General features: G+C 66.2%; 105 protein-coding genes and 4 pseudogenes (2 of these 109 only partly in view). 42 read left to right on the top strand and 67 right to left on the bottom strand.

Going from position 1 to position 113508, the window contains the following annotated elements; translation table 11 throughout:
* The 8 genes and pseudogenes from HAV18_RS21910 to HAV18_RS21875 form a co-directional block, all read right to left on the bottom strand.
* On the bottom strand, positions 1-449 hold the 5' portion of the coding sequence (locus HAV18_RS21910; RefSeq protein WP_166959806.1) for a creatininase family protein. It extends 364 nt beyond the left edge of the window; only the first 449 of its 813 coding nucleotides appear in the window; the start codon lies at positions 447-449; its stop codon lies beyond the left edge, outside the window.
* A gap of 231 nt (positions 450-680) precedes the next feature.
* A pseudogene (locus HAV18_RS21905) lies at positions 681-1079 on the bottom strand (RidA family protein).
* Between the two features lie 101 nt (positions 1080-1180).
* A complete protein-coding gene (gene benD / locus HAV18_RS21900; RefSeq protein WP_166959683.1) occupies positions 1181-1957 on the bottom strand; it encodes a benzoate diol dehydrogenase BenD in 777 nt (258 codons plus the stop codon).
* Entirely contained in the window at positions 1954-2976 is a 1023-nt protein-coding gene (benC, locus tag HAV18_RS21895) for a benzoate 1,2-dioxygenase electron transfer component BenC (protein WP_166959680.1), read from the bottom strand. The genes benD and benC overlap by 4 nt, the downstream gene beginning before the upstream one ends.
* Before the next feature lie 45 nt (positions 2977-3021).
* On the bottom strand, positions 3022-3510 hold the full coding sequence (gene benB / locus HAV18_RS21890; protein WP_166959677.1) for a benzoate 1,2-dioxygenase small subunit: 489 nt from the start codon (positions 3508-3510) through the stop codon (positions 3022-3024).
* A complete protein-coding gene (locus HAV18_RS21885; RefSeq protein ID WP_166959674.1) occupies positions 3507-4865 on the bottom strand; it encodes a Rieske 2Fe-2S domain-containing protein in 1359 nt (452 codons plus the stop codon). Before HAV18_RS21885 ends, benB begins: the two co-directional genes overlap by 4 nt.
* A gap of 113 nt (positions 4866-4978) precedes the next feature.
* Positions 4979-5923, bottom strand: coding sequence for a catechol 1,2-dioxygenase (catA, locus tag HAV18_RS21880; RefSeq protein WP_166959671.1), 945 nt, complete (start codon positions 5921-5923; stop codon positions 4979-4981).
* 57 nt (positions 5924-5980) lie between these two features.
* Positions 5981-7117 carry a muconate/chloromuconate family cycloisomerase gene (locus HAV18_RS21875; RefSeq protein ID WP_166959668.1) on the bottom strand — a complete coding sequence of 379 codons (1137 nt, stop codon included), beginning with the start codon at positions 7115-7117 and terminating at the stop codon, positions 5981-5983.
* A 686-nt stretch (positions 7118-7803) separates the two neighbouring features.
* Here HAV18_RS21875 and HAV18_RS21870 point away from each other — a divergent pair.
* From HAV18_RS21870 to HAV18_RS21860, 3 genes are all read left to right on the top strand, one after another.
* On the top strand, positions 7804-9276 hold the full coding sequence (locus HAV18_RS21870) for a benzaldehyde dehydrogenase (RefSeq protein ID WP_166959665.1): 1473 nt from the start codon (positions 7804-7806) through the stop codon (positions 9274-9276).
* A 14-nt stretch (positions 9277-9290) separates the two neighbouring features.
* On the top strand, positions 9291-10418 hold the full coding sequence (locus HAV18_RS21865) for an NAD(P)-dependent alcohol dehydrogenase (RefSeq protein WP_166959662.1): 1128 nt from the start codon (positions 9291-9293) through the stop codon (positions 10416-10418).
* Positions 10419-10561: 143 nt separating this feature from the next.
* Positions 10562-11737: a helix-turn-helix domain-containing protein gene (locus HAV18_RS21860; protein WP_347814782.1), complete on the top strand. Its 1176-nt coding sequence runs from the start codon at positions 10562-10564 to the stop codon at positions 11735-11737.
* Between the two features lie 371 nt (positions 11738-12108).
* On the opposite strand, the gene iaaH is transcribed toward HAV18_RS21860, so the two are convergent.
* The 4 genes from iaaH to HAV18_RS21840 all read right to left on the bottom strand — a co-directional run bounded on the left by iaaH (position 12109) and on the right by HAV18_RS21840 (position 16484).
* Positions 12109-13596 (bottom strand): indoleacetamide hydrolase, encoded by a 1488-nt coding sequence (gene iaaH / locus HAV18_RS21855; protein WP_166959655.1) that lies wholly within the window; start codon positions 13594-13596, stop codon positions 12109-12111.
* A gap of 102 nt (positions 13597-13698) precedes the next feature.
* Complete coding sequence (locus HAV18_RS21850; RefSeq protein WP_166959652.1) at positions 13699-14412, bottom strand: helix-turn-helix transcriptional regulator; 714 nt, start codon at positions 14410-14412, stop codon at positions 13699-13701.
* Positions 14409-14843 carry a hypothetical protein gene (locus HAV18_RS21845; protein ID WP_166959649.1) on the bottom strand — a complete coding sequence of 145 codons (435 nt, stop codon included), beginning with the start codon at positions 14841-14843 and terminating at the stop codon, positions 14409-14411. Before HAV18_RS21845 ends, HAV18_RS21850 begins: the two co-directional genes overlap by 4 nt.
* Before the next feature lie 429 nt (positions 14844-15272).
* On the bottom strand, positions 15273-16484 hold the full coding sequence (locus HAV18_RS21840; RefSeq protein WP_166959646.1) for a sugar transporter: 1212 nt from the start codon (positions 16482-16484) through the stop codon (positions 15273-15275).
* A 222-nt stretch (positions 16485-16706) separates the two neighbouring features.
* On the opposite strand from HAV18_RS21840, the gene HAV18_RS21835 reads away from it, so the two are divergent.
* Positions 16707-17381, top strand: coding sequence for an HAD family hydrolase (locus HAV18_RS21835; RefSeq protein WP_089459322.1), 675 nt, complete (start codon positions 16707-16709; stop codon positions 17379-17381).
* Positions 17382-17598: 217 nt separating this feature from the next.
* Here HAV18_RS21835 and HAV18_RS40300 read toward each other — a convergent pair.
* The 7 genes and pseudogenes from HAV18_RS40300 to HAV18_RS21800 all read right to left on the bottom strand — a co-directional run.
* A pseudogene (locus tag HAV18_RS40300) lies at positions 17599-17670 on the bottom strand (hypothetical protein); the annotation flags it as partial.
* Between the two features lie 257 nt (positions 17671-17927).
* Entirely contained in the window at positions 17928-18089 is a 162-nt protein-coding gene (locus HAV18_RS21825) for a DUF1328 domain-containing protein (protein ID WP_071336161.1), read from the bottom strand.
* Between the two features lie 112 nt (positions 18090-18201).
* The gene (locus HAV18_RS21820) at positions 18202-18324 is read right to left on the bottom strand and encodes a DUF3008 family protein (protein ID WP_166959643.1); all 123 of its coding nucleotides are present in this window, start codon (positions 18322-18324) and stop codon (positions 18202-18204) included.
* A gap of 74 nt (positions 18325-18398) precedes the next feature.
* Complete coding sequence (gene rpoN, locus HAV18_RS21815) at positions 18399-19859, bottom strand: RNA polymerase factor sigma-54 (RefSeq protein ID WP_166959639.1); 1461 nt, start codon at positions 19857-19859, stop codon at positions 18399-18401.
* A 428-nt stretch (positions 19860-20287) separates the two neighbouring features.
* Complete coding sequence (locus tag HAV18_RS21810) at positions 20288-21655, bottom strand: sigma-54 dependent transcriptional regulator (protein WP_166959636.1); 1368 nt, start codon at positions 21653-21655, stop codon at positions 20288-20290.
* A 469-nt stretch (positions 21656-22124) separates the two neighbouring features.
* Positions 22125-22589: a hypothetical protein gene (locus HAV18_RS21805; RefSeq protein WP_166959633.1), complete on the bottom strand. Its 465-nt coding sequence runs from the start codon at positions 22587-22589 to the stop codon at positions 22125-22127.
* A gap of 46 nt (positions 22590-22635) precedes the next feature.
* Positions 22636-23274, bottom strand: a complete 639-nt coding sequence (locus tag HAV18_RS21800; RefSeq protein WP_166959630.1) for an NAAT family transporter — start codon at positions 23272-23274, stop codon at positions 22636-22638.
* A gap of 206 nt (positions 23275-23480) precedes the next feature.
* Between HAV18_RS21800 and HAV18_RS21795 the strand changes: the two genes are divergently transcribed.
* On the top strand, positions 23481-23699 hold the full coding sequence (locus HAV18_RS21795) for a DUF6566 family protein (RefSeq protein ID WP_166959627.1): 219 nt from the start codon (positions 23481-23483) through the stop codon (positions 23697-23699).
* 49 nt (positions 23700-23748) lie between these two features.
* On the opposite strand, the gene HAV18_RS21790 is transcribed toward HAV18_RS21795, so the two are convergent.
* Both HAV18_RS21790 and HAV18_RS21785 read right to left on the bottom strand, forming a co-directional pair.
* Positions 23749-24126 (bottom strand): DUF5594 family protein, encoded by a 378-nt coding sequence (locus HAV18_RS21790; RefSeq protein WP_166959624.1) that lies wholly within the window; start codon positions 24124-24126, stop codon positions 23749-23751.
* 59 nt (positions 24127-24185) lie between these two features.
* A complete protein-coding gene (locus HAV18_RS21785) occupies positions 24186-25718 on the bottom strand; it encodes an FAD-dependent oxidoreductase (protein ID WP_166959621.1) in 1533 nt (510 codons plus the stop codon).
* 237 nt (positions 25719-25955) lie between these two features.
* Between HAV18_RS21785 and HAV18_RS21780 the strand changes: the two genes are divergently transcribed.
* Entirely contained in the window at positions 25956-27116 is a 1161-nt protein-coding gene (locus tag HAV18_RS21780) for an NAD-dependent formate dehydrogenase (RefSeq protein WP_166959618.1), read from the top strand.
* A gap of 34 nt (positions 27117-27150) precedes the next feature.
* Here the strand turns inward: HAV18_RS21780 and HAV18_RS21775 are convergent, their stop codons facing one another.
* The 6 genes from HAV18_RS21775 to HAV18_RS21750 all read right to left on the bottom strand — a co-directional run bounded on the left by HAV18_RS21775 (position 27151) and on the right by HAV18_RS21750 (position 30869).
* Entirely contained in the window at positions 27151-28575 is a 1425-nt protein-coding gene (locus HAV18_RS21775; protein WP_166959616.1) for a PLP-dependent aminotransferase family protein, read from the bottom strand.
* A gap of 390 nt (positions 28576-28965) precedes the next feature.
* Entirely contained in the window at positions 28966-29220 is a 255-nt protein-coding gene (locus HAV18_RS21770; protein ID WP_166959613.1) for a hypothetical protein, read from the bottom strand.
* 34 nt (positions 29221-29254) lie between these two features.
* Positions 29255-29710, bottom strand: coding sequence for a DUF1269 domain-containing protein (locus HAV18_RS21765; protein ID WP_166959610.1), 456 nt, complete (start codon positions 29708-29710; stop codon positions 29255-29257).
* 77 nt (positions 29711-29787) lie between these two features.
* Positions 29788-29985 carry a hypothetical protein gene (locus HAV18_RS21760; RefSeq protein WP_166959607.1) on the bottom strand — a complete coding sequence of 66 codons (198 nt, stop codon included), beginning with the start codon at positions 29983-29985 and terminating at the stop codon, positions 29788-29790.
* 54 nt (positions 29986-30039) lie between these two features.
* The gene (locus tag HAV18_RS21755; RefSeq protein ID WP_166959604.1) at positions 30040-30489 is read right to left on the bottom strand and encodes a phosphate-starvation-inducible protein PsiE; all 450 of its coding nucleotides are present in this window, start codon (positions 30487-30489) and stop codon (positions 30040-30042) included.
* Positions 30486-30869, bottom strand: coding sequence for a LysR family transcriptional regulator (locus HAV18_RS21750; protein WP_166959601.1), 384 nt, complete (start codon positions 30867-30869; stop codon positions 30486-30488). Before HAV18_RS21750 ends, HAV18_RS21755 begins: the two co-directional genes overlap by 4 nt.
* A 368-nt stretch (positions 30870-31237) precedes the next feature.
* On the opposite strand from HAV18_RS21750, the gene HAV18_RS21745 reads away from it, so the two are divergent.
* Complete coding sequence (locus HAV18_RS21745; RefSeq protein ID WP_166959598.1) at positions 31238-32299, top strand: Dyp-type peroxidase; 1062 nt, start codon at positions 31238-31240, stop codon at positions 32297-32299.
* Positions 32300-32475: 176 nt separating this feature from the next.
* Here HAV18_RS21745 and HAV18_RS21740 read toward each other — a convergent pair whose 3' ends face one another.
* Positions 32476-32865 (bottom strand): GIY-YIG nuclease family protein, encoded by a 390-nt coding sequence (locus HAV18_RS21740; RefSeq protein ID WP_021157953.1) that lies wholly within the window; start codon positions 32863-32865, stop codon positions 32476-32478.
* A 440-nt stretch (positions 32866-33305) separates the two neighbouring features.
* On the opposite strand from HAV18_RS21740, the gene HAV18_RS21735 reads away from it, so the two are divergent.
* The 4 genes from HAV18_RS21735 (at position 33306) to HAV18_RS21720 (ending at position 40388) form a co-directional block, all read left to right on the top strand.
* Positions 33306-34121, top strand: a complete 816-nt coding sequence (locus HAV18_RS21735; RefSeq protein WP_166959595.1) for a family 1 encapsulin nanocompartment shell protein — start codon at positions 33306-33308, stop codon at positions 34119-34121.
* A 104-nt stretch (positions 34122-34225) separates the two neighbouring features.
* Positions 34226-34495, top strand: a complete 270-nt coding sequence (locus HAV18_RS21730; protein WP_166959592.1) for a hypothetical protein — start codon at positions 34226-34228, stop codon at positions 34493-34495.
* Positions 34496-35123: 628 nt separating this feature from the next.
* Positions 35124-37985: an ATP-dependent Clp protease ATP-binding subunit gene (locus tag HAV18_RS21725; protein ID WP_166959589.1), complete on the top strand. Its 2862-nt coding sequence runs from the start codon at positions 35124-35126 to the stop codon at positions 37983-37985.
* A gap of 123 nt (positions 37986-38108) precedes the next feature.
* A complete protein-coding gene (locus tag HAV18_RS21720; RefSeq protein ID WP_166959586.1) occupies positions 38109-40388 on the top strand; it encodes an FdhF/YdeP family oxidoreductase in 2280 nt (759 codons plus the stop codon).
* A gap of 117 nt (positions 40389-40505) precedes the next feature.
* On the opposite strand, the gene HAV18_RS21715 is transcribed toward HAV18_RS21720, so the two are convergent.
* Complete coding sequence (locus tag HAV18_RS21715; protein WP_208102056.1) at positions 40506-42071, bottom strand: MFS transporter; 1566 nt, start codon at positions 42069-42071, stop codon at positions 40506-40508.
* 173 nt (positions 42072-42244) lie between these two features.
* On the opposite strand from HAV18_RS21715, the gene HAV18_RS21710 reads away from it, so the two are divergent.
* Complete coding sequence (locus HAV18_RS21710) at positions 42245-43138, top strand: LysR family transcriptional regulator (protein WP_166959583.1); 894 nt, start codon at positions 42245-42247, stop codon at positions 43136-43138.
* Positions 43139-43183: 45 nt separating this feature from the next.
* On the opposite strand, the gene HAV18_RS21705 is transcribed toward HAV18_RS21710, so the two are convergent.
* Both HAV18_RS21705 and HAV18_RS21700 read right to left on the bottom strand, forming a co-directional pair.
* The gene (locus HAV18_RS21705; protein ID WP_166959580.1) at positions 43184-43570 is read right to left on the bottom strand and encodes a RidA family protein; all 387 of its coding nucleotides are present in this window, start codon (positions 43568-43570) and stop codon (positions 43184-43186) included.
* A 462-nt stretch (positions 43571-44032) separates the two neighbouring features.
* Positions 44033-45454 (bottom strand): cytosine permease, encoded by a 1422-nt coding sequence (locus HAV18_RS21700; RefSeq protein ID WP_166959577.1) that lies wholly within the window; start codon positions 45452-45454, stop codon positions 44033-44035.
* A gap of 395 nt (positions 45455-45849) precedes the next feature.
* On the opposite strand from HAV18_RS21700, the gene HAV18_RS21695 reads away from it, so the two are divergent.
* Positions 45850-46773, top strand: coding sequence for a LysR substrate-binding domain-containing protein (locus HAV18_RS21695; protein WP_166959574.1), 924 nt, complete (start codon positions 45850-45852; stop codon positions 46771-46773).
* A gap of 58 nt (positions 46774-46831) precedes the next feature.
* Here the strand turns inward: HAV18_RS21695 and argE are convergent, their stop codons facing one another.
* The 8 genes from argE to HAV18_RS21655 all read right to left on the bottom strand — a co-directional run bounded on the left by argE (position 46832) and on the right by HAV18_RS21655 (position 52980).
* On the bottom strand, positions 46832-47995 hold the full coding sequence (gene argE / locus HAV18_RS21690) for an acetylornithine deacetylase (protein WP_166959571.1): 1164 nt from the start codon (positions 47993-47995) through the stop codon (positions 46832-46834).
* The gene (locus tag HAV18_RS21685; protein WP_166959568.1) at positions 47988-48665 is read right to left on the bottom strand and encodes a DUF1028 domain-containing protein; all 678 of its coding nucleotides are present in this window, start codon (positions 48663-48665) and stop codon (positions 47988-47990) included. Before HAV18_RS21685 ends, argE begins: the two co-directional genes overlap by 8 nt.
* Before the next feature lie 8 nt (positions 48666-48673).
* Positions 48674-49111 carry a RidA family protein gene (locus HAV18_RS21680; protein ID WP_166959565.1) on the bottom strand — a complete coding sequence of 146 codons (438 nt, stop codon included), beginning with the start codon at positions 49109-49111 and terminating at the stop codon, positions 48674-48676.
* A gap of 79 nt (positions 49112-49190) precedes the next feature.
* Positions 49191-50531: an NAD(P)/FAD-dependent oxidoreductase gene (locus HAV18_RS21675; protein ID WP_166959563.1), complete on the bottom strand. Its 1341-nt coding sequence runs from the start codon at positions 50529-50531 to the stop codon at positions 49191-49193.
* Positions 50532-50756: 225 nt separating this feature from the next.
* Complete coding sequence (locus tag HAV18_RS21670) at positions 50757-51203, bottom strand: hypothetical protein (RefSeq protein ID WP_166959561.1); 447 nt, start codon at positions 51201-51203, stop codon at positions 50757-50759.
* Between the two features lie 159 nt (positions 51204-51362).
* Positions 51363-51992 carry a hypothetical protein gene (locus HAV18_RS21665; RefSeq protein WP_166959559.1) on the bottom strand — a complete coding sequence of 210 codons (630 nt, stop codon included), beginning with the start codon at positions 51990-51992 and terminating at the stop codon, positions 51363-51365.
* Between the two features lie 23 nt (positions 51993-52015).
* Positions 52016-52309 (bottom strand): RebB family R body protein, encoded by a 294-nt coding sequence (locus tag HAV18_RS21660; protein WP_166959557.1) that lies wholly within the window; start codon positions 52307-52309, stop codon positions 52016-52018.
* 113 nt (positions 52310-52422) lie between these two features.
* Positions 52423-52980 (bottom strand): RNA polymerase sigma factor, encoded by a 558-nt coding sequence (locus HAV18_RS21655; protein ID WP_166959555.1) that lies wholly within the window; start codon positions 52978-52980, stop codon positions 52423-52425.
* Between the two features lie 249 nt (positions 52981-53229).
* Between HAV18_RS21655 and HAV18_RS21650 the strand changes: the two genes are divergently transcribed.
* On the top strand, positions 53230-54060 hold the full coding sequence (locus HAV18_RS21650) for a Crp/Fnr family transcriptional regulator (RefSeq protein ID WP_243771746.1): 831 nt from the start codon (positions 53230-53232) through the stop codon (positions 54058-54060).
* A 78-nt stretch (positions 54061-54138) separates the two neighbouring features.
* Here the strand turns inward: HAV18_RS21650 and HAV18_RS21645 are convergent, their stop codons facing one another.
* The 8 genes and pseudogenes from HAV18_RS21645 to HAV18_RS21610 form a co-directional block, all read right to left on the bottom strand.
* On the bottom strand, positions 54139-54462 hold the full coding sequence (locus HAV18_RS21645) for a RebB family R body protein (protein ID WP_060060907.1): 324 nt from the start codon (positions 54460-54462) through the stop codon (positions 54139-54141).
* A gap of 195 nt (positions 54463-54657) precedes the next feature.
* Positions 54658-55032, bottom strand: a complete 375-nt coding sequence (locus HAV18_RS21640) for a RebB family R body protein (protein ID WP_166959553.1) — start codon at positions 55030-55032, stop codon at positions 54658-54660.
* A 190-nt stretch (positions 55033-55222) separates the two neighbouring features.
* Positions 55223-55555, bottom strand: a complete 333-nt coding sequence (locus HAV18_RS21635) for a RebB family R body protein (RefSeq protein ID WP_021157934.1) — start codon at positions 55553-55555, stop codon at positions 55223-55225.
* A 108-nt stretch (positions 55556-55663) separates the two neighbouring features.
* Positions 55664-56311, bottom strand: coding sequence for a hypothetical protein (locus HAV18_RS21630; protein ID WP_166959550.1), 648 nt, complete (start codon positions 56309-56311; stop codon positions 55664-55666).
* A gap of 267 nt (positions 56312-56578) precedes the next feature.
* Positions 56579-56848, bottom strand: a pseudogene (locus HAV18_RS21625) (deoxyribonuclease II family protein); the annotation flags it as partial.
* A 314-nt stretch (positions 56849-57162) separates the two neighbouring features.
* Positions 57163-57873, bottom strand: a complete 711-nt coding sequence (locus tag HAV18_RS21620; protein WP_166959544.1) for a hypothetical protein — start codon at positions 57871-57873, stop codon at positions 57163-57165.
* Between the two features lie 57 nt (positions 57874-57930).
* Positions 57931-58362, bottom strand: a complete 432-nt coding sequence (locus tag HAV18_RS21615) for a hypothetical protein (protein WP_166959541.1) — start codon at positions 58360-58362, stop codon at positions 57931-57933.
* Between the two features lie 87 nt (positions 58363-58449).
* Positions 58450-60078, bottom strand: a complete 1629-nt coding sequence (locus tag HAV18_RS21610) for a tyrosinase family protein (RefSeq protein ID WP_166959538.1) — start codon at positions 60076-60078, stop codon at positions 58450-58452.
* Between the two features lie 885 nt (positions 60079-60963).
* On the opposite strand from HAV18_RS21610, the gene HAV18_RS21605 reads away from it, so the two are divergent.
* Together HAV18_RS21605 and trpS are read left to right on the top strand one after the other, a co-directional pair.
* On the top strand, positions 60964-61119 hold the full coding sequence (locus HAV18_RS21605) for a hypothetical protein (RefSeq protein WP_166959535.1): 156 nt from the start codon (positions 60964-60966) through the stop codon (positions 61117-61119).
* A gap of 209 nt (positions 61120-61328) precedes the next feature.
* A complete protein-coding gene (trpS, locus tag HAV18_RS21600; protein WP_166959532.1) occupies positions 61329-62336 on the top strand; it encodes a tryptophan--tRNA ligase in 1008 nt (335 codons plus the stop codon).
* Between the two features lie 113 nt (positions 62337-62449).
* On the opposite strand, the gene HAV18_RS21595 is transcribed toward trpS, so the two are convergent.
* Positions 62450-62860: a VOC family protein gene (locus HAV18_RS21595; RefSeq protein WP_166959529.1), complete on the bottom strand. Its 411-nt coding sequence runs from the start codon at positions 62858-62860 to the stop codon at positions 62450-62452.
* Between the two features lie 214 nt (positions 62861-63074).
* Here HAV18_RS21595 and HAV18_RS21590 point away from each other — a divergent pair, with 214 nt between their 5' ends.
* The gene (locus HAV18_RS21590; RefSeq protein WP_166959526.1) at positions 63075-63515 is read left to right on the top strand and encodes a nuclear transport factor 2 family protein; all 441 of its coding nucleotides are present in this window, start codon (positions 63075-63077) and stop codon (positions 63513-63515) included.
* A 24-nt stretch (positions 63516-63539) separates the two neighbouring features.
* On the opposite strand, the gene HAV18_RS21585 is transcribed toward HAV18_RS21590, so the two are convergent.
* The 5 genes from HAV18_RS21585 to HAV18_RS21565 all read right to left on the bottom strand — a co-directional run bounded on the left by HAV18_RS21585 (position 63540) and on the right by HAV18_RS21565 (position 68182).
* Positions 63540-63926, bottom strand: coding sequence for a VOC family protein (locus HAV18_RS21585; RefSeq protein WP_166959523.1), 387 nt, complete (start codon positions 63924-63926; stop codon positions 63540-63542).
* Between the two features lie 87 nt (positions 63927-64013).
* The gene (locus HAV18_RS21580; protein ID WP_166959520.1) at positions 64014-64607 is read right to left on the bottom strand and encodes an SMI1/KNR4 family protein; all 594 of its coding nucleotides are present in this window, start codon (positions 64605-64607) and stop codon (positions 64014-64016) included.
* A gap of 79 nt (positions 64608-64686) precedes the next feature.
* Positions 64687-65607, bottom strand: coding sequence for a bestrophin family protein (locus HAV18_RS21575; RefSeq protein WP_166959516.1), 921 nt, complete (start codon positions 65605-65607; stop codon positions 64687-64689).
* 163 nt (positions 65608-65770) lie between these two features.
* Complete coding sequence (gene cydB / locus HAV18_RS21570; protein ID WP_166959513.1) at positions 65771-66778, bottom strand: cytochrome d ubiquinol oxidase subunit II; 1008 nt, start codon at positions 66776-66778, stop codon at positions 65771-65773.
* A 3-nt stretch (positions 66779-66781) separates the two neighbouring features.
* Complete coding sequence (locus tag HAV18_RS21565; protein ID WP_166959511.1) at positions 66782-68182, bottom strand: cytochrome ubiquinol oxidase subunit I; 1401 nt, start codon at positions 68180-68182, stop codon at positions 66782-66784.
* 425 nt (positions 68183-68607) lie between these two features.
* On the opposite strand from HAV18_RS21565, the gene fdhD reads away from it, so the two are divergent.
* From fdhD to moaD, 5 genes are all read left to right on the top strand, one after another.
* Positions 68608-69477 carry a formate dehydrogenase accessory sulfurtransferase FdhD gene (gene fdhD, locus HAV18_RS21560; protein ID WP_166959508.1) on the top strand — a complete coding sequence of 290 codons (870 nt, stop codon included), beginning with the start codon at positions 68608-68610 and terminating at the stop codon, positions 69475-69477.
* Complete coding sequence (gene glp, locus HAV18_RS21555; protein ID WP_166959505.1) at positions 69477-70691, top strand: gephyrin-like molybdotransferase Glp; 1215 nt, start codon at positions 69477-69479, stop codon at positions 70689-70691. Before fdhD ends, glp begins: the two co-directional genes overlap by 1 nt.
* 199 nt (positions 70692-70890) lie before the next feature.
* Entirely contained in the window at positions 70891-72015 is a 1125-nt protein-coding gene (moaA, locus tag HAV18_RS21550) for a GTP 3',8-cyclase MoaA (protein WP_166959502.1), read from the top strand.
* 47 nt (positions 72016-72062) lie between these two features.
* Positions 72063-72635 carry a molybdenum cofactor biosynthesis protein MoaE gene (locus HAV18_RS21545; protein ID WP_166959499.1) on the top strand — a complete coding sequence of 191 codons (573 nt, stop codon included), beginning with the start codon at positions 72063-72065 and terminating at the stop codon, positions 72633-72635.
* Positions 72636-72687: 52 nt separating this feature from the next.
* The gene (gene moaD / locus HAV18_RS21540) at positions 72688-72945 is read left to right on the top strand and encodes a molybdopterin converting factor subunit 1 (RefSeq protein WP_021157913.1); all 258 of its coding nucleotides are present in this window, start codon (positions 72688-72690) and stop codon (positions 72943-72945) included.
* 171 nt (positions 72946-73116) lie between these two features.
* Here the strand turns inward: moaD and HAV18_RS21535 are convergent, their stop codons facing one another.
* Positions 73117-74133 (bottom strand): AraC family transcriptional regulator, encoded by a 1017-nt coding sequence (locus HAV18_RS21535; RefSeq protein WP_166959496.1) that lies wholly within the window; start codon positions 74131-74133, stop codon positions 73117-73119.
* 96 nt (positions 74134-74229) lie between these two features.
* Here HAV18_RS21535 and HAV18_RS21530 point away from each other — a divergent pair, with 96 nt between their 5' ends.
* Both HAV18_RS21530 and HAV18_RS21525 read left to right on the top strand, forming a co-directional pair.
* Positions 74230-75297, top strand: a complete 1068-nt coding sequence (locus HAV18_RS21530) for a 2Fe-2S iron-sulfur cluster-binding protein (protein ID WP_243771745.1) — start codon at positions 74230-74232, stop codon at positions 75295-75297.
* A gap of 33 nt (positions 75298-75330) precedes the next feature.
* On the top strand, positions 75331-76488 hold the full coding sequence (locus HAV18_RS21525; protein WP_166959493.1) for an alkane 1-monooxygenase: 1158 nt from the start codon (positions 75331-75333) through the stop codon (positions 76486-76488).
* A gap of 251 nt (positions 76489-76739) precedes the next feature.
* Here the strand turns inward: HAV18_RS21525 and HAV18_RS21520 are convergent, their stop codons facing one another.
* Positions 76740-77546, bottom strand: coding sequence for a GntR family transcriptional regulator (locus HAV18_RS21520; RefSeq protein ID WP_166959490.1), 807 nt, complete (start codon positions 77544-77546; stop codon positions 76740-76742).
* A gap of 58 nt (positions 77547-77604) precedes the next feature.
* Complete coding sequence (gene murQ / locus HAV18_RS21515; protein WP_166959487.1) at positions 77605-78501, bottom strand: N-acetylmuramic acid 6-phosphate etherase; 897 nt, start codon at positions 78499-78501, stop codon at positions 77605-77607.
* Positions 78502-78855: 354 nt separating this feature from the next.
* On the opposite strand from murQ, the gene HAV18_RS21510 reads away from it, so the two are divergent.
* The 3 genes from HAV18_RS21510 (at position 78856) to HAV18_RS21500 (ending at position 82511) form a co-directional block, all read left to right on the top strand.
* A complete protein-coding gene (locus HAV18_RS21510; protein WP_166959484.1) occupies positions 78856-80367 on the top strand; it encodes a PTS transporter subunit EIIC in 1512 nt (503 codons plus the stop codon).
* Between the two features lie 77 nt (positions 80368-80444).
* Positions 80445-81560, top strand: coding sequence for a porin (locus tag HAV18_RS21505; protein WP_166959481.1), 1116 nt, complete (start codon positions 80445-80447; stop codon positions 81558-81560).
* Positions 81561-81632: 72 nt separating this feature from the next.
* The gene (locus HAV18_RS21500; RefSeq protein WP_166959478.1) at positions 81633-82511 is read left to right on the top strand and encodes a hypothetical protein; all 879 of its coding nucleotides are present in this window, start codon (positions 81633-81635) and stop codon (positions 82509-82511) included.
* Between the two features lie 233 nt (positions 82512-82744).
* Here HAV18_RS21500 and HAV18_RS21495 read toward each other — a convergent pair whose 3' ends face one another.
* From HAV18_RS21495 to leuC, 3 genes are all read right to left on the bottom strand, one after another.
* Positions 82745-84067, bottom strand: coding sequence for a 2-hydroxycarboxylate transporter family protein (locus HAV18_RS21495; RefSeq protein WP_166959475.1), 1323 nt, complete (start codon positions 84065-84067; stop codon positions 82745-82747).
* A gap of 80 nt (positions 84068-84147) precedes the next feature.
* Positions 84148-84798 (bottom strand): 3-isopropylmalate dehydratase small subunit, encoded by a 651-nt coding sequence (gene leuD / locus HAV18_RS21490; protein ID WP_166959472.1) that lies wholly within the window; start codon positions 84796-84798, stop codon positions 84148-84150.
* Positions 84791-86203 (bottom strand): 3-isopropylmalate dehydratase large subunit, encoded by a 1413-nt coding sequence (gene leuC / locus HAV18_RS21485; protein ID WP_166959469.1) that lies wholly within the window; start codon positions 86201-86203, stop codon positions 84791-84793. Before leuC ends, leuD begins: the two co-directional genes overlap by 8 nt.
* Before the next feature lie 118 nt (positions 86204-86321).
* Here leuC and HAV18_RS21480 point away from each other — a divergent pair, with 118 nt between their 5' ends.
* Positions 86322-87215 (top strand): LysR family transcriptional regulator, encoded by an 894-nt coding sequence (locus HAV18_RS21480; RefSeq protein ID WP_166959466.1) that lies wholly within the window; start codon positions 86322-86324, stop codon positions 87213-87215.
* A 171-nt stretch (positions 87216-87386) separates the two neighbouring features.
* Here the strand turns inward: HAV18_RS21480 and HAV18_RS21475 are convergent, their stop codons facing one another.
* From HAV18_RS21475 to HAV18_RS21455, 5 genes are all read right to left on the bottom strand, one after another.
* Complete coding sequence (locus tag HAV18_RS21475) at positions 87387-87767, bottom strand: hypothetical protein (protein ID WP_166959463.1); 381 nt, start codon at positions 87765-87767, stop codon at positions 87387-87389.
* A gap of 230 nt (positions 87768-87997) precedes the next feature.
* On the bottom strand, positions 87998-88849 hold the full coding sequence (locus tag HAV18_RS21470) for a hypothetical protein (protein ID WP_166959460.1): 852 nt from the start codon (positions 88847-88849) through the stop codon (positions 87998-88000).
* Positions 88850-89160: 311 nt separating this feature from the next.
* On the bottom strand, positions 89161-89736 hold the full coding sequence (locus HAV18_RS21465; protein WP_166959457.1) for a chloramphenicol phosphotransferase CPT family protein: 576 nt from the start codon (positions 89734-89736) through the stop codon (positions 89161-89163).
* A gap of 105 nt (positions 89737-89841) precedes the next feature.
* Positions 89842-90558, bottom strand: a complete 717-nt coding sequence (locus tag HAV18_RS21460) for an alpha/beta fold hydrolase (RefSeq protein ID WP_166959454.1) — start codon at positions 90556-90558, stop codon at positions 89842-89844.
* Between the two features lie 252 nt (positions 90559-90810).
* Entirely contained in the window at positions 90811-91212 is a 402-nt protein-coding gene (locus HAV18_RS21455) for a hypothetical protein (protein WP_166959451.1), read from the bottom strand.
* Between the two features lie 611 nt (positions 91213-91823).
* On the opposite strand from HAV18_RS21455, the gene HAV18_RS21450 reads away from it, so the two are divergent.
* Positions 91824-92747, top strand: coding sequence for a recombination-associated protein RdgC (locus HAV18_RS21450; protein WP_166959448.1), 924 nt, complete (start codon positions 91824-91826; stop codon positions 92745-92747).
* A gap of 185 nt (positions 92748-92932) precedes the next feature.
* On the opposite strand, the pseudogene HAV18_RS21445 reads toward HAV18_RS21450, so the two are convergent.
* Positions 92933-93355, bottom strand: a pseudogene (locus HAV18_RS21445) (IS5/IS1182 family transposase); the annotation flags it as partial.
* Positions 93356-93417: 62 nt separating this feature from the next.
* Here HAV18_RS21445 and HAV18_RS40295 point away from each other — a divergent pair.
* From HAV18_RS40295 to HAV18_RS21420, 6 genes are all read left to right on the top strand, one after another.
* The gene (locus tag HAV18_RS40295) at positions 93418-93546 is read left to right on the top strand and encodes a hypothetical protein (protein ID WP_347814781.1); all 129 of its coding nucleotides are present in this window, start codon (positions 93418-93420) and stop codon (positions 93544-93546) included.
* A gap of 335 nt (positions 93547-93881) precedes the next feature.
* Positions 93882-94394 carry a heme-binding protein gene (locus HAV18_RS21440; RefSeq protein WP_166959445.1) on the top strand — a complete coding sequence of 171 codons (513 nt, stop codon included), beginning with the start codon at positions 93882-93884 and terminating at the stop codon, positions 94392-94394.
* A 483-nt stretch (positions 94395-94877) separates the two neighbouring features.
* On the top strand, positions 94878-95468 hold the full coding sequence (locus HAV18_RS21435) for a sugar dehydrogenase complex small subunit (RefSeq protein ID WP_166959442.1): 591 nt from the start codon (positions 94878-94880) through the stop codon (positions 95466-95468).
* Between the two features lie 5 nt (positions 95469-95473).
* Positions 95474-97126: a GMC family oxidoreductase gene (locus tag HAV18_RS21430; RefSeq protein ID WP_166959440.1), complete on the top strand. Its 1653-nt coding sequence runs from the start codon at positions 95474-95476 to the stop codon at positions 97124-97126.
* A 4-nt stretch (positions 97127-97130) separates the two neighbouring features.
* Positions 97131-98642, top strand: coding sequence for a cytochrome c (locus HAV18_RS21425; protein WP_166959437.1), 1512 nt, complete (start codon positions 97131-97133; stop codon positions 98640-98642).
* A 583-nt stretch (positions 98643-99225) separates the two neighbouring features.
* Positions 99226-99687 carry a hypothetical protein gene (locus HAV18_RS21420; RefSeq protein WP_166959435.1) on the top strand — a complete coding sequence of 154 codons (462 nt, stop codon included), beginning with the start codon at positions 99226-99228 and terminating at the stop codon, positions 99685-99687.
* A gap of 213 nt (positions 99688-99900) precedes the next feature.
* On the opposite strand, the gene HAV18_RS21415 is transcribed toward HAV18_RS21420, so the two are convergent.
* Positions 99901-101325 carry a PLP-dependent aminotransferase family protein gene (locus HAV18_RS21415; protein ID WP_166959432.1) on the bottom strand — a complete coding sequence of 475 codons (1425 nt, stop codon included), beginning with the start codon at positions 101323-101325 and terminating at the stop codon, positions 99901-99903.
* Positions 101326-101877: 552 nt separating this feature from the next.
* Between HAV18_RS21415 and HAV18_RS21405 the strand changes: the two genes are divergently transcribed.
* A complete protein-coding gene (locus tag HAV18_RS21405) occupies positions 101878-104055 on the top strand; it encodes a DUF4132 domain-containing protein (RefSeq protein ID WP_166959429.1) in 2178 nt (725 codons plus the stop codon).
* 10 nt (positions 104056-104065) lie between these two features.
* Here the strand turns inward: HAV18_RS21405 and HAV18_RS21400 are convergent, their stop codons facing one another.
* Positions 104066-105478 (bottom strand): PLP-dependent aminotransferase family protein, encoded by a 1413-nt coding sequence (locus HAV18_RS21400; RefSeq protein WP_166959426.1) that lies wholly within the window; start codon positions 105476-105478, stop codon positions 104066-104068.
* Between the two features lie 230 nt (positions 105479-105708).
* Between HAV18_RS21400 and HAV18_RS21395 the strand changes: the two genes are divergently transcribed.
* From HAV18_RS21395 to HAV18_RS21370, 6 genes are all read left to right on the top strand, one after another.
* Complete coding sequence (locus HAV18_RS21395; protein WP_166959423.1) at positions 105709-106938, top strand: FAD-binding oxidoreductase; 1230 nt, start codon at positions 105709-105711, stop codon at positions 106936-106938.
* 38 nt (positions 106939-106976) lie between these two features.
* On the top strand, positions 106977-108128 hold the full coding sequence (locus tag HAV18_RS21390) for a branched-chain amino acid ABC transporter substrate-binding protein (protein ID WP_166959420.1): 1152 nt from the start codon (positions 106977-106979) through the stop codon (positions 108126-108128).
* Positions 108089-108403, top strand: a complete 315-nt coding sequence (locus tag HAV18_RS21385; RefSeq protein ID WP_166958850.1) for a hypothetical protein — start codon at positions 108089-108091, stop codon at positions 108401-108403. The genes HAV18_RS21390 and HAV18_RS21385 overlap by 40 nt, the downstream gene beginning before the upstream one ends.
* 147 nt (positions 108404-108550) lie before the next feature.
* Positions 108551-110374 carry an AAA family ATPase gene (locus HAV18_RS21380; protein WP_166959417.1) on the top strand — a complete coding sequence of 608 codons (1824 nt, stop codon included), beginning with the start codon at positions 108551-108553 and terminating at the stop codon, positions 110372-110374.
* A 3-nt stretch (positions 110375-110377) separates the two neighbouring features.
* Positions 110378-111019, top strand: a complete 642-nt coding sequence (locus HAV18_RS21375; RefSeq protein ID WP_166959414.1) for a 4Fe-4S single cluster domain-containing protein — start codon at positions 110378-110380, stop codon at positions 111017-111019.
* Between the two features lie 17 nt (positions 111020-111036).
* Positions 111037-113508 carry the beginning of an AAA domain-containing protein gene (locus HAV18_RS21370; RefSeq protein WP_166959794.1) on the top strand. Its footprint extends 3843 nt past the window's final position, so 2472 of the gene's 6315 nt are visible here — the first part of the coding sequence; its start codon is at positions 111037-111039; its stop codon lies beyond the right edge, outside the window.

The raw sequence follows: 113508 nt of genomic DNA, 5'->3' as shown, positions 1-113508 counted from the left end.
TTCTGGTAGCCGCCGTGGTCGCCGAGAAACACGATGTTCGTGAAGCCATGAACCCGGAAGCTGTTGGCGGCGGATTCGAGGGTCTTTTCGAAGACGTCGTCGGGCACGGTGATCGTGCCCGGAAAGCGCATGTGCGACGTCGGCGGCGCATAGCCGCCCTCGGGCACATAGGCAATGACGGGCGCGACGATCGCGTTGCCGAGGCCTTCCGCGATCCGCTCGGACAGTACCCCGACCCGCGCGTTGTGCTTGCCCAGGGCGACGTACGGCCCGCTTTGCTCGGTGCCGCCGATCGGAATCAGGATGGTGGTCTTGCCGGCCCGGATGCTGTCGCGCAGTTCGGTCCAGGTCAGGTCTTCGAGCCGCACCGTTGCGGGCACCTGGGCGAGCGCGGCTTGCGCGACGGTGAAAGCGAGGGCGGCGAAGATGGCGCGTGGCAGGCATTTCATCGCGGATTCTCGGCGGAAGGAAAGAGACGATGCTGCGTTCCCTCGCACCATAAACGAACTCGCGTGACTTGTCGCTGACGGCGGAGCAACGATGCACGCTCGAGCTCGCGAGAAAGCATTTCGTCAGGATTGCGCGGTGGATTGCGAAGTCTCCCGCTCCATTTCAGCCCGCGACGAGTCGATTCGATGCGTGGAATGCGGCTCCTCGCGCCCGCCTCCCGTCAACGCGCATCACGCCTGCAACACCGCCACTGCCTTGATCTCGACGATATAACCTGGCGCGCCGCCCAGCATGTGCGCACCGACCGCCGTCCACGCGGGCTTCGGATGTGCGTCGAGGTAGCGGTCGCGCACCTGCATGAACACCGGCAGGTCGCGCATGTCGGTATGGAAGGTCGTCAGGTCGACCACGTCGTTGAACGATGCGCCGGCAGCCTCCAGCACGGCCTTCAGATTTTCGAACGCCTGCACGATCTGTGCTTAACGGCCTTCGACGAGCTGCATCGCCGCATCGCGGCCGATCTGGCCGGATACGTACAGCGTATCGCCGACCTTCAGGCCGGGCGCGTAGCCGATCTTCTCGTACACCGCTTCCATTCCCGCCGGAACGATGGCTTTTCGATCACGCATGACGGTCTCCGTGGCCGGCGTCTTCGCGCCGGCCGGTTGGTTGGTGGGTTGGTTGTCGATGAACATCTCGAACACGGGCAAGCGGCGTCGCGGCATGCCGCTCAACCCGTATCGCCGCCCGCGACCGGCAGCACCGTGCCGGTGATGTAGCTTGCCTCGTCGGACGCGAGGAACAGGATCGGCGCGATCTGTTCGTCGAGGCTGCCGTAGCGCTTGAAGTACGTCGAGTCGGTCACCTGCCGTACGGCCTCCCCCATCCATGCCTGTTCCTGCGCGCTGTCGCCGGCCGCATTGCGCGGCACGCGGCGCGGCGGCGCACTGGTGCCGCCCGGTGCGGTGGCCACGACACGGATGTTGTGCGCCGCGTATTCCATCGCGAGCGCCGACGTCAGCGCGTTGACGCCGCCTTTCGCCGCCGAGTACGGCACCCGGCGGATGCCGCGTGTCGCGTTCGACGAGATGTTGACGATCGTGCCGCCGCCGCGCGCGAGCAGGTGCGGCAGCACCGCGTGACAGGTATAGAGCGTCGGCATCAGTGAACGACGGATTTCCGCATCGATCTGCGCCGGTTCGAATTCGGCGAACGGGCGCATGCGAATCGCGCCGCCGACGCCGTTGATCAGGATGTCGATGCCGCCGAACGTCTGCACCGCGTACGCAATCGCCGCGTGCGCGCCTTCGTAGGTTTCGAGATCGGCGACGAAGCCTGCCGTCTCGCAGCCCGTCACCTCGGTCGCCACCTCGGTGACGAAATCCGCGCGATCGACGAACAGCACCCTGCCGCCCTCGGCCGCCGCGCGCAGCGCGACGCCTCGGCCGATGCCCTGCGCCGCGCCGGTGACGACGACGACCTTGCCGGAGAATCGTTGCATGGTCATGCCGCCTTTGCCGTGACGTTGGGGGTGAACTTCTCGTAGTGGAAGCTGTTCGGCTTCACGCCTTCGTCGTCGAAATACTTGCGCACCGCGTCGACCATCGGCGGCGGCCCGCACAGATACACGTCGACGTCACCGTCGTTCAGCGCATCGGCCGGGATGTGCTGCGTGACCCAGCCCTTGCGCGGATGGCTCGACTCCGCATCCGCGATGACCGTCGCGAAACTGAAGTTCGGCAGCTTCGCCGCGTAGGCTTCGATCGCGTCGACCAGCACGAGGTCAAGATCGCGCGTCACGCCGTAGATCAGGTGCACCTTCTGCTGCGACCCGGTGCGCGCGAGCACCTCGAGCATCGACAGGAACGGCGCGAGCCCCGTGCCGCCCGCGAGGAACAGCAGCGGCCGCTGCACGTCGCGCAGGTAGAAGCTGCCGAGCGGCCCGTGCAGTTCCAGCGTGTCGCCGGGCTGCGCCGATTCGAGCCACGTGCTCATCACGCCGCCCGGGATCTTCTTGATCAGGAAGCTGACCTTCGCGTCGGCCGGCGCCGACGAGAACGAATAGGAGCGATGCTGGCCGCTCGCCGGCACGTCGATGTTCACGTACTGGCCCGGCAGGAACACGGGTGCTGCCGCGCCGACGTCGAGTTCGAGCACGACGGCCGCATCGTTGTGCTGCTCGACCTTCGTCACCGTGGCGGCGAACCCGCTCTGGCCCGTCTTGCACGCGACCGACGACGTCGGTACCGCGATCACGCAATCGCTTTGCGGCACCATCTGGCACGTCAGCACGAGGCCGCCGTCCTTTTCATCCTCGGTGAGCGCATCGTCGATGTAGTCGTCGCCGAGGTCGTAGCGGCCGCTTTCGGCGCGGCACTTGCAGGTGCCGCACACGCCGTCGGAGCAATCCATCGGCAGGTTGATCTTCGCGCGGAAGGCCGCGTCGAGAACCTTCTCGCCGGCCTTGCAGTCGATGAAGCGGGTTACCCCGTCCTCGAAATTCAGTGCAATCGTGTAGCTGGACATGGCGTCGCCTCCACTTCCTTTTCTTTCATGACGGAACAACGGGCATCAGACGTGATACACGTCGAGCACCTGCCGGATGTAGTCGTTCTTCAGCACGATCTTCTTGTGCGAAATCAGCAGCGCATCGCCTGTGCGGCGCATCGTGACGAACATCGTGCCGAAGAAGTGATCGGTCACGCGGTAACGGTGGTTCAGCGTGTGGAAGTTGTAGCGCACGTCCACTTCGCTGTCGCGCTCGGCCAGCACCTCGACGTTCGTCACGTTGTGGCTGGTACGCGGCTCGGGCGTCGATGCGCCGCTGCGCTCGGTCTTGATCCGGAACACGCGATCCTCGAGGCCGCCGCGATCCGGGTAGTACATCAGCGAGATCTGGCTCTGGTGATCCTCGGTCGGCCGATCGTCGTCGTCCCACGCGGGCATCCAGTACGTGACGTCCTCCGTGTAGCAGGTCAGCCACTCGTCCCACTGGCGATCGTCGAGCAGGCGCGCTTCGCGATACAGCGCCGCGCAAATGGTCCGGTAATCGAAGCTCATGCTGCCACCTCCCCGCGTTCCTTCTTCAGCGCATCGCGCATCACCTGCACCCAGTGTTCGTGCTGGCACACGAACAGCCCTTCGTCCTCGCTGCGCTCGCCCGAGATGCGCGGGTTCAGCCCCATCTTCCTTGCGTTGTCGTCCGGCCCGTCGACCCACAGCGGCGCGCCGCGCGACAGGTCGTTCCACATCGCCGTGATGCCCGCATAACCGGCCTGGCAGGCGCGAAACTCTTCGAGATCGTCGGCGGTGCCCATGCCCGTCACGTTGAAGAAATCCTCGTACTGGCGGATGCGGACCGTACGGTCGGTTTCGCTCTCGCCCTTCGGCGCGAAGCAGAAGATCGTGACTTCGGTCTTGTCGACGCCGAGCGGCCGCACCACGCGAATCTGCGTGCTGAACTGGTCCATCAGGAACACGTTCGGGTACACGCACAGGTTGCGCGTCTGGTTCACGATGAAATCGGCCTGCACGTCGCCGACGCGTGCCTTGATTTCATCGCGATGCTGGTACACGGGCCGCACTTCCGGGTTCATCGTCTGCGTCCACAGCAGGATGTGGCCGTGGTCGAACCCGTACACGCCCGCGACCGACTTGCTCCAGCTGTTCGCGTCGACGGCCTTGGTGCCGTCTTCCTTGCGCCGGCCCATCGTCGCCGCGTAGTTCCAGTGCACGGTGCTCACGTGGTAGCCGTCGCAGCCGTTTTCCATCTGCATCTTCCAGTTGCCTTCGTAGATGTAGGAGGAGTTGCCGCGCAGCACTTCGAGCCCGTTCGGCGCCTGGTCGACGATCTGGTCGATGATCACGCGCGCCTCGCCGAGATAGTCCTCGAGCGGCAGCACGTCGGCGCTGAGGCTGCCGAACAGGAAGCCGCGATAGTTCGCGAAGCGCGCGACCTTCTTCAGGTCGTGCGAGCCGTGCGTGTTGAACTGCACCGGATACTCGGTCGTCTTTTCGTCCTTCACCTTCAGCAGCTTGCCGGTGTTCGAGAAGGTCCAGCCGTGGAACGGGCACGTGAAGCTGCCCTTGTTGCCGTGCTTGCGGCGGCACAGCATCGCGCCCTTGTGCGCGCAGGCATTGATGACCGCGTGCAGCTCGCCGGTCTTGTCGCGCGTGATCACGATCGGCTGGCGGCCGATCCACGTCGTGTAGTAGTCGTTGTTGTCCGGAACCTGGCTTTCGTGCGCCAGGTACACCCAGTTGCTTTCGAAGATGTGCTTCATCTCGAGCTCGTACAGCTCGGCGTTCGTGAAGATGTCGCGGCGGCAGCGGAATACGCCGGCCTCCTTGTCGTCCTGCACGGCAGTGGCGAGCAGGTGATCCAGGTCGTTGGCTTGGTCGATCGTGGCGGACATGTTGGCTCCTCCCATGCGCGTGCCGCGTCCTGCAAGCACGCTCGCATCGGTTTCGGTTGAATCTCGCGGGAACCCGGCCGGCGGCGGCGCATGCGCGCCGCGCCGTCAGGCGGTTACGCCGTCGCGGCTGCGCGCGGGCGGTGGACGATCTGGTTGTCCTTGCCCTGCACCAGCGGCGTCAGCACGAAGTTGAACTCGATGTCCTGGTACGCATCGGCCTTCATGCCGAGCGCCGCGCCGCCGGTCTTCCCGACCACGGGCGGGATCAGCTCCTCGCGCGTCGCATACGCGAAGTCATCCCAGATCAGCGGATCGCCGTCGATGTTGAACTGCGTCGTCAGCTTGCGGTGATCGTGGCTGTCGACGAAGAAGTGCACGTGCGCCGGGCGGTTGCCGTGGCGGCCGAGGCCGTTCAGCAGTTGCTGCGTCGCGCCCTGCGGCGGGCAGCCATAGCCGACCGGCATCAGCGTGCGGAATTCGTACTTGCCGTCGGCGCCCGTCTTCACCGCGCCGCGCAGGTTGAAGTCGGTCTGCGCGCCGGTCGGGTCGAAGTGCGAATAGAAGCCCTTCGAGTTCGCGTGCCAGCATTCGACCAGGGCACCCGCGACCGGCTTGCCGTCGAGGTCCGTGACCGTGCCGTGGATCACGAGCGGACCCGCGCCTTCGTCCGCGTCGAGGTCGATCTTCGCGACGCCGTCGCGCACCGGCGCGCCGGCCACATACAGCGGCCCTTCGATCGTGCGCGGCGTGCCGCCGTCGAGGCCGACCGCCTTGTCCGCGGCGTCCATCCGGATGTCGAGATACTTCTCAAGGCCGAGGCCGGCCGCGAGCAGCGCTGCTTCGCCATCCTGACCAAGCTTGTTCAGGTAGTTGACGCCGGCCCACACTTCGTCGGGCGTGATGTCGAGATCGTCGATCGCCTTGAACAGGTCGCCGAGCAGGCGCAGCACGACCTGCTGCGTCCGCGCGTTGCCGCCCTTCGTGCTGTCCGCGCCCGCGTTCGACGCGGCCTTCAGCAGGTCCTGCACTTCCCGGGTTTCGAAAACTTTGACGCTCATGATGGTGTCTCCACGTGTATTTGGGGGGAATGACGGCCTTTGCCTGGCTCGGGTTATCTATCGCGCGACTTTCGTCAGCCCGTCGCGGGTGAAACGCCTGACCTTGTCCTCGTCGAGTTCGATGCCGAGGCCCGGGCCGTCCGGCACGGTCAGTTCGAAGTCGCTGTAATCCAGCGGCTGCGTCAGGATCTCTTCGGTGATCAGCAGCGGCCCGAACAGTTCGGTGCCCCACTGCAGGTTCGCGAAACTCGCGAACAGGTGCGCGGAGGCGACCGTGCTGAACGCGCCTTCGAGCATCGTGCCGCCGTACAGTTCGATGCCGGCCGCATCCGCGATCGCGGCCACGCGCTGCGCGGCGAACAGGCCGCCGCTCTGTTCGATCTTGATCGCGAACACGTCCGCGCCGTGATGCTTCGCGATGTCGAATGCGCTGTCGGGGCCTTGCAGGATTTCATCGGCCATCAGCGCGACCGGGAAGCGGCGCATCAGGCGCGCCAGCGCCGCGGCCGAGGCCACCGGCTGCTCGACCAGTTCGCAACCGGCATCGGCCAGCGCCGGAATCGCGCGCGCGGCCTGCGTTTCGCTCCACGCCATGTTCACGTCGACGCGCACCGACGCGCGATCGCCGACCGCCTTCTTGATCTCGGCCACGTGCCGGATATCCATCTCCGGCGACTTCGCGCCGATCTTCAGCTTGAATACGTTGTGGCGGCGCAGGTCGAGCATCCGCTCGGCTTCGGCGATGTCGGTGGACGTATCGCCCGACGCGAGCGTCCACGCGACCGGCAGGCGATCGCGCCGGCGGCCGCCGAGCAGCTCGCTCACCGGCACGCCGAGCCGCTTGCCGTGCGCGTCGAGCAGCGCGGTTTCGAGCGCACTCTTCGCGAAGTGGTTGACCTTCGCGAGCTTGCCGAGGAACGCCATCAGCGTCTGGATGCGCGTCGCATCGCGGCCGACGATCGCCGGCGCGAGATACGTGTCGATCGCCAGCTTCATCGCTTCCGGGCTTTCCGGGCCATACGCCATGCCGGCGATCGTCGTGCCTTCGCCGAGGCCCGTCACGCCGTCGCTGCAGAACACCTTCACGAGCATCAGCGTCTGGCCGTGCATCGTGGCCACCGACAGCTTGTGCGGACGGATCGTCGGCAGATCGACGAGGCGGGTTTCGATGCGTTCGATGGTGACGGAGGACATGGGGCACGCTGCGTGTGGGGAGTTCATGGGACGGATTTATACGCGCCGCTCAAATGCACCGTCCAATACTTTTGGGCGCGATTTTCGATACCTTGCAGGTATTGAAATAAGGCTGGATATGCGAAATATTGCGATGCGCCATACCTGATTTGGCTAGGCATACGAGCCAGAAGGCTTGATGGCACGGGGGCGCGGGCGCTCGGGCCGCTGCTGGCGCGGGGGCGTGTCGCGGCGGCTCCCCGAGCAGGGGAATCCGGCCGAAATCCGCGGCCCGCCGGGAGGGGATCAGGGTTTTCCTGATGGAACGACGGCGTGGCTGGCCTTCCGGATTGCGACTTCGACTTCAACTTCAACTTCAACTTCGGTGAAGGATCGGAAGGAAGTCGGTACGCGGATATCGACGCCCCGCCCGTTCGTGCGGCGACACCCGCTGTTTCGCTCGCCGGCGCGCGTCCCTGGCGTCTCTGTCGCCGTGAGGGCGGAAACGACACGCCGTTCGCCCGGCGGTATCGGCGTGTTCAGTTTCCGCACACGTCGACGCGTGCCCCCACCGACCGGCGCGGGCGCGGCGGGTGGGAACAAACCCGGATAGCTCCGCTTCCTCGCGGCCGCCTACCCTCGCGCGCATGCCGGTCGGGACGATGCAAGGCCCGATCCGGCGGGTCGGAATTTCCTCAGGAGCGTACATGGATAGCAGCAGCAACACGGCACTGTTCGACGCCGACGTCTGGCACGGCAAGACTTTCAACGGACGCTGGCACGCCAGCCCGCACGCGGCCGACGTGATCGAACCCGCGACCGGCAACACGCTCGGCCGCCTCGGCCTCGCGGACGGCGCGGCGGTGGCCGACGCGGCAGCCGCCGCGCATCGCGCGCAGCCGGCGTGGTTCGGCCTGCCGTACGACGAGCGCGCGGCCGTCCTGCGCCGCGCGGCGGCCGTCGCGGAAACGCACTTCGATTCGATCGTCGACTGGCTCGTGCGCGAAAGCGGATCGACGCGCGCGAAAGCGTCGTTCGAAACGTCCGTCACGATCAAGGCGCTGCACGAGGCGGCGGGGTTGCCGTCGCGCGCGGCCGGCGAAGTGCTGCCGTCGGCGGCCGGCCGGCTGTCGCTTGCGCGGCGGCGCCCGCGCGGCGTCGTTGGCGTGATCTCGCCGTTCAACTTCCCGCTGTACCTCGCGATGCGCGCGGTCGCGCCGGCGCTCGCACTGGGCAACGCGGTCGTGCTGAAGCCCGATCCGCGTACCGCCGTGTGCGGCGGCGTCGCGATCGCCCGCGTGTTCGAGCTCGCCGGCCTGCCGGAAGGCGTGCTGCACGTCCTGCCCGGCGACGGCGCGGCCGGCGCCGCGCTGGTTGCCGATCCGAACATCGCGATGATCCAGTTCACCGGTTCCACCGCGGCGGGGCGCAAGGTCGGCGAAGCCGCCGGCCGCCACCTGAAGAAGGTGTCGCTCGAGCTCGGCGGCAAGAACTCGCTGATCGTGCTCGACGACGCCGACCTCGAGCGCGCCGTCGCCAATACCGCGTGGGGCGCGTATCTGCATCAAGGCCAGATCTGCATGGCAACCGGCCGCGTGCTCGTGCAGCGCGGCATTCACGACCGCTTCGTCGCGAAGCTCGTCGAGAAAGCCAGAAGCCTGCGCGTCGGCGATCCCGCGAGCGCGGACGTCGGCCTCGGGCCGCTGATCAATGCCGCACAGCTCGACCATGCGGCGAGCCTGGTGGACGCGGCCCGTCGCGCGGGCGCGCGCGTCGAGACGGGCGGCGGCCATCGCGACCTGTTCTTCGAGCCGACCGTGCTGAGCGGCGTCGGGCCGGGCAATCCGGCGTTCGAGGAGGAGATTTTCGGGCCGGTCGCGGTCGTCGTGCCGTTCGATACGGACGAGGACGCCATCGCGCTCGCGAACCGCACCGAATACGGTCTGTCGATGGCGATCCTGTCCGCCGACGTCGGCCGGGCGCTCCGGATCGGCGAGCGCCTGAACACCGGGCTGCTGCACATCAACGACCAGACGGTCAACGACGAAGTGATCAACCCGTTCGGCGGCGTCGGTGCATCGGGCAACGGCTCGAGCATCGGCGGCGCGGCAAACTGGGAGGAGTTCACGCAGTGGCAGTGGCTGACGATCAAGGGCGAAGCGCCGCTGTATCCGATTTGACAAGGAGACCGAACATGTACACCGAAAACGATACACGCGTCGTCACCGCGGCCGTCGCGCGTGCGGCCGGCGCGCCCTTCTCGATCGAATCCGCCCGCCTGCGCGCGCCGCGCGGCGACGAGGTGCGGGTGCGCGTCGTCGCGACGGGCCTGTGCCACACCGACCTGATCGTGCGCGACCAGTACTACCCGGTGCCGCTGCCGGCCGTGCTCGGTCACGAGGGCGCCGGTGTGGTCGAGGCGGTCGGCCCGAACGTGACGACGCTCGCCGCGGGCGATCACGTGGTGCTCACCTACGGTGCGTGCGGCCACTGCCCGTCCTGTGTCGGCGGTCACGGCGCGTATTGCCGGCACTTCTTCGGGCTGAATTTCGGCGGCGCCGACGCCGACGGACAGACCGCGATCCGCGACGAACACGGGCAGCCGCTGCACGATCATTTCTTCGCGCAGTCGTCGTTCGCCAGCTATGCACTCGCGCGCGAGAACAACGCGATCAAGGTGCCGCCGGAAGCGCCGCTCGAACTGCTCGGGCCGCTCGGCTGCGGGATCCAGACCGGCGCCGGCGCGGTGATCCATTCGCTCGCAGTGCGCCCGGGCAGCAGCTTCGCGAGTTTCGGCGCGGGCGCAGTCGGCATGAGCGCCGTGATGGCCGCGCGCGTCGCCGGCGCGACGACCATCATCGCTGTCGACATCGTGCCGTCGCGGCTCGCGCTGGCGCTGGAGCTCGGCGCGACGCACACGATCAACAGCAAGGAAGTCGATGTCGTCGACGCGATCCGCGCGATCACCGGCGGCGGCGTCGACTTCGCACTCGAATCGACCGGACTGCCCGCCGTGCTGTCGCAAGGGATCGAAGCGCTCGGCTCGCGCGGCACGATGGGCGTGGTCGGCGCGCCGAAGCTCGGGACGAAGGCGGAATTCGACGTCAACAACCTGCTGCTCGGCGGCCGCACGATCCGCGGCATCGTCGAAGGCGACAGCGTGCCGCAGACGTTCATTCCTCAGCTCGTCCAGTTGCATCTGCAAGGGCGGTTTCCGTTCGACCGGCTGGTGAAGTTCTATCCGCTCGAACAGATCAACCAGGCCGCGGAGGACAGCAGCAGCGGCATCACGCTCAAGCCGATCCTGCGTTTGCCGCATTGAGCGCGGGGGCGCCGCCCGGCGACACGCGGCGGCGCCCCTTCGGGAAAATACCCCGCTTCGGGCACCGGGCTATATTACGCATTCGCGCGACACACCGCGCCGGTACGCCCGGCCCGGACCTTCGACCCTCAATGGAGCGCAGCGTGAACACGGCACCCGAATCCCCCTCGCGGCCGGTCGACCTCGACCTGGTCCGGCTCCGCGCCCGCTTCGCGGCGGGCGAGCCGCTGCCGGAAACGGCGTTGCCGGCCGGCGTCGCACGCTCGTGGCTGCGTTCGCGCGACGCCGGGCTCCGGCCGTGGCAAACCGCCCGCTACGAAATGCAGCGCGAACTCGACGCGTCGCGCGCGGACCGGCGGCTGACCCGCTGCGTCGCGCAGGAGATCGAGCAGCTGTGGGCCGCGTTCGGCGGCAGCGAGTGGACGATCTTCTGCGTCAATCCGCGCGGCACGATCGTCCACGCGCGACGCAGCCCGCATTGCGACGACACGCTGCTGACGCCGATCGTCGCCGGGCGCCGGATCGTCGAGCCGAACATCGGCACGACCGCACCGAGCTGCGTGATCCACGACGGCACCGAGGCAGTCGTCGCGGGCGCCCAGCACTATCTCGACGAATTGTCGCGCGTGTTCTGTCTCGCGGTGCCGCTGGTCGGTTTCGACGGGGAAGTGATCGGCGCGCTGGACATCACCGGCATCGGCCGGCGCAATGTCGTGCAGTTGCGCGAGCGGTTCCGGCATGCGGCGCTGTCCGCCGAGCAGCGGCTGTATGCGATGCTGCGCGACTGCCATCTGCTGCAGGTGCAGTACGATCCGCGCTGGCTCGGCACGCCGCTCGCGGGCGTCGTCGCACTCGACGAGGCGGGCCGCGTGCGCGCGGCGAGCCGGCTCGCGCGGCAGATGCTCGAACTCGCGCCAGCCGGGCCGATCGAACCACACGATCTCCGACAACTCTTTCCCGGCGCGACGCCGGCGCAGCAGCGTCGTTTGCTGATACCGGCGCGTACACCGCAGCGGATCGCGCGCGACGACGGCAGTCACGTCTGGGTGCGGGCCGTGCGCGCGCCGCTCGATCGGGCGACGATGCGGCGGCAATCCGATGCGCTGGAAGACGCCGCCGACGTGTGCAGCACGGCACCGGCCGCCAGCCCGCAGGCAAGCCTGCACGAGCAGTCGCTCGACGCGATCCGCCGTGCGGTCGACGAGCACGACGGCAATGTGTCGGCCGCTGCGCGGCAACTGGGCATCTCGCGCACCACGCTGTATGCGAAGCTCAGGCAACTCGATGCAGCGGGAATCACGAACGCCGGCGCGCCTTGATACTGCGTGCAGCGATGGCGCCTGCGCCACCGCCCGCCTCTCATGCGGCCGCAACGTGAACCACGCGATCCCGACCGCGACCGCGCCGCCCCCACCGCCCAAGGTGCCGATCCACCGCAGTTCGGCGTCAGGGGAATCCACCGGTCGTGCATGCGGGCCGGCTTCGCGGCGAGCACCGCCGGCTTCGGCGATTCAGCCGCCGCCACGTCCACGTCCCCGGCGCGGCGACACGGCGGCGCGGCAGCATGGCGGTTCGGCGGTTCGGCGACACGGCGACACGGCGGCTCGGCGGCTCGGCGGCTCCGCGACACGGCGGCTCGGCGGCCCGGCGGCCCGGCGGCCCGGCGGCCCGGCGGCCCGGCGGCATGGTGTCAGCCCGGGTACCCGGCCAGCTTGCCCTCGACCCCAAATCCGTCGTCCGGCAGCGGCAGCCGCCCGAGCACCCGCTCGACCTCCAGCGCAACCGCGATGAGTTCGCGATCGGTGTCGGCCGCCCCGTCCAGTGCGAGGCCGACCGGCAGCCCGGTTGCCGTCAGGCCGGCCGGGACGGTCATGCCCGGTACACCCGCATTGCTGCCCGGCTCGGTGTTCCGGATGTAGGTCGAGAACACCGAGGCCGGCTCGCCGTTGAGCATCATCGTGTCGCCCGACGGGATCGGGCACGCGGTCGCGATCGTGGTCGGAAAGACCAGCGCATCGGCACCGCTGTCGGCGAGGCACTGCCGGTACGCCGCACGCGAACGCGTACGCCGGTCGAGCGCGGTGCGATAAGCCGCTTCGCCGATACCGCCGGGGCCGGTGATATGGCGGGCGATCTGCGCGACGTCCGGGCTTCCGACGTTCGCGACGATGTCGTCGACCGACAGATCGTAGCCGTTCTCGACCAGATACGCGTGCATCGACGAACTGAATTCGTACATCGCGATAATGGCCGGCTCGTCGTCGAAGAACCCCGGATAGTCATTCAGGTCGAGGTCGACGCACTCGAATCCCGCCTGCTCCAGCTTTGCCACCGCGGCATTCGCCACCGCGTCGACATCCGGCGCGAGGCCGCGCCAGAACGTCGTGCGCGGGACCGCCAGGCGCACGGGGCGCGTCGTGCTGCGGGTCGGCATCGACGTCGGCGCGCCGGTGCCGGTGCCGGTGCCGGTGCCGGTGCCGGTGCCGGACAGAATCGCGTCGAGCAGCGCGATGTCCTCGACCGACCGCGCGATCGGGCCGACGGTGTCGCGCGTGCGCGAAATCGGCGCCACGCCGCCCGACGGGTAGCGCCCCACGGTCGGCCGCAGGCCGACGGCGCCGCACAACGCGGCCGGAATCCGCACCGAGCCGCCGGTGTCCGTGCCGAGCGCGGCGGGCACCACGCCCGCGCCGACCAGCGCGCCCGAGCCGCTGCTGCTGCCGCCCGGAATCCGGTTGAAGTCGTACGGGTTGCGTACCGCGCCGGTGACGCGATTGTTGCCCGACACGCCGAATGCCAGCTCGTGCAGGTTGGCCTTGCCGGCGATCAGCGCCCCGTTCGCCAGCAGCCGCGCCACGACCGGCGCATGCTGCGGCGGCACGCGGTTGTGCAGCGCCAGCGTACCGTTGCCGGTCGGCAGGCAGGCGGTGTCGATGTTGTCCTTGATCGCGATCGGCAGGCCCAGCAGCGCGTGCGGGGCGGCCGACGTCGCGAGGTCGCGGTCGCAGCGGGCCGCTTCGGCGAGCAGACGCGCATCGTCGACGCACGTGAAGCCGTTCAGGTAGCGCCAGCGTGCGTGCCGCTCGATCAACGCGTACGCGTATTCGACACAGGAAAATTCCCGGCGCAGGATCGCGTTCCGGGCTTCGGTGAGCGTCAGGGGTCCAAGGGTGGGCATCGTCGTCGTTCCTCGTCACGGGGGATCGTCACAAGGTAGGATGCGCCGATTTTGACGCCCATCATCACAATGGATGACCCCGGCCGACGGCTGCGCAGCCGGTCACGCCAATGCGGCCGCCAGGCTCGCGCGGTTGGCGACACCCTTCTTCGCCATCACGCGCCGCAGATGCGTGCGGACCGTCGACAGCCCGATACCGAGCGTGCGCGCGACGTCCTTGTCGGTATAACCGGCGGCGACGAGCCGCGCGACGTCGCTCTCGCGATCGGTCAGCCCGGCGCACGCGTGGCGCCGCCGCAGCAGCGCGCGCCGGAAAAACGGTTCGATGCCGTTCAGCAGCAGCTTGTCGCGTTCGGTGAAATCGGGCCGCCCTTGCGCGCGCCAGATGCGCAGGTCGCCCACGTGGGTCGCGCCGTCGAACGCGTAGACGTTGATGCCGTGGTGCATGCCGTCGCGGCACAGGAAATCGTTGTAGAACTCGGTTTGTTCCAGCTCGCGCCGGCTCACCACCTCGTCGACGCAGGTCGCCACGCGGCGCGCGCGCAATTGCGACGTGACCGGGTCGATATGCTGGAACCACGCTTCGTACCGTGCGATCTGCAACGGATCGACGTTGTACGAGAACCCGTTGCACCACAGGCCGGTCTGTTCGTCGCAATCGAACGACGCGGCGAAATCCGCGCGCATCAGTTGCGTGATCGCGGGCAGCACGACCGTCCTCACGTCGACGACCGGCCCCAGTTCCTCGAGGCGGGAGACGATGTCGCCGAACAGCCGGAGTTCCTCCGGCGTGATATCGGATACGGAAAGGTTCATGACGCCGCCGCGACCGACGCCTGCCATTGCGCGGCCACGGCGGCGTAATTCCTGACCTTGAAAGCGGAGCCGTCGTAGACATGGACCCAGCCGAGCGTGCGCTCGGCCAGCGGCTTGTCATCGTTGTCCGTCGCGATCTTGACGATCGCATGCGCGCGGATATGCACGAGACCGTCCGGATAGTCGGACGACGGGTTCGCCAGCGTCACGGTCACGAACGGGCCGAGATCCTGAAGGAGCCGGGCGGCCGGCGGATGGTCGGCCATCAGCAACGACCCGCCCTTCACGCGGTCGTCCACGCGGATGGCCATGCCGCCCGGCCGCCTCTGCGCGGCGCTCGGCAGCGACATCCACAGCACGTGGTGCGGGTTGAGATAGACCTCATCGGGGTCGCCCATCGCGTCGCGGGTTTCAATCCGGGCTATCGGCATGCAGGGTCTCCAGTCGAATATCGGGCACCGCGTGCGGGTGCCGCGGCACCATGATGATGCCGCATTATGTCGGCTTTCCGAATGTATTCCGGCGAAGGGTGCGGCCGCCCGTGGCAGGGTCGCCGGGCCACGCGCACGTTACTGCTTGGCCGGTGCGCCGATGCCGTCGATGCCGTCGATATCAGGCGCCCAGCCCGTCGGATTGGCGAACTTCAGCTATGTGCCAGGGCATGCGCTCGTGGCCGACGGCGGCTACTCGGTTGCATGACACCTGAAAGCGCGCTCCGGAATGCCGTGAGCGTTCATCGTCGCATAACCGACCCAACCGCGCGAACCGACAGCGCGAACTGACTGTGCGAACCGGCAGCGCGCTGTCAGTTCGCCCCCCCCTGTTCACACGGGAAGCCAATGCCTCGAGCCGTGCCGCCTTCACTGCCCGCCGGTGGCTATTGTTGGCTCCGCTACCGCCCGCTTCGCGTGAAGCCGCAACGCGAGCCACGCGATCCCGACCGCAACCGCGCCGACCACACCGCCAAAGGTACCAACCCACGGCAGCCCGAAGTCACCTGCGATATGGTTGCCGATCAGCGCACCGGCGCCGATGCCGACGTTGTACAGCCCGGAGAAGATCGACACGGCCAGGTCCGTCCCCTCCGGCGCCAGCTTCAGCACCCACGCCTGCATGGCCAGGCCGAAACAGACGATCGCCCCGCCCCACACCAGCGTATGCACGGACAGCGTGACGATGTTCAGCGCGCACGGAAACAGGATCAGCAGGCATCCCGCCAGCGCGACGATCGACCCGAGCAGGAATTTGTCGGGCTCGCGCGGGTACACGCGATTGAAACAGATCGCCGCCGGCAGGCCGGCGACGCCGAACAGGATCAGCACGTACGTGATCCGGCTGCTGCTCGCGTGGTTCACGCTCTGGACGAAGGGCTCGATGTACGTGTACGACGTGAAGTGCGCGGTCACGACCAGTACGGTGATCGCATAAAGCGCCACCAGCGCGGGCTTGCGCAGGAACACACCGATGCTGCTCAGCGACCCGGCGCCCTGGCTCGGCAGGACCGGCAGCGTGGTGCGCAGCAACAGCGCCGCACCGGCCGCGGCGCCCCCGATGATCAGGAACGTGACGCGCCAGCCGAACGCCTCGCCGATCACGCGCCCGAGCGGAATGCCGGCGACCATCGCGATCGCCGAGCCCATCGCGATCAGGCTCAGCGCACGGCTTTTGCGGTCGCTCGGCGCGAGCCGCACCGCGAGCGGGACGGAAATCGACCAGAACACCGCATGCGCGCAAGCGATGCCGAGCCGGCCGATCATCAGTACCGTGAAATTCCATGCGACGCCGGTCACGATGTGGCTGCCGATGAACACCAGCAACGCGCCGACCAGCAGCTTGCGACGCTCGACGTGACGCGTGACGAACGTCAGCGGCAGCGATACGACGGCAACGGCCCACGCGTAGATCGTCAGCATCAGGCCGACGGCGGTCGGCTTCATCTGCAGGCTGTCGCCGATCGCGCTGAGCAGCGCGACCGGCACGAATTCGGTGGTGTTGAAAATGAAGGCGGTCAGTGCCAGGGCCAGTACGCCCCACCACGAGTGCCTGGAACTGATGGCGTCCGGTGTTGCCATGCGTGGAATCGACGAGACGAGGGTTGGGGGCGTACGGTGCGTATGGCGCGGCCCCGATGAAGAAGGCCGGGCCCGGCGCATCGGCGCGATTGTACCAGCGGCACATGACACGCCGCGGCACGGCGGCGGGACATGGCGATGACACGGCCGTGCGCCGATAATGTGTCGACCAGGATTTTTTGCGGACACTTCGCCCGATTGTCACAGGACCAGGAGATTCACATGCGCATTGAAACGTCTTTTCTGTTCGATCTCGACGGCACGCTCGTCGACAGCGTCTATCAGCACGTGCTCGCGTGGAAGGAAGCGCTCGATGCCGAAGGCATCGAACTGTCGGTGTGGCGCATCCACCGCAAGATCGGCATGAGCGGCGGCCTGTTCCTGAATCAGTTGCTGCGCGAGACGTCGGGCGACCTCGACGCCGAGCGCGTCGAGCGGCTCGCCCGGCTGCATGCGGCCGCGTACCAGCGGCTGCGCGCGCAGGTCCGGCCGCTGCCCGGCGCGCGCGAATTGCTGGCCGCGCTGTCGGCGGCGGGCATTCGCTGGGCGATCGCGACCAGCGGGCGGATGGAAACGGCCGCCATCAATCTCGAGGCGCTCGGCGTCGATCCGGCGAAGCAGGTCGTGGTCACGCGCGACCAGGTCAAGTACGCGAAGCCCGACCCCGACCTGTTCCTGACCGCCGCCGCGCAACTGAACGTGCCGATCGAACACACGGTCGTGGTCGGCGACAGCATCTGGGACATGCTGGCTGCTGCCCGCTGCCGCTCGCTCGGCGTCGGGCTGCTGTCGGGCGGATACGGCAGCGACGAACTCGAACGCGCGGGCGCGCTGCGCGTGTACGACGATCCGGCCGATCTGCTGTGGCATCTCGACGAGATTGCGGCGCGCCCCTGAACCGCCTGCTTCGCCGACGGCACCCGCGCGGGATCGCTGCCGGTTTCGTCCGGCCGCGAACGGCCGGCCACGGCCGGCCGTCACGACACGCGACCACCGGGCGGCTCAATCGTCGTCGATGCGCTTGTCGATCAGATAGCGGCCACGTGCGACGCCCGCGAGCAGCGCTTCGCTCGGTGAGCCACTCGGGGCCGTCGGCCGCCGGCACGGCCAGCTCGATGCGCGCGCCGCCGACAACCACCTGCACCTCGTCGCGCCACGCGCCGCTGTCGTTGCGCCGCGCCCACACGCGTATCTCGTGCCCGCGATACGGGTCGCGGATCTGTGCGTCCTGTTGATTTTGCACGGTGGCCTCCTATCCCTGTCTGCGACGACGATGCAAGACATGCGCGCCGCATGCCCGCGAACCGGCGCGCGGATCGAACGTCCCGCACCTTCGTCAATGCGCTTCGTGTGAATCACGCGACCGATCTGCTCGCCAGTCTCGTGACCACCGCGATGTTCGCGAAGCGCTGCGACCGCCCGGGTGTGCCGCTCACGCGCCGCTCATCGTCGCACGACGCCCAGCAGCAGCGTGACGACGAAGATCACGACGAAGATATAGAACAGGATCTTCGCGATCTCGGCCGCGCCGGCTGCAATTCCGCCGAAGCCGAACACGGCCGCGACGATTGCGATGATGAAGAAGATGACCGCGTATCGAAGCATGGATACCTCCTGGATGGCAGCTGTCGTCAGGACACGTCGTCGCCGTTCACGCATCGTGTTCGTACTCCGGTTTGCCGCGCCTCGGCGCGGACGCGATTTTCTCGAGTGCCGTTTAGCTCATCGAGTTGACCATGGCCTTCGCCGGTGGCTCGAAGTCCTTGATGTTCGTCTTGCCACATCCGGCCGACAGCACCGCCCCTGCCGCACGCTGCCGGGCCCGCGACTTTGCCGGCATGGTTGCGCTCCTGTCGTTCGCGCACGCGTCGACACGACGGTCGGCACGCGCGCGATCGGCTCGCCGGGCAGCCGTCATACGGCGTCGCGGCGTCGCAGGTCGGCCGGCGGAATCTTCATCGCCTGTCGATACTTCGTCACCGTGCGGCGCGCAACCAGGATGCCGCGACCCGCAAGGTTGTGCGCGAGCGCGACGTCGGACAGCGGATCGGTGTGCCGCTCGGCCGCGATCATGTCGCGGATCAGCACCTTCGCCGCCGCCGCCGAGCACACGCTCTTGCCGGCCGCCTCGAGCTTGCGCGGGAAGAAATGCTTGAACTCGAACGTGCCGTGCGGCGTGGCCATGTACTTGTTGCCCGTCGCGCGCGACACGGTCGATTCGTGCAGGTCGAGTTCGTCGGCAACGTCGCGCAGCACGAGCGGCTTCATCGCGATCTCGCCGTAGCGGAAGAAATCGCGCTGCCGCGCGACGATGCATTCGCTAACGCGCCGGATCGTGTCGAAGCGCTTCTGCACGTTTCGGATCAGCCAGCGCGCTTCCTGCAGTTGCTGGCCGAGCGGCGAATCGCGCTCGCCGCTCGACTGCGCGAACAGCGTCACATAGCGGTCGTGCAGCCGCGCGCGCGGCAACACGGCCGGGTTGATCGTCACGATCCAGTCGTCGCGCACCTGGCGCACGATCACGTCGGGCACCACGTAGTCGCCGCGCGTGCTGCCGTAATGATTGCCGGGGCGCGGGTCGAGCCCGCGCACCAGCGCGCAGGCCGCCTGCAGCGTGTGCGGGTTGCAACCGATACGCCGCTGGATCTCGGCCGTCTCACGGCGCGCGAGCCGCTCGAGATGCTCGCGCGCGATCGCTTTCGCTTCCGCGAGCGCCGGCGTACCGGCCGGGATCGCGTCGAGCTGCAGCACGAGACACTCGGACAGCGAGCGCGCGGCCATGCCGGGCCGATCGAGCATCTGCACGAGCCGCAGCGCGACCGCGAGATCCTGCGCCGACAACAGCAGCGCGGGGTCCGCCGCGACCAGCAGTTCGGCGAGCTCCTGGCGCAGGTAGCCATCGTCGTCGAGCGCGTCGATCACGATGCGCGCGGCTTCGCGGTCGCGCCTGTTCAGTGGATAGAGCCGCAATGCATCATGCAGTTGCTGATGCAGCGACGGTTCCGCGGCCAGCCATTCGCCGGGCGACAGGCCGTCCGCCTCGTCGCCCTGGCGACTGGCGACGCGCGTCGCGGGCGCGGCCGTCAACGACACTTCGGACACCTCGGGCACCTCGGGTACGTCGCCGTCCGGCGGGCGCGCGACGTCGGGTTCGGGCGCCGCTTCGGGCGCCGCGGCTTCGGCCTGCGGCCCGGTTGCGTCGGCCGCAGGCTCCTCGTCGCCCTGGCCATCGTCGAGAAACGGATTCTGATCGAGCGCCTGCCGCAATTCCTGTTGAAATTCGAGCGAGGACAACTGCAGCAACCGCAGCGACTGCTGAAGCCTCGGCGTAAGTGCCAGATGCTGTCGCATCTGCAGCGCAAGCGAGACGGACATCGATGACCCTCCTGACGTTTCGCGGGATTCGCTTCGTATTCGGGATTCACGCAGCTTCCATGCCAGGCCGGCCGGTCGCCCCGCGTCGCGGTTCGCGTGCGTTCGTACCCCGTCTTGCAGACCATCGGGACCGCTTTTTTACAAACCGGTAGCAAGTTTTGGGCACGCGTTTCGCGCACCGTCCCGCCTCGCCCATGCAGTGGGCCGAATCGGTACGGCGTCGGCAGTGGCATGCCCGGCCGCGGCTGCGGCCGCGTTGATGCAGGTGAGCCGTCCGTTCGCATCGGTGGCGATCGCGCCATGCGGCAGCGCCTGCGGCACGGTCGCGATCGCGACCAGCCTCACGGAGGTGGCGCAATTGCCGGCGCACGTTCACGACAGGTCGAACATCGGTCGCGCTCCCGGCCGCTTGCCCGACCGACGCGGGATCAGGATTCCGGCTTGTCCGCTTCGTCTTCGCGCTGCGCGAGCCGGTTGTAGATCGTCTTCAGGCTGACGTCGAGCACCTCGGCCGCCTGCGCCTTCACGCCGCCGCATTGCGCGATCGTGCCGACGATCAGCCGCCGGTCGACTTCCTCGAGCGACGTGCCGAACGGCACGGTCACGCGATCGTCGTGCGAATCGGCCAGGTTCGACAGTTCGTCCATGATCGGCGGCGGCAGCGTATCGATCACGTCCGCATCGCTGAAGATGCTCGCGCGCTGCACGAAGTTGCGCAACTCGCGCACATTGCCGGGCCATGCATAGGTCTTCAGTGCTTCGCGCGCGGCCGGCGCGAAGCGCAGGTTGCGGCCGCTTTCGGCGTTGAACTGCTGCAGGAATGCATCGGCCAGCATCGGGATGTCGTCGCCGCGCTCGCGCAGCGACGGCAGCGGGATCGGAAACACGTTGATCCGGTGAAACAGGTCGGGCCGCAGCTTGCCGTCCGCCATCGCGGCTTCCGGATCGCGGTTGGTCGCCGCGACGATGCGCACGTCGATGTCGATCTCGCGCATCGAGCCGAGCCGCGTGAGGCGCCCCGTCTCGAGCACGCGCAGCAGCTTGACCTGCGATTCCAGCGGCATCTCGGTGATCTCGTCGAGCAACAGCGTGCCGCCGTCCGCGCGTTCGAAGAAGCCCTTGTGCTGGCGCTCCGCGCCTGTGAAGCTGCCGCGGTCGTGGCCGAACATCTCGCTCTCGACGAGGTTCGCGGCGATCGCACCGCAATTCACCGCGAGGAACGGGCCACGGCGGCGCAGGCTCAGGTCGTGCACCGTCTGCGCGGCCAGCTCCTTGCCGGTGCCCGATTCGCCCGTCAGCAGCACCGACGCCTCGGTGCGCGCGACCCGGCCGATTGCGTCGTAGACAACCTGCATTGCGGGCGAACTGCCGAGCATGCGGCCGAAGCGACCGAGGCGCTGCAACTCCGAGCGCAGCTCGGCGATTTCCTCGTGCAGCGCCGTGGTGCGCGGCACGCGCGCGAAGATGCTGTTCAGCCGCTGCATGTTCAGCGGCTTCACCAGGTAGTCGGTCGCGCCGCGCCGCAACGCGTCGATCGCGGTTTCGAGGCTGGCGTGACCGGTTGTCAACACCATTTCGCAGTGCGAATGCTTCGGCAATGCATCGAACAGGTCCATCCCGTTGCCGTCCGGCAGAACGAGATCGCACAGCACGAGATCGGGGGGATGCGTGGCGACGAGCGTGCGCGCTTCTTCCAGCGTCGCGGCCGTATCGCATGAGAGCTGCTGCATGCGCGCGAGCGCCGCGAGCATCGTCCGCGTATCGGCGTCGTCTTCGACGATCAGGACGTAGGGCATCGTGCCTCCTTGTGAAGCGGCCCGGCACGCGTGTCTGCCGGGACCGCGGCGGATCACGGTGGATCGCTGCGAGGTCCGGCCACCGGTCGCTCGACGATACGGCACGATCGATGCGCTCGTACCGACTGGCTGTCCTCCCGTGAAAAGCAGTCCCTGTCAGTATAGAAGAGCGATGTCGCGCACACGCCGATCATCGAATAAATCTATCCGCGCCAGCCACCTGCATTGCCAGATTCAATGCGGCGCGATCGGTAAGAATGCCATCGCTTTCGAACGGATCATGCGGCGTGAAGTCGTCCTGATCACCTCTTTTGCACACTTCATCGATCTATGCGGTCAAACTTTCCGGCCTGACTTTTCGCATGTCGAAAACGGTTGATGACGATACGCCGCGGTTCGATGGCTTTCGTTCGCGTCAGACCCCGCCGATTCACTTGTCGCTCACCGAGCGCACGGTGCGGCTCGTCAGTCAGTCGGCCCCCGAACGACTGCCGCCGTCGCGCGCTTTCGAGATCGCTTCGACGAGCTTCAGTTCGTCGTCGATCGACAGCGTCGTGTCGGTCACTTCTCCGCCGAACGGTGCGAGCGCCGCGCTCAGCGCGTAGATGTCGAGTTGCGTCGCGGTCAGCCCCATCGACACGGTGCCCGGGCGCGCCTTGCGCGCGACGCGGTCGATCAGCGCGTCGTCCACCGGCCGCTCGCGCCATGCATCGAGCGACGATTCGATGTGCTCGACCACGCTGTCGAGCAGCGATCCGGATGACACGCGCCCGGGATCGACCGAATGCGTGCGCAACTGTCCGTCGGTCGTGCACTCGACGATCACGACGCCCGACAGCGCGACGACATGCCGGTCGCGCAACGCCCCGGGTTCGGCGAGCGCACGATGGGCATCAGCGAGATCTGGATAGGACAATGCAATCAGCGTATTCATCCACCACTCCGTAAAATCATGGCCACCGATTCCGGACGCGCCGCGCTCAATGCGGCAGCCCGAACGCGGCCTTCAGGCTCGCGACGATCATCTGCATCGCGATCGCCGCGAGGATCATCCCCATCAGGCGCTGGGTCACCGCCGTCACGCGCGGTGACAGGTAATGGCCGATCAGCGGCGCGGACAGTAACGAAACGGCCAGCAACACGAGAAACGCGACGAGCCCGAGCGCGAACGCGAGTTCCTGCCCGGTCGAGAACGCGCTGTGCCCGAGCACGATCATCGTCGCGATCGTGCCGGGGCCGACGAGCAGCGGGATCGTCAGCGGATAGATCGCGACGCTCTCGGTGGCCGCCGGGTCGGCGCCTTCGTCGTCGCCCGGCGAATGCTGGCGGCTCGGCGCACCGTGCAGCATCGACAGCGCGATCAGCAGCACCAGCAGCCCGCCCGCGAGGCGGAAATCGTCGATCGTCAGGCCGAACACGTGCAGGATCGCGCCACCCGCGACGGCCGACACGATGCAACCGACCGTCACGCCGATCGCGGCCGTCAGCGCGACCTTGCGGCGCACGCCATCCGCCGCACCTTCGGTCAGCGACAGGAACACCGGGATGTTCGCGATCGGGTTCATGATCGCGAACAGCGCCGCGAACACCTTGATCGAAAAGGTCAGGTCGAAGGCCACAGGGTCACTCCCGTCTCACGTGTCGATGTGCGTGTCGATTTGCGCGTCGATGTGCGTGTCGAATCGCGTGTCGAATCGCGTGTCGAATCGCGTGTCGAATCGCGTGTCGAATCGCGCACAGGTTCCGCTTCGTTTCCGGTGCACTTCGCACGCCATGCTGCTACGATCGACGCACCGCGTTCACGCACGACGGAGGGCCCCGAACGATGCAAGCCACCGACACCTTCATGGATCACGAGATTCGCGTCGACGCGACGCGCAACGCAAACGGCGCGTGGGTTGCGCAGGTGCGGATCTTCCGCGACGGCGCGCCGGTCGACCTGCCCGCGCCCGAGCTCGTCACACCCGAATGGCTCACGTGCGACGAAGCGCTGCGCGGCGGCATCGACCAGGGCCGCGTGATCGTCAAGACGCGCGACCGGTAACGTCGCGCGGTTCATCGGCGCGTCGCCGGCCGGCGTCATACCGCGCGTTTCACGCATCGAAATCGAGATCGCCGATCAGGATCTCGCGGTCGCGCTGGGTCCGCGTGCTGAAGTCGACCGGCAATGCCATCTGCCAGCGTTCGATCGTGACCGGCAGCGCCGCGAGATAGCGGTCGAAGCGGCTGCGGTCAGGCTCGGCCAGCAACGCATCGATCGCATCGTCGCGCCACACGAGCCGCGCGTTCAGCCGGTTCGGCAGCCCGACCGTCGACGTGAGGCCGATCACGTCCACGCAGGTCGGGCTCCCCTGCCCGTCGTGCGGCACGACGTTCACGCGCACTTCACCAGGCTGATACAGGCAGAGCACGCGCGCCGCGATGCGTGGCGCAAACTCGGTTTCGAAACGTGCACGGACTTCGGGACTCATCTCGCCTCCAGGATCGAATCATGTCGTCACGCCGCTGTTACGCGGCGGGTACGCGTCTGTCACGCGGCTGCAATCTGCCGCTCGAATGCCGCTTCCGCCTTCAGGCTGTCGAGATCGCGGCCGATCGTCACGACCGCGAGCCGCGTGTCGCCGCGCCAGTACGCGATCGAGCAGTCGTGCGCGCCGAGGTCGCCGTCGATCTCGACACGATCCCATTGCTCCGCATGCCCGACATAGTTGATCGTCAGGTCGTAATGCTGGCTCCAGAAGAACGGCACCGCATCGAACGGGCGCTGCTGGCCGAGCATGTTGCGCGCCGCGGCGATGCCCTGCCGCTCGGCAACGACCCAGTGCTCGACGCGAATGCGCTCGCCCGTCAGCGGATCGGGCCAGCGCGCGATGTCGCCGGCCGCGTAGATGCCGGGCACACTCGTCTGAAGGAAGCGGTCGACCGTCACGCCGCGCTCGACGGCCAGCCCCGCGTCCTGCGCGAGCGCCACGTTCGGATGCACGCCGATGCCGACCACCACGACATCGGCCGGCAGCACGTCGCCGGTCGACAGTGTCACGCTGTCCGGCGTGATCCGCACCGGCGTCGCGCCGAGATGGAACACGACGCCGTGCGACTCGTGCAGTGCCTTGATCGTGTCGCCGAGCGCCTCGCCGAGCACGTGCGCCATCGGATGTGCATCGGGCGCGACGACCTGCACGTCGAGCCCGCGCGTGCGCAGCGCAGCGGCCGCCTCGAGCCCGATGAAGCTCGCGCCGACCACGACACAGCGGTGTGCCGTCTTCAGCTTGCCGATCAGCGCGTCGCAATCGGCGCGCGAGCGCAGCACGCACACGTGCGGAAGATCCGCGCCGGGCACGGTCAGCCGGTTAGGCTCGGCGCCCGTTGCCAGCAGCAGCGCGCCGTACCCGACGCGGCTGCCGTCGGCCAGTTCGACCGCCTGTTGCGCGGGATCGAGCCGCGCGACACGCGTGCCGCACCGCACGTCGATCCGATGGTCGGTGTAGAACGACGGCGCGCGCAGCGGCAGCCAGTCGGCGTCGGCCGTGCCGGCGAGATAGTCTTTCGACAGGTTCGGCCGGTCGTACGGCGGATCGGCATCCGCGGTGAGCAGTGTGACGGGGTGCGGATAGCCCGCCTGCCGCAGCGTCACGGCGGCCGCGATCGCGGCGGCGCCGCCGCCGACGATCACCACCGACGCGGGCAGTCCGGCCGCATCCAGCGTGGGCGGCGCGGCAGCTGGTCGCGCATCGAGCACGACGGCGCGGCCGTCGCGGCGTTCGACGCGCCAGCACGGCAGGCCGTCTAGCGCCGGTGCGCGCAGCAGTTCGCCCGTGCGCAGGCAGAACGCTGCGTGATGCCACGGACAGTGGATCGTGTCGCCCTCCAGCAGGCCGTCGGCCAATGGCGCGCCGTAGTGCGGGCACTGCGCGCCCACGGCAAACAGTTCGTCGGCGCGGCGCACGAGCAGCACTGCTGCGTCGCCGACGTGGCCCTCGATCATCGCGCCGTCGGCGAGATCGTCGAGCGCGACGCCTTGCGTGAGATCGGGGCGTGAAGACGAGGAATCGCTTCCGGACATGACGTCGCTCCCGCAGAGTCAGGTAACGATCCCATTATCGGCGTCCCCCATGAAAAGAACAGGTACAGACGCCCCCGCAGCGCACGCAAACACCGACTGTAGCTTGTACGCGAGCCATGACGGGCGTAGAACGTCATCAACGTTGCGGCGCAACACACCCGTTGCATGCGGGGCACGTCGCGCATCCTGAGCAATCCGCATACCGCCCCTTCACCCTGTCACCAGGAGTGCTACCCGATGGCCACCATCCTGTGCGTGCTCTACCCCGATCCCGTCGACGGCTATCCGCCGCGCTACGTGCGCGATGCGATTCCGGTCATCACGCACTACGCGGACGGGCAAACCGCGCCGACGCCGGCCGGCCCGCCCGGCTTCCGGCCCGGCGAACTCGTCGGCTCGGTGTCCGGCGCGCTCGGGTTGCGCGGCTATCTGGAAGCGCACGGCCACACGCTGATCGTCACGAGCGACAAGGACGGCCCCGATTCCGAATTCGAGCGCCGGCTGCCCGAAGCGGACGTGGTGATCTCGCAGCCGTTCTGGCCCGCGTACCTGACGGCCGAGCGGATCGCCCGCGCGCCGAAGCTCAAGCTCGCGCTGACGGCCGGCATCGGTTCCGATCACGTCGATCTCGACGCCGCCGCGCGCGCCCATGTCACCGTCGCCGAAGTCACCGGCTCGAACAGCATCAGCGTGGCCGAGCACGTCGTGATGACGACGCTCGCGCTGGTGCGCAACTACCTGCCGTCGCATGCGATCGCGCAGCAGGGCGGCTGGAACATCGCCGATTGCGTGTCGCGCAGCTACGACGTCGAAGGCATGCATTTCGGCACGGTCGGCGCGGGGCGCATCGGGCTCGCCGTGCTGCGCCGGCTGAAGCCGTTCGGCCTGCAGCTGCACTACACGCAGCGCCACCGGCTCGACGCATCGGTCGAGCAGGAACTCGCGCTCACCTATCACGCCGATGCCGCGTCGCTCGCGAGCGCCGTCGACATCGTCAACCTGCAGATCCCGCTGTACCCGTCGACCGAGCACCTGTTCGACGCGGCGATGATCGCGCGCATGAAGCGCGGCGCGTACCTGATCAACACCGCGCGCGCGAAGCTGGTCGATCGCGACGCGGTCGTGAATGCCGTCACGTCCGGGCATCTCGCGGGTTACGGCGGCGACGTGTGGTTCCCCCAGCCGGCGCCGGCCGATCACCCGTGGCGCGCGATGCCGTTCAACGGGATGACACCGCACATCTCCGGCACGTCGCTGTCCGCACAGGCACGCTATGCGGCCGGCACGCTGGAGATCCTGCAATGCTGGTTCGAAGGCAAGCCGATCCGCAATGAATACCTGATCGTCGACGGCGGCACGCTCGCGGGAACGGGCGCGCAGTCGTACCGGCTGACGTGACGCCCGGCGCCGCGCACGATACGCGGCGGCACGGTCAGTCGAGGCAGTATGCGGCAAGCTTGCCGACCGTGATCACCGCCTGCTCGATCTCCGGCGACCACGGGCTGCTGTAGTTCAGACGGATGAAGTTCCGGAAACTGTCCGCGATCGAGAACATGTAGCCCGGCCCGATCGTGATGCCCTGCTCCAGCGCGAGCTGGTACAGCCGCATCGCATCGACCTGCGCGGGCAACTCGATCCACAGCACATAGCCGCCCGCCGGGCTCGAGATGCGCGTGCCTTCCGGGAAGAACCGCGACACCATCGTGCGCATCAGGTTCGCCTGCTGCGCATACGCCTTGCGAATCCGCCGCAGATGATGCTCGTAGCCGTCGCGTTCGAGAAACTCCGCGATCGCGAGCTGCGGCAACGACGGCGTCGCGAGCGTGTTCAGGAACTTCAGCTTCTCGACCTGCTCGCGATAGCGGCCCGGCAGCGCCCAGCCGATCCGGTACGCGGCCGTCAGGCTCTTCGAGAACGACGAGCAATGCAGCACGATGTCGTGGCGGTCGAACGACTTCAGCGTGCTGGGATGCATGTTGCCGAAGTACAGTTCGTTGTACACACCGTTCTCGATAACCGGCAGGTCGGCTTTCGCGGCGAACGCCACCAGTTCGCGCTTGCGCTCGTCGGGCATCTGGAAGCCGAGCGGGTTCTGGAAGTTCGGCATCACCATGCACGCGGCGATCGGCTGCGACTTCGCAATCGCGGCCAGCGCCGCGATGTCGATCCCGTATTCCGGGTGCGTCGCCACCTCGATCGCCTTCATCCCCATCCGCTCGATCGCATGCAGCATCGCGTAGAACGTCGGCGATTCCACCGCGACCGTGTCGCCCGGCTTCGCGACGGCCTGCAGGCACAGATTGATCGCCTCCGTCGCGCCGACCGTCACGATGATCTCGTTCGGGTCCACCGACATCCCGTTTTCCAGGTAACGGCGTGCGATCTGCCGGATCAGCCGCGGATGTCCGGGCGGCAGCCCGTCCGTCACGCCCCACAGCGACTTGTCGCGGCCGGCCGCATACGCGTAGCGGTTCAGCTTCTCGAACGGGAACAGGCTCGGGTCCGGATACGGCGAGCCGAGCGGCACCGCGTCGTCGGTGCCGATCGAGCGCAGCGTCGACAGCACGAGCCGGCTCACGTCGACCGACGACGAGATCGCGATCGGCTTCGACGGCCGCAGCTCGCGCACCGGCGCATTGCGGTCGTCGCGCCGCAGGTTCACGAAATAGCCGGACTGCGGGCGACTCTCCAGCAGCCCGCGGCTTTCCAGCAGCAGATACGCGTGCAGCACGGTCGTGATGCTGATCCGGTGCTGCTGGCTCGCCTGCCGCACCGACGGCACACGATCGCCGTGTCGATATACGCCTTGCCGGATGAGTCTCTCTATGTCGTTTGCAAATTTCTCGTAGAGCTTCATCCGCCTCGCCCCGCCAGCGGTGAACCGGCCTGCGATGCATGGGCGGCGTGGCCGCGCCGGTGCACGAAGCCGGATAGCCGTGCCCGGGTGCGGGTGTCCCGGTGCGAACCTCGTCCGTTATCGAAATTGAAGGCGGATAGCAATGCGAATCTCATCTAGACAAGGTTCGGCATCCTACTGCGTCATTTCGACGAATGTAAGTGACAGTTTGGCGGGGAAACGTGAATTCCGGCCGGCGGGGTGAACAGATTCGGACGCGACAACGAAGGTCCCCGCGCGATCGCGCGAGGCCGTTCTCCGGGCGCCATCCCGGCGCGCGTCGTCGCGGCTTGCCGCCAGCCGCGGGCGGCAGTCACGCGAAGCCCGGTCATGCGCGGGCCCCGCTTGAACTCAAGCGTCGTCGACGTTGTCCGCGTAGTGGTCGATCGCGACCTTGCACTCGTCGAACACCACCGTCAGCAGCGCGATGTCGTTCGACTCGACCCACTTGCGGATCTGCAGGAATTGCCCGGTGCCGAGATCGGCGAGGCGGGCCGGATCGTCGGTCGTCACGTCGACGGCCGCGATCGCGCGGTTGCCGGTGCCGGGCAGCGGCGACAGCGTCGCCGCGATGTCGAAGCGCCGGTACGATTGATCGATGCGCATGTCGTGCTCCTGATGCGGTTCGAAGATAGCGCGCTCAATCGAGCGTCTGGCGGAAAACCTTGCCGCCGAATCCCGTCACGACGTTGTCGACCGAGAACGGCGTGTCCTCCTTCGCTTCGAGGATGACCGCGACGCTGCCGGGCACGAGGCGTGCCGCAATCGTCTCGACGAACGTGCCGTCGAGCAGCACGTTGCCGGCCGCTTGCGCGAGAATGCCGGCCCCCGCGCCGGCCGCCATGCCGGTAACCACGCCGAGCGGCCCGGCGAGCAGGCCGAGCAAGCCGCCTGCGATCGCGCCGATCACGCCGCCCTTGAACGGCCGCGATTCGGCATCGAGCACCGCGAGCTTGCCGTTGGCGTCCTTCTCGACGACGACGCCGTTCTCGATGTGGAATCCCTCATGCTTGTCCGACAGCGCCTCGAAATCGTTCGCGGCCTGGCGGGCCGTGTCGACGCTGCCGAACACGGCGACGATCAGTTGCTTGGTCATTCGACACCTCGCTCGGTTGGATGATCGGTTTGGTCAGTTGCAGCCGCCGCGCCGCATGCGGCACGCCGGGGTTCGCTTCAGATGCCGGTGGCCGCAACACGTGCGCGCGCCGCATCGGCATACGCGTGCGCAGCCGCCCGCTGCAGCCCGGCGACGGACGGCGCGCGCGTGTGTGCCGGATCGGCATCGTACGCGTCGCGCGCCAGCCGGTAGGCGTCCGACGCCTCGTGCTGCCGTGCGATCGCATGTTTCGTTTCGACGGAACGCGTGCTCATCCCGCACCCTCCTTGCAGAGACATCGAAAATGCATGCGGCTTGCCGCCCGCCCCTCACCTGCGCGCATGTACATCGTCCTCGACATCGTCGACGTCCGCCGGAAAGCGATGCTGGCCGAAACTCAGGATCAGCACACCCACCGCGAGCAGCACGATCCCGAACGTCGTCATCAGCATCCGCTCGGGGCTGTCGGTCGCACCGCGCAGGATCAGGTCGCGCGCCAGCGACGTCATTGCAATGAACAGCGGAAACCGCACCGGCAGCCGGCCGAGCCGCAGGTAGCGCACGTCCATCGCGAGCACTTCCAGATAGAGGAACATCAGCAGCAGGTCGGTCAGCGACACTTCGCCCGCGAGCACGACCTTCCACGCTTCCTGCGTCATCGCGAACGCGGTCGCGAGACCGATCACGATCAGCCCGGCCAGTTCGGCCGCGTGAAGGAAATGGCCGAAGCGGCGGCGAATGCGCTCGGCCGGCGAGCAGGAAACGGTGGTCGTATTCAAGGTGACAGTCGCGGTGATGAAGCTTGAACGGCGCCGGGCGGCGGAAACGTCGCGTCGCGCGCGGCGGCAGGGCCGGAATCGGTATCGTGCGCGTCCGGCACATCCGATACGCCCGACGCATGCGGGCCGGCCGCGCCGATCGCCTGCTCGACGGCGGACAGCGTCCGCCGGCAGCACACGTGGAACGCGACGCCCGCATCGGTGCAGGCCACATCGTCGTGCTCGCGGCACAGCAGCAGGCGACAGCCGAGATACCGTTCGAGGCAGTCGATCCGTTCGCTCACCTGCGCTTCGTCGAGCTGCAATTCGGACGCCGCGCCGGCCAGGCCGCCATGCTCGACCACCGCGACATATACACGCATCGCTTCCAGCAGGTTCATGATGACGCTCCTCGTCGGCGGGCGCAGCGGGACCTAATCTACTGCACGCGGCACGCCCGCTCAAGAGCACAGCGCCGCGCGCGCCAGGAGTACAGCTGCGCGGGCGCCGCCCAAAATCCGGCCCTGTTTGACGCATTCGCATGACAGTTCGGCGATACGGGTTCCAAAGCCCCGCCGAAGCTGCTAGATTGCTTGCTCGACGACGTTACGCGGTGCGGGCAGGTCACGCGCCGTGCGGCCGGCCGCCACCGCCGCGGCCCGTTGCGCGAGGTCCGCGCAACGTCCTTCATCCGCATGACACAAAGAGAACAGTCGCATGACACAGTTCAACCGTTCGCCTGCGTGCGCCACGGCACTTCCGTCCCGACATGACTGACCGGCAGCCCACGATGCAGACACCTCCCCCGCTCTCCCAGGCCGTTCACAGCACGATCACGCGCAGCGCGATCTTCCTCGTGGCCACGATCAATCCTGGCGCCGATCACGCCGACACGATCCGTTCATGGTGCGGCGACATCGCCGCACTCGTGCGCTCGGTCGGCAAGCGCGTGCCGGGCGGCAACCTCACCTGCGTGTGCGGCTTCGGCGCCGACGCATGGAATGCGCTGTTCGGCGACCCGCGCCCCGCCGCGCTGCATCCGTTCCGCGAATTCGGCGCGGGGCAGCGCGTCGCGGTCGCGACGCCGGGCGACATCCTGCTGCACATTCGCGCGGAAGCGATGGACCTGTGCTTCGAACTCGCGACGCAATTGCTCGGCGCGCTCGGCGATGCCGTCACGGTGGTCGACGAGGTGCACGGCTTCCGCAATTTCGACCAGCGCGCGATGATCGGCTTCGTCGACGGCACCGAGAACCCGGAAGGCCGCGAGGCGGTCGACTTCACGGTGATCGGCGACGAAGACGCGGAATTCACGGGCGGCAGCTACGTGATCGTGCAGAAGTACCTGCACGACATGGCCGGCTGGAACGCGCTCGCGGTCGAAACGCAGGAGCGCATCATCGGCCGCACCAAGTTGTCCGACATCGAACTCGCACCGGACGTGAAGCCGTCGTGCTCGCACAGCTCGCTGACCACGCTCGACGAGAACGGCCAGGAAGTGAAGATCCTGCGCGACAACATGCCGTTCGGGCGCCCGGGTTCAGGCGAATTCGGCACCTATTTCATCGGCTACGCGCGCTCGCCGGCGCCGATCGAGCAGATGCTCGAGAACATGTTCGTCGGCCGCCCGCCCGGCAACTACGACCGCCTGCTCGACTACAGCCGCGCGGTCACGGGCTCGCTGTTCTTCGTGCCGTCCGCCGACCTGCTCGAAGCGCTCGCCGATCGCGCGGCGCCGGCCGCCGGCGCCGCGCAGCCGGAAGCCTCGCCGTCCGCGCCGCATCGTGACGGTTCGCTGAAAATCGGCTCGCTGAAAGGCGTGCCGTCGTAACGCAAGGGGCCAACGGCAGTCCGGCGCGCAACCGCGCGCCGGGCTTGTCCGGAACGGCCGCGGTTCAGTCGGCCGGCGCGCTCGCGCGGCGCTGCGCAACAACCCCTTCCGCCGTGCCACCGCGTATGGGCCGCTACGCGCGCAGGCTTGCATTCCCTGCACGCCGCCCGCGCGAATCAACCCACCAGGATATAGAGCCAGTTCTTCGGCAGCGCCCCGCCCGGGCCGTTGCTGCATGCCAGCAGCCGTTCGCCGGATTGGGGGTGCGTGATGCCGGTACGGAATGTCTCGATGGCCTTGCGCTCCAGACGGTCGAACGCGTTCCCGACCAGGTTGTGCGCTTCGAGATAGATCGGGGCCATCAGTTTGAAGTCAGGCTTGGTGGCGCGATGTTTCGCCAGCCGGGTGTACAGGTCGCTGGTGATGCCGATATAGAACTTGCTGTACTCCGGCTTTGCGGCAAACGCGTTCAACACCTGCCGCAAATGCCCGATGACATCCTCGTGATTGATGACGCCCGTCTTCAGCATGTATTTGTCTTCGGGCGAGACGAGTTGTAATGCCATGAACGACCTCCACTTGTTGTGAAGCTTCAATAGGCTGCGTCTATGATTCATCCGGGCCCGGCACCGACGACCGCCCACCCCCTGCTGGCAGAAACCCGGCTGGATGAATGTTCGTAAGAATGCACGACTCGCGACAGGACGTCGACCGGAATTGATTCCGCACAGCGTCGAACGCGGCCCGAGCGACGATGCCACCGGCACGCCCCCTGTATCGCGGCAATCCAGTCGCGGCATTCCGCACTCGCCCACACTCGCGCCGCGCGAATTGCATAACAGTTGCGCCACCGCACGGTGTCGTTTCGATTTGTGCTGCAGTGGTGTCGATCGAGCCTGCTAATATGCATTTTCATCCGCGATCGGCAGGCCTGGCATCACGCACAGCCCCTCAGCCGATCGGCCCGCCATGAAGTGTTTCCGCTGACGTGAGGCAATCCAAATCCATGAATAACCTGCACCGCGAACTCGCCCCGATCTCGTCTTCCGCCTGGGAGCAAATCGAGGAAGAAGTGGCACGCACGTTCAAACGATCGGTGGCCGGCCGCCGCGTGGTCGATGTCGACGGCCCCGAAGGCCCCGAGTTGTCGGCCGTCGGCACCGGGCACCTGGTCGCAGTCGACGCGCCGCGCGAGCACGTGAATGCGCGGCTGCGCGAAGTGCGCACGATCGTCGAGCTGACGGTGCCGTTCGAGCTGAGCCGCGATGCGATCGACAGCGTCGAGCGTGGCGCGCGCGACGCCGACTGGCAACCGGCGAAGGACGCCGCGCAGCGGCTCGCGTTCGCCGAAGACAACGCGATTTTCGACGGCTACAAGGCAGCAGGCATCGTCGGCATCCGCGAAGGCACGTCGAACCGCAAGCTCACGCTGCCGGCGGACGTCGGCGCGTATCCCGACGCGATCAGCGACGCGCTCGAGGCGCTGCGGCTGGCCGGCGTGGACGGCCCGTACTCGGTGGTGCTCGGGTCGGATGCATACACGGCGCTCAGCGAAGCGCGCGACCAGGGCTATCCGGTCCTCGGCCATATCAAGCGGATCGTCAGCGGCGAGATCATCTGGGCGCCGGCGATCAGCGGCGGCTGCGTGCTGTCCACGCGCGGCGGCGATTATGAGTTGCATCTCGGGGAAGACGTATCGATCGGCTACACGAGCCATACCGACAAGGTCGTCCGCCTGTACCTGCGCGAAACGTTCACGTTCCTGATGCTGACGAGCGAAGCATCGGTGGCCGTGGCGCCGCAGGGCAGCACGGCGGCCTGACCGCGGTTGCCTGCGCGCGATGCCCGCCCGGCGTCGCGCGCGACCAGCCGCACCGCCGGCCGCATGTTCGTCGCCGACCGAACCCACTTTGCATGGAGTGTGTGATGAGCGAGTCGAATGAGGCATTGCAGGCGCTGCAGACGTCGGTCGACCACCTGAAGAAGGCGGTCGACGCGAACGCGGGCAGCCAGGCCGGCGACACCGCCGTGCTGTTCACCGTCATGTCGCTGGTCCTGGCCGAGTTGCCGCCCGACACGCGCAACCTGATCGAGGATTCGTTCTCCGTCTGGGCCAATGGCCTGCCGGATGCGGCACTGTCAACGGACGTGAAACAGATCGCCCGGCAACGGCTCGCGATGACACTCCCGGACTGACCGCGGCACGCCACGGTTGCGCCGTGTCCGGCCCGGACCGTGCAACCCGCCCGCTCCTTCAGCCGCCACACACGCATCGTCTGCGGTGCGTGCGTGGTCGCATTTGGCCGGTCGACGCACGTCCCTCCTGCGGCGCTTCCATCGCGCCCGACCACCCGCAGTACCCTCCACCTACCGGCGACCGGCACCCTGCGCGCCCATGTCGCACCGCGCCCCGTTTGCGTGGCACTTCCTCCTCTTTCCTGTCACCGCACGTTACGCGTGCCGCGCACGCCCGTGCCGCCGCGTACCTGCCCGTCTGTACTCCTTGCCACCCGTTCGCACCCGCATCCGAGGGTGCAATTCACGGCCGGGCCGGCGCGGAACTGTGTCTTGGATGGCGTCCGCCGATTCGCTATTTTGAACGCAGTCGAAGCGATGCCGTGGGCTCCTCCCGGCACGCACGCTTGCCGTCCTGACCGCGACCTTGCACGACGCCGGCGCGCGCTGCGCGACAGCCCGGTCGCGGCCCGCGCGCCACCGCGCCGCCGTGCCACATGACGTGCGTTCGCGGTCGGGATGCGCAAGCGCCGCACCGCATCGGGACTTCACCCTTCGACCCACTTTCACCGACAGGAGCCAGACCACCATGCCCGCACTTTGCGATATCTGCCACGCCCGGCCGGCCGTCGCGCGCGCAACCGTGATGCAGGACGGCGAGCGCAAGACGATCTCGATCTGCGATTACCACTTCCGTCAGCTGATGCGGCATCAGAGCATGCTGAACCCGTTCGATTCGCTGCTCGGCGGTGGCGGCTCGTCGTCGCTGTTCGGCGGGCTCGGCGACGAATCGCCGCTCGCCGCCGAGGTTCCGCGCGAATCGGTCGACCCGACCGACGCGTTCAGCGAGCAGACGCTGGAGCTGCTGCAGCGCGCGGCCGAGAAGGCGCACGAGCTGCGTCGCAGCGAGCTCGATTCCGAACACCTGCTTTACGCGCTCGCGGACACCGACGTGTGCGCCGCGCTGCTGAAGGAACTGAAGCTGTCACCGCAGGACATCAAGTCGTATATCGACGAGCACGCGCACACCGGCACGGCCGCCGCCGATGCGCCGCTCGACAAGCTGTCGATCTCGCCGCGCGTGAAAAAAGCCGTGCAGTATGCGTTCCAGGCGTCGCGCGATCTCGGCCACTCGTACATCGGCCCCGAGCACCTGCTGATCGGGCTCGCGTCGGTGCCGGACAGCGTCGCCGGCACGCTGCTGAAGAAATACGGCGTGACGCCCGAGGCATTGCGCCAGAAAGTCGTGAAGGTGGTCGGCAAAGGTGCCGAGGACGGCCGCGTCGATGCACCGACCGGCACGCCGAACCTCGACAAGTTCGGCCGCGACCTCACCGCGATCGCGCGCCAGGGCAAGCTCGACCCGGTGCTCGGCCGCGCGCAGGAAATCGAGAGCACGATCGAGGTGCTCGCGCGCCGCAAGAAGAACAACCCGGTGCTGATCGGCGAGCCGGGTGTCGGCAAGACGGCGATCGTCGAAGGGCTCGCGCAGCGGATCGTCAACGGCGACGTGCCCGAGGTGCTGCGCGGCAAGCGGCTCGTCGAAGTCAACATCAACTCGATGGTGGCCGGCGCGAAGTATCGCGGCGAGTTCGAGGAACGCGCGAAGCAGCTGATCGACGAAGTGACTGCGAAGCAGGACGAACTGATCCTGTTCATCGACGAGCTGCACACGATCGTCGGCGCGGGCCAGGGCGGCGGCGAAGGCGGCCTCGACATCGCGAACGTACTGAAGCCCGCGCTCGCGCGCGGCGAGCTGAGCCTGATCGGCGCGACGACGCTCAACGAATACCAGAAGTACATCGAGAAGGACGCCGCGCTCGAACGGCGCTTCCAGCCGGTGTTCGTGCCGGAGCCGAGCGTCGAGCAGACGATCGTGATCCTGCGCGGGCTGCGTGACAGCCTCGAGGCGCATCACCAGGTGACGTTCGCCGACGACGCGTTCGTCGCGGCCGCGGAATTCGCCGACCGCTACATCACGTCGCGCTTCCTGCCCGACAAGGCGATCGACCTGATCGATCAGGCCGCCGCGCGCGTGCGGATCGGCGCGACGTCGCGCCCGGTCGACATCCAGGAAGGCGAAGCGCAGATCGCGCAACTGAAGCGCGAGCAGGACTACGCGACCTCGCGCAAGCGCTTCGACGAAGCGAAGCAGTTCGAGGAGCAGATCAATGCGAAGCAGAAGGCCGTCGACGAGATGATGGAGGCGTGGCAGCGCAAGACGGGTTCCGAGACGCTCGAGGTGACGGTCGAATCGGTGGCCGAGGTCGTGTCGCGGCTGACCGGCATCCCCGTGTCCGAACTCACGCAGGAAGAGCGCCAGAAGCTGCTGAAGATGGAAGAGCAACTGCGCGAGCGCGTGGTCGGCCAGAGCGACGCGGTGGTGGCCGTCAGCGATGCCGTGCGGCTGTCGCGCGCGGGGCTCGGCCAGACGAACCGGCCGATCGCGACGTTCCTGTTCCTCGGGCCGACGGGCGTCGGCAAGACCGAGCTCGCGAAGGCGCTCGCCGAAACCGTGTTCGGCGACGAGCAGGCGATCATCCGGATCGACATGTCCGAGTACATGGAGCGGCACGCGGTCGCGCGGCTGATCGGCGCGCCGCCCGGCTACGTCGGCTACGAAGAAGGCGGCCAGCTCACCGAGCGCGTGCGGCGGCGCCCGTACAGCGTGATCCTGCTCGACGAGATCGAGAAGGCGCACCCGGACGTCTACAACGTGCTGCTGCAGGTGTTCGACGACGGCCGCCTGACCGACGGCAAGGGCCGCGTGGTCGACTTCAGCAACACGATCATCATCGCGACGAGCAACCTCGGCGCCGCGATCATCATGGACAACCTCACGCAACCGGAGGCCGCGCGCAAGACCGACAAGGCGATCCGCGAGGAACTGATGCAGGTGCTGAAGGGCCATTTCCGCCCCGAATTCCTGAACCGGATCGACGAGGTGATCGTCTTCCATGCGCTGTCGAAGGAGAACATCCGCGCGATCGTCCAGATCCAGCTCGACCGCGTGGTCCGCACGGCCGCCGCGCAGGACATCACGCTCGTGATGGGCGATTCGCTCGTCGAGCACCTGACCGAAGCGGGCTACCAGCCTGAGTTCGGCGCGCGCGAGCTGAAACGCCAGATTCGCCAGACCATCGAGACGCGGCTGGCGAAGGAGATCCTTGCCGACCGGCTGCAGTCGGGCGATCGATGCGAAGTCGACTACGACAAGGCCAGCGACGAAGTGAAGTTCAACAAGCTCGCGGCACCTGAAGCGAAGGAGGCGAAGGACACGAAGCAGGACGCCGGCGGCAACGCGAAACCGAACGGCAAGACAGCCAAGGCCGCCGGCGACGCGAAGGCCGCCGACGCTCCCGCTAACGCACCCGCCGACGCGCCGCCGCGCGCGCCGGCCGCGAAGCCGTCCGGCAAGAAGTCGTCCGGCGCAAAGAAGGACGCGCACTAAAAAAACGCGTGCCCTGCAATCCGGGGCATGCATGACCGGCTCCGTCCAACGGACGGAGCCGCCCCACGCCGCGACATGGCGCAACCGAGCCGCCCGCACCGGGTCCGGCAATTGGAGATTCACATGACAAATCGACGCGAAGTGCCAGGCATCAGGAAGTACGACGGGCCCGCCGGCGGTTGGGGCGCGCTTCGCGCGACAGCCGACGCGGTGCGCACCCAGATGGAAACCATCGAGGCGCCGATCGTGCTGATGCGGACCAACCAGCCCGACGGCTTCGACTGCCCCGGCTGCGCGTGGCCCGACAAGGAACACAAGTCGACGTTCCAGTTCTGCGAGAACGGCGCCAAGGCCGTCACGTGGGAAGCGACGACCAAGCGCGTGACGCCCGAGTTCTTCGCGGCGAACACCGTGTCGTCGCTGCTGCGCATGTCGGACTACGAACTGGAGAACATGGGCCGGCTCACGCATCCGCTCGTCTACGATCGCGCGACCGACACGTTCCGCGAGATCACATGGGACGACGCGTTCGCGCGCATCGGCGAAGTGCTGCGCGCGCTGCCGCCCGAGCAGGTCGAGTTCTATACGTCGGGCCGCGCATCGAACGAAGCCGCGTACCTGTACCAGCTGTTCGCGCGCGAGCTCGGCACCAACAACTTCCCCGACTGCTCGAACATGTGCCACGAGCCGACCAGCGTCGGCCTGCCGCAGTCGATCGGCATCGGCAAGGGCACCGTGTCGCTGGAGGATTTCGACAAGTGCGAGCTGATCATCTCGATCGGCCACAACCCCGGCACGAACCACCCGCGGATGATGGGCACGCTGCACGAGTGCTCGCGGCGCAACGTGCCGATCATCGTGTTCAACCCGCTGCGCGAGCGCGCGCTCGAACGCTTCGCGGATCCGCAGGACATGATCGAGATGGCGTCGTTCGGCTCGACGCGGATCGCATCGACGTACTATCAGGTCGACGCCGGTGGTGACGCGGCCGCGCTGAAGGGCATCATGAAGGCACTGCTGCAGCTCGAAGCCGAACGCGGCAACGTGCTCGACCGCGACTTCATCGCGCAGCATACCGACGGCTTCGATGCGTTCTCGGCCGACCTGGAAGCCACGTCGTGGAACGACATCGAGCGCGCGAGCGGGCTCAGCCAGGCACAGCTCGAACAGGTCGCGCTCGCCTACGCGAAGTCGAACGCGACGATCATCACGTACGGGATGGGCGTCACGCAGCACAACAAGGGCACGGCAACCGTGCGCCTGATCGCCGACCTGCTGCTGATGCGCGGCAACATCGGCAAGCCCGGCGCCGGCGTCTGCCCGCTGCGCGGCCATTCGAACGTGCAGGGCAACCGTACGGTCGGCATCACCGAGAAACCGTCGGCCGAGTTCCTGAAGAAGATCGAGGACGTGTGCGGCTTCACGCCGCCCGCGCATCACGGGCACGACGCGGTGCAGGCGATGCAGGCCATGATCGACGGTACCGCGAAGGCGCTGCTGTGCCTCGGCGGCAACTTCGCGGTCGCGCTGCCCGATCCGGAACAGTCGTTCCCGGCGATGGCGAAGCTCGACCTGAGCGTGCATCTCGGCACGAAGCTGAACCGCTCGCACCTGCTGGTCGGCAAGGAAACCTTCATCCTGCCCGTGCTCGGCCGCACCGAACTCGACATGCAGGCGACCGGCCGGCAATCGATCACCGTCGAGGATTCGATGTCGATGGTCCATGCGTCGGCCGGCAAGCTCAAGCCGGCGTCGGACCAGCTGCGCTCGGAGCCCGCGATCGTCGCGGGGATCGCGCATGCGACGCTGCCGGCGAGCAAGGTCGCGTGGCTCGACCTGATCGCCGACTACGACCGCATCCGCGACCTGATCGACCGCACGGTGTCCGGCTTCGAGGCGTTCAACGAGCGCATCCGCACGCCGGGCGGCTTCCGCCTGCCGCTGCCGCCCACCGAGCGCGTGTGGCCGACGCCGACCGGCAAGGCGATGTTCTCGGTCTACAAGGGCGTGAAGGAAGATGCCGACGTGCTCGGCGGCGAGCAGGTGCTGCGGCTGATCACGCTGCGCAGCCACGACCAGTACAACACGACGATCTACGGGCTCGACGATCGTTATCGCGGCGTGTTCGGGCGGCGCGACGTGCTGTTCATGAACCCGGCCGATCTCACGAAGTACGGGCTCGAACACGGCGACCTCGTCGACATCGAGACGATCACCGCATCGGGCCGCACGCTTCGTCTCGAGAAGATCACCGCGATCGAGTACGACATCGCACCGGGTTCGGTCGGCGCGTACTACCCGGAAGCGAACGTGCTCGTGCCGCTCGACTACATCGACAAGGAAAGCGGTACGCCGTCGTACAAGTCGGTGCCGGTGCATGTCGCGCGGTCAGCGGTAGTCTGATCCAGCGGCGGGCGCGCGCGGGCGCGGCTCGATGTACCCCGCGCGCCTGCCGCCGGCGCGCGACGCCGCGCCGCGTGCGGCGCGGCCACGTCCGCACGCGACGTGGCCGGCTGTCGCCTATTGCGCCTGACGCTCGTCGTTCGTATTCCTTACCTTGCCGAGCAACAGAACGACCAGCAGTGCCGTCACGGCTGCCGCAGCCGCCAGCGCGAACAGCTGAAACCCGAACGCACTCTCGTACGCGCGCAGCAGCGCCGCGCGCGCCGTCTCGGGCACGCCGGCCATCGCGTTGCTCAGATCGCTCATGGCGAGCCGGTTCGCGACCTCCACGAGACGGCCGCCGGGCGCGAGTCCCGGCACGCCGTCGCGCGCGGACGCCGCCAGCGCCGTGCCGATCCGCGCCGACAGCATCACGCTCACCGCCGCGAGCGCCAGCCCGTCTCCCGCCAGACGCACCGCGTTGAAGATGCCGGCCGCCATGCCGGCCCGCTCCTTCGGCACCACGCTCACCGCGAGACCATCCATCAGCCCCCAGGGCAGGCCGATCCCCGTACCGATCACCAGCATCGCGAGCAGCCGGCCGTCATGGGCGCGGTCATGGATGCTGACACCGAGCCACGCCAGGCCGGCCGCCGCGATGACGAGCCCGATCCCGGACAGCACGCCGACGTTGATCCAGCGAGCGAGCTGCCCGGCCAGGAACGGCACCACCAGCAGCGGCGCCGACAGCGCAATCATCATCCGGCCGGCCTCCAGCGCGCCGTGGCCCTCCATGCCGATGAACCGCGCAGGCAACACGATGAGCAGGACGACGTAGGTATAGGCCGGCGCCACCGCCAGCACCTGCACGCCGACGAAGCGCACGTTCGCGAACAGCGACAGGTCGAGCAGCGGCTTGTCGCGCCGCCGTTCGACGAACACGAACGTGCCCAGCAGCACGACGGCGCCCGCGAGCGCGGACAGGACCGATGCATCGCCCCAGCCCTTCTCCGGCACGAGCACGATGCCGTAGGTGAACACCGCGAGGCCGGCAGTGAAGGTGAGCGCGCCGGGCCAGTCCAGGCCCGTGGCATCGGGATCGCGCGATTCGCTCGCGAACAGCGCGACCATGACCGACACCAGCGCGGCGATCGCCGCCGGCAGCAGGAATACCCATTGCCAGCCCACGCTGTCGATCAGCACGCCGGCCACGAACGGCCCGAACGCCGCGCCCGCGCCGAAGGTCGTGCCGATCAGGCTGAACACGCGCGTGCGGGCATGGCCGTCGAACGCCTGGGTGAGCGCCGCCATCGCGCTGGCGAACGCCGCCGCCGCGCCCAGCCCCTGGATCAGCCGCAGGATGTCGAGCCACAGCACCGACGGCATGAACGGAATGGCCGCCGTGACCAGCGCAAACACCAGCATGCCGCCCAGCCAGCTCCGCTTGCGTCCGTAGGTATCCGCCAGGCTCCCCGCCGCCGGCGTGGCACTGCCGTAGGTGACGAGGTACGCGTTGATGATCCAGGTCAGCTCGGCCGTGCTGCCGCCCAGCGCATGATTGATCGACGGGACGGCAACCGCGGGGCCGGCGATGCTCAACGGAATGACCGCCGCCGTCAGGCAGCCGGTCAGGATCAACGGCACGCGGCGGGTGGCGACATGCGTCGCGGCGGCCGTCGTGGCGGGGGTGGTCGTGGTCGTCATCGGACGCGCTCCTGCAAGTCACGGGGACCATCCGCGCCCGCCCGGCATCAGGAATCGCGCGGCGGCGGTGGCGTGATGGCGCTGGCGATTGATTCTATCGAGGAACCAGTCGCCGATAATCCGCGATCATTTCAGGACTAAGATGACGGATCTGTCATGAATCGGAGTATCGAATGGACAGCCTCAACGGCATGACCGTCTTCGTGCAGGTGGCCGACACGCGCAGCTTTGCGACGGCCGGGCGCCAGCTCGGCATTTCGGCGTCGGCGGTCAGCAAGGCCATCGCGCGGCTGGAGGAAAAGCTCGGCGTCCGGCTGTTCCAGCGCAGCACCCGAAGCGTCAGCGTGACGGCGGAAGGCGCGCTGTTCCTCGATCGCTGCCGCCGGATCCTCGCCGAAGTCACCGCCGCGGAGAACGAGCTGGCCAGTACGCACGCGAGCCCGCAAGGGCGCCTGCGCGTCAGCCTGCCGCTCGTCAGCGGACTGATGCTGCCCGTGCTGTCCGCCTTCGCCGAACGCCATCCGCAAATCGAACTCGACCTGGATTTCAGCGACCGTCTGGTGGACGTGGTCGACGAGGGTTTTGACGCGGTGGTGCGGACCGGCGAGCTGAGCGATTCCCGGCTGCAGAGCCGGCGCCTGGGCGCGAGCCGCTTCCTGTGTGTCGGCTCGCCCGGGTATTTCCGGCGGCATGCGCCCCCTGCCGCGCCGGAGGAACTCGCGCAGCACGCGTGCCTGCTGCACCGCTTCCCGACCACCGGCCTGCTGGAGAAATGGCCGTTGCACCGGCAGCCCGGCGATCCCGGCTTCCTGCCGCCGGCCAGCATGACCAGCAACCATGTCGAGACCCTGCTGCACATGGCCATCGACGGTCACGGGATCGCGTGCCTGCCGGATTTCGCCGTGCAGCGCGCCATCGACGACGGCACGCTGACGACGGTGCTCGACGCATGGACGAACGCGTCGAGCACGTTCTGGGTGTTGTGGCCGTCCAATCGTCAACTGCTGCCCAGGGTACGGGCATTCGTCGACTTCATGGCCGGACACCTGTTTCCCGCGACGTCGTGACCGCAGCGAACGTCCGGCCGGGTGCGGGCCGAACGCCTCGTCCGGTTATTTCGCCGCGACCGCCTGGATCTCGACCAGCAGCGACGGCACGACCAGGCCGCTGACTATCACGACGGTCGACGCGCTTGCGTGGCCGCCCAGCCGCCGCTCGCGCACCGTGCGATAGAGCGGCACCAGATCGGGACGGGTCAGGAAACCGTCCACCTTGACCAGATCCGACGCCGCCATGCCCGCATCGGCCAGCACGGCGAACAGGTTGTCCCAGGCGATTTCCATCTGCCGCTCCGGGTCTTCCGGCACGCTGCCGTCGGGCGCGATCCCGACCTGGCCGGAGATATGCAGCCAGCGCGCCTCGACCGGTGCCGAGACGCCATGACTGTAACGGGACAACGGCACGGCGACGCCGGCCGGTTGATGCAGTTGAAGGGGCATGCTCCTGCTCCGCGATCGATTTGTCGGGCTCGCGTCGGCCGGGTACCGGCGTCGGCGGACAGAGGTGCGATCCGGTCGTGTGTGGCAGTACGCGCGGCTGAATCGATGCGTATCCCGCGCGTCCGGCCGGACCGGCCGATGCACTCTACTCCATCGGCGGTTTCCCCATCTCGTCACGATCGACCGGCGCATTGCCTTCCGGAGCGGGAGCAGGAGCAGGAGCAGGAGCGGGAGCGGGAGCGGGAGCGGGAGCGGGAGCGGGAGCGGGAGCCGGAGCCCCGGAGTCAGAGTCAGAGTCAGAGTCAGAGTCAGAGCCGGTGCCGGTGCCGGTGCCAGAGTCAGAGCCGGTGCCGCGACGCTGCGACCACACGGAATGCCGACCTCCGCCATGCCCGCGCCCTCGACAGCGCAGCGCAAGAGACGCCACCGTGGCCGCCTCGCGCGCGTCGGGGCATGCCCCGCTCAGCGCACCGCCGTCGGCGGCATCGTCGCGCCCGTCTGCCGGCGCCGATACGCGCTGTCGCGCTTCGCGAGCCAGTAGTACAGCGGCGACGTCAGCGCGAGCCCCACGAGCCACGACAGGTCCGCGCCGCCGAGATGCGCGGGAATCGGGCCCGCATACATCGGCGTGTTCATGAACGGAATCTGCACGAGGATGCCGATCGCATACGCGAGCAGCGCCTGCGGGTTGAAGCGGCCGTAGATCCCGCCATCGACCATGAAGATCGACTTGATGTCGTACTTGCCCTTGTGGATCACGTAGAAGTCGATCAGGTTGATCGCGGTCCACGGCACCAGCACGACGAGCAGCGCGAGCACGAGATCGACGAGGTTGCCGACGAAGTTCGTCGACGCGCCGATCGCCGCGTAACAGCATCCAACGAAGATCACGACCGACACCACCGCACGCGCCTTCGCGGTCGGAATCCACTTGTACGCGAAGGTCTGCACCGACGTGATCACCGCGAGCACCGCGCCGTACAGGTTCAGCGCGTTGTGGCTGATCACGCTCAGCAGGAACAGCACGAGCATCAGCGGGCCGAGCGGGCCCGTCGCCTGCTTGACGGCATCCATCGTGTCCGCGCCGGCCGGCACCGCGAGCACCGCGACCGCGCCGAAGATGAACGCGAGCGTCGAGCCGATCGTGCAGCCGAGATAGGTCGCCCAGAAGGTCGACGCCACACCGACGTTTTCCGGCAGATAGCGCGAATAGTCCGACACGTACGGCGCGAACGCGATCTGCCACAACGCCGACAGCGACACCGTCGCGAGCCAGCCCGCGAAGCTGAAGCCGCCGCGCGTCAGGAAATCGTCGGTCGTCACGTGCGTCAGGATCATCCAGAAGCCGACCACGATCCCGATGCCGAGCACCCACGTGCCGATCCGGTTCAGGATGTGGATGAACCGGTAGCCGACGATGCCGATCAGCCCCGAACCCACCGCGCCGATCACGATGCCGACGGGCACCGGCACCGACGACGCGATGCCGTGCACCGACTTGCCGGCGAGCACGATGTTCGACGCGAAGAAGCCGACGTACATCACGGCCGCGATCACCGTGACGAGCAGCGCGCCCCACGAACCGAACTGCGCGCGGCTCTGGATCATCTGCGGAATGCCCATCTGCGGCCCCTGCGCGGAATGCAGCGCCATCAGCACGCCGCCGACCGCCTGGCCGACGACGATCGCGACGATGCCCCACATCAGGTTCAGGTGGAACATCTGCACGCCGAGCGCGCCGGTCACGATCGGCAGCGGCGCGATGTTGCCGCCGAACCAGAGCGTGAACAGGTCGCGCACCTTGCCGTGGCGCTCCGCGGGCGGCACGTAGCCGATCGTGTGTTTCTCTATCATCGGGGACGCATTGCGGTCCACGTTCGTCATGGTGATGTCTCCTGTCCTGCGCGGCGATGCGCGCGTGCCGTGTCAGCCGGCGCGCGTCGGGGTGCGCGCCTGCAATCGGGTCCGGATACGCGAACGACGACGCACCGCGTGCACGGGCGGCGGTGTCGCACGAAGCGGACGATGCGCTTGGCGGGGACGGATGATCTATCCCGCCGGCGCATGCGCGGCCGCGTCGTGAACTTCGTGATCCAGGTTGGAGACGATGGTGCGCCACGTGCCTCGCGGCCGGAAAATACTAAAAATATTTCCGGGACATACGAAAAAGCTCTGCAGCGGAAATTCCGGCACCGGGGCCTTTCAGGTAAGGTGCTACGCACAACCATGGACAGATTGCGCCCGCGGCGGCACGCCGGGGCCGTGCATCAGAGGTGCGTGTGGCTCACTACACTTTGCGGCAACTGAAATACTTCGTGACGACGGTGGAATCCGGCAGCGTGGCCGAGGCATCGCGCCAGCTCTTCATCGCGCAGCCGTCGATCTCCAGCGCGATCAAGGGGCTGGAAGAAAGCTTCGGCGTGAAGCTGTTCATCCGCCATCACGCGCAGGGCGTGTCGCTGACGCCGAGCGGCACGCGCTTCTACCGGAAAGCGCAGGAGCTGCTGCGCATCTCGCACGAATTCGAACAGAACGCGCTCGCCGACAACGACGTGATCACCGGGCAGATCGACATCGGCTGCTTCGAGACGGTCGCGCCGCTCTACCTGCCGCAACTGATCGCGGGCTTTCGCGAGCGCTACCCCGGCGTAAACATCCGGCTGCGCGACGGCGACCAGCAGGAACTCGTGCAGGGCCTGACGTCCGGCACGTTCGATCTCGCGCTCATGTACGACCACGACCTCGACGGCACGATCGAGACCGAGCCGCTGATGCCGCCGCAGCAACCGTACGTGCTGCTGCCGGAGAACCACCGGTTCGCGGGCCAGGCGCACGTGTCGTTGCGCGACCTCTGCGTCGAGCCGATGATCCTGCTCGACGTGCAGCCGAGCCGCACGTATTTCGTCAGCCTCTTTCACGAACTCGGGCTGACGCCGAACATCGTGTTCGGGTCGCCTTCGATCGAGATGGTGCGCGGGATGGTCGGCCAGGGATTCGGCTTCTCGCTGCTCGTCACGCGCCCGCATTCCGAATACACGTACGACGGCCAGCGGGTCGTGACGATTGGCCTCAGCGAAACGGTGAGCCCGTCGGGGCTCGTGAGCGCGCGGTTGAAGCGCGGTCAACTCACGAAGCAGGCGCAGTCGTTCGTCGATTTCTGCCGCGAGCGGCTCGCGCAGATCGTCGCGGAAACGGCGCGATAAAAAGCGCAAACACGCACGCACCGCGCAAGGCAGTGCGTGCGTGTCGGCGGTGACGGTTTCAGGCGGCCGACGAAAGATGCGCGGCCAGCCGGCCCAGCATCGCGTCGCAGCCGTGCAGCTGGTCGAGCGTGACGAACTCGTCGGGCTTGTGCCCCTGGTCCATGCTGCCGGGCCCGCACACCACGGTCGGAATGCCGGCCTGCCCGAACAGCCCGCCCTCGGTGCCGAATGCAACCGTGCCGAATGCGTCGGAACCACTCAGCATCGCGAGCAGGCGCGCGGCTTCGCTGTCCGGTGCGGTGGCCAGCCCCGGATACGCGCCCAGCGACTGCAATCGAATGTCGGTATCGGGCTGCACCGCACGCATCTTCGGCAACAGTTCGGATTCCGCATAGTCCTGCAGCTTCCTCGGCACGTCGTGCGCATCGAAATCCGGCAGCGCGCGCACCTCGAAATCGAACTCGCATTCGGCCGGCACGATGTTCAGCGCACGGCCGCCCTTGATCAGCCCGGTCTGCACGGTCGAGAACGGCGGATCGAAACGGCCGTCGTGCCGTTCGGGCCGCGCGAGCGCCGCGCCGATCTCGCCGAGCCGGCCGATCAGCTTCGCCGCATAGTCGATCGCGTTGACGCCCGACGGCGCGTACGCCGAGTGGCACGCGGCCCCCTTCACGTGGCAGCGCATCGCGAGCTTGCCCTTGTGACCGAGCACCGGCTTCAGTTCGGTCGGCTCACCGATCAGGCACAGGCGCGGCCGGTGCTCGCGCGCGGCCAGTGCGTCGAGCATCGGCCGCACGCCGAGGCAGCCGACTTCCTCGTCGTACGAGAACGCGAGATGCACGGGCACGCTCAGCGGCCGGGCGACGAACGCCGGCACGGCCGCGAGCACCGACGCGATGAAGCCCTTCATGTCGGCCGTGCCGCGGCCGTACAGGCGGCCGTCGCGCTCGGTCAGCCGGAACGGCTCGACCGTCCACGCCTGCCCGTCGACCGGCACCACGTCGGTATGGCCCGACAGCGCGATGCCGCCGCGATCGCGCGGCCCGATCGTCGCGTACAGGCTCGCTTTCGTCTGTTCCGCGTTGTAGAAGAGTTCGCTCTCGACGCCGAACCCCGCGAGATAGTCGCGGATGAAACCGATCATCTCGAGATTCGAATCGCGGCTCACCGTCGCGAAACCGATCAGCCGTTCGAGCAACGCGCGGCTCGACGTGTCATTCATCGCCGGGCACTCCGTAGCTCGGCGCGGCGGTCGGGTTCAGCGCGCGCGTCTGGTAGTCCTGCATCTGCGGCCGATACGCACGCCACAGCGCATCGAGTTGTCCGATCGGATCGGCATCGGCCCAGTCGACGCGCAGGTCGACAATCGGCCAGGTCACGTCGCCGGCCACCTTCAGCGCGGCCGAATGCACCGGCCCCGCCTCGCCGCCGGCCGCCATCGCCGCATGCATCGCGGACAGCAGGCGATCGGCGAGCAGGCCGGGCGCCTGTTCGAAGGCGCGCGCCATCGCGTCGATCACGGCCGGCGAAGCCAGCAGGTTGCCGGCCGCCACGCACTGTTCGCCACGCACCGCGTGATGCGTGCCGAGCGCTTCCTTGCCGGTGAAGCACGCCGTCTGCCCCTGCCCGTCGATCACCGTGACCTGCCGGTACTGGCTCCAGCCGTTCGCGCTGAGCGCGCGGTCGAGCGCCGCGGCGGGCGCGAGCTGCTCGTGCTCGATCAGGTCGAGGATCTGCGGGCCGAGCGCCGGCAGCGTGATGTTCTGCGTCGCGACGGCACCGACGCCCGCGCGCACCCACGGGCAGCGCGCGCCCACCGCGATGCTCGACGAGCTGATCGCGATGCCGAGCTGGCCCGTCTCCGGGCAACGCCCGACGATGGAGAAAGTCATATCGCCTCCTACGCGCGGTTCGGCTGCCAGTTGTCCGGGATCACGGCGATCACGTCGATTTCCATCAGCCACTGCGGCTGGCCGAGCGCGGAGACGACGAGCCCCGTCGAGATCGGATATACGCCCTTCAGCCACTTGCCGACTTCCTGGTACACGGGCTCGCGATAACGCGGGTCGATCAGGTAGGTCGTCGTCTTCACGATGTGCGTGAGGTCGCTGCCGGCTTCTTCGAGCAACTGAGTGACGTTCTTCATTGCCTGCTCGGCCTGTGCGCGCGCGTCGCCGAGGCCGATCAGGTTGCCGTCGAAATCGGTGCCGACCTGGCCGCGCACATAGACGGTGTTGCCGGCCCGCACGGCCTGGCACAGGTCGTTGTCGAGCGTCTGGTTCGGGTAGGTATCCTTCGTGTTGAACATGCGGATACGGGTATGGGTGGGTTGGCTCATCGAAATCCTTTGGTCGTCAATGGTCGCGCCGCCGCACCGGATGCGAACGCGGTGCAGCAGGCAGGCAGCATGGGTCCGGTCAGTTCACCGCGTCGGCAAGCGGCTGCGCGTCGGCGTGCGACGCGGCGCCGCCCTGCTCCGGGCGCGATCCCGAGCGGCGCTGCGACGCGTCGTGGTATTCGAGGTAGGTGCGCTGCGTCGCGATGTGATCGGCGATGTGCCGCGCGTCGTGCCACACGCCCCAGATGAAGCTGGAGCCGCGCCGCGACAGCCACGGCAGCCCGAGGAAATAGATGCCCGGCTCCTTCGATACGCCGCGCTGGTGCTGCGGCTTGCCGTTCTCGGCAAACGCGTCGACCTTCAGCCAGCCGTAGTCGACCGCATAGCCCGTCGCCCAGACGATCGACGTGACACCCGCGCCGGCGAGGTCGAGCGCGAGGATCGGGTGCGCGACGCAGTCGGGGTTCGGCAGGATGCGGCGGGCTTCGGGTTCTTCCGGCAGGTCGAGGCCGTTGCGCGCCGCGTAGGCGTCGGCCGCGTCGAGCAGCGACAGGTAGTTCTCGTCGCCGCGTGCGAGATTGATCGCGAGATCGCGTTCGAATGTGGCCACGCCGCCGTCGAACGACTTCGTCAGCCCGACGAGCGTCACGCCCTGGTTCGCGAGCTTGCGGAAATCGACCGTATGGCCGCCGCGCGCGCCGCTCACCGCGATCGTCACGTGTTCGCGGCCGGGCGTCGCGACTTCCTTGTCCCATTCGCCGAGCACGCCGAGCCACCAGCAGAAGTCGCGGCCGCGATACGCGCGCGGCGGGCGATCGTGCGGGCCGACCGACAGGTAGACTTGCCGGCCCGCGCGCTGCAGCTCGTCGGCGATCTGCACGCCTGACGAACCCGCGCCGACCACCAGCACCGCGCCGTCCGGGAGCTGGCCCGGGTTGCGATAGTCGGCGGAATGGAGCTGCACGAGACGCGCGTCGTCCGGCGCGATCGGCGGAATCACCGGGCGCTGGAACGGCCCCGTCGCGACGACCACGCGGTTCGCCTCGATCGTGCCGTCGGACGTCTCGACGACGAAACCCGGCTTGCCCGTATTGCGCACGACCCGCTTCACCTCGACGCCGGTGCGGATCGGCGCGTCGAACTTGCGCGCATACGCTTCGAAGTAGTCGGCGACCTGGTCTTTCGACGCGAACGCGTCGGGATCGAGGCCGTCGAATTCGAGCCCCGGGAAGCGGTCGTGCCACGCGGGGCCGTTCGCGACCAGCGAATCCCAGCGCCCCGTGCGCCAGCGTTCGGCGATGCGGCTGCGCTCCAGTACGAGATGCGGCACGCCCAGCTTGCCCAGATGCTCGCTCATGGCGACGCCGGCCTGACCGGCGCCGACGACGAGCGTATCGATTGAGGTTGTTTCGACTGCCACGGCTGTCTCCTTCTGAAGTGCGGCTCAGTGCGACGTGCGTGCTGTCGCGTGAGCTGGAATGGAGACATTCTGCTGACACCCCGCCGGTGGCGAAATGATGATTTTTGTTGGTGTTGATGAGCAAAAAGCTGGGGGGCGCGGGCGGCGAGCATCACGGGACGACGCGCCCGTGTTGCACCGGCGCCCGCGCAGATGGCGGGCGTCGGCTTCGACCGGTCGCGCCGGCTACGCGTGGGCCCATGGGCCGGCGCCCTGCCGATACTCGATCACGCCGCCGTTGATCCGCACCCGCAGGTTGCCGTCCGGCAACGGCACCCAGTTCTGCATGTCGAGGCTCAGCATCAGCGCGGCGAAGAAATCACGCAGTTGTTGCGACTGGCTGGCCTGCCAGAGATCGATGCGCCCGAGGCAGGTACGCAGGTCGCCGCTCTGCTGCATGATCGTCTCGACCTGCCCGGCCACGTTCGCCGACGGGTCGTACACCTGCGTGCCGTCGGCGCTGACGATCGACAGATGGATCGCGCGCACCGACGCCGGCTGGCCCGGCACCTGCTCGACGAGCGCGATGCAGCTCGTCATCGCGCCGAAATCGATTTCCGTCGCATCTCCCCAGATGCGCTCGCCAACCGCCAGCGGCGCGGGACCTTGTACGTTCTGAATGTCGTAGGGCATGGGCTCCTCACTTGACTCGATGGGACTGCCGGTGACGGGGCCGCAACGTGTCCGGGAAAACGGACACGCGTCGGTCCCGCCGCTCACATCCCGCATCGAGCCTGACGGCCCCGCGGGTCGTGTCGATGGATTCCTCGTCGCTGCGCGCGCGGTCGCGCGCTACGGGCCCTTCTTGTCCAGCAGCGCCTGATACTTCTGCAGGCTCTCGTCGATCTTGTCGAGCGCGACGCTCGCGGCCTCCCCTTCGATCGCCTCCGCGGCACCCGCGACGATCGCCGCGGTCGCGACGAACAGGTCCGTCAACAGCAGGCCCACCGCATCCATCGCCATCCCACCCACGTTCTCGTCGATGGTCTTCTGCGCCAGATCCTTCATCAGCACGCTCTTGCCCGCGATCGCCAGCGACGTCGTCGCCTCGAAGTAGTTGGCCGCCGCCTGCGCAACCATGCCACCCGCCTGCGTGATCATCATGTTCGGGCCGACGGCGATCTGCGTCGTCGCGTAGGACGCAGCCTCCGCGTTGATCGCCTGCACGGTCTGCAGCGCCGGGCCGCCGGCCCCGGCCGGATCGGCGACCTGGTTCGGTGCCTTCAGCGCATCGGTGAGCCTGCGCAGCCGGTTGACCGGCCACGCGCGCGCGCCGGCCTTCGACGCCACGACGTGCGGCGCGACCTCGGCGGGCGTCGTGGCGTCGGCCGGCGTGGTTGCGCCTGCTGCTGCGGACGCGCCATCGTGCGGCGCCTGCGGCGCACCGTCGCCGCGTCCACCCAAAAGGCCTTTCATGTTCATGGTTCAGGTATCCCGAGAGTCGACTAATGCGTGGAACCCGTCTGCGGCCCGGCCGCCGGGGCTTGCGCCGCGCCGCCCGATGCCGGCTTCGGCGACGCTTCGACGGACAGGATCATGGCCACCGCCTTCGACACGACGGCGTTCGAAATCTGGTTCAGCGCCGCCTGCTGCTGCGTCATGTTCTGCGCCGAGATGCCGACGGCCTGGCTGAACATCTGGTAAAGCGTGCCCAGCGCCTGGGCCGGGGATCCCGCGACGACGTTGACATTGGTCTGCGTCACCGCGTCGGTAACCTGCTCATTGACTTTGTCTGCCACGAGGCCTCCTCGGATCTCGGCTCCGGCATGCGATTGAAGGAACGGCGGGCCGGCAGGCCATCGACGCCGCGCATGCCGTTAGGAACGCTGCATGCCCGCGTTCGTGAACGCGCTCATGCGAGTTCCTCGCGCAATTTCTTGCGCAGCAGCTCGACACGCTTTCTGGCCAGCGGCTCGTTGATCCCGAGCGTCGCCGCGATGTGCAGATAGGGCCGGTCCTCCTCGAACTTCAGCGTGAACAGCATCTGCTGCTGCGACGGGAGCGTGGACAGCACCTGCTCGAGACGCAGCAGCTGTTGCCGGAGCAGCAGTTGCTGCTCCACCGACGGCGCGTGGCCGGCCAGCTCGGCCGTGTGATCGTCGTCCCAGCCCGGGTCGAATTCGAGCATGCCGCTTTCGCGCAGGCGACGGCGCGCGCCATCGAGGAACGCGTGGTTCAGCGCCAGAAAGAGAAAGCCGGCCAGGTTCCGGACGCGCTCGGGCGAACGTTGCAGGTAAATGTGGACCTTGAGCGCGGTATCGGAGAGCAGTTCGTCGGCACGGTGAATATCGCCCTTGCACAACAGGCGCGCGCGGCGCCGCAATTTCGCCTGCATTTCCCGCCACGTGTGATCTAGCTGCTGCGCCGGTGACTCAGGCGTCGAAACAGCGTGCTGGTTCGAGGTTGTCATCCCGTGCCTTCCTTTTTCATGGAAAACACAGAATCGATTCGATGCCGAGAATGGCGCTGTTACCCGCGTAACACCGTTATCAAGATAATCGGCCTCTGTAAATTTTCTTGATTATTATTAACGGAAACTTTAATTCCCTCGCCTCTCCTCATCCGTCGATTCGGGCGCGCCGTCGAGCGTGAAGAATGGCATTTCGATGAAAAATAGCGACTGCCGCCGCGATGCGCTTACGCCGGCACGCTGCTGTCGATGTCGGTCGACCAAATGTCCCTGGCGCCGAAGCAAAGCCATATCGGGACCACTTTCCCATTATCTGGTTATTTCCATCATTCATTTTTCACGCAATGCCAAAGGCAACGTTTTTCGCTAGGTGGCCGCATCGTCAAACAACCTTGCACGGAAAACATGCCTGCCCTCGTCAACGGTCGAACGCTGTGCAATATACCGATACTCGCCGATCTTCCGGAAAGCCTGCTCGCTCACATCGAGCGGCATCTCTCGCCCTGGCCCGAACACGGCAATCGGCTGCTGTTCTTCAAGGGCGATCCGGGCGATTTCGTCGCCTTCGTGCACTGCGGCCGCGTCTACAAGACGCTGCACGAACCCGGCGGACGCGAACTCATTCTCGGCCACTCGTTGCCGGGCGAACTCATCGGCGAAAACACGCTGGTTCGCGCCCACCGGCGCAGCTTCACCGCGCAGCTGAGCCCGGACTGCCGCGTGTCGCTGCTGCATCGCCAGTACTTCGCGCCGCTGCTGGCCAATGCGGATTTCATGGAGCGCATCCACGAGCAGCTGTGCCGGCACGTCCACCAGTTGAGCGACTTCATCGAATCGGCGTGCCTGTACCGGCTCGAAGCAAGGCTCGCGCGCCATCTGCTGAACCGCATGCAAGGGAACGATGTCGAGGTGCGGCTACCGGAGAACCAGAGCATCCTCGCCGCGATGCTCAACGTCAGCCGGCCGCGATTGAACAGCAGCCTGCAGAAGATGCAGCGCGACGGCCTGATCCGGCTTCACGAGCACGGCGTGACGATCGAGAAACCGGAGCAGCTCCGGACCATCGTCAACGCCAATTGACGCGCCAGGCGCGTGCGCCGCGACGCGCCGTGGCGGCAGGAGGTCGCGCGCGCCGGGTTGCGCGGCGCGCGGCGAAGGTCAGCCGCGCCAGTGGCCGATGGCGTTCATCAACTGCGCGACGGCGGTCAGTTGCGACGCAAAGTTGTCGTTCGCCGAGCGCGCCGCGGCGGCCACCGCCACCGGCGAGCCGGCGTAGAGCTGCATGATGCCGACGGTCGTGGCGGCGAGGTTGGACATCGCCTGGTTCGCCTGCATCTGCACCGCGTTGTGAAGCAGGATCGCAGACGCATGGCTGTTCGACTGCATGAGCGTGCCCAAGGCCACGGCGGGCGCCTCGCCCACCACCTTGACGTTGGCTTGCGTGACCGCATCGGTCACCGCGGCGGAAACCTGTTCCGGCATGTCGTTGCTCCTGGTTTGCCCGCCGCTGCGATGCAGTCACGGCGAACGCATGAATGGGTCGGTCGGCGACGTGCGCCGGGCGGCAGCATCGGTGCGCGCGAGCGCTCGCCGTCGCGGGCGTCGGCATGACGACAGGCGCCGGGCGGCAGCCACGGGGATCGGGGCCGCCGCCCGGCGTCGACGCCGGGTTACGCGTCAGACAAGCGCCTTGCCGAGCGCGAGCACATCGGCCAGCACGGACAGCACGCCGTTCGAGCCGATTTCCGTCGCGGCGGCGCCGGCGCTCGCCGGCCCGAGCGTGTAGAGCTGCATCGTGCCCACGTTCGTCGAGGTCGGCAGCTGTACCGCGGCCTGCGACTGCTGCTGCACGGCGTTCTCGAACAGCACGCTGAGCGAATGGCTCTGGGCCTGGTACAGCGAGCCCGTCGCCATCGCGGGCGCTTCGCCCACCACCTTGACGTTGGTCTGCGTGACGGCGTCGGTGATCGCGGCATTGACCGCGCACGTCTTGCAGTTGCAGGGGTCTTTCGGATCCTTCGTGTCCGTCGGGTCGGTTGTATCATTTGCCATCGTATTTCTCCTGGTTTGCGAACGGGCGCCGCATCGAATCGGCTCTACCCGTTCTGTCGTTTGCTCCGGAACACCGCGCGGCACCGCTGTTCAGGCGCCGGCGGCCGTGCTGCGGATCGGCGGCGCGGCGGCGGCATCGGCGGCCCGTGCCGCTTGCGCCGCCGCTCAACCACGGCGTTGCGACCGCGCCTTACGGGCGCATCGCCTTCCCGATCGCGATCACGTCGGCCAGAATGGAGATGATCCCGTTCGCGCCGATTTCCGTAGCGGCCGCTCCCGCGCTTTCCGGCCCGATCGTGTAGAGCTGCATCGTCCCCACGTTCGTCGACGTCTGCGACTGGATCGCGGCCTGCGACTGCTGCTGCACCGCGTTCTCGAACAGGATGCTGAGCGAATGGCTCTGGGCCTGGTACAGCGAGCCCATCGCCATTGCCGGCGCCTCGGCGACCACCTTGACGTTGACCTGCGTGACGGCATCGGTAATCGCAGGATTGACCTGGCACACCTGACACGTATCACCCATTTTTTGCTCCTTGATTCACGTAGTTGAGAGGTCGCACATCGAGGCCGGCCGGTTTTGCGTTCAGCTGCCGGACCTCAGCCGCCTGACTTCAACCGCATGCCCCGTGTGCTACTCCATGGACGCTGGCCCGGGGGTATCGTGAACAGAAGTGGTGGCGGTGGCGGTAGCGGCCGGTTCGTGCAGTTCGGCCGGACGGGCGTCGATGCGTTGCAGCCGCTCGTCTATCGCGTCGAACCGCACGGCGAGCCGTTCTGCGAGCGAATCGACGTGCTGCCGGAAGCAGGCGTCGATTTCCTGCCGGATGAGGCCCGTCAGCTGTTCGCCGATCATCGCCAGCGCCTCGCGGGTGCTGTCCTGGAGGTCGGCCGCGCCGGATGCCTGTGCGTCACCCGGCGGCTCGTGCGCGTCGAGTACGCCGGACACCTTTTGCTGTTCCGACGCCAGCATGCCGAGGGTCGTCTCGTTCTGCGCGTCGATCGTCTGCAGGATGCCGCGCATCTTCTCGTACGCCTTCTGCTGGTTGAGCTGCAGAAAATGCTTGACCTGCTCGCGGGCCTCCTGGCGGGTTTTCAAGCGCGGCAATGGCGGGTTCGCGGCGCTCGCCTGCGTGGCCGTGCCGGCGGCCGGCGCCGGCTCGGTTCCGTGACGACTCGGCAGCCGCTCGAGCAGCGCCCGTTCCTCACCCGGCTCGAGGGGCCGTCCCAATCGCTTCTCCGCGAACTGCCGCAGCAAGGGGTCGAGTGCGTCGTTGCTCATGGCTCACGCCTCCTCGATGGCCGCCCGCGGCGCCGGTGCGTGCGGTTCGGGTGCGGATGGACGCAGCGCCGGGGCGCCTCGGCCTGCGTACTGCAATGGATATCGCATGGTGTTCTCCGGGAAATGGACAGGCGGCGGCCCTGCCGGAAATTTCGGCAGGACCGCTGCAGGGACGAACCGTGCGAGGGGTCTGTGAAGTCGGTCTTCGCCGTGCGTCGCGCCTACGCCGGCGGGTTCACGTTACGGAAACGCGGGCCGTAAAACACCGGCGTCGGCCGGCATCTCGTCGTTGTAGAGCACCCAGCCATAGGTACCGGCCGGGTTGCCGAATACCGCATCGAGTGTGTAGAACAGTGCGCCCTGCTTGTCGTTCATCAGGTTCGGCGATTTGGCGAACGCGCCCACCTTGCGGTCGTAGTACGCGTATTCGTAGCCGGTGGCGCCCGCGCTGGTCTGGCCGCCGATGAGTTTCGGCACCTTGTAGGCGAACCACGTATCGACGGGTTGATTCTGTTCGTCGCACGCTGAAATGCTCATGGTGATCCCCGTTGCATCTGGTCGCCGCGGGTGCGGCAAGCGGCGCCCGTACGAAAGCGCGCCGTTCCTCTCGTGGACACGCTCGTTGCCCGGAGCCGGCGCGAACGCCGCTGCTCGCGCGACGTAACTCGACGCAACGCGACGCACGATGCGGCAATGCGCGGGCACGAAGCTGCCCCGCGCAGGCCGGCCGATACCGTTGCGCTCCATTCACTCGCCGCCGGGCGCGTGGTCTTTCTTATTGGAATTGACCTACGCCTCGATCATGTTCCGTCGAATGCGATCTCCGATATATTTTTGTCATCCTAAGTAATTCAGCTGTTTTTATTTCGTAAGCGGTTTTTCAGCGATACCTCTGCGAGTGCGGCTCGATCGCTCAGTGCGTAGAACGCCAGCATGCTGACGAGCATCGAGAACGCGACGCCGCTCGTATCCCAACGCAGCCCCAGGCCGACCGCCAATCCCTTGATCGCGGTCATGCCGAGTGCCATCACGAGCAACATCCCCGCAAATTCAAGCGCGACCCGAACCGAAGCCCGCACCAGCACGCGTACCGCGCTGCGTCGATGCCTGTCCTGGCGGTCGGCCTCGCGCAGGATCAACAGCGCCAGCATGGCCAGCATCGACATCGGAAACCATTGGAGATGGAGCACGAGCGTGCTCCACATCGCGCCGGCATCGAGCGTTCCACCGCAGATGTCGAGAATGGCCTCGAGGGGCGCCCGCATCGCATCGAGCGTCAACCCCGCGCAGATGGCGGCCATGCACCACAGCATCGACCGACGTGCACACCTGCCCGGCGCTCCGCTTTTCGTCGCATAACCCGCCATACCGCAGGCAAGCGCACCGATGCCGCTCCATATCCAGCTGGAAGGAGCGCCATGCAGCCTGGTCGGCAAGTCGCAGGCCAGGTAACCGAGGATCGCGAACGCCATCGCGCCGCGCACGCGTTCGGGCATCGAAAGCATGGCCGTTCGCGCAGGGCCGGTGCCGATGCCCACGCATGCGCGGATCGCGTCCGTCACCGTTGCCGGACGCCTGGCCGGGTCGGCCGGCGGTGCAGTCGGAGCAGTCATGGCCGTTCAGGCGGGATCTCTCATGACCGCATACCACGAGCACACCACACCGGCCGGCGCGACTCCGCCGTTGCCGCTCGCATGCGGAACCGTGCGGACGATCGAACCGGTCAGCGCCGGACGCTGATCGATGCCATTGGGCCAGGGCGCGCTCACGTACCCGACATAGTCGTAGACCCATTCCTCGCCGTTGACCACCCCGCGCCCCTGGAAGCGCACGGTGCCGGGATTCCCGTAGCTGATCCAGCCGTTGAGCTGCAGCTCCCATCCCGGGCCGAAAATGCGCCCCTTGAAAATGCCCGCCGGTGCCTGCGCGATCTCGATCGTGCCGAGGCCGAATTCAAGGTCGTTGAACGAGGTGGCCGGGTCGGGATCGTTCAGGAAACTGCGATAGGTCCACAGGCCTACCAGGCTGCCGGTTTCGGGTGTGTAGCTCATGCCTGCCTCTCCCCTTCATGTCCGCGTTGTCGAAGTGCCGAGGTGAACCGGCGCCAGGCGATGGCGCCGGTTCGTCACGCGCCGTGGTTACCGGACCTCGAGCCGGAACAGTTTCGGAGCAGCTTGCGGAGCCGCACCGGCGACGGCCTGCGAAGCGGGCGGTGAAGCCGGTTGCGTCTGCAGGCGTACGCCCTCACGCGTATGGACCTCGACCTCGTACTGGGCACCCTCCACCGCACTTTCCGTGAACTGGTTCAGCGGAAAGAACGCCCTCACTTCGACGTGCGTCTGGCAGTTCGCGCAGGACTGCACGCTCCAGCGGCTCAGCACGGCGTGCGTACCGAGCAACTGCCGCTCGCCGTCCACGTTGACGTACGCGGAAACCAGGAACGACCCGGCAATCGGCGCACGATTCAGCCCGGTCACGCGCACGACCTTGCTGCTGTTGCCGGCCGGCACGGTCGTCGCCGCCAGCGAAAGCTTCGGCAGGCTTTCCAGCGAACCGGGGCCGTACGTGTAGCCGAGCTGTTCCTCGATGTTGATGCAGTCGAGCGACGTATAGGCGCGCTCCTTGCCGTTCTCGCTCTTCTTGAACGGATCGAGCGGCGATTCGAGCGTGAGCCAGGAGTTGGGCACCGTGCCCGGCGTCGGCCCCTGCGCGTCGACGGAGTTGGTGCCCGGATACTCGGCGATGAGGTCGAGGTGCTGCGTGAAGCCATGGCGCTTCTGCCACAGCCAGAACACGCGATCGATGAAGCAGTGGTGGAAATAGAAGATCGGGTCGAGGCCCGCCGTGTCGTTTTCGCCCATGTCGCCGTTGGCGCCCGGAATCGGCGAGCGGTCGTACTTGTTCGGACCGTAAGGCACGTCGAACCCGCCGACCGCAAGGTGAATCTTGTTGTGTGGCTCCTCGAGCGAGACGACAGGGATCGCGCCTTCCGGAACATTGTCGTTCCACTGGGCCGCGGACGACGTGTTGGAAAACAACGTGTAGTTCGGCGCGTCCAGGCACTGCTCGAACATGCGCTTCACGTTGGTCGGCACCACCTCGCCCTTTACGACGATGTACGACGTGAGCCAGTCCACGATGTTCCGGTTCAGCAACATGACGTTCTGGGTGGCGTCGGGGAACTTGTCGTTGTGCACTTTGGTGGCGGCCCGGTCCTCGGGGGTACCCACGAGCCCCGATAGCGGGTAGCGAACCGTGACGTAAGTCAGCGGCTTGCTGTAGTTCGGATCGTCGCCGTTGATGTGGTCTTTGATCGCACGGTTGAACGTGAAGGAGGCCAGCGGATTCGGAATCTTTACGCCGTCGAGCTCGAAATCCGGGTCGGTCAGCGCCCACGGAATGCCTTTCGTCAGCGACTCTTCGCTGGTTTCGTCCCAGAACGGCAGCATCACCTGCTCGCAACCGGGGATGCTCTGCAGCGCCTGTTCCAGCCGCACCAGGTAGGCACGGTGCCAGGTGGGGAACAGCACGTTGCCGTGGTTGCAATAACCGCCCCAGTAAGACGCCGAACCCCAGCCGGCGCCGCGGAACGGTTCGCCGTGGAAGCCGCCGATCATGAAGAACGAGTTCGGATCGTCGGGCGGCAGTTCCTTGATGCCTTTCCACGCGCGCATCACGTCTTCCAGCGGCTTTTTGTTGCCTTTCCGATATTCGACTTGCAACGATTCGATCGACGGACGAACTCTGACTCCAGATGCGTTAGTCATGATGTATCCAGCCTCCTTCGTGGGTAGCGTTACGGTTTTGCCGCCAGGTTTTGAACGTAAACGGGTAATTAATAAATCAGCGAAACTCGCTTTCAATAGAATTATTTTTATTCAAATATCGCCTGGCATTTTGAAAGCATTAATCAGCGGGCCATAGGCAGGCCCGCGTGGTCGCCTGATCGCCTCCATGAGTGGCGTGGACACGCGCAACAGGCGTAGCCCGCCCTCTGGAAAGGGGCTGCGCCTTCAGATCGCAGGGATGCCGTGGTGAATCGATGCCGATTCGGCAGGCACGAATGCCTGGCAAAGTAGCCGAGATACCCCGATAGCGTTTTATCCTGATTTGGTATGAGTAAATAAAGCAGATGGAATTGGTTTTCGCAAGGCAAAGGCGAGCGAAATTATCAAAAAAATGCGTAATCCGAAGTGGCGATTGGGCCGTTTTATTTTCATGAATAATCCAAGCCATTTACGACGAGATCGTAAAAAACCGACACCGGATAATCACGGGTGCGTAACGGCGTTTATTAATGCAATCGGCCGACGGGTACCTTTCGATCGTCGGCTGTCGCGTGTGCGGGTCAAGGCTCGCGGAGGGCAATTCCGGCCATTCGGCGCGCCCCCCTCCGGCCCCTGTCTCCGACAATTCTTGACTGTCACCACAGCGCCGAACTGGTAGGATGCCGGTCGCGTCGGCATGGACGGCAGCCAAAGGGCGTTCAACCGTCCCTTTTTATGCCCACAAGCGGCCAACCCCGCCGTCCCGCCCAGGCGACACGGTGCCCGACCGCACCCCAGCCCCCGTCGAACCCCGCAACACCCCGGCGTCGCCTCACGCGACCCGTTGCAGCAACCGTTGGAGTGGCGCCGCGCGCGCCAGCAAGCATGAAGAACTCGAAGCCGCCCACCCGCCCCCCGCGCGAGAAAGACCGCACGCCGCTGGTGCGTGCCGGCGCGCTGCTGCTGATGGCCGGCCTGCTGTACCTGCTGTGGCCGTCGGCCGAAACCGCCTGCCTCGCGATGGAGTCGGTCATCCGCTGACGCGGCACGTCCGTCCCCGCACTACGCTATACTCGCGCCATGGAAACCCAACCCGCCTCGCCGAACGTGCATTGCTGGTGGCGCGCCTGACCCAGGCGGCCCGTTTCCTTTTGCATGACCCGAACGTGATGCCGCCAGCCATGGCGGCATTTGCGTTTCTGCGCAGACGTCATGGCCGGCGGCTTCGATAACCCGGAGCAACGACCAACATGACCACCCGACCGACCATCCTCACCGGCGACCGCACGACCGGCCCGCTGCACCTCGGCCACTACATCGGCTCGCTGCGCGCGCGCGTGCAGATGCAGCACGAAGCGAAGCAGTTCCTGCTGCTCGCCGACACGCAGGCGCTGACCGACAACATGGGCCGCCGCCAGCGCGTCACCGAGAACGTGATCGAAGTCGCGCTCGACTATCTCGCCGTCGGCATCGATCCGGCGATCTCGACGATCGTCGTGCAGTCGCAGGTGCCCGAGCTCGCCGAGCTGTCGCAATACCTGCTCAACCTCGTCACGGTCGCGCGCCTCGAACGCAATCCGACCATCAAGGAAGAGATCCGCCTGCGCGGCTTCGAGCGCGACATCCCGGCCGGCTTCCTGACCTACCCGGTGAGCCAGGCGGCCGACATCACCGCGTTCAAGGCAACGCACGTGCCGGTCGGCGACGACCAGTTGCCGATGATCGAGCAGACCAACGAACTCGTGCGCCGCTTCAACGCGACGGTCGACAAGCAGGTGCTGGTCGAATGCGAGGCCGTGCTGTCGGCGGTCACGCGGCTGCCGGGGATCGACGGCAAGGCGAAGATGAGCAAGTCGCTCGGCAACGCGATCACGCTCGGCTCGACGCCGGACGAGATCACGCAGGCCGTGAAGGACATGTACACGGACCCGAACCACCTGCGCGTAAGCGATCCCGGCCAGGTCGAGGGCAACGTCGTGTTCACGTTCCTCGACGCGTTCGAGCCCGATGTGCAGAAGGTAGACGAGCTGAAGGCGCACTACCGCCGCGGCGGGCTCGGCGACAGCGTCGTCAAGCGCGTGCTGAACGAGCGGCTGCAGGCGCTGATCGAGCCGATCCGCGCGCGCCGCCGCGAATTCGAGGCCGACAAGGCCGAAGTGATGGCGATCCTGAAACGCGGCACGATGCACGCGCGGGACGTGGCCGGCGCGACGCTCTCCGAGGTGAAGGGCGCGATGGGGTTGAACTACTTCGATTGAGCGGCGCAGGCAGCAAGTGCGTGAATGCGCGCCGCGCGCCGGACGGTATCGGGCCGGCGCGTGGCGGTCACTGCGTCACGTGCGCGAGCGGGCGGCGCGACAACCGCACCGCGTCACGATACGTGCGCCGGCACGGACGCGTGGCACACCGCCTCGACGCGATTGCCGGCCGGGTCGACGAGAAACGCGCCGTAGTAGTCGCCGTGATAATGCGGCCGCAAGCCGGGCTCACCGTCGGATTGCCCGCCCGTCGACAGGCCGGCCTCGAAAAACGCATCCACCTGCTCGCGGCTCGCAGCCTTGAAGCACCAGTGCCGCTTGCTCATACCAACTTCAGCGGGGTCCAGGTAGACCGCCAGACAGGTCGATGCGGTGTCGTTGGCATTGCAGCGTTCGCCGTAGCCCAGCGCAGTTCCCCGGTCATAGACCTTGGATGCGCCCAGCGCGGCCATGATGGCATCGTAGAACGGGCGTGCCACGTCGACATCCGGCACGCTGATTGACACGTGGTCAAGCAGTTGCATCGCATCTACTCCGTTGAAGGGCACACGAGTCTACCTGAGCGCGGCCTTTCGCATCGAAGTCACCCTGCCGCTTGTGGGCGATACGTGAAAGCCCGACAGCGTCACATGCGATGCCGTTCACGCCGGCAGCGGGCCGGCCCTTAGTCCACTCCGCCGATGCCGCACCCGCACGCCCCCGCTATCGTTTCCCCGTCATCCACTCACCCTCGACACCATGACGCCGCAGGAAACGATCGACCGGATGGAGATCCAGGATCTGCTGACCCGCTATTGCCACGCCGTCGACCGTCACGACTGGCACGAATTCGAGCGCCTCTTCGCGGCCAATGCGACGCTCGACTACACGGCATTCGGCGGCCCGGCCGGCAGCCGCGCGGAAATCGCCGCCTACCTGGAACGGATGACATCGGCGATGCGCGGCACGCAGCACACGATCTCGACGTCGCTGCTGATCGTCGACGGCGATGCCGCCACCGCGCGAACGGCCGGCCAGGCGATGATGATCTCGGCCGATGAAACCGGCGACGATCGCGTGTGCTTCGTCGGGCTCTGGTATCGCGACCTGCTGGTGCGAACCGAATGCGGGTGGCGCATCCGGAGCCGCACGCAGGAGCGCAGCTGGATGCACGATGCGCCGCCGGTCGCGGTGCGCTGAACGCCCCGCGCGCGGCGCGTTACGTCACTTCATCTGCATCAGTTGAATCAGGTTCCCGCACGTATCGTCGAGCACGGCGACACGCACGGGCCCCGCGTCCATCGGCTCCAGCGTGAAGCGGACCTCCAGATCCTTGAGTCGCGCGAATTCCGCATCGAGATCGTCGACCTGGAACGATGCGGCCGGGATGCCGTCCTCGTACAGCGCCTGCTTGTACGGCCCCACCGCACGATGATTGCTCGGTTCGAGCAATAACTGCGTGCCGTCGGGCTGGTCCTTCGACACCACGGTCAGCCAGCGGAATTCGCCTACCGGCACGTTGTACTTGACCTGAAACCCGAGCTTGTCGGTATAGAACGCCAACGCCTTGTCCTGGTCGTCGACGAACACGTTCGTCACGTAGATTCGCATCGTGCATGCTCCTGAAACGGCAACCGGCGAACATCGTTCGCCCGGCCGCGCCGGATGATCGAAACCGGGGCACCGCCCCGCCCTTCGCTATTCTTCGTCGAAATCGATGACAAACGCATAACCGTCGTCGATCAGCTTGCGCAGGTAGCCGTCGAAGTCGTCGGCGATCACCGCATAGCTGTCGGGATCGTGCAGGAAGCGCACGACCTGCCCGACCTTGCCGCCCGGCGCCGGCTCGAAATCGATGTAGAGCTGCGACGTGCCGCCGTTGTTCATGCAATGCGAGAAGCACAGCCGCCGGCCCATCGGCAGCGCGATGTCGATGCGCGGATCGACGAGTTCGCCGTCGTCGTTCGCGTCGTCGCCGTAGATCTCCGCGATGCTGTCGCGGTACTTCGATCCTTCCTCGAGCATCTGTCCGGCCGACAGCAGGTAATACGGGTATTCGTAGACGTCGGAGCCGAGCACCAGCACATTGATCGTCGTGCCGCCGTAGTCGCGCCAGTAGGTGCCGTCGAGCTTGCCGAGCAGTTCGAGCAGGCTGGCCGGACACTGCGGATACGCGGCGCGCAGCGCGTCGAGCTGCGCGGGCGTCGCGCCCGTGGCGGCGGTGAGTGCCGCGTTGTCGGTGTCGGGCAGTGCGGCACGCAGGCCGGCGAGATAGGTGTCGACGAGGGTCATTGCGTCAGGTCCGAAGAACAGGCAAGCGCCATTCTAGCGCCCGACGCGATCCGCTCGTTGCGCGCTTGCGCGCGCCTGCTTACGTGATCTGGTAGGTCGACGCCGGCACGAACTCCTCCGGCATCGGACGGTCGCCCAGTTCGAGCACCGACCGCTCGATCGTACGCGTCATCGCATCGAGCGCCAGCGCGTTCGGCGCGAGGCCGAACGGCTCGGCCACCTCGTTCGCGATCGCCTCGAGCGCGATCAACGTGTACGAGATGAACACGCAGATCAGCGGCGTGAAGAACTCCGTCGAATCGACGAGGCCGAACGGCAGCAGCACGCAATACGCATACACGGTGCGATGCAGCAGCACGCTGTAAGAGAACGGGATCGGCGTCGACAGGATGCGCTCGCACCCGCCGACCGATTTGCCGAGCTCGTCGAGTTGCGTCTCGAACATCCAGCAGGTCGTGTCGCTGCCGGGCGCGCGGCCCAGCGCGCGGACGATGCCGCCGCGCAACTCGTCGAGGATCGCAACGGGCTTGAAGCATTTGCCGCCAAGCTCGACCGTGCGCTCCGCACCGAGAATGCGCTGGAGGTCTGCGGTCGGATCGGTATGGCGCAGCTGATGCTTCAGCGCGTACGTGAACGCTATCAACAGATCGGCGAGCCGGTTGCGCTCGACAACGCTGACGCCGTCGGGCAGGTAGTGATTCAGCTGCGACGTCAACGCGCGTGCCGCGATCAACAGGTTGCCCCACAGATGCCGCGCCTCCTTGAACCGCTCGAAGCTCGCGTTGTTGCGAAACGCGAGGAAGATCGCGAGCGCGAGCCCGAACAGCGTGAACGGCGCGGTGTTCAGCGGAATCTTCTCGCCGAAGATCCGCCCGTTCGTGAAGACCGCCAGCGTGCTGACGATCGCCATGAACACGAGCTGCGGAATGATCGATTGCAATACGGAGCCGTTCCAGACGAACAGCATCCTGAGCCAGTTTTGTCGTGGTCGGACGATCATGGTGTTTTCTCGACTGCCAGGGAAATGCGTCAGGCTGCACGCCGGCGCCCGATGCGCAACGGCCCGCGCATGGCGGGCCGCTAGCGGGTGAATGCCGGGCCGGGCGCCGTGCTGCGCGAGATGATACGCCCGCGCGCGCCGCGTCCGTCACATCGTGCGGCGCTCAGTGATAGCCGACGTCGCCCTCGCGCACCTTGCCGCGGAACACGCGGTACTGCATCGCGTTGTACACGAGGATAATCGGCAGCACGATCACGGTGCCGACGAGCGCGAACTTCTGGCTCGACGGGCTCGACGATGCGTCCCAGATCGTCAGCGACGGCGGCACGATGTTCGGCCAGATGCTGATCACGAGCCCCGTGTAGCCGAGGAACACGAGCGCGAGCGTCAGCAGGAACGGCGTGGCCTCGTGCTCGCGCTTCACCGTGTGGAAGATGCCCCACACGCACGCGACGACGAGGATCGGTACCGGCAGGAACCAGCCGAGATCGCCGCTGCCGAACCAGCGGTGCGCGACGGCCGGCAGCCCGATCACGGTCCACAGGCTGACCACGCCCATCACGGCGAGCAGTACGCCCGCGAGCGGCTTCATCAGCAGCCGCATCTTGCGCTGCAGTTCGCCGTCGACCTTCAGGATCAGCCAGCCGCAGCCGAGCGTCGCGTACGTGACGAGCACGCCGATCCCGCACATCAGGCTGAACGGCGACAGCCAGTCGAACGGCCCGCCCGCGAACTGGTTGTTCACGATCTTGATCCCCTGCAGCAGCGAACCGAGCACGATCCCCTGGCAGAACGCCGCGAGCGCGGAGCCGCCGATGAACGCGAGATCCCACATGTGTTGCGTGCGGGTGGCCTTCGCGCGCAGCTCGAACGCCGCGCCGCGGAAGATCAGGCCGACCAGCATCAGGACCAGCGGCAGGTAGTTCGCGGGCAGCAGCGTCGAATACACGACCGGGAACGCGCCATAAAGCCCCGCGCCGCCCAGCACCAGGAACGTCTCGTTGCCGTCCCACACCGGCGCGACGGTATCGAGCATCACCTGGCGCTCGGCCTTCGCATCGAAGAACGGAAACAGCAGGCCGATACCGAGATCGAAGCCGTCCAGCATTACGTAGATGAATACCCCGAGGCCGATGATCGCGGCCCACACGACAGGAAGATCGATTTGCATGGCTTACTCCGCTTCGGTCACGTTCAGCGGCGTGGACAGCGCGCTCTTGCGCAGCCCCGGATGCCGGTGCAGCTCGATGTACCCGGCCTGGGCAGCCGGCCCGCGCTTCATCAGTTTCATCATGTAGTAGATACCCGTTCCGAACACCAGGAAATACACGACCACGAAGATCAGCAGCGACACGCCGACCTGCTGCGCGCTGAGCGGCGCAACCGAATCGATGGTGCGCAGCACGCCATAGACGGTCCATGGCTGCCGCCCGACCTCGGTCGTGATCCAGCCGGCCAGCAGCGCGACGATGCCCGACGGCCCCATCGCCACCACGAACCACTGGAACCAGCGCGTTTCATAGAGGCGCCCGCCCTTTCTCAGCAGCAGCCCGAGCAGCGCGGTGAGCAGCATCAGCATCCCGAGGCCCGCCATGATCCGGAACGTCCAGAAGATGATCGGCGAATACGGGCGGTCCTGCGGCGGGAATTCCTTCAGCCCGCGAATCTCGCCGTCCCAGCTGTGCGTGAGGATCAGGCTGCCGAGGTGCGGCACCTGGATCGCATAGCGCGTGGTCTCGGCCTGCATGTCGGGCAGCCCGAAGAGGTTCAGCGCCGTGCCGCCCTTCTCGGTTTCCCACAGCCCCTCGATCGCCGCGATCTTCGCCGGCTGGTATTCGCGCGTGTTCAGGCCATGCGCGTCGCCGACGACGATCTGGATCGGCGCAAGGATCAGCAGCATCCACAGCGCCATCGAGAAGCTGCGCTTCACCGGCTCGTCGCGGCGCCCCTTCAGCAGGTGCCACGCGCCGCACGCGGCGACGATGAAGCCCGCGACGATGAATGCCGCGATCGTCATGTGCACGAGGCGGTACGGGAACGACGGGTTGAAGACGATCTTGAACCAGTCGACCGGCACGACGAGGCCGTTCTCGATCTTGTAGCCCTGCGGCGTCTGCATGAAGCTGTTCGACGCGAGGATCCAGAACGTCGAGATCAGCGTGCCGACCGCGACCATCAGCGTCGCGAAGAAGTGTGCGCGCGGGCTCACGCGCTGCCAGCCGAACAGCATCACGCCGAGGAAGCCGGCTTCGAGGAAGAACGCCGTCAGCACTTCATAGGTGAGCAGCGGACCCGTGATGTTGCCCGCGACGCGCGAGAAGCCGGCCCAGTTCGTGCCGAACTCGTACGCCATCACGACGCCGGAGACCACGCCCATCCCGAAGCCGATCGCGAAGATCTTCGACCAGAACTGGAACATGGATTTGTAGGCGGCGTCGCCGGTGACGAGGTAGCGCCATTCCAGCACCGCCAGGAAGCTCGCCATGCCGATGCTGATCGCGGGAAACACGATGTGGAACGACACCGTGAATGCGAATTGCAATCGGGCGAGATGGAACGCATCGAAGATTTCCATGACCGTAATTTGCTCGTGGTTGTGAGGACGTACGCTCGAAGCAGGAAATCGCGCGACGGCTTGGCGACAACACATGCGAACACAAACGGTCACTCGCATGGCATCGAAGCGTGAATGACGATATCGCGTTTGCAACGATACTCGCAATCGTTCGAACGTGCGCTGAAACTGTGCTGCTTCCACTGCCGAAGATGTGTGTACGGAAAACACATTTCGTGCCTGCGGGATGGTCAGCTGTACTGCTTTCCGCATTGCAGCGCTGTGCATCCGGCATACAGCGCATCCTCGCTAACATCCGGTGTAACGCTTGCCAACGGCCACGGCGCGCCCCTCGGCGGCGCCCGCCCGGCAGCCCCGATTTCCCTGGTCCGGCGTACGCGCCCGACCCGGCCGGCCCGCCGGCCGATCCGCCTGGAGAAAACCGCATGGAGCCCAGCATCCGCCGCGACGAGCCGACCGGCAGCACCGCGTGTCATGTGACACGTCACCGTGCCGGCGAAGCGCGCGACACCGTCGACCGCGTCGTCGACGAAACGCCGGTTGCACTCGTATTCAACGGGATTGCGCACACGGTCATGATGGCGACCCCGATCGACCTCGACGCGTTCGGCCTCGGCTTCGCGCTCAGCGAAGGCATCGTCGAGCGCGCGTCGGACGTGTTCGACATCGAAAGCGAATGCCGGCCCGGCAGCGCCGAAGTGCGGCTTACCGTGTCGCAGCAAGCGTTCATGGCACTGAAGGCGCACCGGCGCGCGCTGGCCGGCCGCACGGGCTGCGGCGTATGCGGGATCGAGAGCATCGCGCAGCTCGACCTGCACCCGCCGCGCATCGCCGCCGCCGGGACGGCCGCCGGCATCGGCGCCGACGCGATCGCACGCGCCGCGCGCACGTTGCCGGCCCATCAGGCACTGATGCGCGAGACGGGCGGCATTCACGCGGCCGCATGGTGCGACCGCGACGGCGCCGTGCTCGACGTGTTCGAGGACGTCGGCCGCCACAACGCGCTCGACAAGCTGATCGGCCGGCTCGCACGGCGCCGCGCGGATCTGCACGCAGGCTTCGTGTTCCTGTCGAGCCGCGCGAGCTACGAACTGGTGCGCAAGGCCGCGCGGGTCGGCATCCCGATGATCGCGACGATCTCGGCGCCGACGTCGCTCGCGATCGACGTCGCCCGCGAAGCCGGCGTGCGCCTGCTCGGCTTCTGCCGCAACGACGGCTTCGTCGAGTACGTGTCGCCCGACGCCGTTCAACCCGACCCACCGGCGCTTGCGCAAGCGCGCCCGGCTTTCTCCTGATGAAACCACTGACCGATTTCGATACCGCGCAGCAGCATTTCGCCAGCGCGTTCGCGCCGCTCGAGGCCGCCACGTCCATTCCGGTCGGCGAGGCCGCCGGCCATGTGCTGGCCGCACCGCTCACCGCCGTGCTCGACCAGCCGCCGGCCGACCAGAGCGCGATGGACGGCTACGCCGTGCGTCACGCGGATCTCGCAGCGGGCGAGCCGCTGCACGTCGCGCAGCGCTGCTATGCGGGCGACACGCCGGCGCCGCTGGCCCCGCGCACGGCCGCGCGCCTCTTCACCGGCAGCGTGATTCCGCCCGGCGCGGACACCGTCGTGATGCAGGAGCATGCGCACGAGCAGGACGGCTGGGTCGCGTTCGACGCGCCGCAGCGCAGCGGCTCGCACATCCGCCGCCGGGGCGAGGAAGTGCGCGCCGGCGACCTGCTCGTGCCGGCCGGCGTGCGCATGGGCGCGATGCATGTCGGCGTGGCCGCCGCGCAAGGGTTCGCGCGCGTCGACGTGCGTCCGGCGCTGCGCGTCGGCATCCTGACGACCGGCGACGAACTCGTCGCGTGCGGCCAGCCGCGTGCGCCGCAACAGATTTACAACAGCAATGCGCCGATGCTTGCCGCGCTGGTCTCGGGCACCGGCGCCGAGGTCGCGCTGAGCCTGCATGCGGCCGACACCGCGCCCGCCGTCGATCGCGCACTGCGCGATCTGCACGCGGGCTGCGACCTGGTGATCTGCGTCGGCGGCGCGTCGGTCGGCGACAAGGATCTGCTGCGCCCCACGCTGGACGCGCTCGGCGCATCGTTCATCGTTGCCGGCGTGCGCATGAAACCGGGCAAGCCGGTTGCACTCGCACGGCTCGACACGCGGCCGGTGGTGCTGCTGCCGGGCAACCCGGGCGCCGCGATGACCGCGTTCGCGCTGTTCGTCGCACCGTTGATCCGCCGCCTGCAAGGGCGCGACGCACGCATGCCGATCGTGCCGTCGCTGCCGATCGACGCCGACTTCGAGCCGGATGCGCAGCGCGAGCGCTTCGTGCGCGTGCACTGCACCGTCGGCCTCGACGGCATGCCGGTACTCGATACCCTGCGCCAGCAAGGCGCCGGCACGCTGCAGTCGCTCGTGCAGGCGAGCGGGCTTGCCCGGCTGCCGGCCGGGCGGCGCATCGCGCGCGGCGACACGGTCCCGTATTACGAATTCTCGCCGTGGCTCGCATGAGCGTGCCCCCCGACACTCGCCCTCTGCAGCGCATGCGCCGCGCGTCCCGCGCCGCGAACTGTATTCCTGCAATTCGGGCGCGATTGTGTCCCTGCCGGAAAAACCCGGCGGACTATCCTCACGATGAGGCTCGTCACGCGCCGTGCGCCGCCACCTCGGCACGCGCACGGCCGGCCGGCGACGCCCCTTCGCTTACTTCATGCAGGCCGACGAACCGATCGTGAATGCCATCGTTTCCGCCGCGCCGGCCGCCGCCGCAGCTTCCGGCGGCGCATCGCCCGGCGCTTTCCCCCGCACGTCCGACACGCTCGGCCGCCCGCTGCGCGACCTGCGCCTGTCCGTCATCGACCAGTGCAATTTCCGTTGCGGCTACTGCATGCCGCGCGAAAGCTTCGGCGCCGACTATGCGTTCATGCCGTCGTCCGAACGGCTGTCGTTCGCGCAACTGGAAAAGATCGCCCGCGCGTTCACGTCGCTCGGCGTCGAGAAGATCCGCATCACGGGTGGCGAGCCGCTGCTGCGCCGCAACCTCGAAGCGCTGATCGAACGCCTCGCCGCGCTGACGACCGTCGACGGCAAGCCCGTCGAAATCGCGCTGACGACCAACGGCTCGCTGCTGGCCGCGAAGGCCCGCACGCTGCGCGACGCGGGCCTGTCGCGCGTGACCGTCAGCCTCGATGCGCTCGACGACGCGATGTTCCGCCGGATGAGCGACGCCGACGTGCCCGTGTCGCGCGTGCTGGCCGGCATCGAGGCCGCGCAGGCGGCCGGGCTCGCACCGGTCAAGGTCAACGCGGTGATCGAGCGCGGCGTGAACGACGACCAGATCCTGCCGCTCGTGCGCCACTTCCGGCATACGGGCGTGGCCGTACGTTTCATCGAATACATGGACGTCGGCGGCGCGAGCTTCTGGTCCGGCGACAAGGTCGTGCCGGCCGCGCAGATGCGCGCGCTGATCGACGCGCACTACCCGCTCGTGCTCGTCGGCGAACCGGCGCACGACGCGACCGCGATCCGATGCGCGCACATCGACGGCGCGGGCGAGGTCGGCTTCATCGCGAGCGTGTCGCATCCGTTCTGCGGCACCTGTTCGCGCGCCCGCGTGTCGGCCGACGGCACGCTCTACACGTGCCTGTTCGCGACGCAAGGCACCGACCTGCGGCCGTGGCTCGACGACGCCGCGTCGAGCGCCGACCTCGCCGCCGCCGTGCGCGATCGCTGGACGCACCGCGACGACCGCTATTCCGAGCGCCGGGCCGCGCGGCCGGCCCGCGCGCCGGGCAAGACCTATCCGACCGTGCGCATGTCGCTCGTCGGCGGCTGAGGGGCCGCCGCGCGACACGGCACGCGCCGCCTAATGGAGAACCAGTCATGACGACCTTCACCGAATCCCGTGCCGGGCTGCCGGACGATCCGTTGCGTGCCGGCGGCCACCCGCCTCCCGCCGATGCGGCCGACCCGCACCCCGAACCGCCGCCCGCGATTACCGCCGGCTTCGAGGTGCGCGTGCAGTACGCGCCGATCGACGCGGGCACCGAGCTCGCGCCGATCGTTCGCAATCCGAATGTCGGTGCAGTCGTGAATTTCCTCGGTGTCGTGCGCAAGGAAGGCGACACCGACGACGTCGTCGCACTGGAAGTCGAGCACTACCCGACGATGACCGAGCAGGCCCTGTGGAGCATCGTCGAGGAAGCCAGCGCGCGCTGGCGGCTCGAAGCGGTGAAGATCGTGCATCGCGTCGGGCGCATTCCGCTCGGGCAGGCCGTCGTGCTGGTCGTGGTGGCCGCCGCGCATCGCGCGTGCGCGTTCGATGCGTGCGAATTCCTGATGGATTTCCTGAAGACCCACGCGCCGTTCTGGAAGAAGGAGATCCGCCACGACGGCGAATCCGGCTGGGTCGAGGCCAAGGCACACGACGACCACGCCATGCGACGCTGGGGCTGAACCCGTCCGCCATGCGCTTTCCGTTCCCGCCGACTCCATTCAAGACATCGCCATGAAACTGACGATCAAGTATTTCGCAAGCATTCGCGAACAACTCGAGCGCGACGAGGAAACCGTCGAGGTCGACGCCCGCGAACTCACCGTCGACGCACTGCGCAGCACGCTGGCCGCGCGCGACGCTCGCAGCGCGGACGCGCTGCGGATGGACCGGCCCGTGCGGGCGGCCGTGAACCTCGAGATGGTGACGGGCGAATTCGTCGTGCGGGAAGACAGCGAGGTCGCGTTTTTCCCGCCGGTGACGGGCGGGTGACGTCGCGACGGGCGAAATCCCGGTGACGCCTGACACCGGTAGACACACGTCGGCCACTTCGCCGTCGCGACACCGATCCCGGGTTCCGTCAACCCGGTGCGTACGCCCGTATGCCGTTCGCGCACCATCGCGATCGACTCCCACCACGACAGGATCGCCGCGGGCGACGCGTCACGAACGGGTCGCGGCCCGACGGAATTCGGACGGCGACATGCCCTCCCAGCGGATGAATGCACGCCGGAAATTCCCGAGACTGTCGTAGCCGAGCAGAAACGCGATTTCCTGCAGGCTGAGCTTGCCCGACTTCACGCTCTCGACCGCCAGCGCATGGCGCACGCTTTCGAGTATCTCGCGATACGACGTTCCGTCATCGGTCAAGCGCCGATGCAAGGTGCGCGGCGTCATGTTCAGCAGCTGGGCGGTCGCCTGTTGCGACGGGAACGCGCCCACCCGCTCGAGCATCAGCCGCCGGACCCTGGACGCAAGCGCATGCTGCCGGCTCAGGTTCGCGAGTTCGACCTGGCAGATGCGAACCGCCTCCGTCAGCGCACGTGCGTTGCTGCTGTCGAGCGGCCGATCGAGATCGCCGGCCTGGAAGTCCAGGCCCGCCCAATCGAGTCCATACCGGACGTCGCAACCGAACAGCTCCCTCGCCAGATCCGCATAGCCGGGCAAATCGAACGGGAGGGCCACGAACGAAGCCGGACTCGCGCCCCGCGTGATGTAGTCGAGCAGGTTCTTGATCGTCAACACGATCGCTTCCATCACCGGCTGCCGGATGTCGTCGAGCGGATGGCATTCGACGAACACGAGCCGCACGTGTTCTCCCGCCGTCTCGAGCTTCGCGGAAACGAGGGAGGTCCGCACCTGCACGAAACGCTCGACGAGTTCGAGCGCCTGTCGCGGCGTCACGCTGTTGGCCATCGCGTAACCCAGTATCCCGTGACTGCCGATCCGCAGGCGCTCCCCCACGAGCAGCCCGAACGCCGGCTCGCGCGTTGCGTCGATTGCATCGCTCACCAGCCGCTTGAACGCGTCGAAGGAAAAATCCCGGACCGTCAGTTCGCCCGTCGCGCCGGGACCTTGCAGCTGCACGAACCAGTCGGGCAGGCGCGCCCCCATCCGGACGACCTGATCCGAGATCTGGAGCGCGTATTGCGGTTGAAGAAAAAAGTCCGTCTCGGACATGTCGGACATCCTCGGTGGGTGACGGACATCAATTGACCTGAAATGCGCCATCGATGTCAATTCGAGCACTCCCGTAACGGCGGCCGGTTCCCTACGATGAACGTACCTCAACCGTACCGACCGGAAGGCACCATGTTCAGCTTCCTGACAAAACCCAAGACTGTGACGGCCGTCATCAACGATCGCACCATCACGGTCCAGCCGGGGGAAACACTCTTGCAGGCGGCATTGCGCGAAGGCATCGACTTTCCGCACAGCTGCCGGGTCGGCGGGTGTGCGACCTGCAAATGCAGGCTGATTCACGGCCGCGTGAAGGAACTCACGCATACCGAATACGTCCTGCCCGACGAGGATCTCGATCAGCGCTTCATCCTGGCCTGCCAGAGCATCCCGCGCTCCGACGTGACCATCGCCGTCGACCTGAGCCGCTACGGCGCACGGCGGAAGGTTGGCGGCCGCGTGATCGGCCAGGACCGGCAGACGCACGACATCGTGCGCCTGCGCATCCAGCTCGACGAAGCGCTTCCGTACAAGGCCGGGCAGTATGCGCAGCTGTCGATCGCATCCTTGCCGGGCGAGGCGCGCAGCTACTCGTTCGCGACCGCTGTACGACCGGATGCGCAGGCCGTCTTTTTCGTGCGCAAGGTGCCCGGCGGCGTATTTTCCGGCCATGTCCACGGCCATGACCTGACCGGCAAGACCGTGACCGTCGAAGGTCCGCTCGGCGACTTCTGGATGCGCCCCGCCACGACCCCGTTGATCCTGATCGCCGGCGGCAGCGGGCTTGCGCCCGTTCTCGCGCTGCTCGAAGACGGCGCGGCGGCACGCGCGGCACGTCCGGTCACGCTGCTGTTCGGTGCGCGCGCCCAACGCGACCTGTACGCGCTCGACACGATTGCGGATCTGGCGCGCCGCTGGCGCGACCGCTTCGATTTCCTGCCGATCCTTTCCGAAGAGCCGGACGATTCGTCATGGCGCGGTGCGCGCGGGTGGGTGACGGACGGCATCGCCGCCGACCTGCCGGCGGATGCCCATGCGTACCTGTGCGGGCCGCCCCGGATGATCGACGCGGCCACCGACGTGCTGACGGCCCGCGGCCTTGCCCGCGAACACATTCACGCGGACCGGTTCACCACGCAACACGACACGCAGGCAGTCGCCTGAATGCCAATACCAACCCGGAGGAGACACGTCCCCATGCACCACTACCTGAAGTACTTCCTGTTCCACGTGATCGGCATCTCCGCGATCGTCGCCTTCGTCGCGGGCGGTACGTGGATCACGCTCGATCTCGTCGCGATCCTCGCGTTCTATATCGTCGGCGACGCGATAGGCGGCGACGATACGTCGACACCCGTGCTGCGCCATCCCGGCATCCTGACGTTTCAACTCTGGATGGCGCTGCCGCTGCTGTCGCTGATCGTCTTTGCGTCGGTCTGGTCGATCGCCGCCTCCGATCCGCTCGGATTCGGCGCACTGGTCGAACGGTTGACCGGATACGATGCGCTGGCGGCGCGCGCGGCGACGAACCGGTGGCACCATGTGTCCGGCGTCGTGCTCACCGGCCTGATGATCGGCATGATCGGCACCATCCCCGCGCACGAGCTGACCCATCGCACGTGGGACCGGGTGTCGATGTTCATCGGCCGCTGGCTGCTGGCCTTCAGCTTCGATACGGTCTTCTCGATCGAGCACGTGTATGGGCACCATCGCTACGTATCGACGACCGAAGATCCCGCCACGGCCCCTCGCGGCCGCAACGTCTACCTGCATGTCCTCGTCTCGACGGTCAAAGGCAACGTCAGCGCGTGGAAGATCGAAGGCAAGCGCCTGAAGCGGGCCGGGCACGGCGCGTTCACGCCGTTCAACGCGGTGATTCGCGGCCACCTGATGAGCGTGCTGCTGCTCGCGGGCGCATGGAGCATCGGCGGGTACCGAACGGGCATGTACTTCCTGCTCTGCGCGCTGTGGGGCAAGGCGCTGCTGGAAATCGTCAACTACATGGAGCACTACGGTATCGTTCGCGATCCGGGCACGCCGGTCCAGCCGCGCCACTCATGGAATACCAATCGGCGCATCAGTTCATGGTCGATGTTCAACCTGACGCGCCATTCGCATCATCATGCGCAGGGCGAAGTGCCTTACCAGGATCTCAAGCCGTTTGCCGATGCGCCGATGATGATCGGCGGCTACCTGACGACGATCGTCGTCGCGATGATCCCGCCGCTCTGGCACCGGCTGATGACACCCAAGGTACTTGAATGGGATCGCATCCATGCGACGGAACGGGAACGACGCCTCGCGGCCGACGCCAATGCGCGCAGCGGGATGACAGGGTTCGCGGCCGTGATGTGAATCGCGGCCACGCGCGGGTACGACGCGTAACGTACCGCAGCGTTTCGCAGCGGTGACGCAACACGTTGGAGTCCTCATCGAATCGCGACACGGCTCCGCTGCGGGGCAGGCCATGGCCCGCAGCAACCTGGCGGCCGCTACGCTGAATGTGCCGGCGTCGAAATCGATGCCGGCACATTCCGTCGCTCAGTGTTTGCCGGAAGCCGGGCGTATTGCGCGCGATAGCGTGTCGTCGTCCGTCGTTCCGGAAATCACGCCTTTCCCATCACCGCGAGGTAATCGTAACGATCCCCACGGTAGAACGACCGCGTCAGCTCGAGCGGCCGTCCCTCGATCGAAAACGACCGCCGCTCGATATGCAGCACCGGATCGCCGCTGCGGATGCCGAGCAACTCGGCGTCCGGCCCGGACGCCAGTTCCGCGCGCAGCCGCTGGAGCGCCTTGACCGGGCAAATGCCCGCGGCATTCAACGCCCCGTACAGCGAATCGCCGAATTCCAGGTTGCCGCCGAGCAGGTCGGCGGCCAGCACCGCGCGCTCGATCGCCATCGGCACGGCATCCGCCGTCCTGACACGCTCCAGGTGCATGACGACCGAATCCGGCGCGAGACCCAGTGCGAGCGACTCCTCCGGCGTCGGGCGGCGCAGTTCGCGCTTGACCCAGTGCGACCCCGGACGGAAGCCGCGACGGAGCATGTCGTCCGAGAAACTGGTGATCTCGGTCAACGGTTGCTCGACGCGCGCGGCGACGAACGTCCCCGCGCCCTGCCGCGCTTCGACGAGCCCCTGGCGGATCAGTTCCTCGATCGCGCGCCGCACGGTGTCGCGCGACACCTGCAGTTGGGCAGCCAGTTCCCGCTCGGGCGGAAAGCTCTCCCCCGTCTTCATCGTGCCGTCGACGATGGTCGCGCGCAGCATCCGCGCGAGTCGCGACGCAATCGGCATGCGCGCGCCGCCCGTCGACGGCGCATGCAGTTCGGCGACCTGCGCCGCGCCGAACAACGGCGCGCCGGGTTGCGGGTCGCGCGAAAGAGGGTCATCCAGGCGGCGTTCCGTCATCGATACACTAAAAATTGGTCAGGATTGGAGGACATTCGACACGGTGCGATGCACGGCATCAGGACGGCTGGCGCGACTGCAGCGCGTGATGAATCGACCCGCCATGCTCAACCGACAACGCTTCGGCCTCGCCGCAGCTCAAACCCGCCAGCAGCATCAGGATCGCGATCCGCGGGCGGTTGCCCGCTTCCGCGAGCGTGCGCGCCGCGACGTCCGGCGCGACTCCCGCCGCCTGCGCGACGATCGATTGCGCGCGGAGCTGCAGCTTCTGATTGTGCACCTGCAGGTCGACCATCAGATTGCCATAGGTCTTGCCGAGCGCGACCATCGACAGCGTCGACAGCATGTTACAGACCATCTTCTGCACGGTCCCGGCCTTCAGGCGCGTGGAGCCGGCCAGGATCTCCGGGCCGCAGTCCACTTCGATCGCGACATCGGCCACGGCACCGACCTCGCTCCCGCTGTTGCAGGCCACGGAGACCGTCGAACAGCCGATGTGCCGCGCATGGCGAAGCGCGCCGATCACATAGGGCGTGCGGCCGCTCGCGCTCAGCCCGACCACGACGTCCTCGCGCCGCAGCGCGATGTCCTCCAGATCCGCCTGCCCTCTTGCCGCGGAATCCTCGATGCCCTCGGACATGCCGACGAAACCGCCCGCGACGATGCCCACGACCTCCTTCGGCGACATGCCGAAGGTCGGCTGGCATTCCAGCGCATCGAGATAGCCGATCCGTCCGCTGTTGCCGGCGCCGATGTAGACGAGCCGGCCGCCCGCGCGGAGTGCCTGCGCGACCGCCCTCACCCCCGCCGCGATGGACGGCAATGCACGCGCCACGCACGGCGCGATGAACGCATCCTCGCGATTCATCAACGCCACGCCTTCTTCGATGCTGAGCTGATCGAGGTTCGCGCTGAAGACGTTGGGCTGCTCGGTGATCAAACGATCCAGCGGCATGGCGGCACTCCACAGGTTGGGCGAAAGATGGGTTTGATCATAATTGGTATGGCATTGGTTGTAAATCGCCAATTCATCGGGCGTCGCATCGTTGATGCCGGTAACTTCGCTGACGCCGACAACGAAACATCGTCAAACCACTGATACGAATTAGATTTCAATGTGCGAGCGGTTCAGGACCGCACCCTGACCCCGTTATCTCCGAGACTGAAAAGCTATCCACCCGATCCCTGGACAACTTCTAAAAAACTACCTATTGCCAACCAATATGTGAATTGGTACGTTCCAATTTATCGACAATTCAACGTACTCGCCTCCGGACAGGGGCGATTCGGCATTTCACAGGAGCCAGGCATGGCGGCGGACACGGCAGAGAAGTTCGGGACACTGGCCCGCGCGATTCTCGGGGCAATCGGCGGCGCACGGAACGTGCGCAATCACACGCATTGCATGACGCGACTGCGCGTCAACCTCGTCGATCCGGCGCTCGCCGATCCGGCCGTGCTGCGGCAACTGCCCGGCGTGCTGGGCGTGGTGACCGGCGATCCGCTCCAGGTGGTGATCGGCCCCGGCGCGGTCAAGCAGGTATGGAGCGCGTTCGCGCAGGCATTGAGCGAACACGATGCAGGCGACGCGCATCCGCAAGACGATGCGCGGGCCGCGAAGCCGCCCGCGGCTGCCAGGCGCGGCAACCACGCCGTGCGCGGTTTCCTGCGCCGCATCGCGTCGATCTTCACGCCGCTGATCCCCGCGCTGGTCGGCGCGGGGCTGATCAACGCGCTGGGCGGCCTGCTGCTGCTCTGGGCCCGGCATTCGCCGGCCGACAGCGCGAGCGACCTGACCTTTCTCGCGACCGTCGCGTCGACGATCGGCTCGGCGTTCTTCGCGTTCCTCGTCATCCAGGTCGGCATGAACGCGGCGCGCGAGTTCGACGGCACGGCGAGCCTCGGCGGCGCGGCCGCGAGCGTGATGATCGTGCCGGCGCTGACCAAGCTCCATGCGTTCACGTTGCCGCTGCTCGGCGAGATCGCGCTGCGGCCCGGCCAGGGCGGACTGATGGGCGCGCTGCTGGCCGGCGTGCTGGTCGCGCTGGTCGAGCGCAAGCTGCGCACGCGAATCCCGCCGGCGATCGAGACGCTGGTGACGCCGACCGTGTCGCTGCTCGTCGCGGGCGTCGCGACGCTGTTCGTGCTCATGCCGGTGGCCGACGTGCTGACGAACGGCGTCAGCGCGCTCACCACGCGCTTGCTGAATGTCGGCGGCATGCCGGCCGCGTTCGTGCTCGCCGCGTCGTTCGTGGTTCTCCTGATGTTCGGCCTGCATCAGGCGCTGATCCCGATTCATGCGCAACTCATTGCGCAATACGGCTTCACCGCGCTGTTCCCGATCCTCGCGATGTCCGGCTGCGGGCAAGCCGGCGCCGCCTTCGCACTGTATTTCCGCGTCAAGGACGCGGGACTGAAACAACGGATCCGCGACACGTTGCCGACCTGCATGCTGGGTGTGTCCGAACCGCTGCTCTATAGCGTCACGCTGCCGCTCGGCCGCCCGCTCGTCACGTCGTCGATCGGCGGCGGCATCGGCGCGCTCGTGCTCGGATACCTCGCCAGTCACGGCGATTTCGTGGGCGCGACCACGATCGGCCCCGCCAACCTGATGCTGATTCCGCTCGTCACGGGGCCCATGGGGCTCGGCAGCAGCGTCGCGGCCTATTGCCTCGCAACGGCGACGGCGTATGCATCGGCGTTCGTGCTCACCTGGTTCTTCGGGTTGACGCAGGATCAGCGGCGACAGTTCGTCCGCCCGGCGCCACGCCGCGCCGAGCCGCGCGCGGACGGGCCGCTGCCGGTGCAGCAGGCGCGCTGAGCGGCCTTGCGCAATGGCGGTCGCGCCGGTGGTCGGCCGCCTCTTTATTGCCCTATTAAATATGGATAGCTAAATAAATGAAAAGGGGAATCGCCTTCGCGATCGCGTGCTTCGCGACGACGCTCGCGCATGCGCAATCGAGCGTCCTGCTGTGGGGACGCCTGGGCGGCGACGTCCAGTACACGAGCGGCGTGCAGACACCGCACGGCACCGCGTCCCGCTGGTCGCAGGGCAGCGACTGGGGCGTCAACATCATCGGGTTGAAGGGCACGGAAGATCTGGGGAACGGGAACCACGCGCTGTTCTGGCTCGAATCGGCTTTCACGCCGACCGGCTCGCTGGTCGCGGGGCTGATCTTCCAGCGCGCGGCCTGGGTCGGGTTGAAGAACGACACGTACGGCACGATCCGCTTCGGCCAGGGGCCGATGCTCAACAACTACGTGTGGGAATACGACCCGTTGCTCGAGGAAAACTTCGGCGCCCAGTCGTTCGTCGCGTACCGGAACGGCTCGCGCCTGTCCAACGGCATCCGCTACCTGTCGCCCGACCTGCACGGCTTCTCGTTCGATGCGGAGCTGAACCTGGGCAACAGCCCGACCAGCTTCAACGCGGGCGATCCGGGCAACGCGGGCAAGGCCGGGCGCGCGGACGGCTTCAGCGGCGCCTACACGCACGGCGATTTCCAGGTGCGGGTGGTCTGGGACGAGATCCGCAATGCCCAGGGCATCGAGAACAACCTGTTCAGTTACTCGCGCGAATTGTTCGTCGGCGTGCGCGACCGGTTCGGCCCGTTTCGCGTGCAGGCCGCCTACACGCACTACTCCGCGCCGGATACACCGGCGGGATTGTCCGACCGCGCCGATCTCTGGTGGGCCGGCCTCACCTACGACGTGAACCCCTTTCTCCACCTGCAGGGTGCCGCTTACACGATGAAGGTCGGCCCCGGCAAGTGGACCGCCGACCACGACGGCGAATCGCGCGTGACGATGGTCGGCGTCGGCTGCATGTACGACCTGTCGAAGCGGACGTTCCTGTACAGCATGGCCGCGCACGTGTTCAACAGCGCCAACGCGAATTTCGGCGTCAACCCGCAAAACCCGGGCCTGGGGCCGATGAACGCCGGCTGGGGCACGAACCCGGCGCCTGGCCATGGACAAACCGGCGTCTATGCCGGCATCGAGACAGTGTTCTAGCCCGCGTGGCCGGCCGCGCTGGCCCTGCGCGCCGCGCCACGCTCTTCCACTTTGCCAACCAGGAGTCGAACCATGCCATCCGGATCCATCCGCCCACGCGTTCCGATCGCAGCAAGTGTCGGTACGGCCGCGCTGCTCGCGCTTGCGCTCACCCATCCGCTCGACGCCGATGCCGCGCCGTCGTTTACCGTGCTCGACAACACCGCATACGCCGATGTTTCACTCGGGCACGGTTCGGTCAAGACCCATTTCATCCCGGCGCGCTACTGCCAGCCGCTCACGTACGATGCGTCGACGGGCAAGGTCAAGCTGCCGTCGCAGAGCGACTGGGAGGCGCTGGTCAACACCTACGATCCGACACCGGCCGACGCGCCCGGTTATCTCGTGCTCGACTGCGAAAAGCTGTACCTGACCGGCAGCACGGCGACGATCGCCAACCGGTTCGCGATCCTCAAGCAACTCCAGCAGTGGACCCAGGCGATTCGCCCCAATCGCGTGCTCGGGTGGTACGGGCTCGCGAACGCGGCCAACATCAGCACCGTGGATCCGGCCAGCGCCTATCGTGACATCGCGCAGCTGATGGACCTCAACAACGGCAGGACTGCGTACTTCCCGAGCGAATACGTGAAGGCCAACGGCACGTCGCCGTATACGGGCGCGGCATGGGCGCCGCAGCTCAACGCCGACCTCGCGACGACGGGCACGATCGACCGGCAGAGCAGCACGGGCACGCATCCGGTGTTTCCGTACATCTGGCCGCAGTACTACGACCAGAACACGACGCTGATCCCGGCTTCGACCTGGCAGAGCATGTTGAACACGATCCGCAGCACCGCCGCGGCCGGCCTGATCATCTGGGGCGGCCAGAATCCCGCTGTCGAATACGATGCGAACAACGACGGGAACGGCCCGTGGGTCGCGGTCACGCAGGCGTTCCTGGACAGCCTCTGAGCGGTGCGAGGCGCGGCTACCCTTCCCCTGCGTGACCCGTCGCGGTCACGCGCCCCGGGGGACGGGTTGGCCGCACAGCGCAGCTGCTGCGCTGTGCTCCCCGGGGCGCAAGCCCATTGGCCCGCTTTCACGAAAACGGCAAACGGTAGCCGGGTTCGCTGGCTCCGGGAGGCCGGCGTTGTATCGAATTGAACGGGGCCGGCCGCACGAACGGGCCGGCAACCCCGCGCGCATCAATGCAGCCACTTCATCACGATCGTCGCGAACACGACCATCGCGGCGCCGCCAATGCGCGTCGAGATCTGCGCGAACGGCATCAGCCCCATCCGGTTCGACGACGACAGGATCGCGACGTCGCCGGTGCCGCCCAGCCCGCTGTGGCACGCGGTGATGATCGCCGATTCCACCGGGTACATCTTCAGCGCGGCGCCGACGAAAAAGCCCGACACCACCATCGCGATCACGATCGATGCGCAGATCACGAAGTAACCGGGCGAGAACGCGCCGACGAGCTTGTCCCACGACACGAACAACGTGCCGAGGCCGACGAGGATCGCGAACGTCAGGTTCGTCGACATGAATCGGTACATCTGGTACGCGCCGATCTCCATCGACTCGGGAATCGCGCGGCACACTTTCAGCACGGCTGCCGCGACGATCATCAGCACCGGGCCCGGGATGCCGGTGAGCGGCGCCAGCAATGCGCCGAGGATGAACAGCGTGCACGCGAACAGCAGCCCGAACCCCATCAGCCGCAGGTCGAGTGCCGCCTCGGCCTTCTGCGCGGCAAGCAGTGCGCGATCCTCGCCGGTCTTCACGAGCAGGCCGTCGCCGCTGTAGTCGCGGTGCTTTTCGCCGAAGCGTTTCAGCATGCCGCTCGCGAGGATCGCGACGACGTTGCCGATCAGCGCGGCCGGCACCATCGTCGCGATCAGGTGGCCCTGCGCGGCGCCGGTGATCTCCGAATAGCCGATCGACAGCGGCAGGATGCCTTCGCCGATGCCGCCACCGAGGATCGGCATCACGATGTAGAAGAACGTGTGCTGCGGGTCGTAGCCGAATGCGAGGCCGACGGCGACACCCGCCGCGATCGCGGCCACGGTGCCGACGACGAGCGGCGCGAACATCTTGAGGAAGCCCTGGATCAGGATCGTCCGGTTCATCCCGAGGATGCTCCCGGCGACCAGGCACGCAATGTAGAGATACTGAAGGTTTGCCGTCTTCATCGTCACCGTGATCGCGCTGAGCATCGCATCGTCCATCAGCCGGTAGCCGAGCAGCGCCGACGGCACGAACAGGCACAGGATTGCGGGGCCGCCGATATGCCGGAACACCGGAATCCGGCGACCGATCTCGCCGAGCAGCAGCCCGGACAACATCAGCACCGCGAAACCGCCGATCATGTCGTTCGGCAGCCGCTTCGTGACGGCCGCGAGCATCGTGACGATCGCGATCGCAATGCACATCGGCAGCGGCATCCCGCCAATCTTCAGGGTCAGCAGCGACGCTCGTCGCGTTGGCGGCGGCACGCTCGTCTGCACGGGGGAAGCTTCCATCTCATGTCTCCTTTTTTATGTTCCAGTCGCACTTCGGCAAGGCCGGACGGAACCGCGCGTCCGGCCCCGTACGGCGGGCGCTACGATGCTTCGTTCACGCCGCGTTGCTGCTTCGGCAGATCGATCCTCATCCACGGATGGGCCTTGTAGTGGCGTGCCTCGAACCCATCGATCGCGGTGCGGTCGGCGAGCGTCATGCCAATCATGTCGAGCCCTTCGACGAACATGCGCTTCTGTCGCTCGGGCAGATCGAACGGGTATTCCGATCCATCTGCTGTCCTGACGACCTGACGCAGCACGTCGATCGTCAGCGTGCTCGTAGCCGGATCGCTGGCCTGCCCGACGAGCACCGATATGACGGCGGGATCGAGCATCACCAGCAGCAGCCGGTTGTTCAGCGCGTTGAAGTAGAAGATCTCGCCGAAGCTCGGCGCGATCACCGCCTCGAAGCCCGCCTGCTGCAGGCCCCACACCGCGTGCTCGCGGCTGGAGCCGCAGCCGAAATTGGCGCCGGCCACGAGGATGCGGGCCCGCTGATACTCGGGACGGTTCAATACGAAATCAGGCCGAGGCACGCCCGAACCGTCGTGGCGGAGGTCGTACAGCACGCCGCGCGCGAGCCCCGACTTGTCGATGCCGAACAGAAACTGCTTGGGCATGATCTGGTCGGTGTCGAGATTGTTCAGCGGCAGCGGCGCGGCGATGCCGGTGACGAATGCGTGCTCAGACATGGTCGAACTCCTTGCGTACGTCGACGATGCGGCCGGCCAGCGCGGCGGCGGCGGCCATCGCCGGGCTCATCAGGTGGGTGCGCGCGCCGCGGCCCTGGCGGCCCTCGAAATTGCGGTTCGTCGTCGACGCGCAGCGCTGTCCGGGTTGCAGGATGTCGTCGTTCATCGCGAGGCACATCGAACAGCCCGGCTGGCGCCATTCAAAACCGGCATCGATCAGCGTGCGCGCGACGCCTTCGCGCTCGGCCTGCTCGCGCACCGCGACCGAACCCGGCACGACCATCGCGCGCACCGATCGCGCGACCGTGCGGCCGCGCACGACGTCCGCTGCCGCACGCAAGTCCTCGATCCGTGCATTCGTGCACGAGCCGATGAACACGTGATCGACGGCCAGGCCATCGATAGGCTGCCCGGCATCGAGCCCCATGTAGTCGAGCGCCTTGCGCGCGTTGTCGCGTTCGAGCGGTTCGGCCGACAACGCTGGAATGCACGCGGTGATCGCGATTGCCTGGTCGGGGCTCGTGCCCCAGGTCACGAACGGCGCGACGTCCGCGGCATCGAAGCGATGCGTGATGTCGAACTGCGCATCGGCGTCGGATTTCAGTTGTGCCCACTGCACGGCGGCTTCGTCGATTTGCGCCACCGGCAGGTCGCGGACCCGCTCGCGAACATACGCGAGCGTCGTTTCATCGGGTGCGATGAGCGCGCCGCGTGCGCCGGCTTCCACCGTCATGTTGCACAGGGTCATCCGCGCTTCGGCGCTCAGCGCAGCGATCGCCGGCCCGCCGTATTCGACGACGAAACCGCGTGCGCCCTGCGCACCGATCCGCGAGATGATGTAGAGCACGAGATCCTTCGACGTCGTGCCGGCGGGCAGCGTGCCGCCCACGTGGATACGCATGTCACGCGCGACGCGGTACACGAGCGTCTGCGTCGCCAGCACATGCTCGACTTCCGACGTGCCGATGCCGAAACCGAGCGCGCCCAGCGCGCCGTACGTCGTCGTGTGGCTGTCGCCGCACAGCACGACCATCCCGGGCCGGATCAGGCCGATCTCCGGCGCGACCACATGCTCGATGCCCTGTTCGGTATCCTGCACGTCGAACAGGTGGATGCCGTGCTTGCGGCAGTTGCGCGTGAAGTTGGCGGCCTGGCTGGCAGCGGCGTCGATGACGATCGTGCGCTGGCCGACCGGGACGGGATGCGTCGGGATCACGTGATCGACGATGCCCATCTGCTTTTCCGGGCGGCGCACCGGCAGGTTCTTTTCCGCGAGCCCCGCGAACGCCTGCGGACTCGTGTACTCGTTCATGATGTGCAGGTCGGCATACAGCACAACATGCTGCTCGTCGACGCGGAACACCGTGTGGCTCGCCACGATCTTCCGGTAAAGCGTCTGTCCCATCGTTCCTCCGGTCTGTCTTGCGAAAACGCCCTGGTGCGGACGTTTCGGCAAGTGTAATTTGGAGGGTGACGCCTTAAAATGAGGCACGGCTTAACCCATTATTAAATGAAACTTTAAGATGGATCCGATCGCAGACCTGGAATTCTTCGCGCGGCTCGTCACGCACGGCAGCCTGTCCGCACTCGCGCGCGATCTCGGCGTGACGCCGCCGGCCGTCAGCGCGCGGCTCAACCAGATCGAGCGGCGCCTGGGCGTGAAGCTGCTGAACCGCACCACGAGGCGGCTCGCGCTGACCAACGAGGGCGAGGTGTATCTCGCGACCGGCTCGAAGTTGCTGGAACAGGTACACGAACTCGAACGCACGGTGTCGAGCAGCCGCAACCAGCCGCAAGGGCTGCTGAAGGTCAATGCGACTTTCGGGTTCGGGCGCCGCCACATCGTGCCCGCGCTGTCCGCGTTTCGCGATCGTCATCCGGAGGTCGAGATCCAGCTCGAACTCACCGACCGCCCGATGAACCTGGCCGAGTTCGCGTACGACGTGGGTATCCGGTTCGGCGAACTGCCGGACCAGCGCGTGGTGGGCCGCAAGCTGGCCGCGAACCGCCGTTTCGTCTGCGCGTCACCCGCTTACCTGAAGGCGAACGGGACGCCGAAGGTGCCCGGCGACCTGCGCGGCCACCGCTGCATCGTGCTGCGCGAGAACGACACCGCATACGGCACGTGGCACTTCACGAAGGGCAAGCGCCATGAACTCGTCAAGGTGCATGGCGTGATGAGCAGCAACGACGGCGAAGCGACACTGCGCTGGGCGATCGACGGGCACGGCGTGCTGGTGCGATCCGAATGGGACGCGCAACCGTTGATCGATTCGGGCGCGCTGACGCGCGTGCTCGAGGATTGGTCGTTGCCGCCATCGGATATCTATGCGGTGTATCCGGAGCGGCTCAACCTGTCGGCAAAGGTGCGGGTGTTCGTGGAATTTCTTTGTGAGTATCTGGGCGGGCGGGAATGATGTGGACGTCGGGGAACGTGGCGATTCATGGAATTCCGGTGGTATTTGTCGGCTAACTACCCGAAGCGGCCGTTTGGCCCGGCACACGTTCAGCACGAGCCGCGCATGCTGGTTTGGCCGGGTAGGTCATTCTGCCTAGGCCACCTGCCCCCTCACCAAAAACGGCGCGCCTCAAATTATCTGGAATCCGAAATACCAGAACACGATGGGCTTGCCGGCGGCCGTTTCACCACTCGTCGTGCAACGGCCAGCCCACTCGGGGCACACTTTCTGGCCGGACGACGTGAGCGTGCTGGATGGAAAACACGTCGACGCCACCCGTGTGCTGTCGTCCGCTCGACTGACCGACACGTGTACCTGCCTGCGCTCGCTCGTGCTCACAAGGGCAAGCTGGCGACCTTCGATCGGCGCCTGGTTGACGATGCCGTGCCGAACGGCGCCAAGCATCTTGAACTGATTTCCTGACCCTGGATTGGGAGCAAGAGTCGTGACAGCTTCGCTTGAACGGGTTTCTTCGATGGCGATGCGCTGGTTGCCGCGACCGCCAATCAAAGAATCTCTGCCTTATGCTCTGCAGAGCACAATCACGAACCTTGCTCATCCCCCTCGAGGATTTGACACCGCGCACATTCGCTCGACAATAAAGCCTTCGGCCTACGGCCGAAGGCTCATGAAAGGCCGACCACTAACACTCGGCACTGTCCAGGAAATCCAAGCGGTTCAAGCTCGAACACTATCGCTGCAGCCTCTGTCCAGGAAACCGGGGGACAGCCACCTTGTCATCAACCCAGCGCAGCATAAGTAACCTGCCATTCGAACCAATCGATGCTGTCGCGAGGGTCGTTGGCTACCGCTTGAATCGTGAAGCTTTGTGGCGTCGGAAAGTCCACACGCAATCCCGGCCAGGGTTCCGGCTTAGGATCGTTCTTGTAGATATGAATCGGCAAGACCGTCACCGAAACAATACCGAAACCCGGTGGAATCGTCGGGTTAATACGTGCAGGCAGATCGGCGCTACCTGTTACGCCGGAATTCCAGCCAATTCGGGTCGGGCTCGCGCCTTGACGTCCCAGAAAAGTCTGCCATAAGAACCAGTCGATACTGTCACGCGGCTTCGTCCCGTCCGAACTGAGAAATATCGAGCCGGATTCCGTAAATTCGGCAATCAGGCCGGCCCACGGCTCGGGATTCGGATCATTGGAGTAAATATGAATTGGTAGAACTGTGACCCCGGCAATGGCCTCATTGGGGGAGATTTGCGTATTGATTTTCTGTGGCAACGAAGCGTTCGAGGTCACGCCGGATTTCCAGCCTCGCGGCTGATAGCCCGCCGGTGCGGTCCCATACGTAACCTGCCACATGAAAAACTGGATTGAATCGCGCGGATTATAAGGCTCGGCCGACAATATGAATCCGCGTCCGTCGGTCGTGAAGTTGGTCTGTAGCCCGGGAAACGGCTCGGGATGCGGGTCGTTGGAATAAAGGTGAATGGGCAAGACCGTCAGCCCCAAGATGATCGTGCCAGCTGGTAACGGCGGAAGTACCGAGATAGAGCCCTTTTGCTGCAGAGTGTTGTCGACCGTTCCGGAAATCCATCCCGAAGGAGAAAATCCGGATACTCGATTGTCTGACATGGCATGCCCCGTTTTGAAAGGTAGTTTAAGAAGCCCCTCATGCACGCTTACATTACTGCTACAACAGTTGCGCTTAATTTTTTGTGTAATTCATTTTCGACAACTGATCGATTATTTTTTATTGTGAATGCAAGGATAATAGTTATGAAAATCGCGCAATGATACCTGTCAATCCTGGCAGGGCGAAGCCGATGATGTGGCGCGTATTGTCGTTACACGATCGGTCGATAACCGATGCGAAGCTGACGTCCAAATGTCGGTTCAGCAAGATAGGCGAACGACGCTACATGGCCGACACCTGTCCATATGGGTTACCGGAAAAACTGCTGGTGCATCTTCGTGAATGCAGCGGGTGTCGGTCGGGTTTCTAGCCACTCCAGAACCTGCTGACCGCATTCGGCACCGTTCGAAGACGATGTGTCCACCACGTAATCGTAGTGCCGGTTAGCGTGAATCGAGTGAAACTGAGACTTGGCGAGTCCGATCTTACGGTCGCCACGGGCCTGTTCGCGTTCGATCAGGACTTCAAGCGCACAGGAAACACCAATAATAAGTACCGGTAGCTCGGTCAGGTCTTCAAGCATGTAGCGCCACGCATCGGACGATAGAACGTGATCGACGATCACGGCCTGACCATGTCTGGAGAAGGTGGCGGCCGTGGCATTGATCGCCCGACACAGGGCTGCCAAGCGGATCTCTACCAACGGCTTCTCGACGTCCCAATAGTTGGCAGGCTCCATGCTCCGGAATACATCAAGCTCGACGTGCAAAGGATGCTCGTCCAGGTTCTCGCGTAGATATCTGGACAATGTGCTTTTGCCCGAGCTGCTCGGACCGTTGAGTACGACGATAACCCCGGGGGGGCGCAGCGTTTCTGTAATCGGCATTTGGGGCCCTGTCGACGGCCTGCGAACGCAGGAAGCCGGTCGATTGTCGTCCAGGTGACGCACGGTGTCGAACAACCGTTCGTGGCCGGCAGTTTCGGCCTTTTCTCATCCGACTACGATACCGTGGACACGGCTGCCTACGACTTGCTCTACCAGCCAGCGTCGAGCAATGTCAGTGCAAGACGATGGCCGCTCCAGCGTCGGAAAATGCCCGCATCCTTCGAGCGACTCGAATCGAGCATGCGGCATCAGCCTGGCGATACGAAGGCCGACATCGACCGGAACGAAGCGATCTGCCTTGCCCCATATGAGAAGTGTTGGAATCTTGCTCGTTGCCAGCGTCGACCACCGATCCGAGCGAGTCAGCGTAGCATCGGACTGTCGCGCAAACATGTCCGAACCGGTATCGCGCGCCATTTGAACAAACGCTGCTCTCGACCGGACATCTTCCGGAGGAATGGCGTTCTCGGCGAATTCGGCGATCACTTGCTCATGCTCGCCCGCCCGAATCCTCCGGCTGGTGGCGCGAACAACGTCCGGATGCGGATGCACACCCGGCTGACAATTCATCAACCAGAGTCCACGTATACGTTCAGGCGCTCGGGCCAGCACTTCCATCGCGAGACAGCCACCGTAGGCCGTCCCTGCAATGATGAATGGGCCGTCAACGGAGGCAAGCAGGCTCTCGGCACTGTCGGCAAACGTAGGACAACCGAGCACCCGGACAGACGGCGCAACCAGATCGCTCAACCTTTCGAGTTGATGGGCATACATGCGTTCGTCGCACGGCATTGCAGGCAAGAAGACGAGCGGTAGTGGCATGGTTACATGCGAGGACAGGTTGGACGACGGCGGAAGCGGGTTCGCGACCTCGTGCAATCAGGCAAGGCTATGAAGATTGTCGAGGATATCAACCGGATCGTCGACAGAGCGCTTCTGGTCGCGCCCTGAAGCTGGGGCATGTAACGCTCGCGAGTCCCGTTGTCCATGCGCAGCCTCGCGATCATGAAGCGTAGCCACACCGGGGAGCCTCTTTCCGTTGGGCCGCGTGGGTTCAAAAAGTCAACGGACAAGCTACCCGAATACCCGAGCCCATACCGCCCGAAGGCGTCGCGCACGGTCCTCGAGGAGATAGGAGGCCACCAGCGTCAAGAGACCTGAAATCGCCCCCGTCACGATGTGCTCGACATACGGAATACGGTAGTGACTCGTGTGCGAGTAGGCGTCGCCCAACGTCGTCAGGCAGCCAACAACCAGCGCATTGCCGTATCGATGCGCGTAGAGTTTCACCGCGGGCGTGAACGTCAAAAGTACAGCCAGGAGTCCGGTAAGCAGACCTGTATGAAATGCGATAGTCCAGTGGGCAAGGCTCATGATGTTGCCCCAGCTCCCCGGCATGCAGGTCATGCACGCACTGGTCGGCTGCCAGAAGCGCTGGATAAACAGTCTGACGCGGTGCTTCCACTCGGTTGACATGATGCATTCCCGTCAATTCCGTTGTCACGGCCAACGCCGCCACACGTATCGTTGAAGCGGCTTCCCAACCCTTCAACGCGCTTGCCGCCCCCGTCACGGATGGGCTGCCCGTGTGCCAGAGAGGCCGAGCAATGACCTGGACGTGGGGGGAATACTACTCCACGATTGGACGCCCGCTGTTTAGACCGAGACCGGCATTCAACGCTTGCATCTGTCGGTGCGATCCCGTCCACGGCGGGCATCGAGCGTTGCGCTTTCGCGCGAAGTCGACGTCCGGCATCGACGGCGAATTCAACCGGTCGAAGCAACAGCTTGACGGAATCGTTCGGCCGGCGTGTCTTATCGGAGCGCTGACTACAGCCTCAGCGTCCTTGCGAATAATCTTTACCCACATCACGAACCAGGCCTGGCGTTCGACGAATGTCGCCATCCGGCCATTGGCGTTGCCGAACAGCAGATCTCGGCCGTGCCAGGGCGTTCACTGATTGATATGACATCGCGGATGTTCGTGCGGCCCTCGGTCGTCAGTGTGTGTAGACGCGATCGACGCATGGCCGCAACACCTCCCCGTCATATAGAATGGCACGCTTTGCCGCTTTGCCCGCCCTCCTATGTGGTTCAAGAATCTTCAGCTTCATCGTCTTCCGGCCCCTTGGGCCGTTACCCCCGACCAGATGGAAAAATGGCTGGCGCCCTACGCGTTTCAGCCGTGCAACAGCATCGAGATGCAGCGCTTCGGATGGGCGTCGCCGCGTGACGACGGCGCGCTTGTGTATTCGAACAACCGGCAGATGCTGCTGGTGTTTCGTGCGGAAAAGAAGCTGCTACCGGCGTCGGTCGTCAATCAGGTGACCAAGGCCCGGGCGCTTGAAGTCGAGGAGCAGCAGGGCTTCAAGTTGGGGCGCAAACAGTTGCGCGAACTCAAGGAGCAGGTTACCGACGAACTGATGCCGCGCGCGTTCAGCATTCGCCGCGATACCCGCGTGTGGATCGACACGGTGAACGGCTGGCTCGTCATCGATGCGGCTTCGCAAGCGCTTGCCGACGACATTCGCGGCCTGCTCGTCAAATCGATCGACCCGTTGCCGCTCGCCAGCGTTCAAGTGGCGCATTCGCCGGTCGCCGCGATGACGGACTGGCTGCTGTCCGGCGAAGCGCCGGGCGGATTCACTGTGGACCAGGACGCCGAGTTGCGCTCGAGCGGCGAAGGCGGCGCCACGGTGCGATACGTCGGCCACGCGCTGGAAGCGAACGACATGCGCCGGCACATCGAGGCCGGCAAACAATGCATGCGCCTCGCGATGACCTGGAACGACCGGATCTCCTTCGTGCTGACACCATCGCTGACGATCAAGCGTGTGACGCCGCTCGACGTGATCAAGGAAGTGACGGATCCCACCGCGCAGAACGACGACGAACGCTTCGACTCGGATGTCACGCTGATGACGGGCGAATTGGCGCGAATGTTGACCGATCTCGTCGATAGCCTGGGTGGCGAGCAGCACGACGCGATGAAACAAGCGGCAGCGGCCTGAACTCCGTCGGCTGTCGAGGATCGTCGCTCGGCGACGGCGCAGCTTCGCGCTGACGCGACGTTTCGATGAGAACCGTCGCCGCTCTGGCGGCGTGTCGCGCCTCGCTGGCGATCTTCGACATTAATCGTTGTCAGTGACCATTTGCGGATCGACTCCCGACATTCACCATGAGACCCGGGGCAGCATCAATAGCCGACACGCGATAAAAGCCGCCGACACGAGTCTTCCACGAATCGCGAGCAGATTCGGCCGCAGCCAGGAAGAGCAAAGCGAGGCGAATATCGCGGCAACACTCGACGCAAATACGGAGCTTGCCGAACCCTGCGAACCAGGCATGCGTTCGCTCGACGGCCCAGCAATGCCGTCCTGACTGCTCGCTGCTTTCCACGCCGCGACGGGTGATACGGGCCTTGACGCCACGCCGTCTCAGATAACGTCGGCAACGTGCAAACACAGCCCGCGAGCAACTTGCTCGGACGTTTGTGCGGCTGGCCGTTCAGGCCAGGTACCGCCGGAATGGCATCAGGTGCGGGCTCGAACGTCATCGATTCGTGCCGATTGGCACCAGCGACCGTGACAGTCAGCAGGATGCCTCGTGCGTCCACTAAAGATGCCGTTCAAAGCGGCTCGATCATCGACCGTACGCCGCCGTCCGCCCCTGGGCGAAGGCATGAACTTCAGAATCGGCGGTTCCCGCGCCACCCATAACGCGTTACTGATTCACGCGGTGCGCCGTCGCGCGCGTCACAGCCAGATCGTGCGTGATGAACAACAGGTTCAATACGATCAAGCACGATGATCCCCCGGCTGGCCGTACGACATCCAGAAACCTCGTGGCGATACACGTCGGCCATGCACGCGCAAATCTCCGACTCGAACGGCGCGCAATAGCGACACGCGCCGTCCCGCTCCATCGACGCTTCGTGCCGGCAGTCCGCGAACAGTTCGCCGGTGCCTGTGGTGTTCGCAGTTGCCCCGCTTCACTGCACGTTGGCCCAGGATGCAATATATTTTCCCCGTGATCGCGACATGTCCCGGCAATCGAGCCAGGAAACTCATCGTTGCGGGATCGCATCGTATTCATTCTCATTGACCGGCGCCTGAAATAATCAGGGGCACTTGTATCATCAATCTATGTTTTCGAATAAATTCCGGATCCTCATCGCGGCCAGCGCAATTTTCGCGGCTCATGCATCAGCACAATCCGCCGCGTCCGCCCCCATTCCCGAACAACTGCCGTATGACATCCCCTACGGCCCGCCCATTACGCTGACGCAGGCGCGTACCGCCATGGCCGCGGCCGAAACGGAGGCACGACGCCGAAACTGGAAATACGCGATTGCCGTTGTCGACAGCGGCGGGAACCTGGTCTCGTGCGACAAAATGGACGGGACGCAACTCGCCTCGGTTGAAATCGCGGAAGCCAAGGCGCGCGCATCGGCCCGATTCCGCAGACAGACCCGGGATATGCAAAGCGCCATCAACAACGGTGCGACAGGTAACCTCAGCATCCCGGGAATCCTCGCGGGCGAAGGCGGCATCCCGATCGTGATCGACGGGCACCTGATCGGCGCGATCGGGGCCAGCGGTGGCGCGGGTGTGCAGGATAGTGTCATCGCGGCCGCCGGCGCGGCGGCAATCAAGTAAGGCGCGCGTCCATCGCGCGTGTCGCGAAACCGTATCGTTGCCGACGCTCGCGCTGCCGCTGAACCGCCCATTTCGGCAATACAACAGTCTAATTCTGACGTTTTAATTACACTTTTCTTTCACGTTTGTTTTAAGCCGGTCGCAGTACGCCGATGCCGCGTTGAAAATACGCGAATCGTGCGATATCGATACACTCCCCCGTTGCAATGAAATTTGAGCGCGACACTGGACGCTCGAATGGAACCGGTTCCATAATCTCGTGCCCGAACGCTGTCTCGCCTGAACAGATAAAAACCTCTGCATGCGGCGTGTGCAATACTTTGTTCAGCCGGCAATGGTCGTTTGCCGATGCGCTCGGACGGGTAACGCAGCGCCGCGGGGGGGACGCATTCGGGTCGTTTCGGCCCGGAGCGGCTCCCGACGCGGAACATTCGGAAGAAAGAAAACATGCGAGCAACGTCTCGCGGAAAAGACGAAAACGACATGGCCCCACACAAACATGAATCGCGCATCCTCGCGCGCGCCGGCATGACCCGTAGAGCGGCGCTGAAAGTGATGGCCGCAGCGCTGACGCAAGTCGGGCTGCTCACCGCCGCGCCCGGATACGCACTCGCGCAGCAGCCGTCCCTCGACACCCGGACCTTTCTCGCGCTGTCGAAAGCGCTGACAGGCCATGCGAATCTCGACCCGACGACGGCTGCGCGCCTCGTCGACGCATTCCGACGCACGGACCCCGGCTTTGCCGCGCGTGCGGCTGCGCTGGCGCAACGCGTCCGCACCGGCCAGACACCCGCGCAACTGCTGGCCGATGCCGACGGCGCGGGCCTGCACGACACGGCGCTCGCGATCGTCGCCGCGTGGTACACGGGCACCGTCGGTCATGGCCAGAAGGCCGTGATGGTTGCCTATGCCGATGCGCTGATGTACGACACCGTCCACGACGGAATGAGCGCACCGACCTATTGTTCGAACGGCCCGCTATGGTGGACCGCCGAGCCGCCACCGGCCGACGTCGCGCCGCCCCGCAAAACGGTTGCGTCAGCAACTACCCCGCACCCGCAAACGCACGCCTGAACCTCATGAGAACTCCTGTATTTGAATCGAACGGCGACGTATCGGCCGACGTCGTGATCGTGGGCTCCGGCGTGGTTGGCGGCCTGATCGCCGACCAGTTGGTCAGCCAGGGTCATTCGGTGCTGATCATCGAATCGGGCCTGCGCATCGAGCGTGGGCAGGCGGTCGAGAACTGGCGCAACATGCCCTTCGACAATCGCGTGGGCTCCGACTTCCAGGGGCTCTACCCGCAGGCGGCGAATGCGCCTGCCCCGCTCTATTTTCCGAAGAACAACTACGTCGGCCTGAGCGGAAGGGATGGCCAGAGTTTCCAGCAGGGCTATCTGCGTACGGTCGGTGGCACGACGTGGCACTGGGCCGCGTCGAGCTGGCGGCACCTGCCGGTCGATTTCCGGATGAAGTCGGCTTATGGCATCGGCCGCGACTGGCCGATCTCCTATGACGACCTCGAGCCGTACTATTGCCGCGCGGAAGAGGAAATGGGCGTCGCCGGGCCAAGCGATCCGGCCATGCAGTCGCCGTCGCAGCGCAGCCGCCCCTATCCGATGGACATGGTGCCGTGGGGCCATGGCGACCGGCGCTTCGCCGAAATCGTCAACGCGCATGGCTACCGGTCGATCCCGATTCCGCAGGCGCGCAGCACGCGGCCGTGGCAAGGCCGCCCGGTCTGCTGCGGCAACAACAATTGCCAGCCGATCTGCCCGATCGGCGCGATGTACAACGGCATCCACCACATCGAGCGCGCGGAGCGCAAGGGTGCGAAAGTGCTCGCCGAATCGGTCGTCTACAAGATCGACACCGATGCGAACAATCGCGTGACGGCCGTGCACTGGTACGACACGTCGCACAAATCGCACAAGGCGAGCGGCAAGATGTTCGTGCTCGCGTGCAACGGCATCGAGACGCCGCGCCTGTTGCTGCTGGCCGCGAACGAGCGCAATCCGCACGGCATCGCGAACGGCTCGGACCAGGTCGGGCGCAACATGATGGATCACTCGGGCTTCCACTGCACGTTCCTCGCGAACGAGCCGATGTGGCTCGGCCGTGGCCCCGCGCAGAGCAGCTGTATCGTCGGCCCGCGCGACGGCGATTTCCGCGGGCAGTATTCGGCGAACAAGATGATCCTGAACAACATCTCGCGCGTCGGGCCGGCCACGCAGCAGGCGCTGAAGCTCGGCCTGGTCGGCAAGGCGCTCGACGAGGAAATCCGGCGCCGCGCGATCTACGGCGTCGACCTGTCGATCAGCCTCGAACCGCTGCCGGATCCGAACAACCGCCTGACGCTCAGCAAGACACGCTTCGATCCGCTCGGCCTCGCGTGCCCCGACATCCACTACGACGTCGGCGACTATGTGCGGCGCGGCTACGACGCGGCCTGCAAGCAGCTCACGCATATCGGTAGCCTGTTCGATGCGGTCGAGTTCAACATCACGACGTCGCTGAACGCGAACAATCACATCATGGGCGGCACCATCATGGGCTCCGATCCGAAGAACTCGGTCGTCGACGGCGACTGCCGCGCGCACGATCATGCGAACCTGTGGTTGCCGGGCGGCGGCGCGATGCCGTCGGCGTCCGTCGTCAATACGACGCTGTCGATGGCAGCCCTCGGCCTGAAGGCCGCGGATTCGATTTCCGCGAGCCTCGCGAAGGGTTGATTCGATGACACAGACGATCCAACGACCACTTCGCACGCTGCGCGGCGCCGGCTACCGCGCGGCCGTCGCACTCGCGGTGCTCGGCAGCGTCGGCGGCACGCCCGCGTTCGCGCAGGACGCAGCGACCGGTGCGGCGCCGACGCCGACGTCGGCCGACGCCGCGCTGATCGAAAAAGGCCATCAACTCGCGATCGCAGCGGACTGCATGGCCTGCCATACGGCGCTCGACGGCGGCAAGCCGTTCGCGGGCGGGTACGGCATCGCGTCACCGATGGGGCAAATCTATTCGAGCAACATCACGCCGTCGAAAACGGCCGGCATCGGCAACTATACCGAGGCGCAGTTCGCACGCGCGCTGCGTGAAGGCGTACGCGCGGACGGCGCACGCCTGTATCCGGCAATGCCGTATACGTCGTACAGCGGCCTCAGCGACAACGACGTGCACGCGCTTTACAGCTACTTCATGCACGCCGTGAAGCCGGTCGACGAACCCGCGCCCGCGACGAACCTGCCGTTCCCGTTCGGCATGCGCATCGCGATGACGGGCTGGAACATGCTGTTCCTGACGAACAAGCGTTTCGAAGCCGATCCCGCGCACGACGTGCAGTGGAATCGCGGCGCGTACCTGACCAATGTGCTAGCGCACTGCAGTGCGTGCCATACGCCGCGCAACGCGCTGATGGCCGAAGACTTCGGCCGTAATCTGGGCGGTGCGCAGCTCGGCGCGTGGTATGCGCCGAACATCACGTCGGACCCGGTAAGCGGCATCGGCGCATGGACCGACGACGAGCTGGTGTCGTACCTGAAGACCGGCCGCGCACCCGGCAAGAACCAGGCGGCCGGCCCGATGGCGGAGGCCGTGCAGAACAGCCTGCAGTATCTGTCGGACGCAGACCTGCAATCGATCGTCACGTATCTGCGCAGCACGAAGCCGATTCGCGACGAGCACGAGTCTGCACCGGCATTTGCGCACGGCCGCGCGGTCAGCAGTGAACCGACGTTGCGCGGCACGACCGCGTTGAATGCGAACGGTACGCTGACCACGGGTGAGGCGCTGTTCAGCGGTTACTGCGCGAGCTGTCACCAGGCCAACGGCAAGGGCAGCCCGAGTCAGGCCTATCCGTCGCTGTCGAACAATACCGCCACGGGCTCGCGCAATCCGTCGAACCTGATTGCGGCGATCCTGTACGGTGTCGATCGCGACGCGGGCGGCGAGCACGTTCTGATGCCGTCTTTTGGAGAGGATTCCTACGTCCAGCCGCTGAAGGACGATCAGATCGCCGCGATCGCGAACTACGTGCTCGCGCAGTACGGCAATGCCGACGTGACCGTGACGCCCGACGACGTGGCCGTCGCGCGCAGCGGCGGCCCGGTTCCGCTGCTCGTGCGGGCCCGGCCGTTGATGCTCGCAGCACCGGTGGTTGTCGTGCTGCTGGGGGTCTTCGCAATCGTGTTCCGGCGACGCCGGGCACGTCGTACGGCACGCGCGGGGGTTACATCCGGTGAGATTGGATGATTGAGGGTGTCAGGCATGTCGTTGCTGGACTACCGGCCTTCTGACTTTCGAAAGATTCATCAGTCGTTCAGTCAACGGACATGGATGCAGGCGAGGCGCTCGCGTGAAGTACAGCGCTCGCGTTCTCGCCGCCATCCGGCACATGCAGGCAGCACCTTCCGAGCAATGTGCCGTCGCGTTTGCTTGGCAACGCGTTTCAGTGCGCAGGCTGACAGGAAGACAGGCGCTCTGCGGCCCCGTTCGCGGCACGCATGTTTGAATATTCTGGAATAGCCGGATTTTCCGGCTCCATTTTCGTCGTAGATAATGGTCAGGCCGGTCGACGAAATCGGGAGGCGACCACCTCGAACCAATGCATTGACCTGCTGTAACTCCTTGACGGCGACAACCAGAACAAGTCGCGTGGGATTGGTCTGAGGGGCGAGCCTCAATGCCGAGTTTCTCTACTTTTGATGCGGACTACTTCTTGGGCCAGGGTCAGAAGCACTCTGCGTGAACGTGATTTACAAAAGTTCATTCCAGGTAATCGCCATAATGGGTCGAACCAGAATTAAAGTGTTATGCATGACAGGACTCGCAAAACATGAAGTACGAGCAACTTAAAAGCCTTGAAGAGTATCTGGAAAAAGTGGAAGCCGCTCTTCTACAAGAGGAGAGGCGAATCTCCTTCAAGTATCCGCAGCAAAGCATCTCACCTTGGAATGCCCAGCAACTCGACGCGGAAAATGAGTCTACTCTTGATCTCGTTGCAGGATGCGCCAACGTTTACGCGATATTCACTGCACCTAGAGATTCCAATGTCTTCACCCTCAGATACATCGGAAAAACAACGAGAAAGCTTGCGCGCCAAAGAGTCCGCAACCATTTAATAAAAAAGAACGAGAGAACCGGAGCAAAACTCGAAAACATCGTTACACATGTTCAGTCAGGTGGACTGGTGAAAATTTCCTGGGTCACAATCGAACCGGAATCTCTTCGCAACTACATTGAAGAGGAGCTAATATCACGACACAAGGAGGCTGACTGGAATCGTGAAAACAAATAACAACTGGTTCAGATCGTTCGCTTTGCTCACGGGGACGGGCTAAAGCCCACACCTTAACCAAACGTTGAGCGGCCGCTTTCCCCTCGATTCACCGACCGATCCTGGCCGAACGCCGCCAAATCGCATCGCACTCCCCGCCCCGCCGCCAAACCAAAAACAAAGCCGGCCCAAGGCCGGCTTCGTCATTCCCCCGCATGCAACAACACGCGCCCATCACTTCATGCAAGCCGAAGCCAGCTTCCCCACCGTAATCACCGCCTGCTCGATCTCCGGCGACCACGGGCTGCTGTAATTCAGCCGGATGAAGTTCCGGTAGTTGTCCGTGATCGAGAACATATAGCCCGGCCCGATCGTGATCCCCTGCTCAAGCGCGAGCTGGTACAACCTCATCGCATCGACCTGCGCGGGCAACTCGACCCACAGCACATAACCACCCGCCGGGCTCGAAATGCGCGTGCCTTCCGGGAAAAACCGCGACACCATCGCGCGCATCAGGTTCGCCTGCTGCGCATACGCCTTGCGCAAGCGCCGCAGGTGATGCTCATAACCGTCGCGTTCGAGAAACTCCGCGATCGCGAGCTGCGGCAACGACGGCGTCGCGAGCGTGTTCAGGAACTTCAGCTTCTCGACCTGATCGCGATAACGGCCCGGCAGCGCCCAGCCGATCCGGTACGCAGCCGTCAGGCTCTTCGAGAACGACGAGCAATGCAGCACGATCCCGTTGCGGTCATAGGATTTCAGCGAACTCGGATGCGCATCGCCGAAATACAGTTCGTTATACACACCGTTCTCGATCAGCGGCATCCCGGCCTTCGTCGCGAACTCGACCAGTTCGCGCTTGCGCTCGTCGGGCATCTGGAAGCCGAGCGGGTTCTGGAAGTTCGGCATCACCATGCATGCGGCGATCGGCTGCGACTTCGCGATCGCGGCCAGCGCCGCGATGTCGATCCCGTATTCCGGATGCGTCGCCACCTCGATCGCCTTCATCCCCATCCGCTCGATCGCGTGCAGCATCGCGTAGAACGTCGGCGACTCCACCGCGATCGTGTCGCCTGGCTTCGCCACGGCCTGCAGGCACAGGTTGATCGCCTCCGTCGCGCCGACCGTCACGATGATCTCGTTCGGGTCCACCGACATCCCGTTTTCCAGATAGCGTCGTGCGATCTGCCGGATCAGCCGCGGATGCCCGGGCGGCAGCCCGTCCGTCACGCCCCACAACGACTTGTCGCGGCCGGCCGCATACGCGTAGCGGTTCAGCTTTTCGAACGGGAACAGGCTCGGGTCCGGATACGGCGAGCCGAGCGGCACCGCGTCGTCGGTGCCGATCGAGCGCAGCGTCGACAGCACGAGCCGGCTCACGTCGACCGACGACGAGATCGCGATCGGCTTCGACGGCCGCAGCTCGCGCACCGGCGCATTGCGGTCGTCGCGCCGCAGGTTCACGAAATAGCCGGACTGCGGGCGGCTCTCCAGCAGCCCGCGGCTTTCCAGCAGCAGATACGCGTGCAGCACGGTCGTGATGCTGATCCGGTGCTGCTGGCTCGCCTGCCGCACGGACGGAATCCGGTCGCCGTGCCGGTACACACCCTGGCGGATCAGGCGTTCGATGTCGTCCGCGAGTTTTTCGTAGAGTTTCATCGCGCGCCTCCCGCCGGCCTGCGCAGCCGCACCACCCCGCCGTGTGCGTCCGACACGCACGTGTTTCGCCCGCTCGCCGGGCCGTCGTGATTCCTGATCTTTCCCTCCGGTTTTGCCTTTTCCATCGCACTGGCTCGCTCTTGAAGATGCGCCAACAGGGTTCCGGTACGACTGGATCTGCGGCACTGTGCCCTTGATGATGGAATCTTAAGAGCAGAACAGTTGGCGACGAGTACACACATCGACCGCGCGAACAAGAGTACAGTTCGGCGCGAATCGCGCATGGCGGGAAAACTGTACGTCTTATGAAATGGCTGGGCGGCCGGAAATCTTGCGCGGCGTGGCCGGATCGGCCCGGAACGCCCGCCGCGCGGCCTTTCGCCCGGTTGCATGAATTAGGGTGCAATACTGTGCGTCCGCTCGGTTTTCATTACCGGAGTCAGACCATGCAGTACACGATCGAACACGCATCCGACCTCGGCGGCGTGATCCGCGCCGCCCGGAACGTACAGAAATGGCGCCGGAACAACGCAGCCGGCAAGGAGGCCGCGGATGACTGATCGCGCCCTCGTCGACCAGCTCGTCGCGCGGCTGACCGGCAGCGCCGACCATCCGCGCTTCGCCGGCACGCCGATCGACCTGTCGACACTCGACGCACACACGCTCGGTGCAGTCTGGCCGGCCCTGCGCCGTGTCGAGCACGAGATCCTGGTGCGCGACCAGGCATTCGATGATCCGCGCGCCAAATTCGCGCACTGGCTGCACCGGCAGATCGATGCGCTCGGACTCGTGCCGCTCGTCGACGCCGATGCCGCACTCGAACTGTTCCGCGACATCCCGGCCGGCGACTGGAAACGCGCGCTGGAGGATTTGCCCTGCCTCGACGCGCTGCCGTCGCCCGCGCTGCAGGCGGAGCTCGCACGCATCGCGGGCGAACCGGAGGAAGGCGGCGTGCGCTCGGCGTCCAGCACATATGGCGTGTATACGCTCGACCGGTTCGCCGGCCGCCGTGACTTCTCCGCCCGACGCGACGAGTATGCGCACGCGCTGGCGGATTCGCCGTATCGCGTGCGCGAACTCGACGTGCTGCCCGAACTCGGGCTGGCCGCACTGCTCACGCTGGCCGCGACGAACAACGGCTACTTCACGTCGAGGCGGCTGTGGCTCAACTTGAGCGATCCGGCCGTCACGCTCGCGGAAGACGCCGCGTACGTCGCCTTCGCGCGCGATGCGCTGACCGAGGCCGCGCGGCAGATCGCGGCACTCCATGCGGGCGCCGTTCCCTACGAGGCCGATCGTGCGTTCACGACCGACGACGCACAGGTCGTCGCGCGCGCCGCCCGCGTGGCCGCCTATCGCGACGAAGCATGGCTGCGCCCGCTGATCGGGCCACTGCTGACCGGCGTGTGCGTCGCGCCGACGGCCGCGAAGACCGCACCGTCACAGTCGCTCGCCATCGCGCTCGGCCACGCGGTCGAGACGATCCCGACACCCGAGAGCGTGCGCGCGCTGCGCGATGCGCTCGCCACCGTGCGTCATGCCGGCGTGCAGAAAAAGCTCGCGCGCAACCTGAAGCCGGCCGAACGCGCGCTCGGCGAGCGGCCGCACACCGCGCTGCGCATGACGCTCGACGCGAAACCCGACAAGAAGCAGCTCGCGATGCTCGCCACCTGCATGGAAGCGGGCTTCTGGCAGTCGATGACGCTCGGCCATGCCGAATGGCGCGAGCGCCTCGTCGATGCGCCGGCCGGCGCCGCGTTCGCCGCGCGCACGATCTGGCACGCGCGCGGCCACGATGGATCGACGCAGTCGTTCATGCCCGACATCGCGAAGGGCAAGGTCGTGCTGCGCGACGCGGCCGGGCACGCGATCGACATCGCCGGCGACAGCGACATCCGGCTATGGCACCCGCTGCTGGCCGATGCGGACGAGCGGCTCGCGTGGCAACGCGCGATCGTTGGCCGCACGCTGCGGCAGCCGGTCAGGCAGGCGTTCCGCGAATACTACGTGCCGGCCGACGGCGACGCGTCGGCCAGCGATTCCGCGATGTTCGAAGGCCACGTGCTGTCGAGCCGGCAGCTGGTCGGAGTCGCACGTCGCGAAGGCTGGTCGATCCGCGCTTACGACGACGGGCTCGTCCGCGAGTTCGGCGACGTGCGCGCAACCTTCTTCGTCGATGCGCGGCTCTATCCGGGCTCGGAAAGCCACGGCACGTCGCGCCGGCTGCATTTCGAACGCCGGCACGAGCGGCGCTGGGTACCACTGCCGATCGGCGAGATCGATCGAGTGGTGTTCTCGGAAGTGGCGCGCGCGGTCGATCTGCTCGTCAGCGTCGCCGCGTTCGCGCTCGACGACGACGCGACACGCGCCGCCACCGCCGCGCTCACGGCCGACCCGGTGCGCCAGCGCGAACGCGAAACGCAACGCTGGCAGCGCCTGAACCGGTTGTCGGATCTGCCGCTGGGTACGATGGCGCAGCATCGCCGGCACGTGCTGTCGCTCGTGTTCGCCGGGCCGGTGACGCAAGGGAAGATGACGATCGGCGAGCGGCATGTGCGCGTCGGCGCGTGGTCGGTGCATTGCGCGACCGGGCGCGTGATGCGCGACGGCGAACCCGTCGATACCGCGATCGAGCCGCCGCCATCGCCGTTGGGCGCGGTGCCGTGGCTGCCTTACGACGAAGCGCTGCTGCAGCGGATCGTCGACGTCGTCGCGGGGTTGCTCGACTGAGCAGCCACCGTCAGATCGAACCGAACAGCGCGCGCGGCCGGTCCTTCAGCGTGCCGGCGAGAATCCGCAGCCCGTTGACGAGCTCGTCGCGCGTGGCCGGGCACGCGAGATTGATGCGCACGCCGTGCTCGATCTCCGCGCGATCGACCGCGAACGTCGACGACGGCATCACGATCACGCCGCGCGCCTTCGCGTTCGCGGCGAAGTCGTCGGCCCGCCACGGCGGCGGCAGGCGCAGCCACACGAACATGCACGCCGGGTCGGATTTCAGCTGCCCGGCCGGCAGCAGCTCCCGCGCGAGATCGACGCGCGCACGGATCTCCGCAAGTTGCGCGCCCATGATCCGCTCGGCGGTGCCGTCCTCGATCCACACGGTCGCGATCAGCATGGACGTGGGGGCCGGCATCCACGCGGTCGTGCGTACCGCCTCCGCGCACAGTGCAACGCTGTCGCGCGGGCAGCTCAGGTAGCCGAGGCGCAGCCCCGGCGCGAGGATCTTCGACGTCGCGCCGATATGAAACGTCAGCTCGGGGCACAGCCCCGCGATCGCCGGCAGCCGGTCGCGCACGAGCGGGCCGTACACGTCGTCCTCGATGATGGTCACGTGGTGACGCCGCGCGATGTCGACGAGCGCCATCCGGCGCGCGAGGCTCATCGTCGTCACGGTCGGGTTCTGCAGGTTCGGCACGACGAAGATCGCCTTGACCGGCATGCGCTGGCAGATCCGCTCGATCTCGTCGGGCAGCAGGCCGTCGTCGTCGGCCGGCGCGCTGACGATCTCGAACTGGAACACCGGCGCAAGCGCCTTGAGCCCGTAGTACGTGAGGCGGTCGGCCACGATCACGCCGTCGGTGCCGATCAGGCTGTTCAGCACCGCGTACAGCCCGTGCTGCGCGCCGCTCGTGACGACCACCTGGTCGCGCGACGGCGTGAAGCCCGGCGCGGCGAGCCACTGCGCGCCGGCCGCGCGCGCCCAGTCGGGGCCCTGCGGCGGCTGGTACTCCTGCAGTGCGGCGAAACGCGGATCGTTCGGCAGCGTGCCGAACGTCTGCGCGAGGCTCGCGAGAAACTCGCCGGTCGCCGGTCGGTTCACGGTCAGGTCGATCACGCCGTTGCCCGCCGCGAGCGACGCGCGGGCCGGCGCGATGCTCGGCATCGCGCCACCGGTGACGAGCGAGCCGCGGCGTTTGCTGCCGATCACGAGGCCGCGCAGCTGCAATTCCTTGTACGCACGGGACACGGTCGACACGTTGATGCCGAGCTCGGTCGCGAGCTGGCGCTGCGGCGGCAGGCGGCTGCCCGGCGGGTACGTGCCGTTGCGGATTTCCTCCTCGATCGAGCTCGATACCTCGACATAAGTCGGCCGCTTCGCCTGCGTCGGCAGGCTGCTGTCGCGCTCGCCGGAAAGTTTGTCTGATGCCATTTGTCGCCTGTGACCACACAAAAAGCGTTTGTCTGCCATTTTGACCTGCTCAGCGATTGTATCCGACATCCCCTCCCCGTCAAACGTCAGTCAAAAAGTCTGTTGAATCAGTCAGTTGGAATCGGGTAAACACTAGCGCCACACAATCTCATTTTGATTGCACACAAAAAATTACTGTGTGATTCTTGATCGCAACTTTGTGTGAATCATGTGGACCGGAGGGGCGCGTCATGGCGAATGTCGCCATCGTGGGTGCAGGCTTCATCGGGCTCGGCGCGACGGCATGGCTGCAGCGCGACGGGCATCGCGTGACGCTGTTCGATCCGGCCGGCGTCGGCCAGGGCGCGTCGTTCGGCAATGCCGCGACGTTCGCGCCGTACGGCTGCGTGCCGGTGAACGGCCCTTCGGTGTTCCGCAACCTGCCACACTTCCTGTTCGCCGCCGACAGCCCGCTGCGCATCCGCTGGCCTTACCTGATGCACGGCGCGCCGTGGCTCGCGCGGTTCCTGCTCGCATCGACGCCCGCTCGCCACGTACGCAGCGCGACTGCGCTGGCCGCGCTGCTGTCGCGCGCCGCCGACGGCTATGCGCCGCTGCTTGCCCCGTCGCGGCTCGCGGCGTTCGTGCGGCCGCGCGAATGCCTGTACCTGTATGCGCAGCAAGCGTCGTTCGACGCCGCGCAGCCGTCGCTCGCGCTGCGGCGCCGGCTCGGCGTGCCGTTCGAGACGCTCGACGCGAGCGCGATTCGCCGGCTCGAGCCCGCCCTCGCACCGATCTTCACGCGCGGCGTGCTGTTCGTCGGCAGCTGGCACTTCTCCGATCCATGCGGCTTTCTCGGCGCACTGTTCGCGCACCTCGCCGGCGACGGCGCCACGCTCGAACGCGCGCGCGTCGAGCGGATCGAGCCCGCCGGCGACAGCGTGAACGTGCATGCGGGCGGCACCGTGCGCGCGTTCGATCACGTCGTCATCGCCGCGGGCGCCCGCTCGCGCGAATTCGCGGCCGCATGCGGCGACACGGTGCCGCTCGATACCGAGCGCGGCTATCACGTGCAGTTCGGCGCGCACGAGCCGATCGTCACGCGGCCGGTCGGCTGGGCCGAGCGCGGCTTCTACATGACGCCGCTCGACGAAGGGCTGCGCGCGGCCGGCACCGTCGAACTCGGCGGCTTCGACGCGCCGATGAATCCGTCGCTCGTCGCGCTGCTCACGCGTTCCGCCCGCGAAGCCGTGCCGTCGCTCGGCACCCCGACGCGCAGTTGGCTCGGCTTCCGGCCGACGCTGCCGGATGGCGTGCCCGTCATCGGCCGCGCGCGGAAGAGCGCGCGCGTGATCCATGCGTTCGGCCATCAGCATCTCGGCGTGACGCTCGCCGGCATCACCGGGCAAATCGTCGCCGACCTCGTCGCCCGGCGCGCACCGCCGCTGGACCTCACGCCGTACCGGGCCGCGCGATTCTGACGCGCGCCGCGACTTTCACCACTGCAAGGAGAGGCATCATGAATCGTCGTAACTGGCTGGTCTGGCTGGCCGTCTGCTCGATCGGCACGGTCGCCGCATCCGCGCAGGCCGCGGATCCGGAAACCGTCAAGATCGGCTTCGCCGGCCCGCTGACGGGGCCCGTCGCGCGCGTCGGCAAGGATCTGCAATACGGTGCGCAACTCGCACTCGACGAAGAGAACGCGAAACATCCGACCGTGGGCGGCAAGCCCGTGCGCTTCGTGCTCGACGTGCAGGACGACCAGGCCGATCCGCGCATCGCGATCCAGGTCGCGCAGAAGCTCGTCGACGACGGCGTGGTCGGCGTGATCGGCCACTACAACTCGGGCTGCAGCATTCCCGCGTCGGCCGTCTACAAGCAGGCGAACGTCGCGATGATCACGCCCGGCTCGACCAATCCGCAACTGACGATGCAGGGCTTCAAGAACGTGTTCCGCACGATGGGGCACGACGGGGTCGGCGGCGTGGTGGCCGGCCGCTTCGCGGTCGAGCAGCTGAAAGCGAAGCGGATCGGCATCATCGACGATCGCACCGCATTCGGGCAGGGGCTCGCCGACGCGTTCGAGAAAGGCGTGAAGGACGCGCACGGCAGCATCGTGTCGCGCGAATACACGAACGACAAGGCCGTCGATTTCCGCGCGATCCTGACAACGATGAAGAGCAACAACGTCGACCTGCTGTTCTTCGGCGGCCTCGACGAACAGGGCGCGATGCTCGTGAAGCAGATGCGCTCGCTCGGCATCCGCGCGCAGCTGTTCGGCGCGGGCGCACTGAAAAGCAACGCATTCCTGAAGATTGCCGGTACCTCGGGCGAAGGCACGCAGGATCTCGAACCGGGGCCGGCGCTCGACAAGCTGCCGTCGGCCGTGGCGTTCGCGCAGCGCTACAAGGCGCGCTTCAACCAGGATGTCGAGCTGTATGCGCCGTTCTCTTACGATGCGGCACTCGCGATGATCGCGGCGGTACGCAAAGCCGATTCGCTCGATCGCGGCAAGATCGTCGCGAGCCTGCCCGGTGTGTCGGTCACCGGCGTGACCGGGAAGATCTCGTTCGACGAGCGTGGCGACCTGATCAAGCCGCCGTACACGCTGTTCCGCGTCGAACAGGGGCAGTGGCACAGCATCCGCACCGTCGGCGGCGCGTCGAACTGACGCCCGGCGGCGCGACCGGAGGCCACACCGTCATCGCGCCGCCTGCTGCCGCTGCACCTCCTGCGCTTTCATCTGCATATATGCGCCGCGTTCGACCTCGTGCAGTTGCTGCGGATATTGCTCGGTTGCATCGAACCAGCGCGCACACTCTGAAACCCGCCGAACTCGCGCTTGGCGAGCCACGGCCGTCGCCGCTGCGCGCGGTAATGCAGTTGCCTTACGACAGGGAGTTGCTGCAGCAAATCGTCGATGTCGTCGCGAACTTATTGGGCTGAACGGAAAAATAAGCGTGACCGTCGATAATCATGTCTCGGGGCGTAGAAATAAATCGACTCGTTTCCGGTCCCCTATTCATTCGGCATATATCGGCCGGGCGGCTATGATAACGTTTTGCTTTCGCTTTCTTTGCGAGCCTTCACGACATGCCTGCCTACGTCAAACCAAGATGGTTACGGGATCTGCTTCGTTTCCTTCCGTTGAAAAGCCAGTTCGTGCTATCGGGAAACGTACGCGATTTACAGGCATGTGAAGTTGCCCCCGAAGTTGTGACAGCGCAGTCTCTGGTGAGCACGCTCGGCGACAATCTCCGGGAGACGGGCTATGCGCAGTTGGTCGTCTGGAACCCGATTTCAGGCTTCACGGTACCCGACAGCCGGGTGCCACCAACAGAGCCAGCCGATGAAACCCTACGACGTCTTGGATTGACACCGGTCGATGGCATGGCTCCGGGCGGCATCGACGCGCTCACTGCGTGCCTTGAACGCCAGGTCACGTTGCCCGGCCCGCCGCTTGCCCTCGTCGTCGATTTTGCTTCTCGATTGGCGATTCGCACCGAAACGCTGAGCCCGGCCGAGCACACACTGTTCACGCGCGCACTGGTGCTGGCTCATATGGCTGCGCCACGCCCCGCAGGAGAACTGCGACGTCCGTTTTTCAATACCGTGATCTGGATTGTCGACAAGGAAGGCGATCTGCCAGACTGGTTGCTGATTGACAATCCGCGCATACGGCATATTCCCGTTTCAAAACCCGACAGCGCCGCGCGTCGGGCGTTGGCCGGCGCATTGCTGCGTGGCGTACCCGGTGCCCAGACCACGACACCGGAGAGTGTTGCCGAGGCAGAATCCGCATTCGTCGACGGTTCCGAGGGATTGCTGCTCGCCGACATGAACGCGATCGCCACGCTCGCCCGCGTCGAGCAAGTTCCCCTCGATAAAATTGCCGACGCCGTACGGCGCTATAAAGTGGGTGTCACCGAGGATCCGTGGCAGCAAATCGACCGCGACAAAATCCGTCACGCCGACACCTTCATTCGCCGGCGTGTTAAAGGGCAAGCGCACGCAGTCACGCACATGCTTGACCTCGTCAAGCGCGCCATGACGGGTGTAGGTTCTCAGCGAAAAGGAAACCGGCCGCGTGGTGTAGCATTCCTCGCCGGCCCGACTGGCGTCGGAAAAACGGAACTCGCGAAGACGATCACGAGCCTGCTGTTCGGTGACGAGAGTGCCTACATTCGCTTCGACATGTCGGAATTCAGCGCGGAACACGCCGACCAGCGGCTCATCGGCGCTCCACCCGGCTACGTTGGCTACGACGTCGGCGGAGAATTGACGAATGCGATTCGAGAACGCCCGTTCAGCGTGGTGCTCTTCGACGAAATCGAAAAAGCGCATCCGCGCATTCTCGACAAGTTTCTGCAAATCCTCGATGACGGCGTGCTGACGTCAGGGCGCGGCGACCGTGTGTACTTTTCCGAAGCGTTGATCGTTTTCACATCAAACCTTGGCATTTATCGCCAGGACGAATCGGGCCAGCGCGTGCCGAATGTCCAACCAGGAAACGACTTTGCGGAAATCCAGAAGAAAGTACTCGGGGAAATCCAGCAGCATTTCAAGCTGGTCCTGAACCGGCCCGAAATCCTGAACCGCATCGGCGAAAACATCATCGTCTTCGACTTCATCCGCGAGGATGTCGCAACCGATATCTTCGAGCAGATGGTCCGTTCCGTGCTCGACGACGTCGCCTCCCAAGGCATCGTCGTCGACCTGGACGCCGGTTCCAAGATAGCGCTCCAAGCGAAATGCCTCGGCGATCTCTCCAACGGCGGCCGCGGCATCCGAAACCAGATCGAAGCGCATCTGCTCAACCCGCTGGCACGCGGCCTGTTCGATCAGGATGCGAACGCCGGCGATCGGTTTGTCATCTCGGGCATCGACTCGGGTTCGTTCCAGTTGCAAAAGTGCTAGGCCATGGACATCCGCGTTTCACGCCTGCACTTTCCCGTGACGACACTCGGGCCGGGGCAGCGGATCGGCATCTGGTTTCAGGGTTGCACGATCCGATGCCCGGGCTGCATTTCAATGGATACCTGGGCAAACGCCGGAGGCGAAACCACCGTAGGTGCCATATTGGCCCAGGTCCAAACCTGGTTGCCTGAATCAACCGGCATCACGATCTCAGGTGGAGAGCCGTTCGATCAGCCCGATGCGCTGATTGCGCTCCTGCGTGGCCTACGGCAGCTATCCGCAGGCGACATACTCGTCTACAGCGGCCACGCGATCGAGTTCTTGGCCGATACTCTGGCTCGAGCCGACGGCCTGATCGATGCGCTGATCTCGGATCCGTTCGACACCGCTGCCCCGCAGACACGTCCTCTGCGCGGCAGCGACAATCAGCGGCTGCATTGCCTCACGGCACTCGGCCGCACACGTTTCGCACAGTACGAACACGCGCCACACACTGGCAAGACACTAGACGTCATGTTCGACGAGGATGGTAGCGTCTGGTTCGCGGGGATACCGAACCGTGACGATTTTCAACGATTGAGAGACCTATTGACTGATCAGGGTCATCACGTCCGGATCAGTGCCGACAAGGCGAGAAATAGATAAGACAGGAAATGTCAGCCATGATGCGTTTTTGCCCGAATTGCCGAACCGAGCGGTCGGTCGACGAGTGGTTCTGTGCCGGCTCAGTCGGCGAGGCCATTTGCAACTGGGACTTGTCAGGCGTACCGATCCGGGCGACCGGCTGGCGCCCCCAGGATGTGATCACGGTTGAGGCTGTCAGCCAGCAAATGGCTTCGGACACACCCGAATCCACCGTGCAGACACCGTTGTGGTGCACGAACGGCCATTCGATGAACGTCGGCGACCTCATGTGCCTGGAATGTGGCGCGGATCCGACCTTGCCAGTTGACGCACAGCGTCTCGGCATCGACGTTGAGGTTTCCGCAGATCGCTCGACAGAGGGCTCCCCGCCGGCGCCCGTCGAAGAAACGCGAATCGACGGCTGGCGACTATTGCGTCAGATTTCCAGCACGGACGGTGTGCGCGAGCGCTACGTGGCCCAGCAAGACGAGACCGGCAGGCAGGCAGTCCTGACGCTTTATCGACCGGGCGCAGAACCGGATCCGGCGGTCTATGACGTGGTCCGCCGCCTACCGCGCGAGCATGTGCCGGAGATCATCGCTACCGGACGTTGGGATCAACGTGCCTACGAGGTCGCTGAAGAGATGAGCGGCGGGACTCTGGCGGATCTCGGCATGGCAGTACGCGATATCGAGACGATCCGCCATGTGGTCGATGAACTTGGCCAGGCCCTGCAAGCGTTTTCGGACGTGGGCCTTCGGCATCGGGACCTGCGGCCCGGAACGCTGCTTGTGCGCAGCCTCGAACCTCTGGACCTCGTCATCAGCGGCTTCGGTTCCGCACGGCTGTCCGAATTCGACCTCGATATCGTCTCACCGCTCGAAACGACACGCTATATGGCGCCCGAAGCCATTGCAGGCGGTGTTGCCGCGGCGTCCGACTGGTGGAGCCTCGGCATGATCCTGCTCGAGCAACTGACCGACGGCCGCTGCTTCGAGGGCATCAACCCGCGCGCGTTTCTGATTCACGTGCTGGCCAACGGCGTCACTTTACCGGACGATCTGAATCCGTCACTTCACCTCTTGCTGCGCGGCCTGCTGGCACGTGACCGACATCAACGCTGGCAATGGCCTCAAGTCAAAGCCTGGCTGGACGGCAAACCGGTAGATGCACCATCGGCAGTGACTGTTGACTCCGATGGCGACGAAGGCGCCACCATCGCATTGGGCGCTCGGCAATATCGCAAGCCGGCGGTCTTCGCGCTCGCCGCTGCGGAGCGCGAGAATTGGGAAACGGCACGCGACCACCTGCATCGCGGCGTTGTGCTGACATGGGCAGAACAAGCCGGCGCCAGTGCAAAAGTGCTGGCCGGCCTGCGTCAGGTTGCGCAACTCGACGGCGTTGATGACGATTGCCGTCTGATGATCGCGCTCAAGCTGTTGAATTCTGACATCCCGCTTATTCTGCGCGGCGATATTGTCACGCCCGGTTGGTTGCTGCAAAACCCGCTGGAGGGTTACGACCTGGTAACCGGGCCGGTACCAACGCTCCTGGAGCGGCTGGGCACGGAAAGTTGGCTGTCCAGGCTGCGCTCTCGCGCCGATGAAGTGCGACACCGGGCCGCTCATCTTGGCATCGAACTGGACGAGGACATGGTGCGCATCGCGCTGCTTTCCACCTCGCGTGCTCAATTGGCCGCGCAATGGGAACAGCGACGCCTGTTGTTGCCGGATTCAGACCATCACGGTCTGTTGTCGCTGTCGGAGCGCCGCGTCCTCAGCGAGGAAGACCTGATCGTTCTGCTGAGCGCCGCAATTTCACAGTTTCGTTCGGTCGACGAGATCCTCAACCAGGCGACGGCCATCGCAGAGCGAGAGCAGATTCTGGTCTTCGACCGTCAGGCTGCCCGGACCGCGCTTGCGCTGCCGCGCGTCGAGCTGTTTCACGCGATCGACGACCGAATCGCCGGATTCGCGCGGACCGGAAACCAGACAGTCGATGAATGGGCGGAGCAGTTCCGATTAGAACGTCGCTTGCCACTGCACGAAGTGGTCGTTCTCTTGTCCGTGCCCCCCGAGCAGTGGCTGGAACCGCAGAAGCAGCAATACGTGTCGCAGATCCTCGACTTCTTCGAGAAAAAAGTCGCCACAGCGGTATTGCGTGGTCCGTTGGTACGGATGACGATCGGCAAAACCACGGGGCGGGTCGATCTTCAAGAACTGAACGGCGAACGCTTCGCCAGCACCGCGTTGCTTGACCATCTGCTCCAGCGCAATGTACAAGCGGTATCGGTGGACCCAGCCGTATTTAGTGCAAGCGGAACACTCGAAGGCCGGTTGAATACGCTGTACCGGCAGACCTCGCTCTACAAACGGGATACCGGCATCGACGGCCTCTATCTCGGCTTCCCGTTCCTGCTTTACAAGGATCATCGCAGCACGACGCGCCCTCGCATCGCCCCTGTCCTGTTGTGGCCGGTCAAACTGCTGATGGAGCTCGGCACGCGAGGC

This window comes from Burkholderia sp. D-99, assembly GCF_011605345.1.
In the GTDB taxonomy this organism is placed as follows: Bacteria; Pseudomonadota; Gammaproteobacteria; order Burkholderiales; family Burkholderiaceae; genus Burkholderia.
The sequence above is the reverse complement of the archived record's forward strand: the minus strand, read 5'-3'. Positions and strand labels throughout refer to the sequence as shown.

Bases quoted from the DNA above. Each gene is read 5' to 3' on its own strand.
- HAV18_RS21780 (WP_166959618.1), top strand. From the start codon at position 25,956: ATGGCCACCATCCTGTGCGTGCTCTACCCCGATCCCGTCGACGGCTAT.
- HAV18_RS21375 (WP_166959414.1), top strand. From the start codon at position 110,378: ATGGACATCCGCGTTTCACGCCTGCACTTTCCCGTGACGACACTCGGG.
- HAV18_RS21680 (WP_166959565.1), bottom strand. From the start codon at position 49,111: ATGAGCCAACCCACCCATACCCGTATCCGCATGTTCAACACGAAGGAT.
- HAV18_RS21865 (WP_166959662.1), top strand. From the start codon at position 9,291: ATGTACACCGAAAACGATACACGCGTCGTCACCGCGGCCGTCGCGCGT.
- HAV18_RS21530 (WP_243771745.1), top strand. From the start codon at position 74,230: ATGAACGTACCTCAACCGTACCGACCGGAAGGCACCATGTTCAGCTTC.
- HAV18_RS21850 (WP_166959652.1), bottom strand. From the start codon at position 14,412: ATGAACCTTTCCGTATCCGATATCACGCCGGAGGAACTCCGGCTGTTC.
- HAV18_RS21870 (WP_166959665.1), top strand. From the start codon at position 7,804: ATGGATAGCAGCAGCAACACGGCACTGTTCGACGCCGACGTCTGGCAC.
- HAV18_RS21700 (WP_166959577.1), bottom strand. From the start codon at position 45,454: ATGACGAACGTGGACCGCAATGCGTCCCCGATGATAGAGAAACACACG.
- HAV18_RS21405 (WP_166959429.1), top strand. From the start codon at position 101,878: ATGACTGATCGCGCCCTCGTCGACCAGCTCGTCGCGCGGCTGACCGGC.
- cydB (WP_166959513.1), bottom strand. From the start codon at position 66,778: ATGCAAATCGATCTTCCTGTCGTGTGGGCCGCGATCATCGGCCTCGGG.
- HAV18_RS21730 (WP_166959592.1), top strand. From the start codon at position 34,226: ATGAGCGAGTCGAATGAGGCATTGCAGGCGCTGCAGACGTCGGTCGAC.
- HAV18_RS21630 (WP_166959550.1), bottom strand. From the start codon at position 56,311: ATGAGCAACGACGCACTCGACCCCTTGCTGCGGCAGTTCGCGGAGAAG.
- HAV18_RS21875 (WP_166959668.1), bottom strand. From the start codon at position 7,117: ATGTCCTCCGTCACCATCGAACGCATCGAAACCCGCCTCGTCGATCTG.
- HAV18_RS21820 (WP_166959643.1), bottom strand. From the start codon at position 18,324: ATGCCGGCAAAGTCGCGGGCCCGGCAGCGTGCGGCAGGGGCGGTGCTG.
- HAV18_RS21415 (WP_166959432.1), bottom strand. From the start codon at position 101,325: ATGAAACTCTACGAAAAACTCGCGGACGACATCGAACGCCTGATCCGC.
- HAV18_RS21645 (WP_060060907.1), bottom strand. From the start codon at position 54,462: ATGCCGGAACAGGTTTCCGCCGCGGTGACCGATGCGGTCACGCAAGCC.
- HAV18_RS21430 (WP_166959440.1), top strand. From the start codon at position 95,474: ATGAGAACTCCTGTATTTGAATCGAACGGCGACGTATCGGCCGACGTC.
- murQ (WP_166959487.1), bottom strand. From the start codon at position 78,501: ATGCCGCTGGATCGTTTGATCACCGAGCAGCCCAACGTCTTCAGCGCG.
- HAV18_RS21585 (WP_166959523.1), bottom strand. From the start codon at position 63,926: ATGCGAATCTACGTGACGAACGTGTTCGTCGACGACCAGGACAAGGCG.
- HAV18_RS21810 (WP_166959636.1), bottom strand. From the start codon at position 21,655: ATGCCCTACGTCCTGATCGTCGAAGACGACGCCGATACGCGGACGATG.
- HAV18_RS21440 (WP_166959445.1), top strand. From the start codon at position 93,882: ATGTTTTCGAATAAATTCCGGATCCTCATCGCGGCCAGCGCAATTTTC.
- HAV18_RS21535 (WP_166959496.1), bottom strand. From the start codon at position 74,133: ATGTCCGAGACGGACTTTTTTCTTCAACCGCAATACGCGCTCCAGATC.
- HAV18_RS21825 (WP_071336161.1), bottom strand. From the start codon at position 18,089: ATGCTTCGATACGCGGTCATCTTCTTCATCATCGCAATCGTCGCGGCC.
- glp (WP_166959505.1), top strand. From the start codon at position 69,477: ATGAAACCACTGACCGATTTCGATACCGCGCAGCAGCATTTCGCCAGC.
- HAV18_RS21885 (WP_166959674.1), bottom strand. From the start codon at position 4,865: ATGTCCGCCACGATCGACCAAGCCAACGACCTGGATCACCTGCTCGCC.
- HAV18_RS21785 (WP_166959621.1), bottom strand. From the start codon at position 25,718: ATGTCCGGAAGCGATTCCTCGTCTTCACGCCCCGATCTCACGCAAGGC.
- leuC (WP_166959469.1), bottom strand. From the start codon at position 86,203: ATGGGACAGACGCTTTACCGGAAGATCGTGGCGAGCCACACGGTGTTC.
- HAV18_RS21450 (WP_166959448.1), top strand. From the start codon at position 91,824: ATGTGGTTCAAGAATCTTCAGCTTCATCGTCTTCCGGCCCCTTGGGCC.
- HAV18_RS21745 (WP_166959598.1), top strand. From the start codon at position 31,238: ATGACTGACCGGCAGCCCACGATGCAGACACCTCCCCCGCTCTCCCAG.
- HAV18_RS21775 (WP_166959616.1), bottom strand. From the start codon at position 28,575: ATGAAGCTCTACGAGAAATTTGCAAACGACATAGAGAGACTCATCCGG.
- HAV18_RS21510 (WP_166959484.1), top strand. From the start codon at position 78,856: ATGGCGGCGGACACGGCAGAGAAGTTCGGGACACTGGCCCGCGCGATT.
- fdhD (WP_166959508.1), top strand. From the start codon at position 68,608: ATGGAGCCCAGCATCCGCCGCGACGAGCCGACCGGCAGCACCGCGTGT.
- HAV18_RS21470 (WP_166959460.1), bottom strand. From the start codon at position 88,849: ATGTCAGACAATCGAGTATCCGGATTTTCTCCTTCGGGATGGATTTCC.
- catA (WP_166959671.1), bottom strand. From the start codon at position 5,923: ATGAGCGTCAAAGTTTTCGAAACCCGGGAAGTGCAGGACCTGCTGAAG.
- HAV18_RS21380 (WP_166959417.1), top strand. From the start codon at position 108,551: ATGCCTGCCTACGTCAAACCAAGATGGTTACGGGATCTGCTTCGTTTC.
- HAV18_RS21610 (WP_166959538.1), bottom strand. From the start codon at position 60,078: ATGACTAACGCATCTGGAGTCAGAGTTCGTCCGTCGATCGAATCGTTG.
- HAV18_RS21420 (WP_166959435.1), top strand. From the start codon at position 99,226: ATGAAGTACGAGCAACTTAAAAGCCTTGAAGAGTATCTGGAAAAAGTG.
- HAV18_RS21595 (WP_166959529.1), bottom strand. From the start codon at position 62,860: ATGCAACTGCTTGACCACGTGTCAATCAGCGTGCCGGATGTCGACGTG.
- HAV18_RS21705 (WP_166959580.1), bottom strand. From the start codon at position 43,570: ATGCCCCTTCAACTGCATCAACCGGCCGGCGTCGCCGTGCCGTTGTCC.
- HAV18_RS21565 (WP_166959511.1), bottom strand. From the start codon at position 68,182: ATGGAAATCTTCGATGCGTTCCATCTCGCCCGATTGCAATTCGCATTC.
- HAV18_RS21435 (WP_166959442.1), top strand. From the start codon at position 94,878: ATGGCCCCACACAAACATGAATCGCGCATCCTCGCGCGCGCCGGCATG.
- HAV18_RS21580 (WP_166959520.1), bottom strand. From the start codon at position 64,607: ATGACCCTCGTCGACACCTATCTCGCCGGCCTGCGTGCCGCACTGCCC.
- HAV18_RS21390 (WP_166959420.1), top strand. From the start codon at position 106,977: ATGAATCGTCGTAACTGGCTGGTCTGGCTGGCCGTCTGCTCGATCGGC.
- HAV18_RS21525 (WP_166959493.1), top strand. From the start codon at position 75,331: ATGCACCACTACCTGAAGTACTTCCTGTTCCACGTGATCGGCATCTCC.
- HAV18_RS21710 (WP_166959583.1), top strand. From the start codon at position 42,245: ATGGACAGCCTCAACGGCATGACCGTCTTCGTGCAGGTGGCCGACACG.
- HAV18_RS21520 (WP_166959490.1), bottom strand. From the start codon at position 77,546: ATGACGGAACGCCGCCTGGATGACCCTCTTTCGCGCGACCCGCAACCC.
- HAV18_RS21635 (WP_021157934.1), bottom strand. From the start codon at position 55,555: ATGGGTGATACGTGTCAGGTGTGCCAGGTCAATCCTGCGATTACCGAT.
- HAV18_RS21740 (WP_021157953.1), bottom strand. From the start codon at position 32,865: ATGGCATTACAACTCGTCTCGCCCGAAGACAAATACATGCTGAAGACG.
- HAV18_RS21735 (WP_166959595.1), top strand. From the start codon at position 33,306: ATGAATAACCTGCACCGCGAACTCGCCCCGATCTCGTCTTCCGCCTGG.
- HAV18_RS21835 (WP_089459322.1), top strand. From the start codon at position 16,707: ATGCGCATTGAAACGTCTTTTCTGTTCGATCTCGACGGCACGCTCGTC.
- HAV18_RS21545 (WP_166959499.1), top strand. From the start codon at position 72,063: ATGACGACCTTCACCGAATCCCGTGCCGGGCTGCCGGACGATCCGTTG.
- moaD (WP_021157913.1), top strand. From the start codon at position 72,688: ATGAAACTGACGATCAAGTATTTCGCAAGCATTCGCGAACAACTCGAG.
- leuD (WP_166959472.1), bottom strand. From the start codon at position 84,798: ATGTCTGAGCACGCATTCGTCACCGGCATCGCCGCGCCGCTGCCGCTG.
- HAV18_RS21455 (WP_166959451.1), bottom strand. From the start codon at position 91,212: ATGTCAACCGAGTGGAAGCACCGCGTCAGACTGTTTATCCAGCGCTTC.
- HAV18_RS21685 (WP_166959568.1), bottom strand. From the start codon at position 48,665: ATGACTTTCTCCATCGTCGGGCGTTGCCCGGAGACGGGCCAGCTCGGC.
- HAV18_RS21500 (WP_166959478.1), top strand. From the start codon at position 81,633: ATGCCATCCGGATCCATCCGCCCACGCGTTCCGATCGCAGCAAGTGTC.
- HAV18_RS21505 (WP_166959481.1), top strand. From the start codon at position 80,445: ATGAAAAGGGGAATCGCCTTCGCGATCGCGTGCTTCGCGACGACGCTC.
- HAV18_RS21615 (WP_166959541.1), bottom strand. From the start codon at position 58,362: ATGAGCTACACACCCGAAACCGGCAGCCTGGTAGGCCTGTGGACCTAT.
- HAV18_RS21790 (WP_166959624.1), bottom strand. From the start codon at position 24,126: ATGAGTCCCGAAGTCCGTGCACGTTTCGAAACCGAGTTTGCGCCACGC.
- HAV18_RS21460 (WP_166959454.1), bottom strand. From the start codon at position 90,558: ATGCCACTACCGCTCGTCTTCTTGCCTGCAATGCCGTGCGACGAACGC.
- HAV18_RS21725 (WP_166959589.1), top strand. From the start codon at position 35,124: ATGCCCGCACTTTGCGATATCTGCCACGCCCGGCCGGCCGTCGCGCGC.
- HAV18_RS21665 (WP_166959559.1), bottom strand. From the start codon at position 51,992: ATGAACATGAAAGGCCTTTTGGGTGGACGCGGCGACGGTGCGCCGCAG.
- HAV18_RS21590 (WP_166959526.1), top strand. From the start codon at position 63,075: ATGACGCCGCAGGAAACGATCGACCGGATGGAGATCCAGGATCTGCTG.
- moaA (WP_166959502.1), top strand. From the start codon at position 70,891: ATGCAGGCCGACGAACCGATCGTGAATGCCATCGTTTCCGCCGCGCCG.
- HAV18_RS21805 (WP_166959633.1), bottom strand. From the start codon at position 22,589: ATGAATACGCTGATTGCATTGTCCTATCCAGATCTCGCTGATGCCCAT.
- HAV18_RS21845 (WP_166959649.1), bottom strand. From the start codon at position 14,843: ATGCCGATAGCCCGGATTGAAACCCGCGACGCGATGGGCGACCCCGAT.
- HAV18_RS21425 (WP_166959437.1), top strand. From the start codon at position 97,131: ATGACACAGACGATCCAACGACCACTTCGCACGCTGCGCGGCGCCGGC.
- HAV18_RS21715 (WP_208102056.1), bottom strand. From the start codon at position 42,071: ATGACGACCACGACCACCCCCGCCACGACGGCCGCCGCGACGCATGTC.
- HAV18_RS21480 (WP_166959466.1), top strand. From the start codon at position 86,322: ATGGATCCGATCGCAGACCTGGAATTCTTCGCGCGGCTCGTCACGCAC.
- benD (WP_166959683.1), bottom strand. From the start codon at position 1,957: ATGACCATGCAACGATTCTCCGGCAAGGTCGTCGTCGTCACCGGCGCG.
- HAV18_RS21765 (WP_166959610.1), bottom strand. From the start codon at position 29,710: ATGACCAAGCAACTGATCGTCGCCGTGTTCGGCAGCGTCGACACGGCC.
- iaaH (WP_166959655.1), bottom strand. From the start codon at position 13,596: ATGCCCACCCTTGGACCCCTGACGCTCACCGAAGCCCGGAACGCGATC.
- HAV18_RS21640 (WP_166959553.1), bottom strand. From the start codon at position 55,032: ATGGCAAATGATACAACCGACCCGACGGACACGAAGGATCCGAAAGAC.
- HAV18_RS21760 (WP_166959607.1), bottom strand. From the start codon at position 29,985: ATGAGCACGCGTTCCGTCGAAACGAAACATGCGATCGCACGGCAGCAC.
- HAV18_RS21770 (WP_166959613.1), bottom strand. From the start codon at position 29,220: ATGCGCATCGATCAATCGTACCGGCGCTTCGACATCGCGGCGACGCTG.
- benB (WP_166959677.1), bottom strand. From the start codon at position 3,510: ATGAGCTTCGATTACCGGACCATTTGCGCGGCGCTGTATCGCGAAGCG.
- HAV18_RS21720 (WP_166959586.1), top strand. From the start codon at position 38,109: ATGACAAATCGACGCGAAGTGCCAGGCATCAGGAAGTACGACGGGCCC.
- trpS (WP_166959532.1), top strand. From the start codon at position 61,329: ATGACCACCCGACCGACCATCCTCACCGGCGACCGCACGACCGGCCCG.
- HAV18_RS21605 (WP_166959535.1), top strand. From the start codon at position 60,964: ATGAAGAACTCGAAGCCGCCCACCCGCCCCCCGCGCGAGAAAGACCGC.
- HAV18_RS21400 (WP_166959426.1), bottom strand. From the start codon at position 105,478: ATGGCATCAGACAAACTTTCCGGCGAGCGCGACAGCAGCCTGCCGACG.
- rpoN (WP_166959639.1), bottom strand. From the start codon at position 19,859: ATGTCCGTCTCGCTTGCGCTGCAGATGCGACAGCATCTGGCACTTACG.
- HAV18_RS21495 (WP_166959475.1), bottom strand. From the start codon at position 84,067: ATGGAAGCTTCCCCCGTGCAGACGAGCGTGCCGCCGCCAACGCGACGA.
- HAV18_RS21650 (WP_243771746.1), top strand. From the start codon at position 53,230: ATGTCGGTCGACCAAATGTCCCTGGCGCCGAAGCAAAGCCATATCGGG.
- HAV18_RS21395 (WP_166959423.1), top strand. From the start codon at position 105,709: ATGGCGAATGTCGCCATCGTGGGTGCAGGCTTCATCGGGCTCGGCGCG.
- HAV18_RS21750 (WP_166959601.1), bottom strand. From the start codon at position 30,869: ATGAACCTGCTGGAAGCGATGCGTGTATATGTCGCGGTGGTCGAGCAT.
- HAV18_RS21655 (WP_166959555.1), bottom strand. From the start codon at position 52,980: ATGACAACCTCGAACCAGCACGCTGTTTCGACGCCTGAGTCACCGGCG.
- HAV18_RS21670 (WP_166959561.1), bottom strand. From the start codon at position 51,203: ATGCCCTACGACATTCAGAACGTACAAGGTCCCGCGCCGCTGGCGGTT.
- HAV18_RS21840 (WP_166959646.1), bottom strand. From the start codon at position 16,484: ATGGCAACACCGGACGCCATCAGTTCCAGGCACTCGTGGTGGGGCGTA.
- benC (WP_166959680.1), bottom strand. From the start codon at position 2,976: ATGTCCAGCTACACGATTGCACTGAATTTCGAGGACGGGGTAACCCGC.
- HAV18_RS40295 (WP_347814781.1), top strand. From the start codon at position 93,418: ATGAACTTCAGAATCGGCGGTTCCCGCGCCACCCATAACGCGTTACTG.
- HAV18_RS21575 (WP_166959516.1), bottom strand. From the start codon at position 65,607: ATGATCGTCCGACCACGACAAAACTGGCTCAGGATGCTGTTCGTCTGG.
- argE (WP_166959571.1), bottom strand. From the start codon at position 47,995: ATGAATGACACGTCGAGCCGCGCGTTGCTCGAACGGCTGATCGGTTTC.
- HAV18_RS21795 (WP_166959627.1), top strand. From the start codon at position 23,481: ATGCAAGCCACCGACACCTTCATGGATCACGAGATTCGCGTCGACGCG.
- HAV18_RS21465 (WP_166959457.1), bottom strand. From the start codon at position 89,736: ATGCCGATTACAGAAACGCTGCGCCCCCCCGGGGTTATCGTCGTACTC.